The sequence below is a fragment of the Caldovatus sediminis genome (assembly GCF_014644455.1).
In the GTDB taxonomy this organism is placed as follows: Bacteria; Pseudomonadota; Alphaproteobacteria; order Acetobacterales; family Acetobacteraceae; genus Caldovatus; species Caldovatus sediminis.
Map to the genome: position 1 here is coordinate 112088 of NZ_BMKS01000001.1, position 111221 is coordinate 223308.

The 111221-nt window shown below is 74.7% G+C and carries 104 protein-coding genes and 1 tRNA gene (2 of these 105 running past the window's edge); 58 read left to right on the forward strand and 47 right to left on the reverse strand.

What is annotated here, in order from left to right; genetic code table 11:
* The 11 genes from murC to ligA form a co-directional block, all read left to right on the forward strand.
* Positions 1-74: the 3' portion of a UDP-N-acetylmuramate--L-alanine ligase gene (gene murC, locus IEX99_RS00495; RefSeq protein WP_188897354.1), read on the forward strand. The gene continues 1381 nt to the left of window position 1, outside the view; 74 of the gene's 1455 nt are visible here — the last part of the coding sequence; the start codon falls outside the window, past its left edge; its stop codon occupies positions 72-74.
* Positions 71-997: a UDP-N-acetylmuramate dehydrogenase gene (murB, locus tag IEX99_RS00500; RefSeq protein ID WP_373285137.1), complete on the forward strand. Its 927-nt coding sequence runs from the start codon at positions 71-73 to the stop codon at positions 995-997. Before murC ends, murB begins: the two co-directional genes overlap by 4 nt.
* Entirely contained in the window at positions 994-1914 is a 921-nt protein-coding gene (locus IEX99_RS00505; protein ID WP_188897356.1) for a D-alanine--D-alanine ligase, read from the forward strand. The genes murB and IEX99_RS00505 overlap by 4 nt, the downstream gene beginning before the upstream one ends.
* Positions 1904-2818, forward strand: coding sequence for a cell division protein FtsQ/DivIB (locus IEX99_RS00510; protein WP_188897358.1), 915 nt, complete (start codon positions 1904-1906; stop codon positions 2816-2818). Before IEX99_RS00505 ends, IEX99_RS00510 begins: the two co-directional genes overlap by 11 nt.
* Positions 2815-4110 (forward strand): cell division protein FtsA, encoded by a 1296-nt coding sequence (gene ftsA / locus IEX99_RS00515; RefSeq protein WP_188897360.1) that lies wholly within the window; start codon positions 2815-2817, stop codon positions 4108-4110. The genes IEX99_RS00510 and ftsA overlap by 4 nt, the downstream gene beginning before the upstream one ends.
* Positions 4111-4209: 99 nt before the next feature.
* On the forward strand, positions 4210-5892 hold the full coding sequence (ftsZ, locus tag IEX99_RS00520; RefSeq protein ID WP_188897362.1) for a cell division protein FtsZ: 1683 nt from the start codon (positions 4210-4212) through the stop codon (positions 5890-5892).
* A 274-nt stretch (positions 5893-6166) separates the two neighbouring features.
* Complete coding sequence (gene lpxC / locus IEX99_RS00525; RefSeq protein WP_188897364.1) at positions 6167-7165, forward strand: UDP-3-O-acyl-N-acetylglucosamine deacetylase; 999 nt, start codon at positions 6167-6169, stop codon at positions 7163-7165.
* A gap of 147 nt (positions 7166-7312) precedes the next feature.
* Positions 7313-8209, forward strand: a complete 897-nt coding sequence (locus tag IEX99_RS00530) for an outer membrane protein assembly factor BamD (protein WP_188897366.1) — start codon at positions 7313-7315, stop codon at positions 8207-8209.
* An 18-nt stretch (positions 8210-8227) separates the two neighbouring features.
* Positions 8228-9910: a DNA repair protein RecN gene (recN, locus tag IEX99_RS00535; protein WP_188897368.1), complete on the forward strand. Its 1683-nt coding sequence runs from the start codon at positions 8228-8230 to the stop codon at positions 9908-9910.
* Positions 9907-10404: a GNAT family N-acetyltransferase gene (locus IEX99_RS00540; protein WP_188897370.1), complete on the forward strand. Its 498-nt coding sequence runs from the start codon at positions 9907-9909 to the stop codon at positions 10402-10404. Before recN ends, IEX99_RS00540 begins: the two co-directional genes overlap by 4 nt.
* Positions 10405-10439: 35 nt before the next feature.
* Complete coding sequence (gene ligA / locus IEX99_RS00545) at positions 10440-12515, forward strand: NAD-dependent DNA ligase LigA (RefSeq protein WP_188898218.1); 2076 nt, start codon at positions 10440-10442, stop codon at positions 12513-12515.
* An 86-nt stretch (positions 12516-12601) separates the two neighbouring features.
* Here the strand turns inward: ligA and IEX99_RS00550 are convergent, their stop codons facing one another.
* Both IEX99_RS00550 and IEX99_RS00555 read right to left on the reverse strand, forming a co-directional pair.
* Positions 12602-13549, reverse strand: a complete 948-nt coding sequence (locus IEX99_RS00550; RefSeq protein ID WP_188897372.1) for a polysaccharide deacetylase family protein — start codon at positions 13547-13549, stop codon at positions 12602-12604.
* Between the two features lie 15 nt (positions 13550-13564).
* A complete protein-coding gene (locus IEX99_RS00555; protein WP_188897374.1) occupies positions 13565-15352 on the reverse strand; it encodes an aminopeptidase P family protein in 1788 nt (595 codons plus the stop codon).
* Positions 15353-15568: 216 nt separating this feature from the next.
* On the opposite strand from IEX99_RS00555, the gene IEX99_RS00560 reads away from it, so the two are divergent.
* Both IEX99_RS00560 and IEX99_RS00565 read left to right on the forward strand, forming a co-directional pair.
* The gene (locus tag IEX99_RS00560) at positions 15569-15973 is read left to right on the forward strand and encodes a DUF1127 domain-containing protein (protein WP_188897376.1); all 405 of its coding nucleotides are present in this window, start codon (positions 15569-15571) and stop codon (positions 15971-15973) included.
* A gap of 280 nt (positions 15974-16253) precedes the next feature.
* Positions 16254-17378: an LLM class flavin-dependent oxidoreductase gene (locus IEX99_RS00565; RefSeq protein ID WP_188897378.1), complete on the forward strand. Its 1125-nt coding sequence runs from the start codon at positions 16254-16256 to the stop codon at positions 17376-17378.
* A gap of 9 nt (positions 17379-17387) precedes the next feature.
* Here IEX99_RS00565 and IEX99_RS00570 read toward each other — a convergent pair whose 3' ends face one another.
* Both IEX99_RS00570 and IEX99_RS00575 read right to left on the reverse strand, forming a co-directional pair.
* A complete protein-coding gene (locus IEX99_RS00570; RefSeq protein WP_188897380.1) occupies positions 17388-18317 on the reverse strand; it encodes a 50S ribosomal protein L11 methyltransferase in 930 nt (309 codons plus the stop codon).
* Entirely contained in the window at positions 18317-20557 is a 2241-nt protein-coding gene (locus IEX99_RS00575; RefSeq protein WP_188898220.1) for an ATP-dependent helicase, read from the reverse strand. Before IEX99_RS00575 ends, IEX99_RS00570 begins: the two co-directional genes overlap by 1 nt.
* A 60-nt stretch (positions 20558-20617) precedes the next feature.
* Here IEX99_RS00575 and IEX99_RS00580 point away from each other — a divergent pair, with 60 nt between their 5' ends.
* Together IEX99_RS00580 and IEX99_RS00585 are read left to right on the forward strand one after the other, a co-directional pair.
* Complete coding sequence (locus IEX99_RS00580; RefSeq protein ID WP_188897382.1) at positions 20618-21556, forward strand: hypothetical protein; 939 nt, start codon at positions 20618-20620, stop codon at positions 21554-21556.
* 33 nt (positions 21557-21589) lie between these two features.
* Positions 21590-22390 (forward strand): phytanoyl-CoA dioxygenase family protein, encoded by an 801-nt coding sequence (locus IEX99_RS00585; protein ID WP_188897384.1) that lies wholly within the window; start codon positions 21590-21592, stop codon positions 22388-22390.
* A 22-nt stretch (positions 22391-22412) separates the two neighbouring features.
* On the opposite strand, the gene metF is transcribed toward IEX99_RS00585, so the two are convergent.
* Positions 22413-23372: a methylenetetrahydrofolate reductase [NAD(P)H] gene (gene metF / locus IEX99_RS00590; RefSeq protein WP_188897386.1), complete on the reverse strand. Its 960-nt coding sequence runs from the start codon at positions 23370-23372 to the stop codon at positions 22413-22415.
* Between the two features lie 616 nt (positions 23373-23988).
* On the opposite strand from metF, the gene IEX99_RS00595 reads away from it, so the two are divergent.
* The 4 genes from IEX99_RS00595 (at position 23989) to IEX99_RS00610 (ending at position 28130) form a co-directional block, all read left to right on the forward strand.
* Entirely contained in the window at positions 23989-24684 is a 696-nt protein-coding gene (locus IEX99_RS00595; RefSeq protein WP_229677718.1) for an MlaC/ttg2D family ABC transporter substrate-binding protein, read from the forward strand.
* Positions 24685-24821: 137 nt separating this feature from the next.
* Positions 24822-25034, forward strand: coding sequence for a hypothetical protein (locus IEX99_RS00600; protein ID WP_188897388.1), 213 nt, complete (start codon positions 24822-24824; stop codon positions 25032-25034).
* A gap of 287 nt (positions 25035-25321) precedes the next feature.
* Positions 25322-25873: an inorganic diphosphatase gene (gene ppa / locus IEX99_RS00605; protein ID WP_188897390.1), complete on the forward strand. Its 552-nt coding sequence runs from the start codon at positions 25322-25324 to the stop codon at positions 25871-25873.
* Positions 25874-26009: 136 nt separating this feature from the next.
* A complete protein-coding gene (locus IEX99_RS00610) occupies positions 26010-28130 on the forward strand; it encodes a sodium-translocating pyrophosphatase (protein ID WP_229677719.1) in 2121 nt (706 codons plus the stop codon).
* 117 nt (positions 28131-28247) lie between these two features.
* On the opposite strand, the gene IEX99_RS00615 is transcribed toward IEX99_RS00610, so the two are convergent.
* The 6 genes from IEX99_RS00615 to IEX99_RS00640 form a co-directional block, all read right to left on the reverse strand.
* The gene (locus IEX99_RS00615) at positions 28248-28829 is read right to left on the reverse strand and encodes a GNAT family N-acetyltransferase (RefSeq protein WP_188897391.1); all 582 of its coding nucleotides are present in this window, start codon (positions 28827-28829) and stop codon (positions 28248-28250) included.
* A 4-nt stretch (positions 28830-28833) separates the two neighbouring features.
* Entirely contained in the window at positions 28834-30813 is a 1980-nt protein-coding gene (rpoD, locus tag IEX99_RS00620; protein ID WP_188897394.1) for an RNA polymerase sigma factor RpoD, read from the reverse strand.
* A gap of 82 nt (positions 30814-30895) precedes the next feature.
* Positions 30896-32767 carry a DNA primase gene (dnaG, locus tag IEX99_RS00625; RefSeq protein ID WP_188897396.1) on the reverse strand — a complete coding sequence of 624 codons (1872 nt, stop codon included), beginning with the start codon at positions 32765-32767 and terminating at the stop codon, positions 30896-30898.
* Positions 32768-32837: 70 nt separating this feature from the next.
* Positions 32838-33314: a DUF3592 domain-containing protein gene (locus IEX99_RS00630; RefSeq protein ID WP_188897398.1), complete on the reverse strand. Its 477-nt coding sequence runs from the start codon at positions 33312-33314 to the stop codon at positions 32838-32840.
* A gap of 112 nt (positions 33315-33426) precedes the next feature.
* Positions 33427-33852: a DUF3592 domain-containing protein gene (locus tag IEX99_RS00635; protein ID WP_188897400.1), complete on the reverse strand. Its 426-nt coding sequence runs from the start codon at positions 33850-33852 to the stop codon at positions 33427-33429.
* A gap of 223 nt (positions 33853-34075) precedes the next feature.
* Positions 34076-34534, reverse strand: coding sequence for a GatB/YqeY domain-containing protein (locus tag IEX99_RS00640; protein ID WP_188897401.1), 459 nt, complete (start codon positions 34532-34534; stop codon positions 34076-34078).
* Between the two features lie 170 nt (positions 34535-34704).
* On the opposite strand from IEX99_RS00640, the gene carA reads away from it, so the two are divergent.
* From carA to IEX99_RS00685, 9 genes are all read left to right on the forward strand, one after another.
* Positions 34705-36084 (forward strand): glutamine-hydrolyzing carbamoyl-phosphate synthase small subunit, encoded by a 1380-nt coding sequence (carA, locus tag IEX99_RS00645; protein ID WP_188897403.1) that lies wholly within the window; start codon positions 34705-34707, stop codon positions 36082-36084.
* On the forward strand, positions 36081-36848 hold the full coding sequence (locus IEX99_RS00650) for an SDR family NAD(P)-dependent oxidoreductase (RefSeq protein WP_188897405.1): 768 nt from the start codon (positions 36081-36083) through the stop codon (positions 36846-36848). The genes carA and IEX99_RS00650 overlap by 4 nt, the downstream gene beginning before the upstream one ends.
* Position 36849: 1 nt before the next feature.
* On the forward strand, positions 36850-37482 hold the full coding sequence (locus IEX99_RS00655) for a LysE family translocator (protein WP_188897407.1): 633 nt from the start codon (positions 36850-36852) through the stop codon (positions 37480-37482).
* A gap of 87 nt (positions 37483-37569) precedes the next feature.
* Positions 37570-40815, forward strand: a complete 3246-nt coding sequence (gene carB, locus IEX99_RS00660) for a carbamoyl-phosphate synthase large subunit (RefSeq protein ID WP_188897409.1) — start codon at positions 37570-37572, stop codon at positions 40813-40815.
* Between the two features lie 160 nt (positions 40816-40975).
* The gene (gene greA / locus IEX99_RS00665; RefSeq protein ID WP_188897411.1) at positions 40976-41449 is read left to right on the forward strand and encodes a transcription elongation factor GreA; all 474 of its coding nucleotides are present in this window, start codon (positions 40976-40978) and stop codon (positions 41447-41449) included.
* A gap of 41 nt (positions 41450-41490) precedes the next feature.
* Complete coding sequence (locus IEX99_RS00670) at positions 41491-42717, forward strand: threonine ammonia-lyase (protein WP_188898226.1); 1227 nt, start codon at positions 41491-41493, stop codon at positions 42715-42717.
* Between the two features lie 154 nt (positions 42718-42871).
* Positions 42872-42944, forward strand: a tRNA-Ile gene (locus IEX99_RS00675).
* Between the two features lie 111 nt (positions 42945-43055).
* On the forward strand, positions 43056-44735 hold the full coding sequence (ettA, locus tag IEX99_RS00680) for an energy-dependent translational throttle protein EttA (RefSeq protein ID WP_188897413.1): 1680 nt from the start codon (positions 43056-43058) through the stop codon (positions 44733-44735).
* Positions 44732-45271, forward strand: coding sequence for a GNAT family N-acetyltransferase (locus IEX99_RS00685; protein WP_229677720.1), 540 nt, complete (start codon positions 44732-44734; stop codon positions 45269-45271). The genes ettA and IEX99_RS00685 overlap by 4 nt, the downstream gene beginning before the upstream one ends.
* Positions 45272-45334: 63 nt before the next feature.
* On the opposite strand, the gene IEX99_RS00690 is transcribed toward IEX99_RS00685, so the two are convergent.
* The 5 genes from IEX99_RS00690 to IEX99_RS00710 all read right to left on the reverse strand — a co-directional run bounded on the left by IEX99_RS00690 (position 45335) and on the right by IEX99_RS00710 (position 51436).
* The gene (locus tag IEX99_RS00690) at positions 45335-46339 is read right to left on the reverse strand and encodes a glycoside hydrolase family 16 protein (RefSeq protein ID WP_188897415.1); all 1005 of its coding nucleotides are present in this window, start codon (positions 46337-46339) and stop codon (positions 45335-45337) included.
* A 769-nt stretch (positions 46340-47108) separates the two neighbouring features.
* A complete protein-coding gene (locus tag IEX99_RS00695; protein WP_188897417.1) occupies positions 47109-48239 on the reverse strand; it encodes a CBS domain-containing protein in 1131 nt (376 codons plus the stop codon).
* Between the two features lie 274 nt (positions 48240-48513).
* Positions 48514-49377: an exodeoxyribonuclease III gene (locus IEX99_RS00700; protein WP_188897419.1), complete on the reverse strand. Its 864-nt coding sequence runs from the start codon at positions 49375-49377 to the stop codon at positions 48514-48516.
* A gap of 15 nt (positions 49378-49392) precedes the next feature.
* Positions 49393-50079 (reverse strand): fumarylacetoacetate hydrolase family protein, encoded by a 687-nt coding sequence (locus IEX99_RS00705; protein ID WP_188897421.1) that lies wholly within the window; start codon positions 50077-50079, stop codon positions 49393-49395.
* Between the two features lie 511 nt (positions 50080-50590).
* Complete coding sequence (locus IEX99_RS00710; RefSeq protein ID WP_188897423.1) at positions 50591-51436, reverse strand: gamma-glutamyl-gamma-aminobutyrate hydrolase family protein; 846 nt, start codon at positions 51434-51436, stop codon at positions 50591-50593.
* A 428-nt stretch (positions 51437-51864) separates the two neighbouring features.
* Here IEX99_RS00710 and IEX99_RS00715 point away from each other — a divergent pair, with 428 nt between their 5' ends.
* Positions 51865-53019 carry a GNAT family N-acetyltransferase gene (locus tag IEX99_RS00715; protein WP_229677721.1) on the forward strand — a complete coding sequence of 385 codons (1155 nt, stop codon included), beginning with the start codon at positions 51865-51867 and terminating at the stop codon, positions 53017-53019.
* A 33-nt stretch (positions 53020-53052) separates the two neighbouring features.
* Here the strand turns inward: IEX99_RS00715 and IEX99_RS00720 are convergent, their stop codons facing one another.
* The 3 genes from IEX99_RS00720 to IEX99_RS00730 all read right to left on the reverse strand — a co-directional run bounded on the left by IEX99_RS00720 (position 53053) and on the right by IEX99_RS00730 (position 56021).
* Positions 53053-53448 (reverse strand): DUF2237 family protein, encoded by a 396-nt coding sequence (locus IEX99_RS00720; protein WP_188897427.1) that lies wholly within the window; start codon positions 53446-53448, stop codon positions 53053-53055.
* A 33-nt stretch (positions 53449-53481) separates the two neighbouring features.
* Positions 53482-55080, reverse strand: coding sequence for a phosphoenolpyruvate carboxykinase (locus IEX99_RS00725; RefSeq protein ID WP_188897429.1), 1599 nt, complete (start codon positions 55078-55080; stop codon positions 53482-53484).
* A gap of 149 nt (positions 55081-55229) precedes the next feature.
* On the reverse strand, positions 55230-56021 hold the full coding sequence (locus IEX99_RS00730; RefSeq protein WP_188897431.1) for a HugZ family pyridoxamine 5'-phosphate oxidase: 792 nt from the start codon (positions 56019-56021) through the stop codon (positions 55230-55232).
* Between the two features lie 115 nt (positions 56022-56136).
* Here IEX99_RS00730 and IEX99_RS00735 point away from each other — a divergent pair, with 115 nt between their 5' ends.
* Both IEX99_RS00735 and IEX99_RS00740 read left to right on the forward strand, forming a co-directional pair.
* Positions 56137-56838 (forward strand): response regulator transcription factor, encoded by a 702-nt coding sequence (locus IEX99_RS00735; protein ID WP_188897433.1) that lies wholly within the window; start codon positions 56137-56139, stop codon positions 56836-56838.
* A gap of 22 nt (positions 56839-56860) precedes the next feature.
* Positions 56861-58627, forward strand: a complete 1767-nt coding sequence (locus IEX99_RS00740) for a sensor histidine kinase (protein WP_188897435.1) — start codon at positions 56861-56863, stop codon at positions 58625-58627.
* Positions 58628-58657: 30 nt separating this feature from the next.
* On the opposite strand, the gene IEX99_RS00745 is transcribed toward IEX99_RS00740, so the two are convergent.
* Together IEX99_RS00745 and gtdA are read right to left on the reverse strand one after the other, a co-directional pair.
* The gene (locus IEX99_RS00745) at positions 58658-59107 is read right to left on the reverse strand and encodes a hypothetical protein (protein ID WP_188897437.1); all 450 of its coding nucleotides are present in this window, start codon (positions 59105-59107) and stop codon (positions 58658-58660) included.
* A gap of 64 nt (positions 59108-59171) precedes the next feature.
* A complete protein-coding gene (gene gtdA, locus IEX99_RS00750) occupies positions 59172-60266 on the reverse strand; it encodes a gentisate 1,2-dioxygenase (protein WP_188897439.1) in 1095 nt (364 codons plus the stop codon).
* Positions 60267-60491: 225 nt separating this feature from the next.
* Here gtdA and IEX99_RS00755 point away from each other — a divergent pair, with 225 nt between their 5' ends.
* Positions 60492-61304 (forward strand): DUF1194 domain-containing protein, encoded by an 813-nt coding sequence (locus IEX99_RS00755; RefSeq protein WP_188897441.1) that lies wholly within the window; start codon positions 60492-60494, stop codon positions 61302-61304.
* A gap of 344 nt (positions 61305-61648) precedes the next feature.
* Here the strand turns inward: IEX99_RS00755 and IEX99_RS00765 are convergent, their stop codons facing one another.
* The 8 genes from IEX99_RS00765 to IEX99_RS00800 form a co-directional block, all read right to left on the reverse strand.
* Positions 61649-62083: a hypothetical protein gene (locus IEX99_RS00765; protein ID WP_188897443.1), complete on the reverse strand. Its 435-nt coding sequence runs from the start codon at positions 62081-62083 to the stop codon at positions 61649-61651.
* 104 nt (positions 62084-62187) lie between these two features.
* Positions 62188-62610, reverse strand: coding sequence for a DUF3775 domain-containing protein (locus IEX99_RS00770; RefSeq protein ID WP_188897445.1), 423 nt, complete (start codon positions 62608-62610; stop codon positions 62188-62190).
* 102 nt (positions 62611-62712) lie between these two features.
* Positions 62713-63420 (reverse strand): hypothetical protein, encoded by a 708-nt coding sequence (locus IEX99_RS00775; RefSeq protein WP_188897447.1) that lies wholly within the window; start codon positions 63418-63420, stop codon positions 62713-62715.
* Positions 63417-64271, reverse strand: coding sequence for an aldo/keto reductase (locus IEX99_RS00780; protein WP_188897449.1), 855 nt, complete (start codon positions 64269-64271; stop codon positions 63417-63419). The genes IEX99_RS00775 and IEX99_RS00780 overlap by 4 nt, the downstream gene beginning before the upstream one ends.
* Before the next feature lie 67 nt (positions 64272-64338).
* On the reverse strand, positions 64339-65376 hold the full coding sequence (locus tag IEX99_RS00785) for a WD40 repeat domain-containing protein (protein ID WP_188898230.1): 1038 nt from the start codon (positions 65374-65376) through the stop codon (positions 64339-64341).
* 14 nt (positions 65377-65390) lie between these two features.
* On the reverse strand, positions 65391-66434 hold the full coding sequence (locus IEX99_RS00790; protein WP_188897451.1) for a CobW family GTP-binding protein: 1044 nt from the start codon (positions 66432-66434) through the stop codon (positions 65391-65393).
* Positions 66431-67285 carry a response regulator gene (locus tag IEX99_RS00795; protein WP_188897452.1) on the reverse strand — a complete coding sequence of 285 codons (855 nt, stop codon included), beginning with the start codon at positions 67283-67285 and terminating at the stop codon, positions 66431-66433. The genes IEX99_RS00790 and IEX99_RS00795 overlap by 4 nt, the downstream gene beginning before the upstream one ends.
* 37 nt (positions 67286-67322) lie before the next feature.
* A complete protein-coding gene (locus tag IEX99_RS00800; protein WP_188897454.1) occupies positions 67323-68660 on the reverse strand; it encodes an aspartate aminotransferase family protein in 1338 nt (445 codons plus the stop codon).
* Positions 68661-68855: 195 nt separating this feature from the next.
* Here IEX99_RS00800 and IEX99_RS00805 point away from each other — a divergent pair, with 195 nt between their 5' ends.
* Complete coding sequence (locus IEX99_RS00805) at positions 68856-69236, forward strand: hypothetical protein (protein WP_188897456.1); 381 nt, start codon at positions 68856-68858, stop codon at positions 69234-69236.
* Positions 69237-69273: 37 nt separating this feature from the next.
* Here IEX99_RS00805 and IEX99_RS00810 read toward each other — a convergent pair whose 3' ends face one another.
* Both IEX99_RS00810 and IEX99_RS00815 read right to left on the reverse strand, forming a co-directional pair.
* Positions 69274-70767, reverse strand: coding sequence for a sensor histidine kinase (locus IEX99_RS00810; protein WP_188897458.1), 1494 nt, complete (start codon positions 70765-70767; stop codon positions 69274-69276).
* 143 nt (positions 70768-70910) lie between these two features.
* On the reverse strand, positions 70911-72035 hold the full coding sequence (locus IEX99_RS00815) for a penicillin-binding protein activator (protein WP_188897460.1): 1125 nt from the start codon (positions 72033-72035) through the stop codon (positions 70911-70913).
* 143 nt (positions 72036-72178) lie between these two features.
* On the opposite strand from IEX99_RS00815, the gene rsmI reads away from it, so the two are divergent.
* Both rsmI and IEX99_RS00825 read left to right on the forward strand, forming a co-directional pair.
* Positions 72179-73024 (forward strand): 16S rRNA (cytidine(1402)-2'-O)-methyltransferase, encoded by an 846-nt coding sequence (gene rsmI / locus IEX99_RS00820; RefSeq protein ID WP_229677722.1) that lies wholly within the window; start codon positions 72179-72181, stop codon positions 73022-73024.
* 156 nt (positions 73025-73180) lie between these two features.
* Positions 73181-73420 carry a hypothetical protein gene (locus IEX99_RS00825; RefSeq protein ID WP_188897464.1) on the forward strand — a complete coding sequence of 80 codons (240 nt, stop codon included), beginning with the start codon at positions 73181-73183 and terminating at the stop codon, positions 73418-73420.
* 62 nt (positions 73421-73482) lie between these two features.
* On the opposite strand, the gene metW is transcribed toward IEX99_RS00825, so the two are convergent.
* On the reverse strand, positions 73483-74121 hold the full coding sequence (metW, locus tag IEX99_RS00830) for a methionine biosynthesis protein MetW (RefSeq protein WP_188898232.1): 639 nt from the start codon (positions 74119-74121) through the stop codon (positions 73483-73485).
* 236 nt (positions 74122-74357) lie between these two features.
* Between metW and IEX99_RS00835 the strand changes: the two genes are divergently transcribed.
* Positions 74358-74834: a PEGA domain-containing protein gene (locus IEX99_RS00835; RefSeq protein ID WP_188897465.1), complete on the forward strand. Its 477-nt coding sequence runs from the start codon at positions 74358-74360 to the stop codon at positions 74832-74834.
* A 116-nt stretch (positions 74835-74950) separates the two neighbouring features.
* On the opposite strand, the gene metX is transcribed toward IEX99_RS00835, so the two are convergent.
* Positions 74951-76105 (reverse strand): homoserine O-acetyltransferase MetX, encoded by a 1155-nt coding sequence (metX, locus tag IEX99_RS00840; RefSeq protein ID WP_188897467.1) that lies wholly within the window; start codon positions 76103-76105, stop codon positions 74951-74953.
* A 134-nt stretch (positions 76106-76239) separates the two neighbouring features.
* Between metX and IEX99_RS00845 the strand changes: the two genes are divergently transcribed.
* From IEX99_RS00845 to IEX99_RS00860, 4 genes are all read left to right on the forward strand, one after another.
* Positions 76240-77145, forward strand: coding sequence for a chorismate mutase (locus IEX99_RS00845; protein WP_188897469.1), 906 nt, complete (start codon positions 76240-76242; stop codon positions 77143-77145).
* Positions 77146-77149: 4 nt separating this feature from the next.
* Positions 77150-78262 carry a histidinol-phosphate transaminase gene (hisC, locus tag IEX99_RS00850; protein WP_188897471.1) on the forward strand — a complete coding sequence of 371 codons (1113 nt, stop codon included), beginning with the start codon at positions 77150-77152 and terminating at the stop codon, positions 78260-78262.
* Positions 78255-79142, forward strand: a complete 888-nt coding sequence (locus tag IEX99_RS00855) for a prephenate/arogenate dehydrogenase family protein (protein WP_188897473.1) — start codon at positions 78255-78257, stop codon at positions 79140-79142. The genes hisC and IEX99_RS00855 overlap by 8 nt, the downstream gene beginning before the upstream one ends.
* Before the next feature lie 288 nt (positions 79143-79430).
* The gene (locus IEX99_RS00860; RefSeq protein WP_188897475.1) at positions 79431-79982 is read left to right on the forward strand and encodes a DUF4262 domain-containing protein; all 552 of its coding nucleotides are present in this window, start codon (positions 79431-79433) and stop codon (positions 79980-79982) included.
* 350 nt (positions 79983-80332) lie between these two features.
* Here the strand turns inward: IEX99_RS00860 and IEX99_RS00865 are convergent, their stop codons facing one another.
* On the reverse strand, positions 80333-81343 hold the full coding sequence (locus IEX99_RS00865) for a zinc-binding alcohol dehydrogenase family protein (RefSeq protein WP_188897477.1): 1011 nt from the start codon (positions 81341-81343) through the stop codon (positions 80333-80335).
* A gap of 111 nt (positions 81344-81454) precedes the next feature.
* On the opposite strand from IEX99_RS00865, the gene IEX99_RS00870 reads away from it, so the two are divergent.
* Entirely contained in the window at positions 81455-82615 is a 1161-nt protein-coding gene (locus IEX99_RS00870; protein ID WP_188897480.1) for an MFS transporter, read from the forward strand.
* A 266-nt stretch (positions 82616-82881) separates the two neighbouring features.
* Here IEX99_RS00870 and IEX99_RS00875 read toward each other — a convergent pair whose 3' ends face one another.
* Positions 82882-83223 carry a succinate dehydrogenase assembly factor 4 gene (locus IEX99_RS00875; protein ID WP_188897482.1) on the reverse strand — a complete coding sequence of 114 codons (342 nt, stop codon included), beginning with the start codon at positions 83221-83223 and terminating at the stop codon, positions 82882-82884.
* A gap of 88 nt (positions 83224-83311) precedes the next feature.
* On the opposite strand from IEX99_RS00875, the gene htpX reads away from it, so the two are divergent.
* The 11 genes from htpX to IEX99_RS00930 all read left to right on the forward strand — a co-directional run bounded on the left by htpX (position 83312) and on the right by IEX99_RS00930 (position 96699).
* Entirely contained in the window at positions 83312-84283 is a 972-nt protein-coding gene (gene htpX, locus IEX99_RS00880; RefSeq protein ID WP_188897484.1) for a zinc metalloprotease HtpX, read from the forward strand.
* Positions 84284-84352: 69 nt separating this feature from the next.
* Entirely contained in the window at positions 84353-85372 is a 1020-nt protein-coding gene (locus IEX99_RS00885) for a Bug family tripartite tricarboxylate transporter substrate binding protein (protein ID WP_188897486.1), read from the forward strand.
* Positions 85373-85556: 184 nt separating this feature from the next.
* Positions 85557-86507 carry a TIGR03619 family F420-dependent LLM class oxidoreductase gene (locus IEX99_RS00890; protein WP_188897488.1) on the forward strand — a complete coding sequence of 317 codons (951 nt, stop codon included), beginning with the start codon at positions 85557-85559 and terminating at the stop codon, positions 86505-86507.
* A gap of 376 nt (positions 86508-86883) precedes the next feature.
* Positions 86884-88677: a transglycosylase domain-containing protein gene (locus IEX99_RS00895; RefSeq protein ID WP_229677723.1), complete on the forward strand. Its 1794-nt coding sequence runs from the start codon at positions 86884-86886 to the stop codon at positions 88675-88677.
* Between the two features lie 34 nt (positions 88678-88711).
* On the forward strand, positions 88712-89437 hold the full coding sequence (locus IEX99_RS00900) for a sensor histidine kinase (protein ID WP_188897490.1): 726 nt from the start codon (positions 88712-88714) through the stop codon (positions 89435-89437).
* A 155-nt stretch (positions 89438-89592) separates the two neighbouring features.
* A complete protein-coding gene (locus IEX99_RS00905) occupies positions 89593-90648 on the forward strand; it encodes an amino acid ABC transporter substrate-binding protein (protein WP_188897492.1) in 1056 nt (351 codons plus the stop codon).
* 123 nt (positions 90649-90771) lie between these two features.
* Positions 90772-91974, forward strand: a complete 1203-nt coding sequence (locus IEX99_RS00910; protein WP_188897494.1) for an amino acid ABC transporter permease — start codon at positions 90772-90774, stop codon at positions 91972-91974.
* Positions 91975-91977: 3 nt separating this feature from the next.
* Entirely contained in the window at positions 91978-93288 is a 1311-nt protein-coding gene (locus IEX99_RS00915; protein WP_188897496.1) for an amino acid ABC transporter permease, read from the forward strand.
* A gap of 16 nt (positions 93289-93304) precedes the next feature.
* Positions 93305-94105, forward strand: a complete 801-nt coding sequence (locus tag IEX99_RS00920) for an amino acid ABC transporter ATP-binding protein (protein WP_188897498.1) — start codon at positions 93305-93307, stop codon at positions 94103-94105.
* A 94-nt stretch (positions 94106-94199) separates the two neighbouring features.
* Positions 94200-96125, forward strand: coding sequence for a potassium transporter Kup (locus IEX99_RS00925; protein ID WP_188897500.1), 1926 nt, complete (start codon positions 94200-94202; stop codon positions 96123-96125).
* Between the two features lie 100 nt (positions 96126-96225).
* Positions 96226-96699 carry a hypothetical protein gene (locus IEX99_RS00930; RefSeq protein WP_188897502.1) on the forward strand — a complete coding sequence of 158 codons (474 nt, stop codon included), beginning with the start codon at positions 96226-96228 and terminating at the stop codon, positions 96697-96699.
* 130 nt (positions 96700-96829) lie between these two features.
* On the opposite strand, the gene IEX99_RS00935 is transcribed toward IEX99_RS00930, so the two are convergent.
* Together IEX99_RS00935 and rpmE are read right to left on the reverse strand one after the other, a co-directional pair.
* A complete protein-coding gene (locus tag IEX99_RS00935) occupies positions 96830-97312 on the reverse strand; it encodes an Hsp20 family protein (protein ID WP_188897505.1) in 483 nt (160 codons plus the stop codon).
* 328 nt (positions 97313-97640) lie between these two features.
* Positions 97641-97874 carry a 50S ribosomal protein L31 gene (gene rpmE / locus IEX99_RS00940; RefSeq protein WP_188897507.1) on the reverse strand — a complete coding sequence of 78 codons (234 nt, stop codon included), beginning with the start codon at positions 97872-97874 and terminating at the stop codon, positions 97641-97643.
* A 270-nt stretch (positions 97875-98144) separates the two neighbouring features.
* On the opposite strand from rpmE, the gene IEX99_RS00945 reads away from it, so the two are divergent.
* Positions 98145-99110 (forward strand): IS481 family transposase, encoded by a 966-nt coding sequence (locus IEX99_RS00945; RefSeq protein ID WP_188897509.1) that lies wholly within the window; start codon positions 98145-98147, stop codon positions 99108-99110.
* Here the strand turns inward: IEX99_RS00945 and IEX99_RS00950 are convergent.
* From IEX99_RS00950 to IEX99_RS00965, 4 genes are read right to left on the reverse strand one after another with little or no spacing between them, the layout of a single operon-like run.
* Entirely contained in the window at positions 99107-99613 is a 507-nt protein-coding gene (locus tag IEX99_RS00950) for a CinA family protein (RefSeq protein WP_188897511.1), read from the reverse strand. The two genes, IEX99_RS00945 and IEX99_RS00950, sit on opposite strands and share 4 nt — an antisense overlap.
* Positions 99613-100104 carry a phosphatidylglycerophosphatase A family protein gene (locus IEX99_RS00955; protein ID WP_229677724.1) on the reverse strand — a complete coding sequence of 164 codons (492 nt, stop codon included), beginning with the start codon at positions 100102-100104 and terminating at the stop codon, positions 99613-99615. Before IEX99_RS00955 ends, IEX99_RS00950 begins: the two co-directional genes overlap by 1 nt.
* The gene (locus tag IEX99_RS00960; RefSeq protein ID WP_188897513.1) at positions 100101-100964 is read right to left on the reverse strand and encodes an alpha/beta fold hydrolase; all 864 of its coding nucleotides are present in this window, start codon (positions 100962-100964) and stop codon (positions 100101-100103) included. Before IEX99_RS00960 ends, IEX99_RS00955 begins: the two co-directional genes overlap by 4 nt.
* Positions 100961-102976, reverse strand: coding sequence for a lytic transglycosylase domain-containing protein (locus IEX99_RS00965; protein ID WP_188897515.1), 2016 nt, complete (start codon positions 102974-102976; stop codon positions 100961-100963). The genes IEX99_RS00960 and IEX99_RS00965 overlap by 4 nt, the downstream gene beginning before the upstream one ends.
* A gap of 89 nt (positions 102977-103065) precedes the next feature.
* Between IEX99_RS00965 and dapA the strand changes: the two genes are divergently transcribed.
* Together dapA and smpB are read left to right on the forward strand one after the other, a co-directional pair.
* Positions 103066-103944 (forward strand): 4-hydroxy-tetrahydrodipicolinate synthase, encoded by an 879-nt coding sequence (dapA, locus tag IEX99_RS00970; RefSeq protein ID WP_188897517.1) that lies wholly within the window; start codon positions 103066-103068, stop codon positions 103942-103944.
* Entirely contained in the window at positions 103944-104435 is a 492-nt protein-coding gene (gene smpB, locus IEX99_RS00975; protein ID WP_188897519.1) for an SsrA-binding protein SmpB, read from the forward strand. The genes dapA and smpB overlap by 1 nt, the downstream gene beginning before the upstream one ends.
* Before the next feature lie 37 nt (positions 104436-104472).
* Here smpB and IEX99_RS00980 read toward each other — a convergent pair whose 3' ends face one another.
* Both IEX99_RS00980 and IEX99_RS00985 read right to left on the reverse strand, forming a co-directional pair.
* Positions 104473-104751 (reverse strand): DUF2312 domain-containing protein, encoded by a 279-nt coding sequence (locus IEX99_RS00980; protein ID WP_188897522.1) that lies wholly within the window; start codon positions 104749-104751, stop codon positions 104473-104475.
* A gap of 58 nt (positions 104752-104809) precedes the next feature.
* The gene (locus tag IEX99_RS00985) at positions 104810-105121 is read right to left on the reverse strand and encodes a DUF1244 domain-containing protein (RefSeq protein ID WP_188897524.1); all 312 of its coding nucleotides are present in this window, start codon (positions 105119-105121) and stop codon (positions 104810-104812) included.
* A gap of 96 nt (positions 105122-105217) precedes the next feature.
* On the opposite strand from IEX99_RS00985, the gene IEX99_RS00990 reads away from it, so the two are divergent.
* From IEX99_RS00990 to IEX99_RS01000, 3 genes are all read left to right on the forward strand, one after another.
* On the forward strand, positions 105218-106504 hold the full coding sequence (locus IEX99_RS00990; RefSeq protein WP_188897526.1) for a glycerate kinase type-2 family protein: 1287 nt from the start codon (positions 105218-105220) through the stop codon (positions 106502-106504).
* Between the two features lie 13 nt (positions 106505-106517).
* Complete coding sequence (gene pyk, locus IEX99_RS00995; protein WP_188897528.1) at positions 106518-107954, forward strand: pyruvate kinase; 1437 nt, start codon at positions 106518-106520, stop codon at positions 107952-107954.
* Positions 107955-108072: 118 nt separating this feature from the next.
* Complete coding sequence (locus IEX99_RS01000) at positions 108073-108486, forward strand: septal ring lytic transglycosylase RlpA family protein (protein ID WP_229677725.1); 414 nt, start codon at positions 108073-108075, stop codon at positions 108484-108486.
* A gap of 13 nt (positions 108487-108499) precedes the next feature.
* Here the strand turns inward: IEX99_RS01000 and IEX99_RS01005 are convergent, their stop codons facing one another.
* From IEX99_RS01005 to fmt, 4 genes are all read right to left on the reverse strand, one after another.
* Positions 108500-109510, reverse strand: coding sequence for an NADP-dependent oxidoreductase (locus IEX99_RS01005; protein WP_188897531.1), 1011 nt, complete (start codon positions 109508-109510; stop codon positions 108500-108502).
* A gap of 20 nt (positions 109511-109530) precedes the next feature.
* On the reverse strand, positions 109531-110151 hold the full coding sequence (locus IEX99_RS22750) for an ATP-binding cassette domain-containing protein (RefSeq protein ID WP_308421458.1): 621 nt from the start codon (positions 110149-110151) through the stop codon (positions 109531-109533).
* 168 nt (positions 110152-110319) lie between these two features.
* A complete protein-coding gene (gene truA, locus IEX99_RS01015) occupies positions 110320-111081 on the reverse strand; it encodes a tRNA pseudouridine(38-40) synthase TruA (protein WP_188897533.1) in 762 nt (253 codons plus the stop codon).
* Between the two features lies 1 nt (position 111082).
* Positions 111083-111221, reverse strand: partial view of a methionyl-tRNA formyltransferase gene (gene fmt / locus IEX99_RS01020; RefSeq protein WP_188897535.1) — the 3' portion only. It continues 788 nt past the right edge of the window; 139 of the gene's 927 nt are visible here — the last part of the coding sequence; its start codon lies off the right edge, out of view; it ends in the stop codon at positions 111083-111085.

Here is a 111221-nt window from a genome sequence, read left to right on the forward strand (position 1 = left end):
CGGAGCAGCTCGCGGCGCTGCAGGCGAGGGCGCCGAACCTGCGCCGCCTCGCCGCGGCGGGGGGGACGAAGTGACGGCGGCGGCCATCGCCATGCCGGCGGCGGCGCGCCTGCCGCCGCTGCGCGGGCGGGTGCAGGCGGGCGCGCCGCTCGCGCCGACGACCTGGTTCCGCGTCGGCGGACCGGCGGAGTGGCTGGCGCGACCCGCCGACCTCGACGACCTGCTGCGGCTGCTGCGCGAGCTGCCGGACGCGGTGCCGCTGACCGTCATCGGCGCGGCGTCGAACCTGATCGTGCGCGACGGCGGCGTGCCGGGCGTCGTGGTGCGGCTCGCCCCGCGCGGCTTCGGCGCGGTCGAGGCGGAGGCGGGCGGCGTCGTCGCGGGCGCGGCGGCGCTCGACGCGACGGTGGCGGAGCACGCCGCGGCGGCGGGCCTCGCCGGCCTCGAATTCCTCTGCGGCATCCCGGGCACGATCGGGGGCGCGGTGGCGATGAACGCCGGCGCCTACGGGGCCGAGGTGAGGGACGTGCTCGACTGGGCGGAGGTCGCGACCGCGGGCGGCCTGCGGCGGCTGTCGAACGCCGAGCTGCGCTTCGCCTACCGCCGCGCCGACGGGCTGGCGCGGCGCGCCGTGGTGGTGCGCGCGCGCCTGCGCGCCGCCCCCGGCGAGCCCGCCGCCATCGCCGCGCGCATGGCGGGGATCCGCGCCGCGCGCGAGGCCACCCAGCCGGTGCGCGCGCGCACCGGCGGCTCGACCTTCAAGAACCCGCCCGGCGGCGCCCGGGCGTGGGAGCTGATCGCCGCCGCCGGCTGCCGCGGCCTGCGGCGCGGCGGCGCGCAGGTCAGCGAGAAGCACTGCAACTTCCTCGTCAACACCGGCGGCGCCAGCGCCGCCGACATCGAGGGCCTCGGCGAGGAGGTGCGCGCCCGCGTCCGCGCCGCCTGCGGCGTGGACCTCGAATGGGAGATCCGCCGCATCGGAGTGCCCTCGCCATGAAGCGCGTCGCGGTCCTCTACGGCGGCATCTCGGCCGAGCGCGAGGTCTCCCTCGCCACCGGCGCGCAGTGCGTCGCCGCGCTGCGCGAGGCGGGCTACGAGGTGGCGCCGATCGAGGTCGGCGAGGACCTCGCCGCGGTCATCCAGGCGCTGACCCGCCCGCGCCCGGACGCGGTGTTCAACGCGCTGCACGGCCGCTTCGGCGAGGACGGCTGCATCCAGGGCGTGCTCGACTGGCTCGGCATCCCCTACACGCATTCCGGCGTGCGCGCCTCTTCGCTCGCCATGGACAAGGCGGCGGCGAAGGCGGTCTTCGCCGCGGCCGGGCTGCCGGTCGCCCCCTCGCGCCTCGTCACGCGCGAGGAGCTGGAGGCGGAGGATCCGCTGCCGCTGCCCTATGTGGTGAAGCCGGTGAACGAGGGCTCCTCCGTCGGCGTCGAGATCCTGCGCGGGGGCGACAACCGCCGGGCGCAGATCGCCCGCACCTGGCGCTTCGGCCCGCGCATCCTCGCCGAGCGCTACGTCCCGGGGCGCGAGCTGACCGTCGCCGTGATGGGCGACCGGCCGCTCGCCGTGACCGAGATCGCCACCGACAACACCTTCTACGACTACGAGGCGAAGTACGCCGAGGGCGGCAGCCGCCACACCATCCCCGCCCCCGTGCACCCCGAGGCCGCGGCGCGCGCGATGGAGATCGCGCTGCGCGCCCACCAGGCGCTCGGCTGCCGCGGCGTCTCGCGCGCCGACCTGCGCTACGACGACACGCGGGGCGAGCCGGGCGAGCTGTTCCTGCTCGAGGTCAACACCCAGCCCGGCATGACGCGCACCTCGCTCGTGCCCGAGCAGGCGGCGCATGTCGGCATCCCCTTCCCGGCGCTCTGCGCCTGGATGGTCGAGAACGCGCGCCATGGCCCGTGACGCGCTGACCGCACCGCGGCGGGAGCCGACGCGGCGCGCCGCGCCGGCGCGGCCGAAGGGGCCGGACCGGCCGAGCCGGCTGCGCCTCTGGCTGCGCCGCCGCCGCGCGCTGCTGCGCCCGGCCGGGCTCGGCGTGCTCGCCCTCGGCGCGCTCTCGGCCGCGGCGCTGACGCTCTACGCCCTCGATCCCGCCGGGCGGGTGGCGCGGCTCGCCGAGGGGGTCGCGGAGCTCGGCGAGCGGGCGGGCTGGCGCGTGCGGGCCGTGATCCTCGAGGGGCGCGAGCACACGCCGATCGAGCTGATCCGCGCCGCCCTCGGCGTCAGCCGCGGCGATTCGCTGCTCGGCTTCTCGCCCGAGGCGGCGAAGGAGCGGCTCGAGACCCTCGCCTGGGTCAGGCGCGCCCATGTCGAGCGGCGCCTGCCCGGCACCATCGTGGTGCGGCTGGAGGAGCGCCGGCCCTTCGCGATCTGGCAGAATTCCGGCCGCTTCGCGGTGATCGACCGCACCGGCCACGTGGTCGCGACCGAGCGGCTCGACCAGTTCGGCGCGCTGCCGCTGGTGGTCGGCGCCGGGGCGGAGCGCGGCGCGGCGGAGCTGCTCGACCTGCTGCGCGAGGAGCCCGACCTCGCCCAGCGCCTGCAGGCGGCGATCCGCGTCGGCGACCGGCGCTGGAACCTGAAGCTCTACAACGGCACCGAGGTCCTGCTGCCCGAGGGCCACGAGGCGGCGGCGATCGCGCGCCTCGGCGAGATGCACCGCCGGCACGGCCTGCTCGATCGCCCCGTGGCGGCGCTCGACCTGCGCCTGCCCGACCGGCTGGTGGTGCGCCAGCACCCCGCGGCGCCGGACGCCGCGACGCCGGCCGCCAACACCCAGCGCGACGGACGGAGCCGGCGCGGATGAACCACCTCGTCCGCCTCCCCGCCCCCGTCGAGCCGCCGCCGGTCGGCCGCCGGCGGCGCGGCGCGCGCAGCGGCGTCTTCGGCGTGCTCGACCTCGGCTCGACCAAGGTCGTCTGCCTGATCGCGCGCGTCGAATCGGACGGCGAGCCGCGCGTGCTCGGCTTCGGCTGGCAGCGCGGCCGCGGCGTCAAGGGCGGCAACGTGGTGGACCTCGAGGAGGCGGAGCGCGCCATCCGCGCCGCCGTCGGCCAGGCGGAGGAGATGGCCGACACCCAGCTCCGCGGCGCCATCGTCAACCTCTCCTGCGGCCAGCCGGACAGCCGCCCGCTGCACATCCAGTGGCCGATCTCGGGCCGCGCCGTCACCGAGGCCGATCTCCGCGCCATCCTCAACGAGGGCCGCCGCCGCACCGACGAGGACGGGCGCGAGATGGTGCACGCCGTGACGCTCGGCTTCATCGTGGACGCCACCCCCGGCGTGGACGACCCGCGCGGGATGGTGTGCGAGACGCTCTCGGCGCGGCTGCACCTGGTGGACGCGGCGCAGGCGAGCCTGCGCAACCTCGGCGCCTGCCTGCTGCGCTGCGACCTCGAGATCGAGGAGCTGGTCTCCGCCCCGTTCGCCTCCGGCCTCGCCACCCTGGTCGAGGACGAGCGCCAGCTCGGCACGGTGCTCGTGGACATGGGCGGCGGCACCACCTCGATCGCCGTCTTCGCCGAGGGGCACCTGGTGCACACGGCGCAGATCCCGGTCGGCGGCGTGCACGTCACCAACGACCTCGCCAGCATCCTCTCGACGCCGGTCGCGCACGCCGAGCGGATGAAGACGCTGCACGGCAGCGTGCACGCCACCTCGGAGGACGACCGAGAGTACCTGCCCGTGCCGCTGCTCGGCGAGGACGAGCACCACATCGCCCGCGTGCCGCGCGCCATGGTGGTCGGCATCATCCGGCCGCGGATCGAGGAGACGCTGGAGCTGGTGCGCGAGCGGCTCGACGCCGCCGGGCTCGGGTGCGATCTGGTCAAGCGCGTGGTGCTCACCGGCGGCGCCGCGCAGCTCGTCGGCGTGCGCGAGCTGGCCGCCGAGATCCTCGGCCGCCAGGTGCGGCTCGGCCGCCCGCGTCCGGTGCGCGGCCTGCCCGAGGCCGCGTCCGGCCCCGGCTTCGCCACCGCGATCGGCCTGCTCGCCTGGGGCGCCGGCGAGGGGCGCCCGGTGATCGACATCGTCCCCGGCCCCGACCGTCCGCGGGGCCTGCTGCGCCGTCTCGTCCACTGGCTCAGGGAGCGCGTCTGAGATGGCCATGAGCGACGACGCGCGGCCCGCCGCCGCCCCGCCCCGCAACCCGAACCTCCCGCCGTCCGGGACCGACGCCGTCAGGAAGGACCACGCCGCATGACCCTCACCCTCACCCTGCCGCAGAACCGCTACACCGACTTCAGCCCGCGCATCACCGTCATCGGCGTGGGCGGCGGCGGCACCAACGCGGTCAACAACATGATCACGATGGGCCTCGACGGCGTCGAGTTCCTGGTCTGCAACACCGACGCGCAGTCGCTGCAGCATTCGCGCGCGGAGCGGCGCGTGCAGCTCGGCCCGCACCTGACGCAGGGCCTCGGCGCCGGCGCCAAGCCCGAGATCGGCCGCGCCGCGGCGGAGGAGGCGATGGAGGACCTGGCCCGGCACCTCGAGGGCGCGCACATGGTCTTCGTCACCGCCGGCATGGGCGGCGGCACTGGCACCGGCGCGGCGCCGGTGATCGCACGCATGGCGCGCGAGAGGGGCATCCTCACCGTCGGGGTCGTCACCAAGCCGTTCGACTTCGAGGGCCCGAAGCGCAAGCGCTGCGCCGACCAGGGGATCGAGGAGCTGCAGCAGTTCGTGGACACGCTGATCGTGATCCCGAACCAGAACCTGTTCAGGCTGGCCAACGAGCGCACCACCTTCGCCGAGGCCTTCAAGATGGCCGACACCGTCCTCTACATGGGCGTGCGCGGCGTGACCGACCTGATGGTCAACCCCGGCGTGGTGAACCTCGACTTCGCCGACATCCGCACGGTGATGGCGGAGATGGGCAAGGCGATGATGGGCACCGGCGAGGCCGAGGGCGAGGAGCGCGCGGTGAAGGCCGCGGAGGCCGCGATCAGCAACCCGCTGCTCGAGGACACCTCGATGCGCGGCGCCCGCGGCGTGCTGATCAACATCACCGGCGGCCTCGACATGACCCTGTTCGAGGTGGACGAGGCGGCGAACCGCATCCGCAAGGAGGTGGACGAGGAGGCCAACATCATCTTCGGCTCCTCGATCGACGAGGCGATGAACGGGCGCATCCGCGTCAGCGTCGTCGCCACCGGCATCGACGCCTTCGAGGCGCGCGAGGCGGAGCGGCCGCGGCTGGTCGCGATCGGCGGCGGCGCGGCGGTCGCGACGGCGGCGCCCGAGGGCGGCGGGGCGGCGCAGGGGCAGCCGGCGGGCCTGGCCGCGGCGGGCGCGCAGGGCGCGGCGCTGCCGGCGGCCGGTCCGGGCACGCTGCCGTTCATCCGCCGTGCCGCGCAGCACGCCACCACCGCCGGCACCGCCGAGGCCGGGCTGCGTCACCCGGCCGCCGTCCCGCCGGCGCAGGCGGCGGCCGCTCCCGCCGCGCCGGCAGCCGAGCCGCCGGTGACGATCGGCGGCGCCGGGGTGGCCGCGGGCGGCCCGGCATTCCCGTCGGCGTCGGGCGGCGGAACGGCGCCGCTGTCGCGCCAGGCGGCCGCCGGGCCGGGCAGCACCGCGACCTCGGGCTCCGGCGGCAGCCCGCTGCGCGACATCTTCCGGCGCGTCACCGGCGGCGCCGGCGGGCTGATGAAGCGCAACCTTCCGGATTCGGCCGTTCTTGGGGCGGCGGGCGGCGCGACGGCTCCGGGACGTCCGGCGCGGATCGAGCCCGACCTCCGGGGTGTCGCCGGCGGGACCGCGCCCGGCGCGGGGCAGGCCGAGTTCGCCGCCACCGCCTCGAGGACAGGACCGTCGGCGTCGTCTCCGCCCGAGGACATGGGCATGGAGATCCCGGCTTTCCTGCGTCGCCAGAGCAATTGAGGGGGGATTGAGGGGGCCCGGAAGGCGCCACATTCCTGCCCCATTGTGCAAAGCACCAATTTCGGCAAATCAATGCCTTAGAAAGTAATATAGCGAAACAAGGCTTGAATAGCGCCCCGGGAGAAGCGGTGCCAGCTTCTCCCGGGGCGCCGTGCTTCAGGGGGGTGCGTGCGCCTCCGGCCCCCTCCGAAGGGTGCCCGCTGAGGCGGCCGAACGGGGGCGGGACCGAGTCCGCCCGGATCGCACCGGGCAGGCGCGTGGAACAGGGGTGCGCATGGACGGCTTTCTGATGGTGGGGGCGGGTCAGGCGGAGGCGCGGCGCAGGACGCTGAAGACGTCCATCGGCTGCGTCGGCGTCGGCCTGCACACCGGCCGCCGCGTCCGGCTCACCCTGCATCCGGCCACCGCCGGCAGCGGCATCCGCTTCCGCCGCGCCGACCTCGGCGGCATCGAGATTCCCGCGCGCTTCGACCGGGTGGTGGACACGCGCCTGTGCACCGCCCTCGGCGCGCCCGACGCGCCGGAGGAGGCGCGGGTCGGCACCATCGAGCACCTGATGGCCGCCTTCGCCGCCTGCGGCATCGACGACGCCGTGGCCGAGCTGGACGGGCCGGAGGTGCCGATCCTCGACGGTTCCGCCGCCCCCTTCGTCTTCCTGCTCGACTGCGCCGGCAGCGTCGCCAGCGGCCTGCCGCGCGGCGTGGTCGAGGTGCTGCGCCCGGTGCGGGTCGAGGACGCGACGGGCGCCTGGGCCGAGCTGCGCCCGAACCCCGAGAACGCTCTCGACGCGGCGATGGAGATCGATTTTCCCAGCACCGCGATCGGCCGGCAGTCGCTGGCCCTGCGCCTCGCGCCCGCCACGGTGCGGGCGGCGCTGGCGAGGGCCCGCACCTTCACCCTGGCCGAGGAGGTCGCCCGCCTGCGCGCGGCGGGCCTCGCGCGCGGCGGCTCGCTCGCCAACGCCGTGGTGGTGGACGGGCCGCTCGTCCTGAACCCGGGCGGGCTGCGCTGCCCGGATGAGTTCGTGCGCCACAAGCTGCTCGACCTGGTGGGCGACCTGGCGCTGGCTGGCCTGCCGGTCCGCGCCCGCTTCGCCGGCTTCCGCTCCGGCCATGCGCTGAACAACCGTCTGCTGCGCGTCCTCTTCGCCGAGGCCGGCGCCTGCCGGGTGGTGGGCGACCCGGAGCCGGCCGTCACCGGCGCCCCGGAAAGCGGCGGCGCGGCGGCCGCCATCGCCCGCCTGCCGGCCGCGGCGGCACCCGCCATCGCCTGAGCCTGCCACCGCCGGTCCCGCTGGGCGGCCCTCCGGCCGGTCGGCGCCCCGGCGCGGAGCCGGAGGGACGGATTTGGCGTGCCGCCCTCGCCCCGTGGTATAGAGCGGCGGCACCGCCGAGCAACGCCGGAAGACGCCGCCGAACCGATGATCCCGCCCGCCCCCCGCAGACACCCTCCCCGCCGCCGCGGCCCCGCCGGGCGGCTGCTGCCGCTGCTGGTCCTGGTCGGACTCGCCGCCGCCGGCTGCGCGCGCCAGTGGGACGGATCGGAACGCAGCCTCGCCCCCTCCCGCGAGCAGCGCTACGCCGACGTCGCGCCGGAGACGCTCTACGCCGCCGGCATGCAGGAGCTGCGCGCGCGCCGCTTCCGGCAGGCGGTGGAGATCTTCGACGCCATCGAGCGCGAGCACCCCTACTCGACCTGGGCGACCAACGCCAAGCTGATGGCCGCCTACGCCGAGTACATGCAGAACCGCTACACCGAGGCGATCGGCGCGCTCGACCGCTTCATCCAGCTCCATCCGGCGCACCGCGACGTCGCCTACGCCTACTACCTGCGCGCGCTGAGCCAGTACGAGCAGATCAACGACGCGCAGCGCGACCAGCGCCAGACCGAGATCGCGATGGCCGCGCTGCAGGAGGTGGCGAACCGCTTCCCCGAGACGGCCTACGCGCGCGACGCGCGGCTCAAGATGGACCTCGCGCGCGACCACCTGGCCGGACGCGAGATGCATGTCGGCCGCTTCTACCAGCGCCAGGGCCTCTACGCCGCCGCGATCGGCCGCTTCCGCAAGGTCGTGGACGACTACCAGACGACCAACCACGTGCCGGAGGCGCTGCACCGCCTGACCGAGATCTACCTCACCCTCGGCCTGACCGAGGAGGCGCGGCGCACCGCCGCGGTGCTGGGACACAACTATCCCGGCAGCCCCTGGTACCAGGACAGCTACGCCCTGCTGGTCGCCGGCGCGCCGCGCTCGGAGGACGAACAGCCGGGCCTGCTCCTCCGCGTCTGGGACAACACCCTCGGCCGGCTCCTCTAGGGGCGTCGCCGGCGGCGCATGCTCGCCTCGCTCGCGATCCGCGACGTGGTGCTGATCGAGCGGCTGGACCTGTCCTTCGGGCCGGGCCTCACCGTGCTGACGGGGGAGACCGGCGCCGGCAAGTCCATCCTGCTCGACAGCCTCGGCCTCGCGCTCGGGGCGCGGGCGGAGGCCGGCATGGTGCGCGCCGGCCAGGCGCAGGCGACGGTCGCCGCCGGCTTCCACCTGCCCGAGGGGCACCCGGTCTTCGCCATCCTGCGCGAGCAGGGGATCGAGCCGCCGGGCGAGGACGAGCTGGTGCTGCGCCGCGTCGTGCAGGCCGACGGCCGCTCCCGCGCCTTCGTCAACGACGAGCCGGTCGGCGTGGCGCTGCTGCGCCGCATCGGCGCCACGCTCGTCGAGGTGCAGGGGCAGCACGAGCAGGTCGGCCTCGCCGATCCCGCGACGCACGCCGGGCTGCTCGACGCCTTCGGCGGGCTGGAGCCGCGCCGCGCCGCGGTGGCCGAGGCCTGGCGCGCCTGGCGCGAGGCGGAACGCCGGCTCGCCGAGGCGCGCGAGGCGATCGCCGCCGCCCGGCGCGACGAGGAATGGCTGCGCCACGCCGTCGCGGAACTGTCCGACCTCGCCCCCGCCGAGGGCGAGGAGGAGGCGCTCGCCACGGAACGCCAGCGCCTGCAGCAGGGCGAGCGCCGCAGCGAGGCGATCGCCGCCGCGCTCGCCGAACTGCAGCCGCGCGACCGGCGCTCCCCCTCCCCCGCCCGCGCCCTGCGCGAGGCCGCGCGCGCCCTGGAGCGCCTGCCGCCGCCCAACGAGGAGGCGCAGCCGGCGCTCGCCGCCCTCGCCGCCGCGCAGGACGCGATGGCGGAGGCGGAGACGCTGCTCGAGCGCCTGCTCGCCGAGGGCGGCCCCGATCCGCGGCGCCTGGAGCAGGTGGAGGAGCGCCTCTTCGCCCTGCGCGCCGCCGCGCGCAAGCACTCGGTCGCGGTGGCGGAGCTGCCGGCGCTGCTCGCCGCGCTGCGGGAACGGCTGGCGGCGCTCGACGCCGGCACCGACCGCGTCGCCGCGCTGGAGGCGGCGGCGCGGGAGGCGCGGGCGTCCTACCTCGCCGCCGGCGCCGCGCTGACAGAGGCGCGCCGCACCGCCGCCGCGCGGCTGGAGAAGGCGGTGGCGAGGGAGCTGCCGCCGCTGAAGCTCGACCGCGCGCGCCTCGCGATCGAGGTGGCGCCGCGCGAGGAGCCGGGCTGGGGCGCGGACGGCATGGACCGCGTCGCCTTCCTGGTCGCGACCAATCCGGGCCAGGCGCCGGGGCCGCTCGCGCGGATCGCCTCCGGCGGCGAGCTGTCGCGGCTGATGCTGGCGCTGAAGGTGGTGCTCGCCCGCGGCTCGCCGGTGCCGACGCTGATCTTCGACGAGGTGGATTCCGGCATCGGCGGCGCCACCGCCGCCGCGGTGGGGGAGCGCCTGGCGCGCGTCGCCGAGCGGCTGCAGGTGCTGGTGGTGACGCACTCGCCGCAGGTCGCGGCGCGCGGCGGGAGGCACTTCCGCGTCGCCAAGACGGTGCGCGGCGAGCGCGCGGCGACGCTGGTGCAGCCGCTCGACGGGCCGGCGCGGCGCGAGGAGATCGCGCGCATGCTGGCCGGCGAGCGCGTCACCGAGGCGGCGCGCGCCGCCGCCGACAGCCTGCTGACGAGGCCGGCGTGAGCGCCGTGCGCGTGCGCGCGGCAGGGGCCGGCGATGCGGCCGCCGTCGCCGCCCTCGCCGCGGCGCTGAACGCGGAGGAGGCGAACGAGGGCGCGAGCCGGTTGACCCCCGCGGCCGTGACGCGCGATTTTCTCGGCGAGCATCCCGCCGGCCTGCTGCTGGTCGCCGAGGCGCCCGACGGCACCCTGATCGGCTACGCCACCGCCCACATGACCTACGAGACGCACCACGCCGAGCGCGGCCTCTACGTCGGCGACCTCTACGTCGCGCCCGCGCATCGCCGCCGCGGCGTCGGCCGCGCGCTGATGGCGGCGGCGGCGGCGGCGGGGCGCGCGCGCGGCGCCGCGCACCTGTGGTGGACCGCGCGGTCGGGCAACGCCGCGGCGCATGCCTTCTACCGCCGCCTCGGCGGCCGCGGCGAGACGGTGCTCGCCTTCGCCTGCGCCGAGGACCGGTTCCGGCGTCTGGCGGCCGAGGGAGCGGCGCGGCGGTGAGCGCGGCCGGCCTGCGCGCCCGCCCGGTCGAGGCGCTGACCGAGGAGGAGGCCGCGGAGGAGCTCGCCGCGCTGGCGCGCGAGATCGCGCACCACGACCGCGCCTACTACGTGCTCGACGCGCCGGAGATCACGGACGCCGAATACGACGCGCTGGTGCGGCGCAACCGCGCGATCGAGGCGCGCTTCCCGCACCTGATCCGGCCCGACAGCCCCTCGCGCCGGGTCGGCGCCGCCCCGGCCGAGGGCTTCGCCAAGCTGCGCCACGGCGTGCCCATGCTCTCGCTCGACAACGCCTTCGGCGAGCAGGACTTCCGCGACTTCTGCGCGCGCATCCGGCGCTTCCTCAACCTGCCGGCCGAGGAGCGGCTGCGCTTCGTCGGCGAGCCGAAGATAGACGGCGTCGCGGTGAACCTGCTCTACGAGGAGGGGCGCTTCGTCCGCGGCGCCACGCGCGGCGACGGGATCGAGGGCGAGGACGTCACCCGCAACCTGCTGACGCTCAAGGACCTGCCGCGCCGCCTGAGGGGCCATCCGCCGGCGCGGATCGAGGTGCGCGGCGAGGTGTTCATGACCAAGGCCGACTTCCTCGCCCTCAACGAGCGCCAGGCGAGGGAGGGCGGCCGCGTGTTCGCCAACCCGCGCAACGCCGCCGCCGGCTCGCTGCGCCAGCTCGACCCGCAGATCACGGCGCAGCGCCCGCTCCGGCTGTTCGCCTACGCGATGGGCGCGGCGAGCGAGCAGCCCGCGCGCACGCACTGGGACTACCTGCAGCGGCTGCGCGAATGGGGCTTCGCCGTCAGCCCGCTCTCCCGCCTGCTGGCGAGCGAGGCGGAGGCGGCGGCCTTCCAGGCCGAGATGGCCGACCGCCGCGCCTCCCTGCCCTTCGACATAGACGGCGTCGTCTACAAGCTCGACCGGCTCGACTGGCAGGAGCGGCTCGGCTTCGTCGGCCGGGCGCCGCGCTGGGCGATCGCCTGGAAGTTCCCCGCCGAGCGGGCGACGACGAAGCTGCTCGACATCGAGATCCAGGTCGGCCGCACCGGGGCGCTGACGCCGCGCGCGGTGATGGAGCCGGTCAACGTCGGCGGCGTGATCGTGCAGCACGCCAGCCTGCACAACGAGGACGAGATCGCGCGCAAGGACATCCACATCGGCGATACCGTGATCGTCCAGCGCGCCGGCGACGTGATCCCGCAGGTCGTGGGCGTCGTCCTCGAGAAGCGCCCGAAGGGCGCGAAGCCCTTCGTCTTCCCCGACCGCTGCCCCGCCTGCGGCAGCAAGGCGGTGCGGCCAGAGGGCGAGGCGGTGCGCCGCTGCACCGGCGGCCTCACCTGCCCGGCGCAGACGGTCGAGCGGCTGATCCACTTCTGCAGCCGCAACGCCATGGACATCGAGGGCCTCGGCGCCGAGACCATCCAGAAGCTCCACGACGAGGGCCTGGTGCGGAGCCCGGCCGACATCTTCCGCCTCGCCCGCCACGCCGAGCGCATGCGGAGCTGGGAGGGCTGGGGGGCGAAGACGAGGAAGGGCGCGGAGGCGAAGAAGGTCGCCAACCTGCTGGCCGCCATCGAGGCGCGGCGGCGCGTGCCGCTGGAGCGCTTCATCTTCGCCCTCGGCATCCGCCGCATCGGCGAGGCGAACGCCAGGCTGCTCGCCCGCCACTACCACTCCTTCGCCAACTGGCGCGCGCGCATGATCGAGGCGGCGGCCGGCGGATCGGAGGCGCGGGAGGAGCTGGAGAGCATCCAGGGCATCGGCCCGGCGATCGCGAACGAGCTGGTGGCGTTCTTCTCCGAGCGGCGCAACCTCAAGGCGCTTGACGACCTGGCGCAGGAGGTGACGCCGGAGGAGGCGCCGGCCCATGGCCCGGGCGCTTCCCCCTTCGCCGGCAGGACCATCGTCTTCACCGGCGCGCTCGACACGATGACGCGCGACGAGGCCGAGCACCTGGCGGAACGGCTCGGCGCCAAGGTGACGAAGAGCGTCTCGAGGAGGACCGACTTCGTCGTCGTCGGCGCCGACGCCGGCAGCAAGGCGGCGAAGGCGCAGGAGCTCGGCGTGCGGATGCTGAGCGAGGCGGAGTGGCGGGAGATGGCGGGGCTGGCCTGATCGCCGCCCTCCTCCGGCTGGCGCCTCCTGCGGCCGCGCCGCTCGATCCGCATCTCCCGCTCGCCCGCCGCCGCCGGGGCCGGGCGTCAGATGTAGGCGAACTCCTCCTCGGGCGGCGCGACGCGCAGCGCCCGCTCGGCGATGTCGGCGACGGTCGTGCCGACCGGCTTCACCCCGGCCCGCTCGCACGCCCCGCTCAGTTCGTCGAGCATCACCTTGAAGCGCTGGCACACCGGGTCGGCCGGGTCGCGGTACTCGAACATGTTGTGCGAGATCGCGTTCAGCACCGGCACCGCCGGGTCGCGCTGCCGCACCTGCGCGAGGATGTTCTCCGCGATCGCGCGGTAGCTCACCCCGTACTGGCCGGGCCAGTCGGTGTCGGGCCGGAAGTCGGCCGGCATGCGGCGGCCGTTCGGCGCCGTCAGGATCCGCGACAGATCCGCCGAGAGCGGCATGTTGCCGAAGGGCAGGTCGCCCGCGATCTGGCGGAAGGTCGCATGCGCCCGGTGCGGGTCGGGCTCGCAGCCGGACCAGACCGAGCGCGTCTCGCGATACACCCGCTCCGGCGCCGAGACCGAGCCGCCGCGGAAGCCGAGCGCGGCGAGCACGCGGAAGCTCGCATCGTTGGCCGAGAAGGTGCCGGGCCGGAACCACAGCGGCGGCCGCCCCATCGCCTCGTGGAACAGGGCCGAGGCCTCGGCGAGCAGCGCCGTCGCCTCCGCTTCGGAGAGGTCGCCGAAATGCGCGCGGTAGCGCTCGCCCTCGTGGCGCCAGAAGGAGTACTTCCAGGGGTGCATGTGCAGCCCGACGCAATGCCCCTCGCGCTCGAGCGCCCTGAACAGGTCGGCCTGGGCCAGGATCGTCTCCGGGTGGACGAAGAAGGTGCAGGGGAAGCCGTAGGACCTCGCGATCGCGGCGTAGCCGAGCACGGCGCGCTCGCCCATCGCCCAGTCGCGCGGCCCGGTGGCCCTGGGATGGCTGGTCGCCGTGCTCGGCTCGCAGTCCATGGTGATGACGACGCTGATCTCGCGCATCGCGGCTTCCTCCCCTCAGTCCCCGATCGGCGCGCAGGCCGCGCGCAGCCAGGCCGCCGTCGCGGCGTCGAGCAGCGGCGCGACCTCCTCCGCGACGCGCGCGTGGTAGGCGTCGAGCCAGGCGCGCTCCCCGGGCGTCAGCAGGCGCGGCGCGATCAGGCGGCGGTCGAAGGGCGCCAGGGTCAGCGTCTCGAACTCCAGGAAGGGCTTCGCCGCGCCCGGGATCTCCGCCTCGCGCACCAGGAGCAGGTTCTCGAGCCGGATGCCGTATGCGCCCGGGGCGTAGAAGCCCGGCTCGTCGGAGAGGATCATCCCCGCGCGCAGCGGCACCGGCTTCGCCGCGCGGCTGAACGCCGCCGGCCCCTCGTGCACGGAGAGGTAGCTGCCGACGCCGTGGCCGGTGCCGTGGTCGTAGTCGAGCCCCGCGTCCCACAGCGCGCGCCGGGCGATGGCGTCGAGGTGCGGGCCGGCCACGCCCTGCGGGAAGCGCAGCGTGGCGAGGGCGATGTGGCCCTTCAGCACCCGCGTCGCGCGCTCGCGCAGCGCCTCGGGCGGCGCGCCGGGGCCGGTCCAGAGCGTGCGCGTCACGTCCGTCGTGCCGTCGGGGTACTGGGCGCCGGAGTCGATCAGGTAGCACTCGTCGGCGCGGATCGGCCGGTCGCTCTCCGGCGTGACGCGGTAGTGGACGATGGCGCCGTGCTCGCCGGCGCCGGAGATGGCGGGGAAGCTCTCGCCGCGGAACTCCGGCGCCGCGGCGCGGAAGGCGAGCAGGCGCTCGGCGGCCGACATCTCCGTCTCGCCGCCGCGCGGCGCCGCCTCGGCGAACCAGGCGAGGAAGCGCGCCAGCGCCACGGCGTCGCGCCGGTGCGCGGCGCGCGCGCCGGCCTGCTCGACGGCGTTCTTGCAGGCGCGCGGCAGGCGGCAGGGGTCCTCGCCGGCGCGCACCTCGGCGCCGGCGGCGCGCAGGCGGCGGGCGAACCAGGCGGGCGTCGCCTCGGCGTCCACCCGCACGCGCCGGCCGCCGAGCGCGTCCAGCGCGGCCGGCAGCTCGGCGCGCGGGCGCACCGCGACGTCGTTGCCGAGCCAGGCGCGCGCCTCCCCATCCAGCCGTGCGGGGTCGAGGAACAGCTCCACCGCCCCGTCGTCGCGCAGCAGCGCGAAGCAGAGCGGCAGCGGCGTGTAGGGAACGTCGGCGCCGCGGATGTTGAGCAGCCAGGCGATCGAGGCCGGGTCGCTGAGCACGCAGGCCGCCTCGCCCGCCTCGCGCAGCGCGGCCGCCGCGGCCTCGCGCTTCTCGCCGGAGGGTGCGCCGGCGTAGGCGAGCGGATGCGGCACCACCGGGCTCGCCGGCGGTGCGGGGCGATCGCTCCAGACCTGGTCGAGCGGGTTCGGCTCGAGCGGCACCAGCGTCACGCCCGCGGCCTCGAAGCGCGCGAGCTGGGGCTCCGGGTGCAGCCAGGGGTCGTAGCCGATGCGCCGGCCCGCGGCGTGGCGCTTCAGCCAGTCCTGCGGCGGCTCCTCGGTGAGGTGGCGCCGCTCCCACAGCGCCGGGTCGGTCTGCTGGGCGGCCTGGAGCGTGTAGCGCCCGTCGGTGAACAGCGCGGCCCGGTCGGCGAGCACCACCGCGAGCCCGGCGCTGCCGGTGAAGCCGGTGAGCCAGGCGAGGCGCTCGGCCGAGGGGGGCACGTACTCGCCGAGATGCTCGTCGGCGCGGGGGACGAGGAACCCGTCCACGCCGGCGGCGGCCAGGGCGGCGCGCAGGGCGGCGAGGCGGGCGGCGGGCGTGGCGGCGGCCCCGCTCATCGGTGCGGCGCCTGGGCCAGGGTAGGTGTTTTCGACATATTTCCGACAGTTTCCATGCATAAAACGCATATCATGATTGTTGTTCCGAGGCATCACTTGTGGCTTGGGCGCACCATGTTGCAGGTGCGAAGCGCGCCCGCCGGCCAGGCGCCGCACCGCCCCCGCCGGGGACCGAGGAGGCCCCAGTGGCGCGCGCCGCGCTCAGGAACGCTACAGATGGACTCCCTGCTCACCAAGAACGATGCGGCCCGTCGTTCTCCCGACCCCGCGGACGCCGCGGGCGCCGCCGGCGGCCGGCTGCGCCGCAGCCTGGCCCGCCTGTTCGACGCCTTCGCGGCGATCGGCAAGGCGATCGCGGACTATCCGGCGCGCCTGCGCGCCTATGACGAGCTCCGCACCCTGTCGGACCGGGAGCTGGCCGACATCGGCCTCACCCGCATGGACATCGTCCGGGTCTTCGACCCCGACTTCCCGGCGGACCGGACCGTCCTCGCCCGGGGCACGCCCGTGTTCCGCACGATCGCCGGCGACGGCCGCGGCAACACCGTGACGCCGCCAACGCCGCCGGAGGCCCGCCGCGCGTCCCCCTCGACCGCCGGGCGCCTCCCCCAGGCTGCCTGAAGCGCCGGCCGGGCGCCGCGAGCCCCGCGGGGGCGCGCGGTGCCGGCGCCGCCGGGCGCTGACCGCCACGGCGGCCCCCCCGAGCACACCGCGCATCTCGGCACGGCCGCCCCACGGGCGCCGTCACTTCCCCGGCAGCGGGCGCGGATGGGGCACGGCGCGCATGTCGCCGTCCGCCCGGCTCCTGCACGGAGCAGCTCAAGCCCTTTCGCCCTTCCTCCCATCGTCCTAGCGTCGGCGACAGCGGACCGACCTTCCGGACCACGAGCGAGGAGGAGCCATGCGCCTCGGCCTGTTCATGATGCCGCTGCACCCGCCCGAGCGGCCGATGCACGCGACGCTGGCGGAGGACACGGAGAAGTCCCTGCTCGCCGACCGCCTCGGCTTCGACGAGCTGTGGGTGGGCGAGCACTTCTCCGCCAGCTCCGAGCCGATCCCCTCGCCGCTGATGTTCATGGCGGCGCTGGCGCCGCGCACCACGCGCCTCACCTTCGCCACCGGCGTCATCAACCTGCCCAACCACCACCCGGCGATCGTCGCCGCCGAGGCGGCGCAGTTCGACCACATGACCGGCGGGCGGTTCATCATGGGCATCGGCCCGGGCGGCCTCGCCTCCGACTTCGAGCTGTTCGGCAACACCGAGCCGATCGCGCGCGGGAAGCGGATGCTGGAGGCGATGGACATCATCCTGCGCATCTGGGCGCAGGAGCGCCCGCCCTACGACATCGCCGGCGCGAACTGGAGCGCGCGCATCGTCGATTCGGTCGTGCCCGAGCTCGGCGTCGGCACCATGCCGGTGCCGTTCCAGCGCCCGCACCCGCCGATCGCCATCACCGCGCGCAGCCTCGACAGCTTCGGCGTGAAGGTGGCGGCGGAGCGCGGCTGGGGCGTGGTGTCGGCGAATTTCGTCACCACCCGCGTCGTCGCCGGCCACTGGCGCACGCTGCAGGCGGCGCTGGCCGCGAACGGCAGGCCGGCAAGCGGCGAGAACTGGCGCGTCGCGCGCAACTTCTGCATCGCCGCGACCGAGGCGGAGGCGCGCGCGCGCGTCTTCGACGCGGCGGGGGCGAACCGCTACTACTTCCACTACCTCAGCACCCTGGCGCGGCCCGCGGGCCAGCTCGCCACGCTCAAGCCGGACGCCGAGACGCCGGACGAGGCGGTGACGCTCGAGCAGATCATCGCCGACTGCGTGATCTGGGGCTCGCCGCAGGGCGTGCTCGACCGGCTGGTGGCGTTCCGCGAGCGGGTCGGGCCGTTCGGCCACCTGCTGATGGCGGGCCTCGACTGGTCCGGGCCGAACGCGGCGTGGGAGCAGGAGACGATGCGGCGGCTCGCCGAGGAGGTGATGCCGCGCTTCCGCCAGCACGTCGCGGCGACCGAGGGGAAGCGCGCGGCGGAGTAGCGGCGGCGCTCAGCCCCCGCCCTTGCGCAGCACCAGCGTCGTCCACGGCCCGACATCGAGGCGCCGGGCGAGCCGGAGCCCCTGCCGCCGGTGCGCCGCCAGCACCCAGCGCGCCTGGGTGCCGAGCAGCCCGGCGAGGATCGCCGTGCCCCCGGGCGCGAGATGCGCCGCGAGGTCCTTCGCCATCGCACAGAGCGGGCGGGCGAGGATGTTGGCGAAGACGAGGTCGTAGGGCGCCGCCGCCCGCACGACGCGGTGCCGCCAGCCGTCGGCGAGCGCGGCGCGCACCAGCGTCGCGACGCCGTTGAGCCGCGCGTTCTCGGCGGCGACGCGCACGCTCCAGGGCTCGATGTCGGTCGCCAGGACGCGCCGGCGCAGCCGCTTCGCCGCGGCGATGGCGAGGATGCCGGAGCCGGTGCCGAGGTCGAGCACGCGCCGCGGGCGCCGCCGCTTCGCCAGGCGCCCGAAGGCGATCAGGCAGCCCCGCGTGGAGGCGTGCTCGCCGCTGCCGAAGGCGAGGCCGGCGTCGAGGCGCAGCACGATGCGGCCATAGGTCCGCCGGTCCGGCAGGTGCGTCGGACGGACGAGGAAGCGGTCGCCGATCGGCTGCTCCGGGAAGCTCTCGGCGGTGCGGGCGAGCCAGCCCTCCGCCGCGACGGGCTCGGCGGAGAGCGCCGGCGGCTCGATGCCCGCGGCGGCGGCGGCGAGCGCCAGCGCGGTGTCGAGCGTCCCCTCGCCCGCGCCCGCCTCGCGCACGCCCTCGACGCGCCAGGTGTCGCTCGCCTCGTCGCGGATGTAGGCGACGGTGGCGCAGACGGTCTGCAGCGCGGCCTCGAAGGCCGGCACCGCCGACTCCGGGAGGCCCTCGATCGAGAGCAGCTCCAGCGGCTCGGCGCGGCGCCGCGACAGCGGCGCCGGGTGCGGCCCGTCGGGGCGCATCACGCCTTCTCCACGAAGCGGTCGAGGACGCGCCTGGTGCCGGCCTTGTCGAAGGCGATGTCGAGCCGGTCGTCCTCCACGGCGAGGACGCGGCCGTAGCCGAACTTCTGGTGGAACACGCGCTCGCCGACGGCGATGCGCTCGGCGCGCGCCGGGCGCTCGGCGACCTCCCAGGAGCCGGTCTCGTAGATGCGCGGCGTCGGCGGCCGGCGCGGCGCGGCGAGGCCGAAGGGGCTGCCGAACGCGCCCGCCGCGCCCGTCGCGGCGCGGTGGCGCTCCATCGCCGCGCCGCCCTCCTTCGCCACGTGCTCGTCGGGCAGCTCCTCGATGAAGCGGCTCGGGATCGAGGCGGTCCAGTTGCCATAGACGCGCCGGTTCGCGGCGTGGCTCACCACCGCGAGCTTGCGCGCCCGCGTCAGCCCGACATAGGCGAGGCGCCGCTCCTCCTCGAGCGCCTTCTCCCCGCCCTCGTCGAGCGAGCGCTGGGAGGGGAACAGCCCCTCCTCCCAGCCGGGCAGGAAGACCATGTCGAACTCCAGCCCCTTCGCCGCGTGCAGCGTCATCAGCGAGACGCGCTCGCCCTCCGCCGCCTCGTCGTTCTCCATCACCAGCGCGACGTGGTCGAGGAAGCCGGCGAGCGACTCGAATTCCCCGAGGGCGCGCAGCAGCTCCTTGAGGTTCTCGAGCCGCCCCGGCGCCTCCGGCGAGCGGTCCTGCTTCCACATCTCCGTGTAGCCGCTCTCGTCGAGCAGGGTGGCGACGGTGACGACATGGCCGTCGCGCGGAAGCTGCTCGCGCCAGCGGGCGAAGCCGCGCATCAGCTCGGCCAGCGCCTGGCGCGGCCTCGGGCGCAGGCCGTCGGGCGAGAGCGCCAGCCGCTCCGCCGCGGCGGCGAGGGAGCTCTTCTCGATGCGCGCCAGCTCGTGCAGCGCGCGGATCGTGGAATCGCCGAGGCCGCGCTTCGGCACGTTGACGATGCGCTCGAAGGCGAGGTCGTCGGAGGGCTGGGCGAGGACGCGCATGTAGGCGAGCGCGTCGCGGATCTCCTGCCGCTCGTAGAACCTGGCGCCGCCGACGACGCGGTAGGGGATGCCGAGGGTGATCAGCCGCTCCTCGAAGGCGCGGGTCTGGAAGCCGGCGCGCACCAGGATCGCCACCTCGGAGAGCGGGTGCCCGGCGCGCTGCGCCTCCTCGATGCGCTCGCCCACCATCCGGGCCTCCTCCTCGGAGTCCCAGAGCGCGACGACCCGCACCTTCTCCCCCTCCGCGTCGTCGCGCCCGGCGCGCAGCGTCTTGCCGAGGCGGCCGGCGTTGTGCGCGATCAGGCCCGAGGCCGCCGCGAGGATCGGCCGCGTCGAGCGGTAGTTGCGCTCCAGGCGCACCACCTTCGCGTCCGGGAAGTCCTTCTCGAAGCGGAGGATGTTCTCGATCTCCGCGCCGCGCCAGGAGTAGATGGACTGGTCGTCGTCGCCGACGCAGCAGATGTTGCCGTGCCCCTTGGCGAGCAGCCGCAGCCAGAGGTACTGCACCAGGTTGGTGTCCTGGTACTCGTCCACCAGGATGTAGCGGAAGGCGCGGTGGTACTGCGCCAGCACCTCGGGCTCGGTGCGCAGGATCTCCGTCGTGTGCAGCAGCAGGTCGCCGAAGTCGGCGGCGTTCAGGTCGCGCAGGCGCTGCTGGTACTGGGCGTAGAGGGCGCGGGCGCGGCCGTTGGCGTAGTCCGAGTCCTCGGAGGGCGTCACCCGCTCCGGCGTCAGGCCGCGGTCCTTCCAGCGCTGCACCACCGCCATCAGCCCCGGCGCCGGCCAGCGCTTCAGGTCCACGCCCGAGGCGTCCATCACCTGCTTCAGCAGGCGCGTCTGGTCGTCGGTGTCGAGGATGGTGAAGTTGCCCTTCAGCCCGACATGCTCCGCGTGCCGGCGCAGCATGCGGGCGCCGAGGGCGTGGAAGGTGCCGAGCCAGAGCCCCTCGACCTCCCGGCCGAGGATGGCGGAGACGCGCGCCTTCATCTCCCGCGCCGCCTTGTTGGTGAAGGTCACGGCCAGCACCTGGGAGGGGAAGGCGCGGCGGGTCACCAGCAGGTGCGCGAAGCGCGTCGTCAGCACCCGCGTCTTGCCGGTGCCGGCCCCGGCCAGCACCAGCACCGGGCCGTCCAGCGTCTCCACCGCGGCGCGCTGCTCCGGGTTGAGGCGCGCGAGGTAGTCGGGCGGCGCGGCGGGGGGCGAGGCTGGCGGGGACACGGGGGGCGATATAGAACAGCCGGCGAACTCCTCCAACCGCCGCCCGCCTTGCCGCCGCCCATGCTCCGCCGCCTCCTCGAACGGGCCGCCCGGCACGGCAGCGCGCTGCTCGCCCTCAGCGTCGCGGTCGGGTTCGCGGTGCCGCCCCTCGCCGCCGCCGCCCGCACCCTGGTGACGCCGGTGGTGGCGGCGCTGCTGACGCTGGTGCTGCTGCGGGTGGACTTCACGCGGCTTTCCGCGCTGCTGCGGCGGCCGGCGCTGATCGCCGCGCTGCTGGCCTGGATGATGCTCGCCGCGCCGGTGCTGGCGCATGCCCTCGCGCGGCTCGCCGGGCTCGACGGGCCGCTCGGCGCCGGGGCGGTGGTGGTCGCGGCCGGCTGCGCCATCACCGCCGCGCCGGCCTTCGCGCGCCTGGTCGGGCTGGACGCGGAGGTGGCGCTGGTGCTGGTGGTGCTCTCCACCCTGCTCGTGCCCTTCACCGCGCCGCCGCTGGCGCTCGGGCTGCTCGGGCTCGACCTCGCCATCCCGATGGGGGCGCTGATGCTGCGGCTCGCCCTGGTGGTGGGGCTGCCGCTGCTCGCCTCGCTGGCGATCCGCCGCCTCGCCGGGCCGGCGCGGCTGGCGCGCTGGGGCGCCGCGGTGGACGGCGCGGCGGTCCTGACGGTCTGCGTCTTCGGCGTCGCCGTGATGGACGGCATCCAGGCCAGGCTGCTGGCCGAGCCGCTCTGGGTCGCGGGCGGGCTGGCGCTCGGCTTCCTGACGAATTTCGGCCTGAACCTGGCGACCGCCCTCGCCTTCGCGCCGCTCGGGCGGCACCTCGCCCTCTCCGCCGGCCTGGTCGCCGGCAACCGCAACTCGGCGCTCTACCTCGCCGTGCTGCCGGCGGCGACGGACCCGGGCATCCTGCTGTTCCTCGCCCTGTTCCAGGTTCCGCTGTTCCTCAATCCCTTCCTCTTGCGGCCGGTCTATGATCGGCTCCGCGGCGCCGGCCCCTCCTGAGGCGGCGCACGACGACGGATGGAGGCACTCCCGATGCGGCTCACCGACGCCCAGGTGCGGCAGTTCCACACCGAGGGCTGGCTGTTCCTCCCCGACCTCTTCTCGCCCGAGGAGGTCGCCGTGCTGCGCGAGGAGGCGGAGGCGATCTACCGCGAGGACCGCCCCGAGATCTGGCGCGAGAAGTCCGGCGCGCCGCGCACCGCCTTCGCCGCCCACACCTACAACGAGGCGTTCCGCATCCTCGCCGCGCATCCCCGCATGATCGGGCCGATCGAGCAGGTGTTCGGCGAGAGGCTCTACATGCACCAGTTCAAGATCAACGCGAAGGCCGCCTTCACCGGCGACGTCTGGCAGTGGCACCAGGACTACGGCACCTGGGCGCGCGACGACGGCATGCCCGAGCCGCGGGCGATGAACATCTCCGTCTTCCTCGACGAGGTGATGCCGATCAACGGCCCGCTGATGCTGATCCCGCGCAGCCACCGCCACGGCGTGCTGGAGGCCGGGCACGACACCGAGACCACCTCCTACCCGCTCTGGACGCTCGACGAGGCGACGGTGACGCGGCTGGTGGAGGAGGGCGGGATCGTCGCCCCGACCGGCAGGCCGGGCGGGATGCTGATGTTCCACGGCAACCTGGTGCACGGCTCGGCGCCGAACATCACGCCCTATCCGCGCAAGATCGTCTATCTGACGCTGAACGCGGTCTCGAACCGCATCCGCCGGCCGACGCGGCCGGAGTGGATCGCGCACCGCGACTTCGCGCCGATCGAGCCGGTGGCCGACGACGCGCTGCTGCGATACGCGCGCAGCCGCCGGCAGGAGGCGGAATAGGGCGCCGGCCGGGGGCGGGGGCTCAGCCGGCCGGCGCCGGCCGCGCGCCGAGCAGGTGCGCGATCGCGTAGGTGAGGTCGGCGCGGTTCAGCGTGTAGAAGTGGAACTCGTCCACCCCGTTCGCCTGCAGCAGCCGCACCTGCTCGGCCGCGACCACCGCCGCGACCATCCGGCGCGTCTCCGGGTCCTCCTCCAGCCCCTCGAACAGCCGCGGCATCCAGGCCGGGATGGAGGCGCCGCACATCGCGCTGAACTTCCGCACCTGGGCGAAGTTCGACACCGGCAGGATGCCCGGCACCACCGGCACGGTGATGCCGGCGGCGAGGCAGCGGTCGAGGAAGCGCAGGAAGACGTCGGTGTCGAAGAAGTACTGCGTGATCGCCCGCGTCGCCCCGGCGTCGATCTTGCGCTTGAGGTTGTCGAGGTCCTGCTCGGGCGAGAGCGCCGCCGGATGGGTCTCCGGATAGGCGGCGACCGAGATCTCGAAGGGCGCGACCCGGGCGAGGCCCGCCACCAGGTCCGCGGCGAAGGCGTAGCCCTCCGGGTGCGGCTCGTAGCGCGCCTGGCCCGCCGGCGGGTCGCCGCGCAGGGCGACGATGTGGCGCACCCCGGCCTCCCAGTAGCGCCGCGCCACCGCGTCCACCTCGGCGCGCGAGGCGCCGACGCAGGTGAGGTGCGCCGCCGGCGTCAGCGCCGTCTCGCGCAGGATGCGCGCGACGGTGGCGTGGGTGCGCTCCTGGGTCGAGCCGCCGGCGCCGTAGGTGACGGAGACGAAACGGGGCCGCAGCGGCTCGAGCCGGCGGATCGCGGCCCACAGCTGCTGCTCCAGCGCCTCGGTACGCGGCGGGAAGAACTCGAAGGAAAGGCGCGGCGCGGCCTCGGCCGGCGCGGGCAGGCCGGCGAAGCGCGGGCCGGTGAGCCAGCGCTGCAGCGTTCCGGGCGCGGCGCCGCCCGGTGCGGCGGTGGAAGGAGGGATGTCCATGGGGGCGGCATCTCTCCCGCGAATCGGCGCCCGAGTGCAAGGCCCTGCGGTGCGGACCGCAGCGGCCGGAACGCGCGCCCAAGGCGGCGGCCCGGGTGGTAACGCAACAATCGGTTGCATCCGGCGCCAGAAAAGGGTGTTAGGGCAGCCGCAGCGGTCGCATGGGCGTGACCTGTCCGGCCCTGGAGCGCCGCCGCCGCGCCACCGAATCGCCGCGACGCACCCTCCTGCTACCGGACCGGCACCACGATGGGACAATGATATTGCACCGCAGTCGAACACCAGGCCACCCGGGGAAGGCCCGTGTCACTCCGCCGTGGCGCGCCCGGCCCGCCGGCCGCCCCGGGGCGGCGGGGGCGGCGCCCTGCCCGGTCCGGGCAACCTGCAGGGCGCTGCCGGGTTCGTGGGGGGCATCGTGATCGGCTTCCCGACCCGCATGGCTCAGGGCGCGGCGTCCGCCGCGCAGGCGGCGCGGAATGTCGAAACCGCGGTGGATGCGCGGGAGGGCCGATGGACGGCGAGCGACGCGCCCCGCCCGCATCCCCGACGGCCCTGCGCCCGGCCTGCGCCGCCCGAGCTGCGACCATAGTTCATCACATTGAGGAGAGATGAGACGATGATGCCGGGAGTGCCTCCCGCCGGCTCCGCCGCCCGCTCCGCCCGCCGCGCCCTCCTGCTGTCGGTCGGCGCGGCCGGCGGCTTCGCCCTGCTCGCCGCCTTGCCTCTCGGCAGCGGGCGGGCCCAGGCGATGGACATCGGACGCGCCGCCGCGTTCATCGAGCAGACCGGCAACCAGCTCGTCGCCGCGATCAACGACCCGCGGCTCAACCTCCAGCAGCGCCGAGAACGGGTAGCGAACATCCTGCGGCGGGCCGTGGACATCGAGGGCGTGGGGCGGTTCATCCTCGGCCGCTACGTGCACCAGGCGAGCCCGGCGGAACTGGCCGAGTATCTGCGGCTGTTCGAGCAGGTGATCATCCGCAACCTCTCCGCCCGGTTCGGCGAGTACCAGGGGGTGCGGTTCACGCTCGGCCGCAGCCAGCAGCTCGCCGGCGACGACGTGCTGGTCACCACCGTCATCCAGCGGCCGAGCACCCCGCCCTTCACCCTCGACTGGCGGGTCAGCGAGGTGGGCGGGCAGCCGAAGGTCGTGGACGTGATCGCCGAGGGAACCTCGCTGCGACTGACCACGCGCAGCGAGTACTCGGCGGTGATCCAGCGCAACCGCGGCAGCATTCCGGCGCTGCTCGAGGCGATGCGCAACCAGATCCAGGAGCTGGCGGTGCGCGAGGCGAGCGGCGGGGGACGGTAGCGCGGACAGGCGCGGCGCGGTCGGCCGCCCCCGGCCGGCCGGGCCACCGGCTGGCGGGTCGCAGGACCGGCTCAGAGCACGAAGTCGGAGGCGTCCGGGGCGACGAGCCCGCGGATCTGGATGCGGAATTCGGCGCCGTGCTGCCGCTGATGTTGCCGTCCACGAAGGTGTTGCCGCCCGACTGGAAGGCGCGGATCTGCCCGGTTCCGGCGAAGGCGCCGGCCTGGAACCCGGCGGCCAGCGTGTCGGCCCTGGCGATCTGCATCCTGCAGGCGGTGCCGGGGGCGATACCGGCGATCAGGCCGCGGTTCTCGACCGCGTTTCCGCCGCCCTGCAGCGTGACCCCATAGCTCGCGCCGGCGATCGTGCCGGCGTTGAACAGGGAATTGGCCTCCTCGAACGGCGGGATGCCGTCCATGCCGGTGACCGGCCCGGGCTCGCCCACGGTGATGTCACGCATGGCGGTCGCCGCTCGTTTCAGGCAAGCGCCCCGCGGCGGCCGGCGCCCGGGGCCCGCCGCGGACCGTCGGGCGGCACTGCCGGACGGGCCGCCGCAGCGTCGCCAGGGGGTCGCATTGCCCGTGGCCTCCGCCTCCTGCTACGCCGGCCATCCCCGCGCCCCCTTCGGAGACCTCCCATGCGCCTCGACGCCATTCCCGTCGGCGAGGATCCCCCTAACGACATCAATGTCGTCATCGAGGTCCCGATCGGCGGCGAACCCATCAAGTACGAGATGAACAAGGAGGCCGGCACGCTCTTCGTGGACCGGTTCCTCCACACGCCGATGCGCTATCCGGGCAATTACGGCTTCATCCCCCACACCCTCTGCGAGGACGGCGACCCGATGGACGTGCTGGTCGCCAACACCCGCCCGATCGTGCCCGGCGCGGTGATGAACGTCCGCCCGGTCGGCGTGCTGAAGATGGAGGACGACGGCGGCACGGACGAGAAGATCATCGCCGTGCCGGTGACGCGGCTGACCCGCCGCTACGTCCATGTCGTGAACCACACCGACCTGCCGCGCATCACGCTCGACCAGATCCGGCACTTCTTCGAGCACTACAAGGATCTCGAGCCCGGCAAGTGGGTGAGGGTGCTGGGCTGGGGCGACGCCGCGGAGGCGCGCGGCCTGATCGCCGCGGCGATCGCGCGGGCCTCGGCGGAAGGCGGCGCCGGCCGGCGGGCGTAGCCGGGGCCGAGGGGCCGCCGTTGCGCCCCTGCCGCGCCATGCTTATACGGGGCCGCCCGATGGGGGCCGCCCAGGGGCGGGGCGCCCCTCCCCCGCCGTGCCCGCCCCACACGGATCACCGAGGGAGTACCCGGTCTTGGAGACCATCGCCCTGCTCCTGGTCATCGCGCTGGGAGCGCTGTCCATCGTCTATGGCTACCTGACCGTGAAGGACGTCATGGCGCGCGACGCCGGCTCCGAACGGATGCAGGAGATCGCCCGCGCCATCCAGGAAGGCGCGTCCGCATACCTCAATCGCCAGTACACCACGATCGGCATCGTCGGCCTGGTGCTCTTCGTCGTCGTGTGGGTGCTGCTGGGCTTCCTGGTCGCGCTCGGCTTCCTGATCGGCGCGGTGCTGTCGGGCGCGGCCGGCTTCATCGGCATGAACGTCTCGGTCCGCGCCAACGTCCGCACCGCCCAGGCGGCGATGCAGTCGCTCGCCGGCGGTCTCGATGTCGCCTTCAAGTCGGGCGCGGTGACCGGGATGCTGGTCGCCGGCCTCGCGCTGCTCGGCGTCGCGGTCTACTACTTCGTCCTGACGAAGCTGCTCGGCTATCCGGCGAGCAGCCGCACGGTGATCGACGCCCTGGTGGCGCTCGGCTTCGGCGGCTCGCTGATCTCGATCTTCGCCCGTCTCGGCGGCGGCATCTTCACCAAGGGCGCGGATGTCGGCGGCGACATGGTCGGCAAGGTCGAGGCCGGCATCCCCGAGGACGACCCCCGCAACCCGGCGACCATCGCGGACAACGTCGGCGACAACGTCGGCGACTGCGCCGGCATGGCCGCCGACCTGTTCGAGACCTATGCCGTGACCATGGTCGCGACGATGGTCCTCGCGGCGCTGGCCTTCGCGGACGACAGCCTGCGCTGGGCGGGGATGCTGTTCCCGCTCGCCATCGGCGCGGTCTGCGTCGTCACCTCGATCGTCGGCACCTACTTCGTGAAGCTGCCGGCCAGCAACTCCATCATGGGGGCGATGTACCGCGGCTTCGTCGTGACCGGCGTGCTCTCGCTCATCGCGCTGCTGCCGCTGACCTACCTGGTGTTCGGCACCGGCACGATCACCGCGAGCGGGACGAGCTTCGGGCCCTTCGCGCTGTTCCTCTGCGGCGTGGTCGGGCTGGCGGTGACCGGGCTCCTCATGTGGGTGACGGAGTACTACACCGGCACCGGGTTCCGCCCGGTGCGGGCGATCGCCGAGGCCTCGCAGACCGGGCACGGCACCAACGTGATCCGCGGCCTCGCGGTCAGCATGGAGAGCACCGCCATCCCGGCGCTGATCGTCATCGCCGGCGTGCTGGTGTCCTACAACCTGGCCGGGCTCTACGGGCTCGCCATCGCGGTGACGACCATGCTGTCGCTCGCCGGCATGGTGGTCGCGCTCGACGCCTTCGGGCCGGTCACCGACAACGCCGGCGGCATCGCCGAGATGTCCGGGCTGCCGAAGGAGGTCCGCCAGTCCACCGACGCGCTGGACGCGGTCGGCAACACCACCAAGGCGGTCACCAAGGGCTACGCGATCGGCTCGGCGGGCCTCGGCGCGCTGGTGCTGTTCGCGGCCTACACGCAGGACCTTGCCTTCTTCGCCGCCAACCCGGATGCCTACCCCTACTTCCGGGACGTCGGGCCGATCACCTTCTCGCTCTCCGACCCCTACGTCGTGGTCGGGCTGCTGTTCGGCGGGCTGCTGCCCTACCTGTTCGGCGGCATCTCGATGACCGCGGTCGGCCGCGCGGCGCAGAGCGTGGTCGAGGAGGTGCGGCGGCAGTTCCGCGAGAAGCCGGGCATCATGCAGGGCACCGACCGGCCGGACTACGGCCGCGCGGTGGACATGCTGACCAAGGCGGCGATCCGCGAGATGATCGTGCCGAGCCTGCTGCCGGTGCTGGGGCCGATCGTGGTGTTCACGCTGGTGCTGTGGATCGCCGGCAAGGCGGCGGCCTTCTCGGCGCTCGGCGCGATGCTGCTCGGCGTCATCGTCACCGGCTTCTTCGTCGCGGTGAGCATGACCGCGGGCGGCGGCGCCTGGGACAACGCCAAGAAGTACATCGAGGACGGCCACTACGGCGGCAAGGGCTCCGAGGCCCACAAGGCCGCGGTGACCGGCGACACGGTCGGCGACCCGTACAAGGACACGGCGGGGCCGGCGGTGAACCCGATGATCAAGATCACCAACATCGTGGCGCTGCTGCTGCTCGCGGTGCTGGCGCACTGAACGGCCGCGCGGGCGCATCCGCGCCGGCCCCGACGGGAAGCCCCCTCCCCTGCGCGCGGGGGAGGGGCTTCTCTTTGCCCGGGAGGCGCCGTCGGGGAGGGCGGCGAGCCGCCCCCCTCACCCCACCCGCAGGTGGTCCGGCACGCGCAGACCGAGCCGCACCGGCACCGGCCACAGCTCCCGCACCGTCCGCAGCGTGCGGAACCCCGCGGCGAGGTAGCCCGGCAGCGCCCGCGGATGGTCCGCGGTGCAGGTGTTCACCGTCAGCGCCCGCGGCTTCTCCGCCCAGGCGGTGTCGATCGCGTGGCGCAGGAAGGGCGTGCCGAGCCGGTTGCCGATCGCGAAGGGCATCAGCCCGAAATAGCTGAGGTTGGTCCCGTGCGCCGAGCGCCGGTCGAGCTCGTAGAATCCCGCCGGCTGCCCGCCGACATAGAGGACGTGCACCGAGACGCCCGGATGCGACAGGATCGCGGCGATCTCGGCGTCCGGCGCCGCCCGGCGCAGCCACCACAGGTAGTCCTGCCCCACCGTGTTGTAGAGGAAGCGGTAGAAGGGCACCGCGCAGCGCGGCCGCACGCGCGCCACCACGGCGCCGCGCGGCAGCGGCCGCGCCGGCGCCTCGGGCGGCGCGTCCATGCGCAGGAAGGTGACGTCCACGGCGGCGGTGACGGTCGCCTCCCTCGCCTCCGCCGCGGACATGGCGTCAGTTGTCCAGGAAGGAGCGCAGCTTGCGCGAGCGCGAGGGGTGCTTGAGCTTGCGCAGCGCCTTGGCCTCGATCTGGCGGATGCGCTCGCGCGTCACGTTGAACTGCTGGCCGACCTCCTCCAGCGTGTGGTCGGTGTTCATGCCGATGCCGAAGCGCATGCGCAGCACGCGCTCCTCGCGCGGCGTCAGCGAGGCGAGCACCCGCGTCGTCGCCTCGCGCAGGTTGGACTGGATCGCGGCCTCGAGCGGGATGATCGCGGCCTTGTCCTCGATGAAGTCGCCGAGGTGGCTGTCCTCCTCGTCGCCGATCGGCGTCTCCAGGCTGATCGGTTCCTTGGCGATCTTCAGCACCTTGCGCACCTTCTCGAGCGGCATGCCGAGCTTCTCGGCGAGCTCCTCCGGCGTCGGCTCGCGCCCGATCTCGTGCAGCATCTGGCGCGAGGTGCGCACCAGCTTGTTGATCGTCTCGATCATGTGCACGGGGATGCGGATGGTGCGCGCCTGGTCGGCGATCGAGCGGGTGATCGCCTGGCGGATCCACCAGGTGGCGTAGGTGGAGAACTTGTAGCCGCGGCGGTACTCGAACTTGTCCACCGCCTTCATCAGGCCGATGTTGCCCTCCTGGATCAGGTCCAGGAACTGCAGGCCGCGGTTGGTGTACTTCTTGGCGATCGAGATGACGAGACGGAGGTTGGCCTCGATCATCTCCTTCTTCGCCTGGGTCATGTCGCGCTCGCCGCGGCTGACCGTGGCGAAGACGCGCTTGAACTCGCCGATCGGCAGGCCGGCCTCGTTGGCGGTCTCGGCGATCCGGGCGCGGATCGCCTCGACCTCGTCGCGCGACTTGGCGACGAAGGCCCGCCAGTTCTTGCCGAGCCTTCCCACATGGTCGAGCCAGCCCGGGTCGAGCTCGCGGCCGCGCCACTGCTCGAGGAATTCCTCGCGGCGGACCTTGCTCGCCTCGGCGAGGCGCAGGATCTGCCCCTCCAGCCCGGTCAGACGGCGGTTGATGCCCTTGAGCTGGTCCACCAGCTCCTCGATCCGGTTGTTGTGCAGGTGGACCTTCTCGACCAGGGCGACCAGCTCCTGGCGCTGCCGGTCGTAGGTCTTCTCGTTGCGGCCGGCGAGCTCCGCGCCGGCGGCGTAGGCCTCCATGCGCCGGTGGGAGAGCTTCTGCAGCCGGGAATAGGCGGCCTCGATCGCCTCGAAGGCGGCGAGCGCCTCCGGCTTCAGCTTCTCCTCGAGCGCCGAGAGCGAGAGGCCGAGCCCTTCGCCCTCCTCGTCCTCCGCCTCGTCCTCCGACGCCGCCTCGGCCCGGGCCGCGCCGTTGCCCGATGCCGCGGCGCCATTGCCGCCCGCGACCGCCGCCACCTCCGGATTGTCGGCGTTGGCCGTGGCCTCGAGGTCGATGACGTCGCGCAGCAGCATCCTCCCTTCCCGGACCGCCTCGTGCCAGCGCACGATGGCCTGGAAGGTGAGCGGGCTCTCGCAGAGCCCGCCGATCATCATGTCGCGCCCCGCCTCGATGCGCTTGGCGATGGCGATCTCGCCCTCGCGCGAGAGCAGCTCGACCGAGCCCATCTCGCGCAGGTACATGCGGACCGGGTCGTCGGTGCGGCCGAGGCTCTCCTCGTCCACGTTGCCGCCCGGCTCCTCCTCCTCCTCGCCCTCGCCCTGGGCCGCCCTGGCGGCGGGGCGCGCGACAAGCGCGGTCTCGCCGTCCTCGCTGTCCTCGCTCTCGACGACGTTGATGCCCATCTCGTTGAGCTGGGCCATGGTGTCCTCGATCAGCTCGGAGGACACCTGCTCGGAGGGCAGCGCGGCGTTCAGCTCGTCGTAGGTGACGTAGCCGCGCTCCTTGCCCCGGGTGATGAGCTTCTTGACCGAGGCGGTCAGCGTGTCGAGAAGGACGCCCTCCACGGCATCGTCGCGGCCATCCACGGCCTCGCCGCTGCCCCCCAGTTTCGTGCTCGCCATCCTGCGCTACCCCGCTCCGTCCCTCGTCGAGGGGGGACGCGCCCGGGCGTACGGCCCGGGCACGCGCGATCGTCCCCCTACCCTATGGGTCCCCCGCGAACCCGTCCTGCCCGGAGGTGCCGTCGCCGCGGCGCAGCGCGGCCAGGGCCTCGGTCAGCCGGATCAGGCGCCGCTGCGCCGCGGGGTCGTTGGTCTCGACCAGCGCCCTCTCGGCCGCGCGCCGGTCGTCCACCAGATCCGCCTCGCCCCGGAGATAGCCGAAGAAGTGCCACCACCCGTCCAGCGCCTCTCGCGGCTGAGCATCCGCCGTCGCGGCGGTCGGCAGGCCCGCGCCCTGGAGCGCCCAGGCCAGCGCGTCCGCCGCGCCCATCGAGGCGAGTTGGGACATCAACCCGGCCGAGTCAAGCGCGCCCGCCCCCTCGGCCCGCGACGCCGCGGCGTGGCAGGCGAGGATCGCCGCGCGCAGGCGCGTCGCCTCGCCCTCCGGCAGGTCGAGCGCCGCCAGCGGCTCCTCGACCTCGTCGAGCAGCCAGGGATGGCGCAGCGTGATGGCGAGCAGGATGCGCGCGCGCTCGCGCCGCACCGCGGGCGGATCCAGGGGCGGGCGCGGCGGCCGCGGCGACGGCGCGCCCGCGGCGCGGAACCGCCGCGCGCCGATGCCGCCGGGCGCGGCGCGCCGCGCCGACCCGGCCGCGGCGAAGAAGCGGTCGAGCCACGCGCGCCGGTACTCCGCCGCCAGGGCCCGATCCGGGATGGTGCCGGCGACGGCGACGAGGCGGTTGCGCAGCGCGGCGCGCTGCTCCGGCGCCTCGGGCAGGCGCGCTCCGGCGAGCATGGCGAAGAGCGCCTCCGACAACGGGCGCGCCGCGTCCAGCAAGGCCTGGAAGCCGCGCGGCCCCTGCCTCGCGACCAGCGTGTCGGGGTCCTCGCCCCCCGGCAGCGTCGCGATGCGCAGCGTCCGCTCCGGCGCGAGCAGCGGAAGCGCGGCGAGCGCCGCGCGTTCCGCCGCACGCGCGCCGGCGGCGTCGCCGTCGAAGCACAGCACCGGCTCGGGGGTGAGGCGCCACAGCTCCTCCAGGTGCTCCTCCGTCAGCGCCGTGCCGAGCGGCGCGACCGCGCCGCCGAAGCCGGCCTGGTGCAGCGCGATGACGTCCATGTAGCCCTCGACCACCACCACGGCGGCGCCGCGGAACGCCGCCTCGCGCGCCAGGTCGAGGCCGTAGAGGGCGCGGCGCTTCCGGAACAGCGCCGTCTCCGGGCTGTTGACGTATTTCGGCTGGCCGTCGCCGAGGATGCGCCCGCCGAAGCCGATCACCCGGCCGCGCCGGTCGCGGATCGGGAACATGACCCGGTTGAAGAAGAAGTCGGAGTAGCCCCCGGCGGCGCCCTCGCCCTCGCGCGGCCTGACGAGCCCGGCCTCGACGAGCTGCTCCGGCTCGACGCCTTCCGCCTTGAGGTCGGCGGCCAGCGCCCCGCGCCCGGCGCCGGACCAGCCGAGGCCGAAGCGGGCGATCGTCTCCTCGGTCAGGCCGCGGCGATGGAGGTAGTCGAGGGCGGCGCGGCCCTCGGGCAGCCGCAGGCGCCGCTCGAAGGCCGCCGCGGCGGCGGCGAGCACGGCGTGGAGGTCGCGCGCGCGGCGCTCGCGCTCCGCCGCCTCGGGGCCGGGCTTCGGCACCTCCAGCCCGGCCTCCGCCGCCAGCCGTTCCACCGCCTCGAGGAAGGAGGCGCCCTCGGCGCGCATGACGAAGGAGACCGCGTCGCCATGCGCCCCGCAGCCGAAGCAGTGGAAGTGGTCCTCGTAGACGTAGAAGGAGGGTGTCTTCTCCTGGTGGAAGGGGCAGCAGCCCTTCCAGTTGCGCCCGCCGGCGCGGATCAGCCGCGTCCGGCGCCCGATCAGTTCGGCGAGCGGGGTGCGGGCGCGGAGTTCGTCGAGGAAGGCGGGCGGCAGGGCCATGGCGCGTGCCGGATGAACCTAGCACGCCGGGCCGGGAATGGCCCGCCCCCACGCCTGTTCCGGAGTCCGCTCAGCCGGGCGCGGCCGAGCGGCGACACCGGCTGAGCAGCACCCCGCCGAGGGCCAGCATCAGCAGGGTCCCCAGGCCAAGGATCCACTCGCTCACGCCCGGTCCGGCGGCCACGTCCTCGGGAAGGCGCAGCCGGGTCGGCTCGGCCGGGTCGTAGACGACCGTCGTCCGCCGCCCTCGCGGGAAGTCGGAGAGACTGACGGCCGTGGAGGCCCGGGCCTCGACCTTGCGTCCGTCGGCGGTGACGAAGCGGAACACCGGGCGGTGGATCGTGGCCCCGCGCCGGCTCCGCACCGATTCCATGCCGACGACGATCGCCTCGGCCTGTTGGCCCCTCCGCATCAGGTGGACGAACTCGCTGGTCTGGGACCAGGTGCCGTAGCCCAGCACCAGGCCGACCAGGATGCAGAAGACGCCGAGGCCAAGGGGGCTGCCCCCGTGCCTTGCCGCCGCCGGCCGCGGGGTCGTGGCGCCCACCGGTCGGTGCCTCCCGGAAGAGTGGCTCGAGAAGTCTCGCGCATGCACAGGCGGTGGGCAACGCACGCCGTCGCGGACCGCCGGGCCGGGCGCCGTCACGGCCGGGACTGTGTCAGCTCCGGCGCTTGAACAGGGCCACCGCGGCAAGCCCAAAGGCCGTAAGGGCCAGGGCGGCGAGGATCCAACTCAGGGCGCCGACCCCGCCGCCCACCGAGTCGGCGGGACGGACGCTCGAGGGGTTGGCAGGGTCGTATACCACCGCGACCGGGCGTCCGCTCCTGTATGGCTCGACCGAGGGGACGGAGACGGACGATCGCTCGCGCAGCATGCGCCCGTCGGCGGTACGGAAGAGGAAGACCGGATAGTACGTGGAGACGCCGCGGCGGCGATGCTCCTCGATCGAAGGCACCCGCGCCTCCGTGCGGACGCCGTTGGCGGCGAGATGGCGATCCTCGGCGATCGGCATCCAGGCGAGCACCGCGAGACCGATGCCCGCTGCCAGGAAGATGATGCCGGCGACGAAAGGTCGCTTCGGCACCGGTCGCGCCGGGGGCGTGGCGGCTCCACTCATCGCGCCGGGCCCTGCGCCGCGATGGCAGGGGCGACACAGCGGGCGTGACGCATGGCACGAACCCTCCCGCGCCCAGGCTGCGCCGGTTGCCGCGGCCGCGCAACGGAAATCCACACGGCGCGGCGCACGGCCGCCTGCGGCGCGACCGGCACGTCGAGCCCCGGGCGGGCCGTGCGGGCCGGAGCGCGCCCTATCCCCCGAGCCGCGCCTTCACCAGCGGCCCGGCCTTGGCGAGATCGAGCGTCGCCGCGTGCTTCGCCCGCAGCGCCGCCATCACCTTGCCCATGTCCTTCACGCCGGCGGCGCCGGTCTCCGCCACCGCCGCCTCGATCGCCGCGCGCATCGCCGCCTCGTCCAGCTGCTGCGGCAGGAAGGACTCGATGACGCGGATCTCGGCCTCCTCCTTCTCCGCCAGGTCGTGCCGGCCGCCCTGGCGGTAGAGGTCGGCGCTCTCGCGGCGGGACTTCACCATGCCGCGCAGCATCGCGACGATCTGCTCCTCCGGCACCTGGTCCACGCCGGAAGGACGGGCGGCGATGTCCGTCTCCTTGAGCCGGGCGAGGATCATGCGGAGGGTGGAGATGCGCGCCGCGTCGCCGGCCTTCATCGCGGCCTTCAACTCCTCGGTGAAGCGGGTGCGCAGGTCCATCGGGGCCTCCTCGGGTCGGCCGGCGGTATAGCGCGGATGGGGCCGGGGCGGCAGGCGCAAGGGCGGCAGCGGGGGTCGGCGCGGCGGGCCGCGACTCGGCTGGGAGGGAATTTCCCAACCCGCTCCGATTCCGGTTGCGTCGGGAAGAGATTTCCCACATTTGACCGCCCATGCGGTCCGTCGAAGACATCCTCGCCCTGATGGGCGGCCCGGAGGCCGCCGCCGCCCGCTGCGGCGTCGGCACCGAGGCCATCCGCAAGTGGCGCCAGGCGCGCGCGATCCCGGCGAGGCACTGGCCCGCCGTGCTCGCCGCCACCGGCCTCTCCCTGGCCGATCTGCCCGGCGCCCCCGAACCGGAGAGCCACGCGATGCCCGAGCCCGACAGCGCGCCGCCGGCGGGCGCGACCGCCGCCCTCGTCCTCGGCGACGGCACGGTGCTCTGGGGCCGGGGCTTCGGCGCGCCCGGAACGCGGGTGGGCGAGGTCTGCTTCAACACCGGCATGACCGGCTACCAGGAGACGCTGACCGATCCCTCCTACGCCGGGCAGATCATCACCTTCACCTTCCCGCACATCGGCAATGTCGGCGCCAACCCCGAGGACATCGAGGCGACGACCCCCGCCGCGCGCGGCCTGGTGGTGAAGCAGGACCTCACCGAGCCCTCCAACTGGCGCGCCACGCGGCACCTGGACGCCTGGCTGAAAAGCCACGGCGTGCCCGGCATCGCGGGGGTGGACACGCGCGCGCTGACCGCGCGCATCCGCGATGGCGGCGCGCCGAACGGCGTGCTGTGCTTCCCGGCCGACGGGCGCTTCGACCTCGCCGCGCTGCGGCGGGAGGCGCGGGCGTGGCCCGGGCTGGTCGGCATGGACCTGGCGCGCGAGGTCTCCTGCCGCCAGTCCTACCGCTGGGACGAGACGGAATGGGTCTGGCCGCGCGGCTACGGCCGCCAGACCGCGCCGCGCCACCGGGTGGTGGCGGTGGACTACGGGGCGAAGCGCAACATCCTGCGCTGCCTCGCCTCCGCCGGCTGCGAGGTGATCGTGGTGCCCGCCACCGCGACCGCAGAGGAGATCCTGGGCCACGCCCCGGACGGCGTGTTCCTCTCCAACGGCCCCGGCGACCCGGCGGCGACGGCGGAATACGCCGTGCCGGCGATCCGCGGCGTGCTGGAGCGCGGCGTGCCGCTGTTCGGCATCTGCCTCGGCCACCAGCTCCTCGCCCTCGCGCTCGGCGCGCGCACCTACAAGATGGAGCGCGGCCACCGCGGCGCGAACCAGCCGGTGAAGGACCTGGCCACGGGCAAGGTCGAGATCACCAGCCAGAACCACGGCTTCGCGGTGGACGAGAAGACCCTGCCGCCGAGCGCGAAGGTGACGCATGTCTCGCTGTTCGACGGCTCCAACGAGGGCATCGCCTGCACCGACCGCCCGGCCTTCTCCGTGCAGTACCATCCGGAGGCGAGCCCGGGGCCGAGCGACAGCCACTACCTGTTCCACCGCTTCGTCGCGCTGATCGAGAGGCACAAGGGAGGGAGCGCCAGGGCATGAGCGGCATGTTCGACCTCGGCGGGCGCGTCGCCCTCGTCACCGGGGGCAATGGCGGGATCGGCCTCGGCCTCGCGCGCGGGATGGCGCGCTGCGGCGCGGCGGTGATGGTGGCGGGGCGGAACGCGGCGAAGAACGCCGCGGCGGTGGCGGAGCTCTCCGCCCTCGGCGCGCGGGCGGAGGCGGTGGAGGCGGACGTCACCGACCCGGACTCGGTCGCGGCGATGGTGGCGCGCACGGTGGAGCGCCTCGGCCGGCTCGACATCCTGGTGAACAACGCCGGCACCAACATCCGCCGCCGGCCGGAGGAGTACCGGCTGGAGGACTGGCGGACGGTGCTCGACACCAACCTGACGAGCGCGATGCTCGCCTCGCGGGCGGCGCATCCGCACCTGAAGGCCGGCGGGCGCGGGCGGGTGATCAACATCGGCTCCATGCTCTCGATCTTCGGCCTGCCCTTCCATGTCGCCTACGGCGCCTCCAAGGGCGGGATCGTGCAGATGACGCGCTCGATGGCGGTGGCCTGGGCGCCGGACGGGATCACGGTGAACGCGCTGCTGCCCGGCTGGATCGACACCGAGCTGACGCGCAAGGCGCGCCAGGACATGCCGGCGCTGAACGCCAACGTGCTGGCGCGCACGCCGATGGGGCGCTGGGGCGACCCGCGGGATTTCGAGGGGATCGCCGCGTTCCTCGCCTCCGACGCGGCGGCCTTCGTCACCGGCACGGCGATCCCGGTGGACGGCGGGTTCTCGGTGCAGGGGTGAGATGCCCGCGGCCGAAACCCTCCTCGTCTTCGCCGCGCTCTCGCTCGGCCTGGCGCTGACGCCCGGGCCGAACATGCTCTACCTCGTCTCGCGCACGCTGGCGCAGGGGACGCCGGCGGGGGTGATCTCGCTGCTCGGCTGCCAGTGCGGCAGCCTGGTGATCATGCTGCTCGCCGCCGCCGGCATCACCGCGGCGCTGCTCGCCATTCCCTACGCCTGGGACGCGCTGCGGCTCGGCGGCGCCGCCTATCTCGCCTACCTCGCCTGGCAGTGCCTGCGCCCCGGCGCGGCGCCGATCTTCGCCCCGCGCGCCCTGCCGCGCGAGGGCGCGGCGCGGCTGTTCGGCCTCGGCTTCGCCACCGCGGCGCTCAACCCGAAGGTGGCGCTGTTCTACATGGCGGTGCTGCCGCCCTTCCTCGATCCGGCGCGCGGCGCCGTGTTCCTCCAGGGCGCGGCGCTCGGCGCGGTGCAGATCGGCATCGCGATCGCCTTCGACGCCGCGCTCGTGCTCGGCGCCGGCTCCGTGGCGCGCTTCCTCGCCGGGCGGCCGGCCTGGATGGCGGCGCAGCGCTGGGTGCTCGGCGGCGCGCTGGCGCTGCTCGCGGCGAGGCTCGCCACCGAGACGCGGCGATGACCGCCCGCCGCCCGCCGCGCCGCGCCGCCCCAGGCGGCGCCGTCCGCCCCTGTCCGCCCCGTTCCCCGTCCCGCTGAGTCCGCCCCCATGCCGAAGCGCACCGACATCGCCTCCATCCTCATCATCGGCGCCGGCCCGATCGTCATCGGCCAGGCCTGCGAGTTCGACTATTCCGGCGCCCAGGCCTGCAAGGCGCTGAAGGAGGAGGGCTACCGGGTGATCCTGGTGAACTCCAACCCGGCGACGATCATGACCGACCCGGGGCTCGCCGACGCCACCTACATCGAGCCGATCACGCCCGAGATCGTCGAGAGGATCATCGCCAAGGAGCGCCCCGACGCGCTGCTCCCCACCATGGGCGGGCAGACGGCGCTGAACACGGCGATGAAGCTCGCCGCCTCCGGCGCGCTGGAGAGGTACGGCTGCGAGCTGATCGGCGCCCGCGCCGAGGTGATCGAGAAGGCCGAGGACCGGCAGAAGTTCCGCGACGCGATGGCGCGGATCGGCATCGAGAGCCCGCGGAGCGCCATCGCCCACAGCATGGCCGAGGCGTGGGAGGCGCTGGAGCAGGTGAAGCTGCCCTGCGTCATCCGCCCCTCCTTCACCCTCGGCGGCACCGGCGGCGGCATCGCCTACAACCGCGAGGAGTTCGAGCAGATCGTCACCGCCGGCCTCGCCGCCTCGATGACCACCGAGGTGCTGGTCGAGGAGAGCGTGCTCGGGTGGAAGGAGTTCGAGATGGAGGTGGTCCGCGACCGCGCGGACAACTGCATCATCGTCTGCTCGATCGAGAACCTCGACCCGATGGGCGTGCATACGGGCGATTCCGTCACCGTCGCCCCGGCGCTGACGCTGACCGACAAGGAATACCAGCGCATGCGCGACGCCTCGATCGCCTGCCTGCGCGAGATCGGGGTGGACACCGGCGGCTCCAACGTCCAGTTCGCGGTCAACCCGGCCGACGGGCGCATGGTCATCATCGAGATGAACCCGCGCGTCAGCCGCAGCAGCGCCCTCGCCTCCAAGGCCACCGGCTTCCCGATCGCCAAGGTCGCGGCCAAGCTCGCCGTCGGCTACACGCTCGACGAGCTCCGGAACGACATCACCCGCGTGACGCCGGCGAGCTTCGAGCCGACGATCGACTACGTGGTGGTGAAGATCCCGCGCTTCACCTTCGAGAAGTTCCCCGGCACGCCGCCCGTCCTCACCACCTCGATGAAGAGCGTCGGCGAGGCGATGGCGATCGGCCGCAGCTTCGCCGAGGCGCTGCAGAAGGGCCTGCGCAGCCTGGAGACCGGCCTCTCCGGCCTCGACGAGGTGGAGCCGCCGGGCGACGGCAGCGCCCAGGCCTTCCACGCGGCGCTGGCGACGCCCAAGCCGGACCGCGTGCTGATGGCGGCGCAGGCGCTGCGCGCCGGCGTCTCCGTCGCGGAGATCCACGAGGCGTGCCGGTTCGATCCCTGGTTCCTGCGCGAGATCGAGAAGATCGTGCAGGCCGAGGCGGCGGTGCGCGCCGGCGGCCTGCCGCGGGACGCGACGGGGCTGCGCCGCCTCAAGGCGATGGGCTTCTCCGACCGCCGCCTCGCCGCGCTCGCCGGCACGACCGAGGCCGAGGTCGCCGCGCACCGCCTGCGCCTCGGCGTCACGCCGGTCTTCAAGCGCATCGACACCTGCGCCGCGGAGTTCGCCTCCGCCACCGCCTACATGTACTCGACCTACGAGGGCGGCTTCGGCACGCCGGAGTGCGAGGCGCGCCCCTCCGACCGGAGGAAGGTCGTCATCCTCGGCGGCGGCCCGAACCGCATCGGCCAGGGCATCGAGTTCGACTACTGCTGCGTCCACGCCGCCTACGCGCTGCGCGAGGCCGGCATCGAGACCGTCATGGTCAACTGCAACCCGGAGACGGTCTCGACCGACTACGACACCTCCGACCGCCTCTACTTCGAGCCGCTGACCGCCGAGGACGTGATCTCCCTCATCCGCAAGGAGCAGGAGCGGGGCGAGCTGCTCGGCTGCATCGTGCAGTACGGCGGGCAGACGCCGCTCAAGCTCTCCCAGGCGCTGCACCGGGCGGGCATCCCGATCCTCGGCACCAGCGCGGAGGCGATCGACATCGCCGAGGACCGCGAGCGGTTCCAGCAACTGCTGAAGTCGCTCGGCCTCAAGCAGCCGCAGAACGGCACCGCGCGCACGCTGGAGGAGGCCTGCGCCGAGGCCGAGCGCATCGGCTACCCCGTCGTCGTCCGCCCCTCCTACGTGCTCGGCGGCCGGGCGATGGAGATCGCGCACGACCGCGCGCAGCTCCTGCGCTTCGGGCAGGAGGCGGTGCGGGTCTCCGGCGAGAACCCGATCCTCATCGACCAGTACCTCGCCGACGCGATCGAGGTGGACGTGGACTGCATCGCCGACGCGGCGGGCGATGTCTATGTCGCGGGGGTGATGGAGCACATCGAGGAGGCCGGCATCCATTCCGGCGATTCCGCCTGCTCGCTGCCGCCCTACTCGCTGCCGCCCGCGGTCGTCACCGAGCTCAAGGCGGAGACCGAGGCGATGGCCAGGGCCCTCAAGGTCAGGGGCCTGATGAACGTGCAGTACGCGGTCAAGGACGGCGAGATCTACGTCCTCGAGGTCAACCCCCGCGCCTCGCGCACCGTCCCCTTCGTCGCCAAGGCGACGGGCGTGCCGGTCGCCAAGATCGGCGCCCGCGTCATGGCCGGCGCGCTGCTGCGCGAGTTCGACCTCGACGACGCCGCCATCGCCCCGCATGTCGCGGTGAAGGAGGCGGTCTTCCCGTTCAGCCGCTTCCCCAACGTGGACGTCATCCTCGGCCCGGAGATGAAGTCCACCGGCGAGGTGATGGGCCTCGACCACTCCTTCGAGCGGGCCTTCGCCAAGTCCCAGCTCGGCGCGGGGGTGCGGCTGCCGCTCGCCGGCACCGCCTTCCTCTCGGTCAGGGACGGCGACAAGACCGCCGCGGTTTCGCTCGCCCGGCGGCTGCACGAGATGGGCTTCGGCCTGCTCGCGACGCGCGGCACGGCGGCGCGGCTGCGCGAGGCCGGGCTGCCCTGCACCGTCGTCAACAAGGTGCTGGAGGGCCGCCCCCACTGCGTGGACGCGATCAGGTCCGGCGAGATCCAGCTCGTCATCAACACGACCATGGGCGGGCAGAGCGTCGCGGACAGCTTCGACATCCGCCGCGGCGCCCTCACCCACGGCATCCCCCACTACACGACGATCGCCGGGGCCCGCGCGGCGGTGCACGCGATCGCCGCGCTCAGGGCGGGGACCCTTGATGTGGCACCCCTCCAAGCCTATTTTTCTCGCTCGTTCTGAGCGGATCGGGTGGGGCGGTCGCCGGCGGCATTGGGCCCCTGGCACCGCCGCTCGCCATCCCCTGCAACCATTCCCCTCGCCGCACGAACTGCCCGAAATTTGGCACTGGGATCAGGGCCGGCGGGGGGCAATCACGGGCTTCAAGGAAGGGCGTAGCGTCGTGCAGAAGATCCCCATGACCGCGGAAGGCCTAGCGCGCCTCGAGGAGGAGCTGAAGCAGCTCAAGGCCGAAGTGCGCCCCGCGATCATCCGCGCGATCGCCGAGGCGCGCTCGCACGGCGACCTGTCCGAGAACGCCGAGTACCACGCCGCACGGGAGCGCCAGTCCTTCGTCGAGGGCCGGATCGCCGAGCTCGAGAACATCGTCGCCGCCGCCGAGGTGATCGACGTCTCGCGCCTCTCTGGCGACCAGGTGAAGTTCGGGGCGCGGGTGACGCTGATCGACGAGGAGACGGAGGAGCAGAAGACCTACCGCATCGTCGGCACCTACGAGGCCGACATGAAGGAGGGCTCGATCTCCATCACCTCGCCGCTCGCCAAGGCGCTGATCGGCCGCAAGGTCGGCGAGTCGGTCGAGGTGCCGGCGCCCGGCGGCGCCCGCGCCTACGAGATCGCCGACATCCGGTTCGGCTGAGCCGCGGCGTCCCCGTGCCGCACCGCGGCCTCGCCCTCGGCATGCCGGCGGAGCCTGCCGCCCCGCCGCCGATCGGCCTCGCCGAGCTGCGCGCCGCGGCGGAGCGCATCCGGGGGGCCGTGCTGCGCACGCCGACGATCGAGTGCGCCGGCCTCTCGCGCGCCTTGGGCTGCCGCGTCTTCCTCAAGCTCGACAACCTGCAGGCGACCGGCGCCTTCAAGGAGCGCGGCGCCGCCAACCGCCTCGCGCTGCTGAGCGCGCGCGAGCGCGCGGCGGGCGTGATCGCCATGTCCGCCGGCAACCACGCCCAGGCGGTGGCGCGGCACGCGCAGCGCCTCGGCATCGCCGCGACCATCGTGATGCCGCGCTTCACCCCCGCCACCAAGGTCACGCGCACCGAGGCCTGGGGCGCGCGGGTCGTGCTGCACGGCGACACCCTGGCCGAGGCCGCGGCGCACGCGCACGAGCTCGCGCTGCGCGAGGGCCTCACCTTCGTCCACCCCTACGACGACCCCGCGGTGATCGCGGGCCAGGGCACCCTCGCCCTGGAGATGCTCGAGGACGCGCCGGCGATCGAGGTGCTGGCGATCCCGGTCGGCGGCGGCGGCCTGGTCGCCGGCTGCGCCGCCGGCGCCGCGGAGCTGCGCCCCGATGTGCGGGTGTTCGGCGTCGAGGTCGAGGGCTATCCCGCCATGGCCCAGCGCCTCGCCGGGCAGCCCGTGCAGGTCGGCGGCCCCACCATCGCCGAGGGCATCGCCGTGCGCGACGTGGGCGAGGTGCCGCTCGCCATGCTGCGCCGCCTCGGCGTCGCGATGCTGGTGGTGCCGGAGCGCGCGGTGGAGCAGGCGATCGCCATGCTGGTCGAGGAGGCGAAGGTGGTGGCGGAGGGTGCCGGCGCCGCCGGCCTCGCCGCCGTGCTCGCCTTCCCGGAACGTTTCGCCGGCAGGGCGGTCGGCGTCGCGGTCTGCGGCGGCAACATCGACTCGCGCATCCTCGCCAACGTGCTGCTGCGCAACCTGCTGCGCGACGGGCGGCTGCTGCGCCTGCACCTCGACATCCCGGACCGGCCGGGCGTGCTGGCCGACATCGCGACGCGCGTCGCCGCCGCGGGCGGGAACGTGATCGAGGTCTCGCACCAGCGCCTGTTCGCCGCGCCCTCCGTGCAGTCGGCCGAGCTCGAGCTGATGATCGAGGTGCGCGACGCCGCCCAGGGCAACGCCATCGTCGCGGCGCTGGAGGCCGGACAGTACGCGGTGCGGCGCGGCTAGGCGCCCGGGTCGGGCACCCGGCGTCCCCGGGCCGCGCCCGGCGCCCGCGCGCCGGTCCCGGCGACGCGGACGGCAGCGGCCCCGGCCGGGGAGGCGGCGCCTTGCCAGCCCGCGGCCGGCGCGCCATGCATGGAAGCGGCAGCCGCGGCATGTCGGGCCTGTAGCTCAACGGTCAGAGCGGGCCGCTCATAACGGCTTGGTTGCAGGTTCGAATCCTGCCGGGCCCATGCCGCTCCGGCGCCGCGCGCGCGCCATCGGCGCCCGCCCGCCTTGGCGCACCCCGGGCGTGCCGGTAGAACCGCGCCCTCAATCCCCACGATCCTCCAGGTCCCCGCGACATGGCCGCCTACCAGTACGTCTACGTCATGAAGAACCTCACCAAGGCCTATCCGGGCGGGCGTGAGGTCTTCCGAGGGATCACCCTCTCCTTCTTCCCCGACGCCAAGATCGGCGTGCTCGGCCCGAACGGCGCCGGCAAGTCCACGCTGCTGCGCATCATGGCGGGCCTCGACAAGGACTTCGGCGGCGAGGCGTGGGCCGCGGAAGGCGCGCGCGTCGGCTACCTGCCGCAGGAGCCGCAGCTCGACCCCGGCCTGACGGTCGGCGAGAACGTGATGGGCGCCTTCGCCTCCGTGCAGGCCGACCTCGCGCGCTTCAACGAGATCAGCGCGAAATTCGCCGAGCCCCTCTCGGACGAGGAGATGAACGCCCTCCTCGCCGAGCAGGCCGAGCTGCAGGAGCGCATCGACGCCGCCAACGGCTGGGAGCTCGACCGCACGGTCGAGATCGCGCTCGACGCGCTGCGCTGCCCGCCGGCGGACAGCCCGGTGACGCACCTCTCCGGCGGCGAGAAGCGGCGCGTCGCGCTCTGCCGCCTGCTGCTCGAGAAGCCGGACCTGCTGCTGCTCGACGAGCCGACCAACCACCTCGACGCCGAGAGCGTCGCCTGGCTGGAACGGACGCTGCGCGACTATCCGGGCGCGGTGCTGGTGGTCACCCACGACCGCTACTTCCTCGACAACGTCACCGGCTGGATCCTGGAGCTCGACCGCGGCCGCGGCATCCCCTACCAGGGCAACTACTCCGCCTGGCTGGAGCAGAAGCGCAAGCGCCTGCAGCAGGAGGAGCGCGAGGAGAGCGCCCGCCAGCGCGCGCTGGCGGAGGAGCGGGAGTGGATCGCCTCCTCCCCCCGCGCGCGCCAGGCGAAGTCCCAGGCGCGCATCCGCGCCTACGAGGAGCTGCTCGCCAAGGCCAACGAGAAGGGTCCCGACACGGCGGAGATCGTCATCCCGCCCGGCCCGCGGCTCGGCAGCCTGGTGATCGAGGCCGAGCACCTGCGCAAGGGCTACGGCAACCGGCTGCTGATCGACGACCTCTCCTTCAAGCTGCCGCCGGGCGGCATCGTCGGCGTGATCGGCCCGAACGGCGCCGGCAAGACGACGCTGTTCCGCATGATCACCGGGCAGGAGACGCCCGATTCCGGCAGCCTGCGCGTCGGCGACACCGTCGTCCTCGGCTACGTGGACCAGAGCCGCGACACGCTGAACGGCGACAACTCCGTGTGGGAGGAGATCTCGGAGGGCAGGGACACGATCCAGCTCGGCCGGCGCGTCGTGCAGTCGCGCGCCTACGTCGCGGCGTTCAACTTCAAGGGCCCCGACCAGCAGAAGAAGGTCGGCGTGCTCTCGGGCGGCGAGCGCAACCGCGTGCACCTCGCCAAGATGCTGAAGTCGGGCGCCAACGTGATCCTGCTCGACGAGCCGACCAACGACCTCGACGTGGACACGCTGCGCGCGCTGGAGGAGGCGCTGATGGACTTCGCCGGCTGCGCGGTGATCATCAGCCACGACCGCTGGTTCCTCGACCGCGTCGCGACGCACATCCTCGCCTTCGAGGGGGATTCGCAGGTCGTCTGGTTCCAGGGCAACTACCAGGCCTACGAGGAGGACCGGCGACGCCGCCTCGGCGCCGCGGCCGACCAGCCGCACCGCATCAAGTACAAGCCGCTGACGCGGTGAGCGCGGGCGCCGTCCTGCCGCGCGGGGCGCTGGCCACGCCGGGGCGCATCCTGCGCACCGCGCGGCTGATGCTGCTGCCGCCGGGCCCCGAGAACCTGCCGGACCTGATCCGCCTCAAGGCCGACGAGCGCGTCTTCGGCTTCATGCTCCACGGCACCCGCACGCCCGAGCGCACGCGCGAGGAGCTCGAGGACGACATGGCGTTCTGGCAGGTGCGCGGCTACGGCACCTGGTGCGTGTTCGAGACGGCGAGCGGCGACTTCCTCGGCATCTGCGGCTTCATGGAGCGGCCGGACGGGCGCGGCGTGGCGCTGCGCTTCGCGCTCTGGCCGGAGTGCCGCGGCAGGGGCTTCGCGCGGGAGGCGGCGCGGGCGGCGCTCGCCTTCGGCCACCGCGCGGGGCTCGCGCGCATCATCGCGGTGGCGCGGGAGACGAACCTGGCCTCGCGCGCCGTGCTCGCCGACATCGGCATGCGCGAGTGCGACGCGTTCCTGCACCACGGCCACCGCATGCTGGTGTTCGAATCCGTGGCGTGAGGCGGCGGACGAGCAGGGGGCGCCGGCGTGGCGCCCCCTCCGCTGCGGTCGGCGGAGCCGCGCTCAGCCGCCGATCCACTCCTCGACCTTGACGTAGTCCACGTGCAGGCCGACGTGCTCGGGGGTGGTCTCGTCGGGCAGCGGGACCCAGCCCTGGGTGGCCCAGGTGCCGACGAAGACGCCGATTGAGGCGGTCATCTTCTGGCCCGGCAGCTCCTCCGGCCCGCCGGTGTACACGACCTCGCCGTCGATGGTGTAGACGACGCCCTCGGGCGTCCACTGGACCGCGTAGGTGTGCCAGTCGGTGCTGTCGATCTCGGTCCAGGCGGTGCGGTAGGCATCGTCGCCATTGCCGCCCGGGCCTTGCCAGTGGTTGGTGGTCGCGACCCATTGGCCGTCGGCGTCCACCACCTCCATCAGGTCGAACTCCGGCGGCCAGGCGTCGGCGGCGGAAGGCCAGCCCATGATGGCAGGGGCGATGCCCTGCGCGGCGTCCCACTTGGCGCGCACCTCGATGCGACCGTAGTCGACGCCGAAGGCGTCGGGACCGAAGTCGATGGCGAGCCCGGCGCCGGTGTAGTAGCCGTTGTCCTGCAGATCGGCGCTCACCTCGAGCTCGCCATCGCGCACCTTCACGCCGTCCGGGTTCCACCACATGCCGCTGTGGTGCGGCCCCTGCATGATGGCCTTCCACCGGCTCAGGTCGCCGTCCACGTCGAAGCCGTCGTAGAAGACGGTGCGGAACGCGCCGCCCGGGCCGGGCGGAACGGCGCCGCCGGTCCCGGGATCGGCCGGCGCGGCGGGCGGGGCGCCGCCGGGCTGCTCGAGCTGCTCGCGGGTGACGCCGCTGACGCCGGGCAGGCGGACGACGTCGTCGCCCCAGCCGTAGCGGTAGATGGTGACGGGGACGCCGTCGGCGCGGATGACCTCGCGCACCACCGCGCCGTAGGGGCCGGAGGCGAGGCTGTCGACGCCGACCTCGAAGTTGGTGATGACCGCCCGGCCGTCCCCTGCGGCGAAGGCGAAGCTGTCGGCGCCGTCGGTGGCGCGGAGCCTGGTTGCTGTCATAGGTGCTGAGACCCCCCTTGTCTCGCGATCGCGTGATCGCGTAGCGGGGGAGAGAAAAGATCAGACATAAACCGTGAGGCAACACCAAAATGCGTCTGGACAGGAAAGTCGCGTTCTGATGGGAAACTTATGATTTCACCGGGAAGTTTCGGTGATTTTTGGAATCAATGTTGCCTTCGGCACGATACGAGAGCGTTTGATTGTTCACTCCGCAACGAAACCGCGCGCGACGGGCGCCCTTCCGGGCCCCCGCTCGCCGACGCCGCGGGGCCCGCATCCCGGCCGTCGCGCGGAACCGCCAGGGATTCCGGCGGGCGTTCCCGGCGTTGGCGCCCGGCGATGGCGGCGCGTCGGCGGGTGCGGTCCGGCGGAACCGCCGGGGAGGCATGGCGAGGGGTCGCGTCGCCTGGCGCAGGCGCGATGATGCCTGGCGGGTGGAGCCGCGGCGTCGCGCGGTCGCGGCGCGCAGGCGGAGGCGGGGCGTGCTGCTGGCGGCGCCGATGGTGTCCGGGATCACGCGGCAAGCGGGCCGAGCGGCGCGTTCCCCGGACGGCCCGAGGGGAATGGCGCCGACCTGGCGGACGACCGCCTCGGTCCGCTTTGCGGCCCGAGCGCCGGGAAGCAAGCCGACGACATCGGCGCGCCCGGCGAGGCAGTGGCGGGCCCCGTCCGGCGCGTCCGGCGGAGGGGCACGGCGCCCGCGGCGGGCGTGTCGCTGCCCGCGGCGGGGCCGTCCGGGCGGCGCCCCCGGAGGGACGCCGCGCCGGCCTCAGAGACGCGCGCCGCCGCGCGCCGCGGCGGGGCCGTTCCCGGATGCTGCGTGCGCCGCGAGGTCGGCGAGGGCGACGACGCCGAGGAAGCGGTGGTCGTCGCGCGAGACCACGGGCAGGCCAGGCACCTGCTCCTCGGTCATGGTCTCGACGGCGCGGCCGGCGTCCTCGTCGGCGAAGGCGCAGGGCGGCTTGGCGCGCATCACCTCGCGCACCGGGGTGCGGGCCGGGTCGCGGCCTTCGGCGATCAGGCGCACCGCGAGGTCGTGGCCGGTGACGATCCCGAGCAGGCGTCCCTCCTCGCCGACCGGGAGGACGGCGGTGTTCTCCTCGGCCATGATGCGCGCGGCCTGCTGGACCGTCTCCTCCGGCCCCACCATGCGCATGCCGATGCGCATCACCTCGGCGACGCGCTGGCCGGACGGCGGCTGATGCTGCTGCTGCTGGCGCCAGGCGGCGCCGGCGCCCCGCGTCTCGCCGCGCGAACCGCAGGCCTCGCGGATCTGCTCCTCCATCGGGCGCAGCGTCTCCTCGGCGGAGCGGCGCGCGGCGTGCACCATGCGGGCGCTGCCCTGCATCATCGCCTCGACGTATTCGTGGACCAGGCGGCGCTGGACGTCGAAGGCCGCGGACGGGTCGGCGAGGCGCATGATCTCGCGGGCGATGCGGAGGTTGGCCTCGGCCACGCCGTCCACCAGGCTGCCGATGGCCTGCTGCGCCTCGCGCATCGCGCCGTTGGCGAGCTGCGGCAGGACCATCATGCGCCGCATCTCGCCCGTCGTCTCCTCGACGGCGCGAGCCACGCGCCGGCCGATCTCCTCGAGCTCGCTGGCGGCGTCGTCGAACAGGCGGGCGCCGCCCTCGGCGGCGCGGGCCGCGGTCTCGCGGGCGGCGAGCGCGGCCTCCTCCGCGGCCTCGCCCGCCTGCCCCGCGGCCTCGGCGAAAGTCTCGGCGCCGCGGCGCACCGCGCCGGCGCCGCCCTGCAGCGCCTGGGCGGCGCCCGATCCGCCGCGGCGCGCGGCCGCCTGGTCGGCGCCGGCCGCCTGCTGCGGCTCGCGCTCCTGCGTGGCCTCGGCCCGGGGCCGCGACGCCTGCTCCTGGCGCGACTGCGCCTTGCTGTGGTTCGTCATGGTGATGGTCCGTCCCCAGAATGGAAGGGTGCGCCGGCCGTCTGCGGCGCGCCCGCGATGCCTCCGGCGGTCCGTGCCGAGCGGCCCGGGCAGCAGAGGAACGTGGCCTTCCGGGCGCGGTTCCTTGCGCGCCCGACCGATCCTCGGGAAAGCGGCGCTGTCATCGAAACAGGTACTCTCGATGACCAAGAAGAACGCTCGGGAATATCTGAAATGTTCGCCGCGAAATTCTATGGGGCGGAAACGGGGGAGGGCGGCGCCGGTCCCGTCCCGGTCAGGCGAAGGCCAGCTCCACCATCACCGGCACGTGGTCGGAGGCCTGCGGCCAGCCCCGCGCGCGCTTCAGCACGGCGTGGCCGCGCAGCCGGCCGGCGAGGTCCTGGCTGACCCAGACATGGTCGAGCCGCCGCCCGCGGTCGGAGGCCGCCCAGTCGCGCGCGCGGTAGCTCCACCAGGTGAACAGCTTCTCCGGCGCCGGCACGAAGTGGCGCACCGCGTCGTGCCACTCGCCGGCGCGCCGCCAGCCTTCGAGCGCCTCGACCTCGACCGGCGTGTGGGAGACGACGTCGAGAAGCTGGGCGTGCGACCAGACGTCGCACTCGAGCGGGGCGATGTTGAGGTCGCCGAGCAGCACGGTGCGCCGCGCCGGGCCGCGCGCGCGGCACCACGCGGTCGCCTCGCGCAGGAAGTCGAGCTTGTGGGCGAATTTCGGGTTGGCCGCGGGGTCGGGGATGTCGCCGCCGGCGGGGACGTAGAAATTGTGCAGCTCGACCGGCCCGCCCGGCGCGTCGAGTTCGACGCCGAGGTGGCGGCAGTCGCCCCTGGCGCACCAGTCGGGGTCGTCCTCGCGCGCCCGCAAGGGCAGGCGCGAGAGGATGGCGACGCCGTTGTAGCCCTTCATCCCGCGCGCGGCGACGTGCGGGAAGCCGAGGGCGGCGAGCGCCGCGCGCGGCAGCAGCTCGTCCGGGCACTTCGTCTCCTGCAGGCAGAGCACGTCCGGCGCGAGGTCGGCGACGAGCTCCTTCAGCAGCGGCAGGCGGAGGCGGACGCTGTTGATGTTCCAGGTGGCGATGCGGAGCGGACGCCGCGCCGTCGCGCGCGCCACCGCCGGCGCGGCCGGCTTCGCCTCCTTCGCCATGGGCGCGCCGGGGCCTCAGACGATGCGGCAGCGCACCTCGCCGACGCCCTCGACGAAGCCTTCCAGCAGGTCGCCGCGCTGCACGGCGGCGACGCCCTCCGGCGTCCCCGTCATGATCAGGTCGCCGGGCGCGAGGCGCACCAGGCGCGAGAGGTTGGCGATGATCTCCGGCACGCTCCAGATCAGCTTCGACAGGTCGCTCGCCTGCCGGACCTCGCCGTTGACGCGGAGCTCGATCCGGCCCTTCGAGGGATCGAAGCCCTGCGCCGGGCGCAGCGCGCCAATCGGGGCGGAGAAGTCGAAGCCCTTGCCCATGTCCCAGGGGCGGCCGGTCTTCTTCGCCTCGTTCTGCAGGTCGCGACGGGTCATGTCGAGGCCGGCGGCGTAGCCCCAGACGTGCTTCAGCGCGTCCGCCACGGCGATGTCGGCGCCGCCCTCGCCGATGGCGACGACGAGTTCCATCTCGTGGTGCAGCTCCCGGCTCATCGGCGGGTAGGGCATGTCGGCGCCGCCCACCACCAGCGCGTCGGCGGGCTTGGTGAAGTAGAAGGGCGGCTCGCGCGTCGGGTCGGAGCCCATCTCGATCGCATGCTCGGCGTAGTTGCGGCCGACGCAGAAGATCCGCCGCACGGGGAACAGCCGGGACGAGCCCTCAACGGGCACGGCCGGGATCACCGGCGGGGCGAGGACGTAGTCGGGCATCGGAGACGTCGCCTGCGATTGGTGGGTTGGACGGAAAAGGCGGCAGGAAGGGCGCGGACCATAGCCGCACGGCGCGGGACCGCAAGGCCGGCGATCACGCCGCCGGAACGGGCGCCGGACCGGATCATTGCGCACTTGCGCTGCGCGCCGCGAACGGCCACGCTGCCGGAGGCGTCGATTCCCCCGGCCCGGGCCGGCCTGCGGCAAAAAAAGCGCCCGGACAGGGGGGTGTCCGGGCGCCGTGGTTATTGTTTTCCGATCGGAAAGGTCGGGCGAGCCGGCAGGGGACACCGGAGCTCGACCGCCGGCCATGTCTGGCCAGCCGCAACACCATAGCGCCTTATCCACAGGGACGCAAAAGGGAATTTTCCCCACTTTTGCGCGAGTTCCAGCGGTCGTCCCCGATTTCTCGGAGGCGTGAACGTTCTGGCCCCGTTGGATCGCGCCGGAACCGGGAATTTCCGGCGCGGTCCTGCCGCCGCAGGCGGCGCGCGCCCGTGCGCCGATCGCGCTATTCTGCCGCCTGGGGCAAGAGCGCGGCCTCCGCCGCCCGGATGCCGACCGGCGCGGCGCCCTGTTGGCGCCGCCCTGCCGCAGCGGCGACGGCACGGCCGAAGGCCTCGAAGATCGCCCGGCTGTTGGGATCTCGTTCCCAATCGTATTCGGGATGCCATTGTACGCCCAGCGCGAAGCCAAGCGCGCCGCCAACCCGCACCGCCTCGATGGTTCCGTCCGGCGCCCAGGCCTCGGCGACCAGACCTGGCGCCAGACGCGCGATGCCCTGGTTGTGCAGGGAATTCACGGCGATCGAGGCGCCGCACGGCCCGGCGTCCCAGCCCGCCGGCAGCAGCGAGGCGAGGAAGCCGCCGCGGTCCACCCGGACGAGATGCGCCTTGGCCGTGCGCACCGGCGCGTAGGGCTGGTCGGAGGGCGTGGAGTGGTCCATGCGCCCCGGCAGGTCCTGGATGCGCTGGTCCAGCGTGCCGCCGAGCGCGACGTTCAGCTCCTGCATGCCGCGGCAGATCGCGAGCAGCGGCAGGCCGGCGGCGACCGCGGCGCGGATCAGCGGCAGGGTGGTGGCATCGCGCGCGTGGTCTTCCGGCGTGCCCTCGGCGTGCGGCGGCCCGTCGTAGTGCCGGGGCCAGACGTTGGAGCGGCTTCCGGTCAGCAGCAGCGCGTCGAGCCGCGGCAGCAGCTCCTCGGCCAGGCACTCCCCGGCGGCGGGCAGGAGCACCGGGAGCCCGCGCACCGGGCCGAGCACGACCCGCACATAGCTGTCCGAGGCCGCGTGGTTGGGCGTGTTGAACGTGCCGAACCCTTTCACGCAGCACGAGATTCCGACCACGGGTCGCGCCATGCGCGCTACATCGCCCAGCACCGTGACGGGATCAAGGCGGACAGGCTCCCGCCCGCAACAAGTCCGTCGCGTATTGTCCGCATGACACGGTTGCGGGCGCGCGACGATCGGACGCCGGGCTCGCGCCGGTAGGCCCGACCGCGGCCCCCGCGGCGCCGGCGCGACCACGCGCCGGGGGCCCTCCGGCCGAAGGCAGCGTCGCCGATCCTCTTTCCGGCGCGTCACCCGGCGGCGGATCGTCCGAAAGGGGCACGCCCTATGCGCCCGCACGGCGAAGGGGCCGCATGGAATACCGTATCGGCGCAGGCAGTGCGCCAGCCGCCGGGGTGCCGCGCGGCGCGGCGCCGTCCCCAGCGGCATCGCGGCCGGGGCGCGGACGGCGTGCCCAGCGGCCGACCGGGGAGCCATCAACGGGGCGACGGGCCGAAATGCGACTGGAGGTGATCTCCGATCTGCAGGCGCTCTCGCGGGTCCGCCCCCGCTGGGACGCGGTCTACGACGCCGATCCCGAGGCGCATTTCTTCCTCTCCTGGCGGTGGATGGCGAAGCGGCTGGAGGGCATGGGGGCGTCGTGGTTCGTGCTGGCCGCGAAGACCGAGGCGGACCCTCCGGACTACGTCGCCTTCTTCCCGCTCCGCGCCAGGAGGGCAGCGCCGCGGAACGACGCCCCGATCGAGGTCGCGACCGCGGGGAGCCCGGCCGCGGACTACACCGGCCTCCTCTGCATGCCGCGGCATCAGGCGCAGGCGATACCGCTCTTCGCGCGGTACGTCCGGGAGTTCAGGAAGAGAATCCGGTGGACGACCTTGCGGCTGGACCAGGTCCGCATGTCGGAGGAGCGCCTCCGCCTGTTCCTCGCCTACTATCGGGGCGAGGACTACGAGCTCCTGCGCGAGAGCGGGATCAACGGGGACGGGATAGACAACGCCGTATGCCCCCGCGTCGACCTGCCCGGGTCCTGGGATGCCTACCTCTCGGAACGCGTCGGCGCGAACACGAGGCAGAAGCTCAGGCGCTTCCTCAGGCGCGTGGAGACATCCCCCGAGTTCGAGCTCGCAGAAACCACCGCGGAGACGGTCGGGGAGGACCTCCGGTCGCTGCTGCGACTCTGGGAGGGCCAGTGGGCGGACCGCAAGCGCGGCGTGCTGGACCGGATCCGGCAACAGAGCCTCGCCATGCTGACCGACTGCTTCGATGCCGGCTCCCTGTTCCTGCCCGTCCTGCGGCGGAACGGATCCGTCGTGGCGGCCCTGGCGATATTCACCGATCAGAGCAAGAAGAGCTACCTGTTCTACATGGGGGGCAGGGACGAGACGGTCGGCGGGTTGTCCCCCGGCCTCGTGCTGCACGCCTTCGCCATCCGGCACGCCATTTCCAGGGGCTTCCGCACCTACGACTTCCTCAGGGGGGACGAGCCATACAAGTTCTCCCTCGGCGGCAGGAAAGATTTCATCCAGACCATCGTCGTTCGCGCCAAGACCGACGCCGGGCGCGACGAGGCGCCGGGCCGCGCCGGGGCCTCCGCTCCGCCGCCCCCCGCCCTGCCCTCCGGCCAGACGGGCGGGCCGGCGTCGCAGGGGTAGGGGCTCGAGGGCCGCGGTGCCGGTCCCGCCCCGCTACTCGGCGTCAAGCGCGTGGGCGCGCAGGTCCTCGAGGCGCACCGCCTCGAGCGCGGCGAGGTGGGTCGCCTCCAGCAGCACCGGCGGCGCGACGCCGGCGCGGCGCGCCTCCTCCCAGCGCGCCGCGCACAGGCACCAGCGGTCGCCCGGCTTGAGCCCGGCGAAGCCGAGCTCGGGGCGGGGGGTCGAGAGGTCGTTGCCGACCGCCTTGCTGAAGGCGAGGAACTCCGCGGTCATCTCGGCGCAGACCGCGTGCAGGCCGTGGTCCTCCGGCCCGGTGTTGCAGCAGCCGTCGCGGAAGAAGCCGGTCAGCGGCGCGACGGAGCAGGGCAGCAACGGGCCGCCGAGGACGCTGCGGCCGGCGATGCGACGGGGCTGGCGCTGCTGCGGCATGGTCCGTCCCGCTTTCCCCGGCTGCCCGGCGGCTCAGGCCGCGGCGCGGATCGCGACGGCCCTGACCTCCTCCCCGACCGCGCCGGCGAACTCCTCGAAGTTCTTCTCGAAGCGCGCGACCAGCTCGCGCGCGGTGCGGTCGTAGGCGGCCCTGTCGGCCCACGCCTCGCGCGGGTTCAGCACCTCGCGCGGCACGCCGGGGACGGCGCGCGGGATCATCAGGCCGAAGAACGGGTCCCGCGCGTACTCCGCCCGCGCCAGCGAGCCGTCGAGCGCGGCGCGCAGCAGGGCGCGGGTGTGGGCGATGCTCATCCGGTGCCCGGTGCCGTAGCTGCCGCCGGTCCAGCCGGTGTTGACAAGCCAGCAGTCGGCGCCGTCGCGCCTGATGCGCTCGGCGAGCATGCGGCCGTAGACCTCCGGATGGCGCGGCAGGAAGGGCGCGCCGAAGCACGCGGAGAAGGTGGCCTGCGGCTCCCTGCCCAGCCCCTTCTCGGTGCCGGCGACGCGGGCGGTGTAGCCGGAGAGGAAGTGGTACATCGCCTGCGCCGGCGAGAGCTTCGCGATCGGCGGCAGCACGCCGAAGGCGTCCGCCGTCAGCATCACCACGTTGCGCGGCCTGCCGGCCATGCCGCCCGGCACGGCGTTCGGGATGAACTCCAGCGGGTAGCAGGAGCGCGTGTTCTCGGTCAGCGAGGCGTCGTCGAGGTCGAGGTTGCCGTCCTCGTCGGCGACGACGTTCTCGAGCACGGTGCCGAAGCGGTGCGTGGCGTCCCAGATCTGCGGCTCGGCCTCGCGCGAGAGGCGGATCACCTTGGCGTAGCAGCCGCCCTCGAAGTTGAACACGCCGGCGTCCGACCAGCCGTGCTCGTCGTCGCCGATCAGGCGCCGCTCCGGATCGGAAGATAGCGTCGTCTTGCCGGTGCCGGAGAGGCCGAAGAACAGGGCGACGTCGCCCGCCGCCCCGACGTTGGCGCTGCAGTGCATCGGCAGCACGCCGCGCTCCGGCAGGAGCCAGTTCATCACGGTGAAGACCGACTTCTTGATCTCGCCCGCGTAGCTCGTGCCGGCGATGCAGATCACGCGCTCGGCGAAGGAGAGGGCGATCACCGTCTCGCTGCGGCAGCCGTCGGTCGCCGGATCGGCGTGGAACTCGGGCGCGTGCAGGATGACGTAGTCCGGCGCGAAGCCCGCCAGTTCCTCCCGCCGCGGGCGGATGAACATGTTGCGGGCGAACAGGGCGTGCCAGGCGTTGGTGGTCACCAGCCGGACGCGGATGCGGTGGGCCGGGTCCGCGCCGGCGTAGAGGTCCTGCACGAACAGCTCCGGCTGTCCGCCGAGCCAGCGGCGGATGCGCGCCGAAAGGCCGGCGAATTTCGCCGGCGCCATGGGCTGGTTGATGCGGCCCCACCAGACGGCGTCGCGCGCCGCCGGGTCGTCCACCACGAACTTGTCCTGCACCGACCGCCCGGTGTGTACGCCGGTGACGGCGATGAAGGCGCCCTCGGCCGAGAGCCGCCCCTCCCCCCGGCGCAGCGCGTGCGCGATCAGCCCGGGTGCCGTCAGGTTGGCGTGCACCTCGGAGCCGGCGGCGATGCCGGTGCCGGCAAGGGTGGCGGTCTCGGCGGCGGTCATCCGTTTCCTCCGGGAAGGGGCGGGCGCCCCGGAGCCCGCGCCGGGGGCTCCGGTCGGCCAGCGACAGGTTGTGGGGCCTTTGGGCAGGAGTGGCGGCGAAATTAGGGCGGGCGTCGGAACCGGGTCAACCGAGCCCCCCTGCGGGGCGGTCACGATGGCGCCAATCCGCCGTCTCCGTCGTCCTCGGGCGGTACCGGCGGCATGCCGAGTCGCGCGCGCGCCGTCCGCGTCGCGGCGGCCAGCGCGGTGCGGACCCCCGCAGCGTCGGCGACCGGGGCGGGGAAGTGCAGGCGCGCCACCGAGGGCTCCTCCGCCGCCCCGGCGCGAGCCAGGTCGCAGCCGTCCACGTCCACCGCCACGAGCCGCCAGGCCCCGGCCGGCCGGCCCAGCAGCCCCCGGGCGATCGCCGAGAGCGCGTCGGCATGGTCGCGGTTCATCTGGTCGAGGATCGCGGGCTCGGCCGCGGCGACCGCGGCGACCGCGCCGGGCTCCGGCAGCAGTTGCGCGGCGCGCAGCCGCGTCGCGCGGGCGAAGCCCCCGACCAGCAGCGCCGCCACCGGCCGCACCCGCCACAGCGCGAAGTCGGCGAAGTCGGCATAGGCCGCGGCGTAGGGGTGGCGCGCCAGCCAGCGCGCCTTGAGCGGCGGCGCCTCCGGCGCCGGCACCGGCTCGGCGAGCCCGGTGACGGTGACCCGCGGCGCGGTCTGCGGGTTCGGGCCCTCCGCTGCCCCCTGGAACAGCAGGGCGCAGCGCGGCTCGGCGCGGAGCTGGCGCGTGTGCTCGGAGAGGCCCGACAGCCAGAGCAGGATCGTCAGGCCGGGCGCGGCGGCGGGGGTGACCAGGCCGGCGAAGGGCTGGCCCCGGGCCTGGGTGGCGAGCACCGCGCTCGCCGCGCCGCGGATCAGCCGCCGCGCCTCGAAGCCGGCCTCGGCGATCGCCATATCCCCTCCGTCCCCGGTTGCGCCACAATCGGGCGCCAGTATAGCCGCCGACGCGAAGCTCCGGGCCGGGGTTGCGCAGGACGGCCCCCCTGCCCGGCCTACCGGATGATCCACGATGCCGCACACCATCGCCCTGGTGGATGACGACCGCAACATCCTCACCTCGGTCTCCATGACCCTGGAGCAGGAAGGCTTCCAGGTGCGCACCTACACCGACGGCGAGAGCGCGCTGCAGGGGCTGCTGGCGCGGCCCGTGGACCTCGCCGTGCTCGACATCAAGATGCCGCGCATGGACGGGATGGAGCTGCTGCAGCGGCTGCGCCAGCGCAGCGCCGTGCCGGTGATCTTCCTCACCTCCAAGGACGAGGAGGTGGACGAGCTGATGGGGCTGCGCCTCGGCGCCGACGACTACATCACCAAGCCGTTCAGCCAGCGCCTGCTGCTCGAGCGCATCCGCGCGCTGCTGCGGCGCAACGAGGTGAGCCGGGCCGAGGGCAGCGGCGCGCCGCCCGGCGGCGTCATCACCCGCGGCGACCTAGTGCTCGACGAGAGCAAGCACACCTGCACCTGGAAGGGGCAGCCGATCCAGCTCACGGTGACCGAGTTCCTGCTGGTCAAGGCGCTGGCGCTCCGCCCCGGCATGGTGAAGAACCGCGACCAGCTGATCGACGCCGCCTACGGCGAGAACATCTACGTGGACGACCGCACGATCGACAGCCACGTCAAGCGCGTGCGCAAGAAGTTCCGCCAGGCCGATCCGGACTTCTCGCAGATCGAGACGCTCTACGGCATCGGCTACCGCTACAAGGAGGGCTGAGGGGACGGAACGCGCCGCCGTCATGCCCGAGGGCGCCGCCCCGACCGCGGCACCGCCCCCGCCCGCGCCGACGCTGCGGCGGGAGACGGCCGAGCCGCCGCGGCCGGCCGCGCGGGACGCCGAGACGGCCGCCGCGCCGCGGCCGCCGGCGCCGCCGCGCCGGCGCTCCTCGCCGCTGCTGCGCCGCATCCTGCTGCTCAACGCGCTGCCGCCGGCGCTGCTCGCGGCGTCGCTGCTCTACCTCGACCAGTACCAGAACGGCCTGCTGGCGGCGGAGGTGGAGGCGCTCCGCACCCAGGCGCGGATCTACGCCGGCGGCATCGCCGAGGCGGCGACACGGGTGCAGGACGAGCGCCCGGTCCTGGTCCCGGAGCAGGCCCGCCCGCTGCTGCGCCGCCTGACCGAGCCCTCGCCCAACACCCAGGCCAAGCTGTTCGACACCACCGGCCTGCTCGTCGCCGACAGCCGCGTGCGCGAGGGCAGCGGCGGAGCGATCGTGACCGAGCCCCTGCCGCCGCCGGAGCCGCGCGGTGCGCTCTCCGCCACCGTCGCCGGGATCTACGACTGGCTGGTCGCGGTGCTGCCGCGCACCCTGCTCGGCGGGGCGCGGCGCACCGACGTGGTGGTGGACCTCAATCCCGACGCGCCCTCCTTCGACTGGCAGCCCGAGCTCGGCCCCGACCGGCGCGAGGAGCTGCGCATGGCGCTGGAGGGCGGCGTCACGCCCTACATCCGCCGCACCGCCGAGGGGCGGCTGCTGGTCAGCGTCGCCGAGCCGGCGCGGCGCGGCAACCAGTCGGTCGGCATCGTGCTGCTGACGCGCGAGGCGCGCGAGGTGGACCGCCGGCTGTTCGAGGTCCGCGCCTCCGTGCTGCTGCTGTTCGGCACGGCCCTGGTGCTGACGGTGGCGCTCTCCTTCTACCTCGCGCGCACCATCGCGACGCCGATGCTCCAGCTCGCCCGCGCCGCGGCGCGGATGCGCGAGGGCGAGGGCCGCGGCGGCAGCGTGCCGGAGGAGCTGCAGCGGAGGGAGGACGAGATCGGCATCCTCGCCCGCGACCTGCAGAACTCCGCCCGCGCGCTCTGGGCGCGCATCGACGCCAACGAGCGCTTCGCCGCGGACGTGGCGCACGAGCTGCGCAACCCGCTCACCTCCGTGCGCAGCGCGATCGAGACGCTGCGGCGGATCGAGAACCCGGAGCAGCAGAAGCGCCTGCTCGCCATCATCGCCGAGGACGCGGTGCGGATGGACCGGCTGATCGCCGACATCAGCGATTCCTCGCGGGTGGACGCGGAGCTGTCGCGCACCGTGGCGCAGCCGGTGGACGTGGCGCCGATCCTCGCGACCCTCGCCGAGCTGCACAACGCGACGCGCGAGGCCGAGGACGACCCGAGGGTGGTGCTGGAGGCGCCGGCCGAAGGGCTGGTGGTGCGCGGCGTCGAGGGGCGGCTGGTGCAGGTGTTCCGCAACCTGCTCGGCAACGCGCTGAGCTTCTCGCCGAAGGGCGGCACCGTCCGGGTGCGGGCGCGGCCGACGGGGGCGATGGTCGAGGTGACGGTGGAGGACGAGGGGCCCGGGATCCCGGAGCAGAAGCTCGAGAGCATCTTCGAGCGCTTCTATTCCGAGCGTCCGCGCGGCGAGCGCTTCGGCCAGCACTCCGGCCTCGGCCTCTCGATCAGCCGCCAGATCGTCGAGGGGCTGCGCGGGCGGATCGCGGCGGAGAACCGGCGCGACGCGGCGGGCCAGGTGATCGGGGCGCGGTTCGTGGTGCGGCTGCCGGCGGCCTGAACGGCGGCCGGCCCGGCGCCGCGGGCCGCCTCAGGCGCTCCGCCCCGGCTCCGCGACGAGGTGGCCGCCATGAAGCGCGAGCAGCGCGCGCAGGCGCTCGGCCTCCCCCGGCGCGGCGAGCACCGTGACCGTCGCCGCGCCGCCCGGCGCCTCGGTCAGCTCCGCGCGGTGGCGGTCCAGCGGCACCTCGCGCACCAGCGCCTCGATGGCGAGCTTCGCCGTCTCGTGGTCGGGGAAGCGCGCGGCGAGGCGGGTGGCGCCGGCCACCTCCGGCTGCGCCGCCTCGTCGCGCAGGATGCGCTCCGGCGGCACCGCGCGGGTGCCCAGGACGTTGGTGGCCGACAGCGCGTCGCTCGCCGGGAAGGAGTCCTTCACGCCGGTCTCGAGGTCGCGCTCCCGTGCCCGATCGGGCTGCTCCTCCCGGCCGGCGCGCCCGGCGTTCGACGGTCGGCCGGGGGCGGCGCTGCGCTGCTTCGGCATGGTCCGGGTCCCTCTCCGCTCGGACCGGGGAAACGCGCGGCCGCGGCGGCGGTTCGCCGGACCGTTACGGCGGCGCGCGCCACTCCCGGAACAGGCCGAGCTTCTCCTGCGCGGCGCGGTCGGAGAAGCCGAACAGCACCAGCTCCGCCGCGGCCTCCGCCTCCAGCTCCAGCTCCTGCCAGGCCGGCACGACGAAGGTGTCGCGCTCGGCCAGGGCGAATTCGCGGCCCCCGATCCGCGCCCGGCCGCGCCCCTCGACGACGACGAACACCGTGCCGTCCGTCGCGCGCCGCCCGCGCGTGGCGAAGCCCGCGGGCAGCAGCCGCACATGGGCGGCGATGGTCGGCATCACGGGGCCGCCATCGGCGGGGTTCGCGAATTCCAGCGCGTGGCCGAGATGCGGATCGGGCGCCCCGTGCCGTGCGACGACGGCGAGCGAGTCGCGCCACTCGGCGTAGGGGTAGTGGAACAGCGGCAGGTCGCGCGGCCGCCGCTCCGCCGCGCTGCCGCGGAAGGGGCGCAGGTTGCGGCCGTAGCGCGCGGCGGTGTCGCCGGCGGCGACGGTCTCGGGGTGCGCGGGCGCGCCGGCGAGGCGCTCGGCGAAGCTCGCGTCGAAGAACCGCACCGTCGGGATGTCGAGCCCGTCGAGCCAGATCATCGGCCGGTCGGTGGCGTTGCCGTGGTCGTGCCACTGCCAGTTGGGCGTCAGCACCAGGTCGAAGGGGCGCATCACCGCCTTCTCGCCGTCGAGCGCGGTGTAGGCGCCGTCGCCCTCCATCACGAAGCGGAGCGCGCACTGGGTGTGGCGGTGGCAGGGCGCGACCTCGCCCGGAAGGATGAGCTGCAGCCCGGCGTAGAGGCTGGAGGTGACCGCGGAGGTTCCGGGCAGGCCGGGATTCTCCAGGATCAGCACGCGCCGCTCCGCCTGCTCGGCGCTGATCAGGGCGCCGGCGCGCAGCAGGAATTCGCGCGCCGGCGCGTAGGACCAGAGGTGCGGCTCCGCCGCCGGGCGCGGCGCCGGCAGGACGAGGTTCGCGAGCACCTCCCACAGCGGAAAGAGGTGCAGCGGGCGCATCTCGGCATAGAGGGCCTCCAGGCGGGCCCTGGTGTCGCCGCCGCCGGGGCGCGCGGCGGCCTGGGCGGGGGTGGTGCCGTCCATCTGCTCGATCCTTCCGGGGCGGGCGGAGGCCGGTCTCGCCCGGCCCGCCCCGCCCCACCCTCCCCCGGGCCGCGGGCGGAGGGCAAGGGCGGGACGGGCCGGGCGGGCCCGGATTCCGCGTCGCCCTGGCCGCACCGCCTTCACCTTCGTGCAAGCCGCACGACGCCGTTGAACCGCCGGCCCGCTTTGCGCTTCGATCGGTGAACCGAGCGAGGAGAGGCGGCCATGCGCCGACGTACCCTGCTCGCCTCGGCCGCCGGCTTCGGCGCGGCGGCCGCGGCATTCCCCGTCGTCACCGGCCTGGGTCCCGCCGGGCCCCGGGCGGCGCGGGCCGCCAGCCGGGGCGCCGCGACGCCGGGCGACGGCCACGCCCCCGTGGACGTGAACCTCGTGCTGGCGGTGGACGTCAGCCGCTCGATCGACGAGGACGAGGCGCGGCTGCAGCGCGAGGGCTACCGCAGCGCCATCGCCAGCCCGCAGGTGGTGGAGGCGATCAGGGCGGGCATGCTCGGCGCCATCGGCATCGCCTACGTCGAGTGGGGCGGCATCGAGTACCAGCGCACGGTGCTGCCCTGGTTCCGCATCGCCAGCCAGGAGCAGGCGGAGGAATGGGCGGAGATGCTCGCCCGGGCGCCGCGCGTCTCGCTCTCCTGGACCTCGATCTCCGGCGGCATCGAGCATTCCCGGCGGCTGTTCGCGGAGAGCCCGTGGGAGGCGACGCGCAGGGTGATCGACGTCTCCGGCGACGGCGTGAACAACAGCGGGCCGCCGGCGGAGGAGGCGCGCGACCGGGCGGTGGCCGAGGGCATCACCATCAACGGCCTGCCGATCCTGAACGACCGCCCGACCTTCGGCCGGCTGCCGCCGGTGCCGCTCGACGAGTACTACCGGGAGAGCGTGATCGGCGGGCCCGGCGCCTTCGTCATCCCGGCGGAGGACTTCCACTCCTTCGCGATCGCCGTGAAGCGCAAGCTGATCCGGGAGATCGCCGGGGTCGGCGCGCCGCCGGGCGGGCCCGCGAGGCCGATGTCCGGGTAGGGCCGCGGCGGAGTGTTTTGAATGCCATCGCCCCCCTCTCTAATGAATATGCTGATAATGGATTGAAACCGCCAGCGCCGTCGTGGTCGCCTGCGCAATGAGCACGCAGGAGGCCCGGCCATGGCCACAAAGGCACCAGCGGCCCGGATTCCATCGCCGGCCTTGCCGGCAACGGCACGATCCTCGGTCGCGGCGGCCCGGGCGACGACGTGCTGGTCGCCGGCGACTTCGGCCCCGCGTCGCTCCATCCCGGGGACACGCTGATCGGCGGGGCCGGCGACGACACCCTCGCCGGCGGCGCGGGCGACGACGGGCGGCGCCCCCCCGCGCGCGTCCCGCCGCGGTCACTCCGTGCGGATCGTTCCGGCCCGGATCATCCGCAGGCAGCCCTGGACCACCGGCGCGCAGGCGGCATCCCGGGCCACGCCGAGCTCGTTCGTGCCGCTGATGCTGGTGCGGGTGACCCTGCCCTCGACGAGCTGGAAGGTGGCGCGGCACATGCCGCCACCCGAGAGGCTCACACTGCCTCCCGCGACCGGCACCGGCACCGAGACGCCGCCGCCCGAGGGCGTGCGGTCGTAGGTCCAGAACTCCCCGGCCTCCGAGGTCTCGCGCTTGTCCGGAGGACCAGCGCAGAGCCGGAGGTCGTCGGCGCGCAGGCCGACCATCGCCGTGCGCGCGTCATCGGCGAGCGAGGCGTCGCGCGCCGCGCAACTGCCGAGCGCGAGGAGCAGGGCGACCGGCGCCACGACCGGGACCAGGCGGAGGAGCGGCGGCACGGCGGCCCATCTAGACCAGATCGCCGCGGGCGTGAACTCCGCCCCCCGCCCGCCCGTTCCCCGCGGCCGCCCCGCCGCCGGCGGACCGGCCGCCGGCCGCGGCGCTACCGGTCCACCTCCTCGATCGAGAGCCCGAAGGCCGCCACGCCCTCGGCGAGGAGGTCGCCGAGCATGTCCATGTTCAGCAGGTACTCCGCCGTGTCCCGCCCCTCGCCGCGCTCGCGCGCCAGGCGCAGCGCCTCCTCCCACTCGGAGGCGTCGTAGTCGCCGCGGCCCACCCAGGCGAGGGCGATCAGCGCCGCCTGCTCGTCCTCGTTGAGGTCGTTGATGAAGGCGCGCAGCGCGTCCTCGGTCACGTCCTCCGGATGCTCCCGCAGCATCGCGGCCTCGCTGTCCTCGCCCTCGGAGATCTGTTCCGCCTCGCCGGTCGCCTTCGCCTGCAGCGCACGGGCGTGGTCCACGATGGTTGCGACCGTCTCGAGGCTGATGCCGAGATCCACCTCGTCGTCGTCGTCCCGTTCGACCATGGGCGGGTCCTCCATCAGTCGCGCTCCGGGGGGCGGCGCGCCGCATCATTAGGCCACGGAGCGGCCGGCGGTTCCATGCGGGCGCGGCAGGCGGGAGCCGGGTCAGCGCCAGACGGCATCGGGGCGCGTCGCGGCGTCCGGCCCGGCGAGGGGGTTGCGCGGAGCGGTGGCCGCCGCGCCGCTCCCTTTCGCGGGCCGGCCGGCGGCGGCGGGCGGCGGCAGCGGCGGCGTCGCGGGCGCCGCGGCGCGGGTCTGGCGTGGCATCAGCCGGCGCCGGAAGCAGTCGTGGAAGCGCCCCACCAGCACCGCCGTGCCGGCGAGGGGCGCGCCGATCACCTGCCCGTCCGGCATCCGCACGGAGAGCCGCTGCCCCGCGCGCAGCGCGGCGAGGATGCGCGCCGCGCCCTCCGGGTCGCCCGCCAGGTCCACCTCGGTCCGGTCCGGCCCCGCCTGCCGGGCGCGCAGGTTGGCGCCGTAGCGCGTCGCGCCGCCCTCGATCTCCAGCCGCACCAGGCCGGTGGTGCCCGGCGGGATGCGCCAGCGCAGGTCGCGCAGCGAGAGGTGGAACTCGAAGGGCTGGTTCAGCATGGCGAGGCGCACATGCCCGCCCAGCGTACCGGCGGGGCGCTCGGTCTCGAGAATGCAGGCGGTGCGCTCGCCCGTCCGCCCGGCGCGGTAGAGCCAGGCGCCGGCGCGCTGCTCCTCGATCGAGCGGAGCTGCGCCGCGGCCGGCGGCGCGGGCAGGGCGGCGGCCGCCGCCAGGGCGAGAAGGACCGCGGCGCGGCCGGGGACGGGCGCCGCGCGGCTCATGCGTCCCAGTCGGGCGCGAAGCCCGGGTCCACCATCCGCCGGCCCTTCGGCAGGGCGGCGATCGCCGCGAGGTCGGCGGCATCGAGCCGCAGGTCGAGCGCGGCGAGGTTGGCGCGCTGGTGCGCCGCGCTCGCCGCCTTCGGGATGGCGGCGACGAGCGCCTGCCCGAGCAGCCAGCCGAGCGCGACCTGGCTCGGCGTCGCGCCGTGCCTCTGCGCGATCCGGCGCATCGCCGGGTCGCGCTCCGCGGCGCCCTGGGCGAGCGGGGCGTAGGCGGTGAGCGGGATGCCGCGCGGCCGGGCGATCTCCAGCAGCCGGTCCTGCGAGAGGTGGACGTGGTACTCGACCTGGAGGCAGGAGACCGCGTCGGGCGCGATCTCCAGCGCCCGGCGCAGCAGGCCGGGCGGGAAGTTGCAGACGCCGGTGGCGCGGGCGAGGCGGTCCTCCTTCAGCCGCCGCAGCGCGCCGAGCACCGCGGCGAGGTCCATGGCCGGGTTCGGCCAGTGGACCAGGAACAGGTCGGCATGGCCGAGGCGCAAGCGCCGCAGCGACGCCTCGCAGGAGGCGCGGACGCCATCGGGGGTGAGCCGGTCGTGCCAGACCTTGGTGGCGAGGAAGACCTCCGCCCGCGGCACGCCCGAACCGGCGATCGCGGCGCCGATCTCGGCCTCGTTGCCGTACATCGCCGCGGTGTCGAAGTGGCGGTAGCCGAGGCGCAGCGCCGACTCGACGGCGCGCCGGCATTCCGCGCCCGCCATCGGCCAGGTGCCGAGCCCGAGCCGCGGCATGCGGACGCCCGCCGCGTGCGGGAGGGCGATCGCCGGAATGCCGGGCGAGGGGGGTGCGGCCATGCGCCGCAGCATACCGCCGGCGGCGCCATCAGGCACGCGCCGGCCGCGGGTCGTGCCGGCCCGCGGGCTACCGCTTCGAGAGGTCCACCAGCCCCGCGAACCCCGTCTCGGTGCCGAAGGCGAGCGCGGTGCCCGCCGCGTTCCAGGCGAGCGCCGAGACCGGCCCGCGCCCCGGCGCCGCCACCGGCACGACGCGCCCCGAGGCTACTTCCGCGATCACCACCAGCCCGTCGGCGAAGCCGGCCGCCACCACCTCCTGCTGCGGGTGGCAGGCGACCGCGGTGCAGGGCACGCCGTCGCCGCCGGCGAGCTCGGTCGGGGCCTTGCCCATCGGCCCGCCGCCGAAGAACGGCCAGAGCACGACGCTCTCCGCCCCGCTCGTCGCCAGCCAGCGGCCCCTGGCGGTGAAGCAGAGCGAGCGGGTCTTCGACGGGTAGCCGGACATGCGCATGTGCTGGCCGTCCGCGAGGCGCCAGCCGTGCAGCGCGTTCTCCTGCATTGCGGTCACGACGTGCGCCCCGTCCGGCGAGATCGCGATGGCGCCGTGGCTGCCCTTCCACTCCAGCACGCGCGGCTTGTCCTCCCTCGCCGCGACGAACCAGAGCGAGCAGCCGTTGTAGTGGCTGGCCGCCACGCGCTTGCCCCTGGCGTCGAAGGCGACCCCGCCGACGCTCGAGGGGTGGGCGAGCGACTTCAGCGGCCTGCCCGCGCCGTCGAGCAGGTGCACGGCCTTGCCGACCGCCGCCGCGCGCACGCCGGATTCGTGCGCCGCGACGTGCTCCACCCATTTCCTGCCGTAGCGCGCGAGCTCCTCCGCCGCGCCGTCCGGCGCGACGCGCACCAGCCTTCCGTCGTCGCCGCCCGAGAGCGCGCCGTCCTTCGCGTCGGCGCAGAGGGCGAGGCAGGCGCCCTCCGGATGCGCGGCGACGGTCCGCCACTCCTCCGCCGGCTGGCCGGGGGCGGCGAGGCGCACCGTGCCGTCGCCGAGGCCGAAGGCGCAGACGCGCCCCTCGCGCCCGAAGGCGACGCCGACCACCCAGGCGCCGAGCTCGGCGGAGCGGCCGCGGCTCCGGAGCAGGGCGTCGGCCGCGCCGACGCCCTCCATGCCCGCCGCGCCGCTCACGCCCGGTCCGGGCCCCGGCGGGCGACCTCGTTCCCGGCCGCCTGCGGGTCGTCCACCTGGCAGGCCTCGAAGCCGCGGCGGAGCACCGGGCGGTTGAGGTCGCGGCCGATGAAGACGATGCGGCTGCGGCGCGGCTCGCCCTCCCGCCAGGGGCCGACGAAGTCGCCGTCGGCCAGCATGTGCACCGCCTGGAAGGCGAAGCGCCGGTCCTCGCCCTGGTAGTGCAGGATGCCCTTGGTGCGCAGCAGGTCCTGGCCCCTGGTGGCGAGGAGCTGGGTGATCCAGGCGTTGAACCGCTCCGGGTCTATCGGCCGCTCGACCTCGAAGCTGAGGGAGACGACGTCGGAGTCGTGCTCGTGCTCGTTCTCGCCCGCGAGGAACTCCGGCTCGCGCTCGAGGATGCGCTCGAGGCTGAAGGCGTCGCGGCCGATCACGCTCTCGATCGGGACGTCGGCCCTGGTGGCGCGACGGATCTCGGCCCAGGGGTTGATGGCGCGGATGCGGCGCTCGACCTCGGCCGCCTCCTCGGGCGTGACGAGGTCCATCTTGTTGAGCACGACGATGTCGGCGAAGGCGATCTGCTCCTCCGCCTCGGGGCTGTCGGCGAGGCGCGCCGGCAGGTGCTTGGCGTCCACCACGGTGACGATGGCGTCGAGCTTGGTCGCGCGCCGCACGTCCTCGTCGGCGAAGAAGGTCTGCGCCACGGGGGCGGGGTCGGCGAGGCCGGTGGTTTCGACGATGATGCCGTCGAAGCGGCCGCGGCGCTTCATCAGCCCGCCGATGATGCGGATCAGGTCGCCGCGCACGGTGCAGCAGATGCAGCCGTTGTTCATCTCGAACACTTCCTCGTCGGCGTCCACGACGAGGTCGTTGTCCACGCCGAGCTCCCCGAACTCGTTGATCACCACGGCGAACTTCCGGCCGTGGTTCTCGGTGAGGATGCGGTTGAGCAGCGTGGTCTTGCCGGCGCCGAGATAGCCGGTGAGGACGGTGACGGGGATCTGCGCACGCGGGTCCGCGGCGTTGCGGGTCTCGCTCACGGGGAGTCGTCCTTCGGATCGTGGGGTGTGTCTCTGCCGGCTCCTGATATGGGGCCTCGGGCGCCGCTTCGCGCCTCCCGGTCGCGGCGGAGCGCGCCGCGCAGCGCGACCAGGCTGGACAGCAGGGGCGGCAGCAGGGCGTTGCGCCGCTCCGGCGCCATGGCGAGGGCCCGCGCCGCGGCCGGGGCGGCCAGGGCGCCGACCGGGGCGAGCGCGGCGGCGATCTCCTCCGCCGCCTCCCGCACCGCGGCGGCGGTCCAGGCGCTGCCGCCGGCGCGCAGCGCCAGCGCCCGCTCCCCCGCGGCGCGCATCGCCGCGTCGTCGGAGGCCTCCAGCGCCTCCGGCGCGAGTCGGGCGGCGAGGGCATCGCGCAGGTCGGCGTTCAGCGGGCCGGGGCCCCAGCGCGCGCGCACGGCGCGGCGCAGGGCCTCGAGCAGGTCCTCGGCCGGGGGCACGAGCTCGGCCAGCGCGTGGTCGAAGCCGGCGGCGGCGATGTCGCGGCGCTGCCGCTCGCTCGTCGTCGGCGCCAGGCCGAGCAGCGCGATCCGCCCCATCGGCGGCGGCATCGCGCGCAGGGCCCGCGCGAGCGCGAGCACCGGCGCCGCGGGCGGGCGGAAGGCGGCGACCAGGGCGTCGTAGGGCGCGAGGTGCAGCCGGTCGAGCGCCGCCGCCGGCGAGGCCAGCGCGTCGGTCCGGTGCCCGGCGCCGCGCAGCATCAGGGCCAGCCGCTCCCGGACGTCGGGCCGCTCCGCCAGCACGAGCACGGCGAGCGGCCCCTCGGGGCCGTCGGGCGGCCCCGCGTGCAGCAGCACCGCCGCGGAGGCGATCCGGGGGAGCGGGCGTGCCGCCATGGGGTGCGCCGGCCGGCCTGCGCCTCGTCCCCGCCCCTCAGGCGGCTTCCGCCCGGATCGCCTCGCCGAGCGTGCCGACGATCCGGTCCACCTGGTGGCGCTCGACGATCAGCGGCGGCGAGAGGGCGACGATGTCGCCGGTGACGCGCACCAGCACGCCCGCGTCGAAGCAGCGGCGGAACACCTCCGTCGCGCGCGCGCCGGGCCTGCCGGGCCGCGGCGCCAGCTCGATGCCGCCGATCAGGCCGAAGTCGCGGATGTCCACCACGTTCGGCAGGCCCTTCAGGCTGTGCACCGCCTCCTGCCAGTAGGGCTCCATGGCGCGGGCGCGGCCGGGCAGGTCCTCGCGCCGGTGCAGCTCGAGCGTGGCGATCGCCGCCGCCGCGGCCAGCGGGTGGCCGGAATAGGTGTAGCCGTGGAACAGCTCGATCCCGCCCGGGGCGCCGTTCACCACCGCGTCGTAGATCGCGCCCTTCACGGCGACCGCGCCCATCGGCACCGCGGCGTTGGTCAGGCCCTTCGCCATGGTGAGGATGTCGGGCGTCACGCCCAGCCGCTCGGCGCCGAAATTGGCGCCGAGGCGGCCGAAGCCGGTGATCACCTCGTCGAAGATCAGGAGGATGCCGTGCCGGTCGCAGATCGCGCGCAGGCGCTCGAGGTAGCCGCGCGGCGGCACCAGCACCCCCGTGGAGCCCGCCACCGGCTCCACCATCACCGCCGCGATCGTCTCCGCCCCGTGCAGGGCGACCAGCGCCTCCAGCGCGTCGGCGAGCTCCGCCCCGTGCTCCGGCTGGCCGCGCGAGAAGGCGTTCCTCTGCGGCAGGTGGGTGTGCGGCAGGTGGTCCACATAGGGCAGCAGGGCGCCGAACTGCTTGCGGTTCGGCCCGATGCCGCCGACCGACATGCCGCCGAAGCCGACGCCGTGGTAGCCGCGTTCGCGCCCGATCAGCCGCACGCGCGAGCCCTCGCCGCGCGCCTTGTGGTAGGCGAGCGCGATCTTGAGCGCGGTGTCGGCGCTCTCGCTGCCCGAGTTGGTGAAGAAGACGCGATCGAGCCCCGGCGGCGTGATCTCCGCGACGCGCGCCGCGGCCTCGAAGGCGACGGGGTGGCCGAGCTGGAAGGTCGGCGCGAAGTCCATCACCGCCGCCTGGCGCTGGATCGCCTCGGTGATCTCGCGCCGGCCGTGGCCGGCGTTGCAGCACCAGAGCCCGGCGGTGCCGTCGAGGATCTCGCGCCCGTCCGGCGTGTAGTAGGACATGCCCTCGGCGCGGGCGAGCAGGCGCGGATGGGCCTTGAAGTAGCGGTTGTCGGAGAAGGGCATCCAGAACGCGTCGAGGTTGTTCGGACGCGGGATGGCGGCGGTGATCTCGTTCATGCGGGCGGCCCTCCGGCGGTCGGGGCAAGGAAGCGCAGCGCGGGCCCGGCGGCAAGCGCCCGCGCGCGCCTGCCGGGCCGGCAGGCCTCGCGGCGCGCGCGATGCTGCGGCGCACCGCAACCGGCTGGCGCGGGGAACCCGCGAGGGTGCAAGGTCCTTCCGGCCGAGGGGAGGTCCCCCGGGAGAACTGGCACCATGAACGCCGTCGCGACCCCGATCCACAACCCGATCCTGCGCTACTGGCAGGGTCGGGGGCGTCTCGCGCCCCTCTATTGGGGCTGGGGCGTGGCCGGCAGCATCGTGCTCGCGATCCTGATCGCCGGGCCGCCGCTGGCGGGCCTCGCCGGCCTTCCCTGGGCGCTCGGGGGGATCGCCGTCGGCGCGGTCTACACGGTCTGGATCCTGGTCTCGATCTGGCGCTGCAGCGGGAACATCGACTCGCCCGCGCCGCTCGGCGTCCCGCGCGAGGCCTGGGGCATGCTGGCGCGCTGGCTCACCGTCGCCTGGGCGATCAACGCCGGCGGCATGGCGATCATGCTGCTGCAGAGCCTGATGTATCCGGCGCTCGCGCGCTGAGCGGGCGGCGCGCCGCCGGCCCCGGCCGCGCGCCGGATCAGCGCCGCGCCGGCGCCCCTTCCGTCCCGGCCCCGGCGGCCGGGGCCGGCAGCCACACCCGGAAGGTCGCCCCCTGCCCCTCCTCGCTCTCGATCAGCAACTGCCCGCGGTGGCGGTTGACGATGTGCTTGACGATGGCGAGGCCGAGCCCGGTGCCGCCGGCGGCGCGCGAGCGGCCGCGGTCCACGCGGTAGAAGCGCTCCGTCAGGCGCGGGATGTGCTCGCGCGGGATGCCGGGGCCGTCGTCGGTGACGCTGAGCAGCACGCCCGGGCGCGCCGCCGGCAGGCGCTGCGCCATGCCGGGCCCGGCGGGCGCGACGGCGAGCCGCACCGTGCCGCCCTCCCGCCCGTGCCGCACCGCGTTGTCGAGCAGGTTGCGCACCACCTGGGCGAGCTGCTCCGCGTCGGCCGGCTCGGCCACCGCCGCCCCCTCCGGCGCCAGGTCGAGGGCGAGGGTCACGCGCCGCGCGGCGAGGATCGGCGCCATCGCCTCGGCCTCGGCGCGCGCCAGGGCGGCGAGGTCCACCCGGCCCGAGGGCGGCGTGTGCTCGGTCAGCTCGATGCGGGTCAGGCCGAGCAGGTCGTCGATCAGCCGGCGCATGCGCTCCGCCTGCTCGGCCATGATGCCGAGGAAGCGCGCGCGCGCCTCCGGGTCGTCCCTGGCGGGACCGCGCAGCGTCTCGATGAAGCCGATCAGCGAGGCGAGCGGCGTGCGCAGCTCGTGCGAGGCGTTGGCGACGAAGTCGGCGCGCATGCGCTCGACCGCGCGCTCGCGCGTGCGGTCGGCGAGCACGACCAGCAGCCGCCCGCCGTCGGCGAGCGGCGGGTCGAGCGGGATCACCGTCGCCGCCAGCTCGCGCGCCACCGGCACGGCGAGGGTGAGGTCGGCGGCCTGCGCCTGCCCGGTCGCGGCGGCGCGGTCCACCGCCTCGGCCAGCGCGGGGTGGCGGAGCAGCGCCGCGGCGTCGCCCGCCGCCGGGCCGGCCGAGGGGATGCCGAACAGCGCCCGTGCGGCGGCGTTGGCGCGCAGCGGCACGAGCCGCCCGGCGCCGAGCACCAGCAGCGGGTCGGGCAGGGCCTCGAGGATGGCGGCGTCGGCACGGCGCATCGCCTCGAGCCGGGCGCAGCGTTCCTCGAGGCGCCGGGCGAGGCGCGCGGCGCCCTCGGCCACCTCGCTCACCGCCGGAACCAGCGGCGCGGCGATCTCGAGCGCGGAGGGCGGAGGCGCGCCCGTGGCGGCGGTGCTCTCTCGCGCTGCCGCGGCCTGGCGCAGCGCCGCGGCAAGGCGCAGCAGGTCGCGGAGCCAGAGCCAGGCGAGGAGGGCGGCGGCGAGCAGCGTCGCGGCGAGGGCCAGCAGACCCGGCCCCGGCGCGAGCCAGCCGCCGGCGAGCAGCAGCAGCAGGGCCGCCGACGGGACGCCGCCGACCAGCAGCGCCGCGCACAGCCAGCGTCCGGCGGGGGGCAGTGGCGGCGCGGTCGCGCGGTCGCCCATGGCGGCCGCAGCGTCCCGTTCGGGGCTGCTCAGCGTCGGGTGCGGCACGGCCGCGAGGGGCGCCGGCCGCGGCACGGCGCGGGGCGGGTCCGCGTCGCCGGCCGGCCGCGGTCCCGGTCCATCGGTGGCGCGCCCCGACCGGCTCAGATCCCCGCCGGACCGGGCGGGGCGGCGGATTCGACGAGCCGCGGCTCGCCCGAGCCGTCGAAGGTGAACACGGCGAGGCCGCGCGCCACCTGCCCGCCGGGCAGCAGCCGGATCGGACCGTCGGCGCCCAGGAACAGCTCGCCGTCGCCGAGCCGCGGCATCGCCCCTCGGCCGCCCCCGGCGGCCCGCGCGGCGATGCCGGCCGCGTCGTAGGCGACGGCCACGATGCGCGAGGGCTGCTCGTCGAAGGCGGCGAGGTAGCGCGCGACGAAGCCCGACCGCGCGGAGGGATCGGGCGCGGCGAACAGCGCACCCTCCATCGCCGGGTCGCGCGCCAGCGACTCGTCCTCGAGCCAGAGCGCGTGGCCGAGCAGGCGCGGGCGCGTCGCGAAGCCGCCGCTGGCGATCGCCGCGGCGGCCTGGCGTGCGCGCTCGCCGCTGCTGCCGATCAGCACCGCGTCGGGTCCGCCGACCGCCGCGGTGGCGTCGGCGAGCTGGCGCACCGCATGCGCCATGTCGCCGCGGGGCGCGTGCATCACGATCTGCGGCTGCGGCAGGTCGAGGTCGGCGGCCGCCTTGCGCGCGGCCTGGGCGAGCCGGCGGCCGAACGCGTCATCCGGCGCCAGCACCCCGATCCGGCGGGCGCCCGTGGCGGCCGCCACCTGCATCGCGCGTTCGACCTGCTGCTGCGGCGTGATGCCGAGCGTCCAGACGCCGCCGCCGGCCTGCGCCGCGTCGTTGGTGAGCGCGAGCATCGGCGCGCGGGCGGCGCGGGCGGCGCCGGCGGCGGCGGAGGTCTCGCTCGCCGTCAGCGGCCCGACGATGATGCGGGCGCCGTTGGAGACCGCCGTGCGGGCCGCGGCGGCGGCGCCGGAGGGGCTGCCGCCGGTGTCGAGCGGGACGAACTCCACAGTGCGGTCGCCCTGCTCGAACAGGGCGAGTTGGGCGGCGTTCAGCATCGCCCGGCCGAGTTGCGCATTGCCGCCGGAGAGCGGCAGGAGCAGCGCCACCTGGGTGCGCGGGACCTGGGCATAGGGATCGGGGCCGCGGAACGGGCCGCCGAAATAGCGCGGCGGGGCTTGCGGCGCGCAGGCCGCGAGGGCGACAACCAGCGCCAGCACGAGGGAGCGCGCCGCGCCGCCGGGAAGGCGCGCGGCGGGGAGGGCCGGGCGTGGCCGCAGCGGCAGCGGACGAACGAGGGAACGAAGAAGGCGGAGCGGACGGGGCATCGCGGCGGTCGCGGACAAACGGGCCTCCTCCGGGGTTGCTGACGCTCGTAGCCACACCGATCGGCAATCTCGGCGACCTCTCGCCCCGGGCGCTCGAGGCGATGCGGAGCGCCGACGCGGTGCTGTGCGAGGATACCAGGGTCACGGGCGCCCTGCTGGCAAGGCAGGGCGTGTCCGTTCCCCTCGTCCCCTTGCACGAACACAACGAGGCCGCGCAAGTGCCGCGGCTGCTCGAACGCCTCGCGGCGGGGGAGAAGCTCGCGCTCGCCTCGGACGCCGGGACGCCGCTGATGAGCGACCCGGGCTACCGGCTGGTGCGCGCGGCGATCGCGGCGGGGGTGCCGGTGACAGCGGTGCCGGGGCCGAACGCGGCGGTGATGGCGCTGACGCTTTCCGGCCTGCCGCCGCATCCCTTCCTGTTCGTCGGGTTCCTGCCGGTGCGGGGGGGGGCCCGCGCGGCCGAGCTCGGCCGGCTGCGGGCGGCGGAGCGGGCCGGCCTGCGCACGACGCTGGTGTTCTACGAGGCGCCGCATCGGCTGGACGAGTCGCTGGCGGCGATGGCGGAGACGCTGGGGGCGGACCGCCCGGCCGCGGTGGCGCGGGAGCTGACCAAGCGGTTCGAGGAGGTGCGGCGGGGCAGCCTGGCCGAGCTGGCCGCGTGGTATGCGCGGCATCCGGCGCGTGGCGAGGTGGTGGTGGTGGTCGGCCCGCCCGAGGCCGAGGCGCCGGCGGGCGAGGCGGATCTGGATGCGCGCCTGCGCGAGGCGCTGGCGGCGGGGATGAGCGTGCGGGACGCGGCGGCGGCGGTGGCGGCGGCGACGGGGGTGGCGCGGAAGCTCGCCTATGCGCGCGCGCTCGCGCTGAGCCGCGCGGGGCGGTGACGGCGCCCGCCGGGACGGTGGGGGCGGACGGCGCGGACCGGCGCTTCCGGGGGGCCGGATCCTCGCCAAATGGTGGAAAAAGCGCGGACACATACCCACTTCACGGAACCGTGATCGGCATGCGATGATCTTCGCCGTGCACTCGGGAGTTGGGCGATGAGCGCTTCCATCGCTTTGGGCAAGCGGCAGACGGAGCAGGTCGATCGGTCGGCGCTGCTGCTGATGCTGTCCTACATCGAGGCCGAGTGCCGCCGGATCGGCGCGACGGCCGCGGCCGATCACGCGGCGCTGGCGGCCGCGCTGGTACCCCCGGGCCACGGGATGCCCGCGGCGAGGGTCGCGCCAGCCGGGACCGGCGCATCGCGGCGCCGGAAGCGGGCCAGCCCCTTGCACTGAGCGCCGCCGGCGCCCGCCCGTGAGGTGGGCGCGAGGGCAGGCGCGAGGGCGGCGGCACGCCCTCAACCGTACGTTCGATCGCCCCCCGGCGCCTCGCCCGGCTGCGCGCGGCGGAGCTGGAACAGCGCCTGCTCGCCGAACAGGTTGGCGAGCCAGACGGAGCGGGTCCAGGGCGCCTTGAGGCCCCGCTCGTCCACCGCCAGCCAGCGCTCGACCACGTAGCCGTCGAGCCGGCAGAGTTCGAAGAAGTCGCGGATCGTGCAGGGGTGGATGTTGGGCGTCTCGTACCAGGGGCGGTCCCAGGTCTCGGTCTCCGGCATCCGCCCGCTGACGAGCAGGCGCCAGCGCACCTGCCAGTGGCCGAAATTCGGGAAGCTGACGACGGCGTGCCGGCCGATGCGGAGCATCTGCCGCAGCACCTCGCGCGGCCGCCCGACCGCCTGGAGAGTGCGGGAGAGGACGACGTAGTCGAAGGCGCCGTCGGGGTAGAAGGCGAGGTCGGTGTCGGCGTCGCCGTGGATCACCGCAAGCCCCGCGGCGACGGCGCGGGTGGCGAGCGCCATGTCGATCTCGATGCCGCGGGCGTCGGCGTTCTTCTCGCGCGTCAGGTGCTCGATCAGGGTGCCGTCGCCGCAGCCGATGTCGAGGACGCGGGCGCCGGGAGGGATCATCTCCGCGATCAGGCGGAGATCGAGGCGCATGTTCTTGGCGACGTAGCGGATGTCGGGGGGGGATTCGGGCATGGGGTCCTGCGCCGAAAGGGCGCGACTCGCGAAGTTTGAGGCCGGATAGCCTTGGGGGGTGGAGCGGGGCAAGCGCGCAGCGGCCGGGACGCGGGTGACGGGAGCCGGACAGCCCAGCGGAATTCGGTTCAAACCCGTTTCGTAACGGAAATTCCGGATCTAACTTGAAATAGTTGCCGCTATGGAGGGCCTGAATGAAAAGGGTGGCGGTGCTTGTATTCGCGGCTGTCCTGCCGGCTTGCGCCACGGTCGTGGAGGGCACCAGCGACACGGTGACCGTTTCGACCACTCCGGCAGGCGCAACCTGCACCATAGACCGCAATGGCGAACGCGTCGGCGCCGTCCCGATCACGCCCGGAAGTGTCCGGATCGACAAGAGCCGGCACGATCTGACCGTCACCTGCACGAAGGAAGGCTACCAGACCGCGTCAGTCACGACGTCGCCGACCTTCACCGGGACGACCTTCGGCAACATTCTTGTCGGTGGCCTCGTCGGCGTCGCCGTGGACATCGCGTCGGGCGCCAACAATCGCTATCCGTCGGAGGTACGGCTTGAGTTGGCGGAGAACCCGCGTCCCGCCGCGCCGCCTCCGCCTCTCGCAACGGAACCGGCAGAAAATGCGCCTGTCCGGCCGGTGGCGCATCGTCGCCTTCGCGGACCCGGCATCTGACGAGGTTGGTCCCGTGAACTCGCGCTGCGCTTCCCGCATGGCGCCTGTTCCCATGCCGAGCGCAATAGGCGCGATCGAGCGGGCGGGCCGCCCTTCGCCTCAGGGTCGGGACGCCCCTACACCCCCACCCTCTCCGCCGCCCCCCGCAGGAACCCCCCCAGCGCCCGGTGGAAGTCCGGCTCGTCGAGCAGGAAGGCGTCGTGCCCCTTGTCCGAGGTGATCTCGACGAAGCTCACATTCGCCGCCGCCGCGTTCAGCGCCCGCACCAGCGCCCGGCTCTCGCTCGTCGGGAACAGCCAGTCGGAGGAGAAGCTCGCGACGAAGAACCGCGTCCGCGTGCCGCGGAAGGCGTTCGCCAGCTCCCCGCCGTGCTCCGCGGCGAGGTCGAAATAGTCCATCGCCCGCGTGATCGTCAGGTAGCTGTTCGCGTCGAAGCGGCGCACGAAGGTCGAGCCCTGGTGGCGCAGGTAGCTCTCCACCTCGAACACGTCCTCGAGGAAGGTCAGCGCGCTCGCCCCGCGCAGGCGGCGGCCGAACTTCCGCGTCAGCGCCTGCTCCGAGAGGTAGGTGATGTGCGCCACCATTCGCGCCACCGAAAGGCCCTGGGCGGGGACGCGCCCGGTCTCCCAGTAGCGCCCGCCGGCCCAGTCGGGGTCGGCGTGGATCGCCGCGCGCCCCACCTCGTGGAAGGCGATGTTCTGCGCCGAATGGTGCGCGGCGGTCGCGATCGGCGCGGCGGCGAAGACCGCGTCCGGATACTCCGCCGCCCACTCCAGCACCTGCATCCCGCCCATCGAGCCGCCGACGACGCAGAGCAGCCGCGCGATGCCGAGGTGGTCCACCAGCCGCTTCTGCGCCCGCACCATGTCGCGGATGGTGACGAGGGGGAAATCCGTCCCCCAGGGCCGGCCGAGGCCGCGCCCCTCGGCGTCCGTCATCTCCTCGCGCGGCCCGGTCGAGCCCATGCAGCCGCCGAGGACGTTGGCGCAGACGACGAAGAAGCGGTCCGTGTCGATCGGCCGGCCGGGGCCCACCACGCTCTCCCACCAGCCCGGGCGGCCGGTGACCGGGTGGGTCTCGGCCACGTACTGGTCGCCGGTCAGGGCGTGGCAGACCAGCACGGCGTTGCTGCGGTCCGCGTTCAGCGTGCCGTAGGTGCGGTAGGCGACGACCAGCGGCCGCACCACCGCCCCGCAGTCGAGCGCCAGCCCGTCGGGGAAGACGACGCGCTGGTGGTCCACCACCGGGAAGGGGGCGACGGCCTGGCTCATGGCGGGGCGCAGCATTAGGGTGTGCCCCGCGGGGCGGCAAGGAAGCCGGCCCCCCCCGCGGCCGCCCCCTCCCCGGGCCGGCTTGGCGGGCGGCGCGGCGGCGTCTATTGCTGCGCGCCCATTCCGCGCGCGCGATGTCACAGAGCCAAGCACCCCAGACCCCCAGGGCCCCCGCCGGAGCGGCACCGGCCGCGGCCGCCTCGCCGGAGCCGCCGCCCTTCGATCTCGCCGCCTTCCGCGCCGAGCTCGACCGGCTCGACGACGCCCTGCACGACCTGCTGATGCGGCGCTTCGCGCTGGTCGAGCGGATGGCGGGCAGCGGCACCAAGGGCAACGGCCCCGCGCTGCGACCGGGGCGCGAGGCGCAGATCCTGCGCCGCCTGCTCGCGCGCCACGCGGGACCGATGCCGGCCGCCGCGCTGGTGCGTCTCTGGCGCGAGATCCTCGCCGCCTCCACGGCCCTGCAGGGCCCCTTCTCGGTCGCCGTCTTCGCGCCCTCCGCGGGCTCGGGCCATGCGCGGCTGGCGCGCGAGCATTTCGGCGCCGCGACGCCGATCCGCACCCTGCCGACGCCGGCGCGCGCCCTCGCCGCGATCGCCGCCGGCGAGGCCTCGGTCGCCGTGCTGCCGGCGCCGGAGGAGGAGGACACGCCCGAGGCCGCCTGGTGGACCAAGCTCGATTCGCCGCGCATCCAGGTCGTCGCGCGCCTGCCCTTCTTCCGCCCGCGCTTCGTCGAGGGCGATCCGGAGGCGCTGGTCCTCTCCGTCGTGCCGGCCGACCCCACCGGGCGCGACCGCACCCTGATCCGCCTGGAGGTCGAGGCGGGGCAGAGCCGCGCGCGCCTCTCCGCCGCGCTCGCCGCCGCGGGGCTCGCGCCGCGGAGCCTGATGCTGCAGCGCCACGACGCGGCGACGCTGGCCCTGGCCGAGGTGGAGGGCTACCTCGCCGGCGATGCCGCCGCCGCGGCGCAGCTCGAGTCGCTGCCCTTCGCCCGCGCGCAGATCCTCGGCGCCTACGCGGTGCCCGAGACCGGAGAGTGACGCGATGGCCGCGCCAAAGCCCCGCCCCTCGATCCTCGCCGTCGAGCCCTATGTGGGGGGCGAATCGAAGATCCCGGGCGTCAACCGGATCGTGAAGCTCTCCTCCAACGAGGGCGCCTTCGGCACGCCGCCCGGCGCGGCGGCCGCGATCGCGGCGATGGCGCAGGAGGCCCACCGCTACCCGGACGGCGGCGCGCAGGCGCTGCGCGCGGCGATCGGGGCGCGCTTCGGCCTCGATCCGGCGCGCATCGTGGTGGGCAACGGCTCGGACGAGCTGCTGGCGCTGCTCATCCTCGCCTATGGCGGCGAGGGGACGGAGCTGGTGATGTCCGCCCACGGCTTCCTGATGTACGAGATCGCCGGCACCTGGGCCGGCTGCCGCGTGATCAAGGTGCCGGAGCGGAACCTGACGGCGGACGTGGACGGCCTCCTCGCCGCGGTCGGGCCGCGCACGCGCATCGTGATGCTCGCCAACCCGAACAACCCGACCGGGAGCCTGCTGCCGGCCCCCGAGGTGGCGCGGCTGCGCGCGGGGCTGCGCGAGGACGTGCTGCTGGTGCTGGACGCCGCCTACGCGGAGTACGTGACGCGGCCGGACTACGATCCGGGCGCGGCGCTGGTGGACGCGTCCCCGGCCGGCAACGTCGTGATGACGCGCACCTTCAGCAAGGTGTTCGGGCTGGGGGGCATGCGGCTCGGCTGGGCCTATGCGCAGCCGCCGGTGGTGGACGTGCTGAACCGCGTGCGCGGCCCCTTCAACGTGAACGCCGCGGCGATGGCGGCGGGCATCGCCGCGCTCGCCGAGCCCGGCTGGGTGGAACGCAGCGTCGCGCACAACACCGAATGGCGCGCGCGGCTGGCCGAGGGCCTGCGCGCGGCGGGCATCACGGTCTGGCCGAGCGAGGGCAATTTCGTGCTGGCGGATTTCGGCGCGCCGGCGCGCGCGAGGGCCGCCGACGAGGCGCTGCGCGCGCGCGGCCTGATCGTCCGCGCGATGGGCGCCTACGGCCTGCCCGGGTGCCTGCGCATCACCGTCGGCACCGGCGAGGAGTGCACGATGGTGATCGAGGCGCTGGCCGCGTTCATGCGGGCGGGGCCCGCGCACGGCCGTGGCTGAGCCGCTGTTCGAGCGCCTGTGCCTGATCGGCGTCGGGCTGATCGGCAGCTCCATCGCGCGCGTCGCGCGCGCGCGCGGCGACATCGCGCGGGCCGTGGTGGCGAACGCGAAGACGCCGGCGACGCTCCAGCGGGTGCGGGAGCTCGGCATCGCCGACGAGGTGGAGGCCGATCCGGCGCGCGCCGTGCGCGGGGCGGACGGCGTGATCCTCTGCGTGCCGGTCGGGGCCTACGCGCCGGTGATGGAGGCGATCGCGCCGCACCTCGCGCCCGGCTGCGTGCTTTCGGATGTCGGCTCGACCAAGGGGAGCGTGCTGCGCGACCTGCTGCCGCTCACCCCCTCCACCGTGCAGCTCGTGCCGGCGCATCCGCTGGCCGGCACCGAGCACTCCGGCCCCGACGCCGGCTTCGCCGAGCTGTTCCAGGGCCGCTACTGCATCCTGACGCCGCCGCCCGGCGCCGACCCGGTGGCGGTGGAGAGGATCGCCGAGCTCTGGCGCCGCTGCGGCAGCATGGTCGAGACCATGGACGCCGCGACGCACGACAAGGTGCTGGCGATCGTCTCCCACCTGCCGCACCTGATCGCCTTCACCATCTGCGGCACCGCCGACGACCTGGCGCAGGAGACGCGCGAGGCGGTGCTGAAGTACGCCGCCTCCGGCTTCCGCGACTTCACGCGCATCGCGGCCTCCGACGTGGACATGTGGCGCGACATCTTCCTCAACAACCGCGAGGCGGTGCTGGAGATGCTGGCGCGCTTCACCGAGGACGCGCAGGCGCTCGGCCGCGCGATCCGCTGGGGGCAGGCCGCGTTCATCGAGGACCGGATCGCGCGCGGGCGGAAGATCCGGCGGGGGCTGATCGAGCGCAAGCAGGCGTGAGGGCGCGGGGTGGTACCCGGCCGCGCCTGGGGATGCGGCGCCGGGCGGGTCGGACGGCGCCATCCCGGGCTTCGCGGCCGCCCGCGGATGCGAACGCGGACGGCGCGGGTTCGGCTGCCCTGGAGGCGTTCCCTTGTTCCAGGGGAGGCGATCGCCTCGCGAGCGGGCGGCGCAGGAGAAGCGTCGCAGCCGGGACACCGCCGCGACGCGCGAGGCGATCGCAGGGTGGGGGTCGCACCCGGCACCGGGCACCCCATCTGTCCGGACTGAACCCGAGGAGCGCCGCGAATGACCCAAGGCGGACACGACACAGGCGGCGCGGCGACGGACATCGGGCCGGCGCTGCGGCAGGTCATCGACAGGGTCGCCGAGGCCATCGCCCGGCGCGGCTGGGCCGTGGTGGCGGTCGGCGCCGAGGGAGAACGCCCGCCCTTCGCCTACACCGTCGGGCTCGAGACGGGCTTCGACCATCCGGAGGTCGTGCTGGTCGGCAACTTCTCCCAGCGCATCGTGCAGGGCGTGCTCGGCGCGGCCGGGGAGCGCGTCAAGGCGGGGGCGCGCTTCGAGCCCGGCGAGCGCGTCTCCGAGGTGGTCCCGCGCCTCGCGGTGGCGTTCGACGCGGTGCGCGCCGACGCCGCCCAGGAGCACCTGCAGATCGCCGACCTCGTGCAGGGCGACCGCCTCGATCGCGCGGTCCGCGCGGTGCAGGTGTTCCTGCCCGACGCCGCCGGCCGCTTCCCCTGGGACCGCGGATGCGACGCCCGGATGGCGCACAGCCAGACCGGGCTCGGCCTCGGGCCGCCCCGGCGGCCGCGCGGCGGCGCCATCCGCCGGGCCTGACGCTCCCGAACGGCCCTCCCCTGCGCGTCGGGCTTCGGGCCGATGCGGCGCGCTACGAGACCCGCCGCGCGGTCCCGCGCGATCGCCTGCTCGACCAGCCGCCGGTCGCGCGCCCCCATGCGCCGGTTGCGCACGACCACCAGCGCCCAGAGGACCGCAACCGCCCAGGTCATCGCCCCCGGCACGAAGGGCAGCATCAGCAGCACCAGCCCCGCCAGCCAGAGGAGGCCGTTGAACGCCGCCTGGACCGGACGGCCCGCGAGCAGGATCGCCAGCGGCGGGACCAGGACGGCGAGGAGGTACATCATCACGGCCTCCTCAACCGCGCGCGGCGCCGCGCCTTCCCGCGCTCAGAACCCCTCCAGCACCACCTTGCCGATCATCCGCCCGCTCTCGACCATCGCATGCGCCCGGACCAGGCGCTCGGCGTCGATGCGGCCCAGATGCGCGGTCACCGTGGTGCGGATCGCGCCGGTGTCGACGAGGTGCGCCACCTCGTCGAGCAGGCGGTGCTGCTGGATCATGTCGGGCGTCTGGTGGACGGGGCGCGCGAACATCGCCTCCCACGCCAGGAACGCCGCCTTGGGCTTGAGGCGCGACACCTCCGCCGCGCCGAGGTCGTCGATCACGCAGATGCCGCCCTGCGGGGCGAGCAGCTCGCACAGCGCGTTCCAGTGCCGCTCCGTCTGCGTCACCGCGAAGACGTAGGGGATCGGCACGCCGAGCGCCTTCGCCTGCTTCGCGAGATCCTGGGAGTGGTCGAGCACGACGTGCGCCCCCATGCGCTCGCACCAGGCCCGGCTCTCGGGGCGCGAGGCGGTGGCGATCACCTTCAGGCCCGTCAGCCGCCGCGCGAGCTGGATCGCGATCGAGCCCACCCCGCCGGCGCCGCCGGTGATGAGCAGGGCGCCGCCCTCCGCCGGCTTGCCGCGCGGGATGCGCAGCCGGTCGAACAGCGCCTCCCAGGCGGTGATCGCGGTCAGCGGCAGCGCCGCGGCCTCGGCGAAGGAGAGCGTCCGCGGCTTGTGGCCGACGATCCGCTCGTCCACCAGATGGAGCTCGGCATTGGTGCCGGGGCGCGCGATCGAGCCGGCGTAGAACACCTCCGCGCCGAGCGGGAACAGCACCGACTCCGGCCCCTTGGCGCGCACGACGCCGGCGGCGTCGAAGCCGAGCACGCGCGGCTCGCCGGCGGGATCCGCGGTGCGGCGGAGCCTGGTGTCCACCGGATTGACGCTGACCGCGCGCACCTCGACCAGCAGGTCGCGTCCCTTCGGCGCGGGCGGGTCGGGCAGGGTGAGGTCGAGCAGCGCCTCGTCGTGATCGACCGGATGGCAATGGGTGTAGCCGACGGCCTTCATGGGGCGTCCTCCCTGATCGCCATCGCAGGAGATGGCGTCGCGCCGGCGCGCGTGTAGGGCGGTCGGGGGGCGGCTTGCCGGCGACCGTTCCGCGCTGCAGCATGGCGCGGCATGGCGGCGAGGACGGCGCGGCGTCTCATCCTGGTGGTCGGCAGCGGCGCCTTCGCCGGCGCGCTCGCGACCCGCGTGACCGATCCGCTGGTCGGCGTGATCGCGCTCGACCTCGGCGTGCCGGTGGCGACCGCGGCCCTGCTCGCCACCGCCTACGCCCTGCCGCTCGCCGGCGTGCAGCCCGTGCTCGGGCCGCTCGCCGACAGCCTCGGCAAGCGGCGGGTGATGGCGGCGGGGCTGGTGGTGATGGCGCTGGCGCTCGCCGCCTGCGCCCTGGCGCCGGGGTTCGGCGCGCTGTTCGCGGCGCGCATGCTGGCCGGGGCGGCCTCGGGCGCGACCATGCCGCTCGCCATGGCGCTGATCGGCGACACGGTGCGCCTCGAGGAGCGCCAGGTGGCGCTGAGCCGCCTCCTGCTCTTCGCCATCACCGGCCAGGTGGCGGGCGGGGCGGTCGCGGGGGTGCTGGAGGCGTATGTCGGCTGGCGCGGGGTCATGGCGCTCTGCGCCGCGGTGGCCCTTCTCGCCGCTCTCGTGGTGCGCGCGACACCGCTGCCTGGCGTGCCGGAGGCGGCGGGGCGGTTCGACCTCGCCGAGGCGCTCGCCCGCTACCGGGCGATCCTCTCGAACCGCGCGGCGCTCGAGCTTTACGGCGCGGTGTGCGTCGAGGGGGCGGTGGTGTTCGGGAGCTTCCCCTTCTTCGCCGCCCTCCTCGCCGCGCAGGGCCTGGGCGGGGCGGCCGAGGCAGGCTTCGCGATCGGCGCCTTCGGGGCCGGGGGCTTCGTCTATGCGGCGCTGGCGCGGCCGCTGCTGGCCCGGTTCGGACAGGCCTGGGTGGTGCGGGCCGGGGGGGCGCTCGGGGCGGCGGCGCTGCTCGGCCTGGCCGCGGCGCCGGTCTGGTGGGGGTTCGCGGCGGCGGCGCTCGCCCTCGGGGTCGGCTTTTACATGGTCCACGGCTCCATCCAGGCGCGGGTGACGGAGGTGGCGCCGACGGCGCGGGCCTCGGCGATGGCGCTGCACGCCTGCGGCTTCTTCATCGGGCAGTCGCTCGGGCCGGTGCTGTTCGGCGCCGGGCTGTCGCTCTGGGGGACGGGGGCGACCCTGGCCGCCTTCGCGGCGGTGCTGGCGGGCCTCGCCCTGGGGCTGGGGCGACGCTCGCGTTGAGACGGGCGGCGTGGGCTGAGAACATTCGCCTCGGCTGGCCCGATTCGGTCCGGTCGTTCTCGAACGAAGAACGAACAAGCCTGCCGGGCGCCTCCGTTAATGCCGCGTGGATTCAACCGTCTGATCCGAGTCGCGCGAACGAATCGCTGACTCGCCCTCGGCGTCCACCGCGCGTTCTCGGATCACAACATCTTGCGGGTCGCGCGTCGCCCGAACCACAAGCGTCTTCGCGTCCGCGGCCCATGTGCCGCCCCGCCCGGGACGGGTCAGAAGTCGCTGACCCGACCCTTGCGCTCCCAGTCGCCGTAGCGGGTCGGTTCGGGGCCACTCGGGCCGCCGATCTCCTTCGTCATCCGGGGCGGTCGGGGCGGCTCCGGGTCGCCCGCCGGGGGGCGCTGCGGGTCGCCGGGCAGCGGCGGCTCCGGGCCGTCCGGGTCCTGCACCGGCACCTCCGGCAGGTCCGGCGCGGGCGGCGGGGTGGGCTGGCCCGGGGGCATCGGCCCGGGCGGCGGCTCGGGGTGCGGCGGCGTCGGCGCCTGCCCGGTCGGGGAGGGGCGAGGCGCGGCGGGAGCCGGCCCCCTCTGGTCGAGCGTGCTCATGCGCATCATCTGGGATGTCTCCCCGGGTTGGACACCCGCCGCGGCGGGAGCCGCCGGCCCGCGGGCCCCACCACGGACGGATCGGAACACGGGCATCATGCGGGGATATCTGCGCACGGCGGTGCTGCTGGCGGGGCTGACCGCGCTCTTCGTCGGCATCGGCTACCTCATCGGCGGGCAGCAAGGGATGCTGATCGCCTTCGCCTTCGCCGCCGCGACCAACCTCTTCGCCTGGTGGAACAGCGACCGTGTCGTGCTGGCCATGCACCACGCGCAGCCGATCGGGCCGGAGGACGCGCCGCGCCTCTACCAGATGGTGCGGCAGCTCGCCGCCAACGCCGGGCTGCCGATGCCCGCGCTCTACGTCATCCACGAGCAGCAGCCCAACGCCTTCGCCACCGGGCGTAGCCCGGAGCGCGGCGCGGTGGCGATCACCACCGGCCTCCTCGAGATGCTGGACGAGGACGAGGTGGCGGGCGTGATCGCGCACGAGCTGGCGCACATCAGGAACCGCGACACGCTGATCATGACCGTCACCGCCACCATCGCCGGCGCGATCGGCATGCTGGCGCAGTTCGGCTTCCTGTTCGGCGGCCGGGACAACGGGCGCCAGAATCCCTTCGGCCCGATCGGGCTGCTGCTGCTGCTGGTGGTCGCGCCGCTGGCGGCGATGATCGTGCAGTTCGCGATCAGCCGCTCGCGCGAGTACGAGGCCGACCGCGGCGGCGCGGAGATCAGCGGCATGCCGCGCGCGCTGGCGAGCGCGCTGATGAAGCTCGAGCACTACAAGCAGGGCCTCGTGAACCAGACCGCGGAGGCGAATCCGGCGACCGCGCACCTGTTCATCGTCAACCCCCTCTCCGGCGAACGGATGGATAACCTGTTCTCGACCCATCCGAGCACCGAGAACCGGATCAGCGCGCTCGAGGCCCTCGCGCGGGAGATGGAGGCGGCGAGGGGCGCGCCGGCGGCGTGGAGGGGCGGCTCCGCCAGGTCCCCGCAGGGGCCTTGGGGCGGCGCCGCCGGGCGCGGCCGCACCGGCGGCGGCTGGCGCAATCCCTGGGGCTGACGGCTGGACGATCGGCCCCGCCTGTGCTGCATCCCGCGGCGGCCCTCATGGATCCGGGAGGAACCGCCGATGGCAACGCCCTGTTCGGCGCCGACGCGCCGCCACGCCCTGATCGGCCTCGCCGCCGCCGGCATCGCCGGCCCGGCGGCGCCGGCGCGGGCACAGGGGGCGCGCGGCGCCGCGGCCGCCTCCTGGCCGGAGCGGCCGGTGCGGGTGATCGTGCCCTATCCCGGCGGCTCGACGCCCGACATCGCGGCGCGCGCCGTGGCCCAGCACTACCAGCAGGTGTTCGGCCAGCCCTTCGTGCCGGACAACCGTGCGGGGGGCGGCGGCACGATCGGCACCGACGCGATCGCCAAGGCGACCGACGGGCACACCATCGGCGTCTCGATCGGCGGACCGGCCAGCACGGCGAAGATCCTCAATCCCGCGCTGCCCTACGACCCGGCGACCGACCTGGTGCCGGTCTCGCTGCTCACGCGCCTGCCCTTCGTGCTCGTCGTGCACCCCTCGGTGCCGGCGCGCAGCGTCGCTGAGCTGGTGGCGCACGCGAAGGCGAACCCCGGCGCGCTGAACTACGGCTCGGTCGGCGCGGGGACGCTCGGACACCTGCTGATGGCGGAGCTGGCGGCGCGCCACGGGCTCGAGATGACGCACGTGCCCTACCGCTCGGTGCCGCAGGCGGTGACGGAGCTGGTCGCCGGGCGCATCCAGGCGATGTTCGCCGCCTCCGGCGCGGTGCTCGGCCAGGTGCGGGAGGGAGCGGTGCGCGGCCTCGCGGTCAGCACCGACGCGCGCTTCGCGCCGGTGCCCGACCTGCCGACGCTGCGCGAGGCGGGCGAGCCGGGCGAGGGCGCCTACGGCTGGATCGGCCTGTTCGCCCCGCCAGGGACGCCGGAGGAGCGGGTCTCCCGCCTCTCGGCAGAGGCCGGCAAGGCGCTCGACTCGCCGCCGACGCGGCGGGCACTGGAGGCGGCGGGATTCGAGGTCGTGGGCAGCGACGCGGCCACGCTGCGCGCGCTGGTCGCGGCGGAGATCGGCCGCTGGGGACCGCTGATCGAGCGCCTGGGCATCCGGCCAGAGAGCTGAGCCGGGCGCGGCGCGCGGGCACGCCGGATCGGGGGGCGGCGGCGCGTTCCCGCCCCCGGCCGGGCGGCTCCGGCGCTTGGGTTCCCCCCGGAATCGGTGCATTGGAGGCGGACGGAAGGGCGGAGGGGCGACCGGCGCCCGGCTTCGACCCGGAGCGCCACGGCGCGGGAGGGAGAGGAAACGCATGCAGATCGGATTCAACCTGCCCAACAGCGGGCCGATGGCGGAGCCGGAGACGATGGCCCGCGTCGCCCGGCTCGGCGAGGAGCTGGGCTTCCACTACCTGACGCTCACCGACCACATCGCCCTGCCGGACACCAGCGTGCCGGGCTATCCCTATTCCGAGTCGGGCGCGTTCTACTCGCCCGATCCAGGCCGTCGCTTCGAGATGCTGACCGCCGCCGCCTGGGTCGCGGCGAAGACGGAGCGCATCCGGCTCGTGCTCGCCGTGCTGGTGGTGCCGCACCGGCCGGCGGTGCTGGCGGCGAAGATGCTGGGCACGCTCGACGTGCTCTCCGGCGGGCGGCTCACGGTCGGCATCGGCGCGGGGTGGCTGCGGGCCGAGTTCGACGCCGTGGTGACGACGCCCTTCGCCGAGCGCGGCGCCGTCACCGACGAATACGTCGACGCCTTCCGCCGGCTGTGGACCGAGGACAAGCCGCACATCGCCGGGAGGTACGTGCGCTACGACGGGCTGGTGATGGAGCCGAGGCCGGTGCAGAGGCCGCACCCGCCGATCTGGGTCGGCGGCGAGAGCGGGCCCTCGATGCGCCGCGCCGCGCGCGTCGGCGACGCCTGGTATCCGATCGGCAGCAACAACGCGCACCTGCTCGACACCCTGCCGCGGCTGGAGGCGGGGATCGCGAAGCTGCGCAGGCTGACCGAGGCCGCGGGGCGCGACCCGGAGCGGATCGGCGTGGCCTATCGCGTCAAGCGCCACGGCCACGAGGCGCCGCCGGCGAGCGACGGCCACCGCCGGCTGTTCACCAACGGCGTCGCGAACGTCATCGCCGACATCAAGGCGCTGCGCGCGCTCGGCGTGACCGCGATCGACTTCGACTTCGAGGGGCGCGACGCCGAGAAGTCCATGGCCGACATGCGCCGCTTCCGCGCCGAGGTGATGGACCGGATCTGAGCGGCGGCAGGGGCGCGGGCGCGGCGGTCGGGCCGGCATGAGGCGCCGAGACGGAAGGCGCGGCTGCGCGGCCGGGCGGACGGAGGGCCGCGCGGACGCTTCCGCCGCCGGCTTCGGGGGCTGCGCGGGCGGCCGCTTCGCCTTGTGGTAGAGGGGCGGGATGGCCTCCCGTCCCGCCGCTGCCCGCCATGCCGCGCCCGCCGCCGCCCGCGCCGGTCCGACGGGGGGTGGCCGAGGCGGCGGCGGATGGCGCAGCGGGCGCGCGCGGCCGGCGGCGCGGGGAGCGCGCCGGACCGCCCGCGGGCCCGGCCCTCGCCGCCGGCCGCTCCCGCTGCGCCTGCTGCGCTGGGCGATCCTCCTGACCGTCTGGGGCGGGGTGGCGCTCGGCTGCGCGCTGCTCTGGTTCGCCTACGACCTGCCGCGGCCGGAGGCGGCGCTCGCCGCGACGCGCCGGCCCTCCGTCACCCTGCTCGCGGCGGACGGGCGGCTCCTCGCCACCTCCGGCGACCTCTACGGCGAGCCGCTGCGGCTCTCGGAGCTGCCGCCCCATCTGCCGGCGGCGCTGATCGCCATCGAGGACCGGCGCTTCCGCGAGCATTTCGGCCTCGACCCCGTCGGGATGGCGCGCGCGGCCTGGGTCAACCTGACCGCCGGGCGCGTCGCGCAGGGCGGCTCGACCCTCACCCAGCAGCTCGCGAAGAACCTGTTCCTCACGCCGGAGCGCAGCCTGCGGCGCAAGGTGCAGGAGGCGCTGCTGGCGCTGTGGCTGGAGCGGCGCTTCACCAAGGACGAGCTGCTCGAGATCTATCTCAACCGCGTCTATCTCGGCGCCGGGGCCTACGGGGTGGACGCCGCGGCGCGGCTGTACTTCGGCGTCCCGGCGCGGCGGGTCACGCTCGGCCAGGCGGCGCTGCTCGCCGGGCTGCCCAAGGCACCGTCGCGGCTCAACCCGCGCGTCGCGCCGGAGGCGGCGATCGGCCGCGCGATGGAGGTGTTGGGGGCGATGGCCGAGCAGGGCCTCATCCCGCGCGCCCTGGTCGCGGCCGAGGGCGAGCGCCTGCGCCTCGTCCCGGCGCCGAGCCGCGACGCCGGCTGGTTCGCCGACTGGGTGCAGGGCTTCGCCGGCGGCGAGAGCCTGGCGGCGCGCTTCCCCGGTGCGGGCGACCTGGTGCTGCGCACCACCCTCGATTCGCGCCTGCAGGCGGCGGTGGAGGCGGAGCTCGCGGCGCTGCTCGCCGGCCCGGGGGCGAGGGCGCGGGTGACCCAGGGCGCGGTGGTGGCGCTCGATGCGGCGAGCGGCGCGGTGCGGGCGATGGCGGGCGGCCGGGACTATCGGGAGAGCCCGTTCAACCGCGCCACCCAGGCGCGCCGGCAGCCCGGCTCGGCGTTCAAGCCGATCGTCTTCCTCGCCGCCCTCGAGCAGGGGATGCGGCCGGGGGACATGGTGGCGGACACCGCGCTCCGCCTCGGCCACTGGTCGCCCGGGAACGGGGAGTGGCGCGCGCGCGGCGAGATCACGCTCGAGGAGGCGCTGGCGCACAGCGTCAACACCGCGGCGGTGCGGGTGCTGCAGCGGGCCGGCGGCCCGCGGCGAGTGGCGGAGGTGGCGGCGCGGCTCGGCCTCGAGGCCGACCGGCTGCCGCGCGACGCCTCGCTGGCGCTGGGCACCGGGGAGGTGACGCTGCTCGACCTCGCGGCGGCCTATGCGGCGATCGCCAATGGCGGGCGACGTGTCGTGCCGGAGGGCATCGCCGCGGCGCGCGGCGCGGACGGGACGGCGCTCGCCGTGCCGCGGGCCGGCGGGTCGGCGGCCGGGCGCGCCGTGGTCGCGGCCGAGCATGCGGAGGCGCTGCGCCGGATGCTGGAGGCGGTCGTGCGCTATGGCACGGGCCGCGCGGCGGCGCTGCCCGGCCGCGAGGTGGCGGGCAAGACGGGGACGAGCCAGGACCACCGCGACGCCTGGTTCGTGGGCTTCGTCGCCGCACCGGCCAGCGGCGCCGCCGCCGGCGCCGGGCCGCTGGTCCTCGGCATCTGGCTCGGCAATGACGACGCGAGTCCCATGGACGGGGTGCGCGGCGGCACCCTCGCCGCCCGGCTGTTCCGCGATATCCTTGAGGCCTACGGTCGGGGGCAGGGAGCAGCGGCGCGGGAGCGCGCGCCGCGGGGCTGACGCGGAACGAGGCACTCGGCGGAGGACGGCGCGGATGGAAGAGGCTTCCCTGGGACCGGCGGCGCCCGGCGAGGAGGGGCGTCCGGCGCGGGAGGCGGGCGGCGACGGCGGCCCCGCGCCGGCCGAACTCGCCGCGCGGGCGGCGCGCCAGCGCCTGCTCGCCGCGCTTGCGCCGCCGCTGCAGCACGAGGTCAACAACCTGCTGACGGTGCTGTTCGCGAACGTCGAATCGCTGCGGCGCGCGCTGCCCGAGGAGGGGCCGGCGCAGCGCCAGATCGAGCGGGTGGCGCTGGCCAGCCGGCGCCTCGACGCGGTGGTGCGGGCCTTCACGGTGCTGGCGCGGCGGCCGCTGCCGGACCTCGCCGCGGTCGATCCGGGCGCGGCGCTCGCGGCGGTCGAGCCGCTGCTGCGCCTGGTGGCGGGCTCGCGCATCAGCCTCGCGATCGAGCAGGCGCAGGGGCTAGCGCCGGTGCGCCTGGACCGGACGCTGTTCGACCTCGGCCTGCTGGAGACGGCGCGCGACGCGGTGGCGCGGCTGTCCTGCGGCGGGACGGTTCGCCTCGCGCTCGGCCCGGCCGCGGGGGGTGGCGCGGCGCTGGTGATCTCCGGCCTGCCGCCGGCGCCGCCCACGGCGGCGCTGAGCGCCCTTGCCGAAGGCGCCGGCGGGCGGCTCGAGGCGAGCGAGGCGCCGGGGGATCGGGTCACCCTGACCCTGGTCCTGCCGCCGGCGCCGGAGGAGGCGGCGCCCCCCCGGTCCTAGGCGGTGCGCCCCCCGGAGGGCGCCGCCGCCGCGCGAGCCGCGCCCGCGCGCACGCTTGCGCGTTGCCCCGGCGCGAGGCAATGGCGCAGCATCGCCTGGCGAGAGCGCGCGTCGCGCCGGAGGCGGACGCGGCAGGAAGAAGGGAGAGGAAGACGATGCTCGGCACGATCCGCGCCCTGGGCGCGGCGGTTCTGGCGCTGGCGGGGGCGGCCACGGCCCTTCCCGCCGCGCATGCCCAGCAGCCGGCGCAGCAGTCGCCGGCCGCCAACACCGTGGAGGTGATCCGCTCGCGCGGCACGCTGGTCTGCGGCGTCAACACCGGGCTCGCCGGGTTCGGCGCCCCGGACGCCCAGGGCCGGTTCCAGGGCTTCGACGTGGACTACTGCCGCGCCCTCGCCGCCGCCCTGCTCGGCGACGCGGAGCGGGTGCGCTACGTGCCGCTGACGGCGCAGCAGCGCTTCACCGCGCTGCAGAGCGGCGAGGTGGACGTGCTGTACCGCAACACGACCTGGTCCTTCTCGCGCGACACCAGCCTGGGCTTCGACTTCCCGGCCATCAACTTCTACGACGGCCAGGGGTTCATGGTGAAGGTCAGCACCGGCGTGCAGAGCGCCTCCGAGCTGCAGGGCGCGACGGTGTGCGTGCAGCCCGGGACCACGACGGAGCAGAACCTCGCCGACTGGGCGCGCGCCAACAACATGCAGATCCGCCCGGTGGTGATCGAGCGCATGGAGGAGGCGGTCGGCGCCTACATCGCCGGACGCTGCGACGTGTACACGACCGACGTCTCCGGCCTCGCCTCGACGCGCGCCGCGCAGGGCCCTCGCTCGGAGGAGCACCGGATCCTGCCGGAGGTGATCAGCAAGGAGCCGCTCGGCCCGGTCGTCCGCCAGGGCGATCCGCGCTTCCGCGACATCGTCGCCTGGACCCACTTCGCCCTGGTCGCGGCGGAGGAGCTCGGCATCACCCGGGAGAACGTCGAGCGGGCCGCGCAGAGCGACCCGAGGCCGGAGGTCCAGCGCCTGCTCGGCCGCACCGGCGATCTCGGCCAGATGGTCGGCCTTCCGAACGACTGGGCGCTGAGGGCGATCAAGGCGGTCGGCAACTACGGCGAGGTGTTCGAGCGCAACCTCGGGCCGCTCGGCATCCAGCGCGGGCCGAACCGGCTGTGGACCCAGGGCGGGCTGCAGTACGCGCCGCCCTTCCGGTGAGGCGATGACGGCCGGGCCGCACGGCGCCGTGCGGCCCGGCAACCGGCCCGCGGCCGGCGTATCCCGCGGGCGCCCACGATGCCGCGGCCGCGGGCAAGGAAGAAACCGGACGAGGCTCCCGTCATGTCCGACGCGACCACCGACCCGCGCCACTTCCGCACCCCGCCGCGACGGCCGCTCCGCCTGTCGTGGTCGGACGAGCGGGTGCGCGCCATCGTCTGGCAGGTGCTGGTGGTCGGCGTGGTGGTGGCGGTCGTCTGGTGGCTGGTGCGCAACACGGCGCATAACCTGGAGGTGCGCCGGATCGCCACCGGCTTCGGCTTCCTCGGGCGCGAGGCCGGGCTGCCGATCGGCGAGCACCTGATCGACTACTCGCCGACCGACACCTATGCGCGCGCGCTGCTGGTCGGCGTGCTGAACACGCTGAAGGTGGCGGTGGTGGGCGTCCTGCTGGCGACCATTCTCGGCACCGCGATCGGCATCGCGCGGCTGTCGCGCAACTGGCTGCTGGCGCGGCTCGCCTCGGCCTATGTCGAGGTGATCCGCGACCTGCCGCTGCTGCTGCAGCTGCTGTTCTGGTACACGATCCTGCAGGGGCTGCCCGGCCCGCGCCAGGCGCTCAATCCGGTGGACGGGGTGTACCTCTCCAACCGCGGGCTGAAGCTGCCCTGGATCGAGTGGCAGGGGGCGCACACGGCGGCGCTGCTCGCGCTGGTGGCGGGCGCCGCGGGCGCCTGGCTCTACGCGCGGTGGGCGCGCGCGCGGCAGATGGCCGACGGGCAGCCGCGGCGGGCCTGGCCGGCGGCCGTGCTGCTCATCCTCGGGCTGCCGGTCGCGGTCTGGGCGGCGATGGGGGCGCCCTGGACGGTGGACCGCCCGACGCTGCGCGGCTTCAATTTCGTCGGCGGCGTCACGATGAGCCCGGAGTACTTCGCCCTGCTCATCGGCCTGGTCACCTACACGGCCGGCTTCATCGCCGAGATCGTGCGGGCCGGGATCCTGGCGGTGAACCTCGGGCAATGGGAGGCGGCGCAGGCGCTCGGCCTGCGCCACGGGCAGGTGCTGCGGCTGATTGTGATGCCGCAGGCGCTGCGCGTGATCGTGCCGCCGATGACGAGCCAGTACCTGAACCTGACCAAGAACTCCTCGCTCGCCGTCGCGATCGGCTACCAGGACATCGTGAGCATCGCCAACACGACGCTGAACCAGACCGGGCAGGCGATCGAGGGCATCGCCATCATCATGGCGGTCTACCTGACCATCAGCCTGTCCATCAGCGCCTTCATGAACTGGTACAACGCGCGGATCGCGCTGGTGGAGCGCTGAGCCATGGCCCCCGCCGACACCACCGCCCGCGTCCGGCTCGACACCGCGGTCGCGCGCGTCCCGGGCGAGGCCTCGGCGCCGCGCAGCCCGCCGGCGACGGCGGTCGGGCCGCTCGCCTGGCTGCGCGGCAACCTGTTCTCCTCCTGGCTCTCCACCGCGGTCACGCTGCTGCTGGCCTACCTGATCGTCCGCTGGACGATCGGCTTCGTCGAGTGGGCCTTCGTCAACGCCATCTGGGAGGTGCCGCACAACCAGACCCAGGCCTGCCGGGAGATCAAGGGCGTCGGCGCCTGCTGGGCGGTGGTGACGGAGAAGCACCGCTTCATCCTCTTCGGCACCTATCCTTTCGAGGAGCACTGGCGCCCGGCACTGGTCGTCCTGCTCTTCGTCGGGCTCTACGTCGTCTCCGCCCTGCGCCGGTTCTGGCGGAAGGAGCTGGTGATGATCTGGGCCGGGGTGCTGACGCTGATCGGCATCCTGATGTGGGGCGGGAACACCGCCCCGGGGCTGCTGCGGCAGCCCTACGAGCAGGTCCTCGCCCTCGTCCTTCTGGCCGGCGCCGGCTTCGCCTACCGCCACGGGCGGATCGGCGTCGCCCTGCCGAGCGCGCTGATCGTCTACGCCCTGCTGGCCTGGGCCGGGCCCGTGCTCGACATGCCCTACGTGTCGCAGGAGCGCTGGGGCGGGCTGCCGATCACGCTGATCCTCGCGACCTTCGGCCTCGCCTTCGCCTTCCCGCTGGCGATCCTGGTGGCGCTCGGGCGGCGCTCCGAGCTGCCGGCGATCCGGATGCTCTGCGTGCTCTACGTCGAGCTGATCCGCGGCGTGCCGCTGATCTCGCTGCTGTTCATGGCGAGCGTGATGTTCCCGCTGTTCCTCCCCGAGGGGATGAACATCGACAAGCTGCTGCGCGCGCAGATCGCGATCATCCTGTTCGCCGGCGCCTACCTCGCCGAGGTGGTGCGCGGCGGCCTGCAGGCCCTGCCGCGCGGGCAGTACGAGGCGGCGGACGCGCTCGGCCTCACCTACTGGCAGAAGACCGGGCTGATCGTGCTGCCGCAGGCGCTGAGGCTGGTGATTCCGCCGCTGGTCAACACCTTCATCGGCTTCTTCAAGGACACCTCGCTGGTGCTGATCATCGGCATCTTCGACCTGCTGACCGCGGGCAAGACCGCGATCATCGAGCCGGCCTGGCAGGGCTTCGGCGTCGAGGTCTACATCTTCGTCGGCCTGATCTACTTCATGTTCTGCTACGCCATGTCGAAGTACAGCCAGAACCTGGAGGCGGAGCTGAACCGCCACCGGCGGCGCTGAGGGGAGGGGCGCGACGATGAGCCAGACCGCCGCAACGCCGGAGGGCGCGCCCGTCGCCTCCGCCGCCCACACGGACGCGCCGCCGGCGATCCTGCTCGACCGGGTCAACAAGTGGTTCGGCGCGCTGCACGTGCTGCGCGACGTCTCGCTCGCCGTCGCGCCGGGCGAGCGGGTGGTGGTCTGCGGGCCTTCGGGCAGCGGCAAGTCCACCATGATCCGCTGCATCAACCGCCTCGAGAAGCACCAGGAGGGGCGGATCGTCGTGGACGGCATCGAGCTCACCGACGACCTGCGCGCGCTCGACGCCATCCGGCGCGAGGTCGGCATGGTGTTCCAGAGCTTCAACCTGTTCCCGCACCTCACCGTGCTCGAGAACTGCACCCTCGCGCCGATCTGGGTGCGCCGCATGCCGAGGAAGGAGGCCGAAGAGCTGGCGATGGAGCTGCTCACCCGGGTGAAGATCCCGGAGCAGGCGCTGAAGTACCCGGGCCAGCTCTCTGGCGGGCAGCAGCAGCGCGTGGCGATCGCGCGCGCGCTCTGCATGCGGCCGAAGATCATGCTGTTCGACGAGCCGACCTCCGCGCTCGACCCCGAGATGATCAAGGAGGTGCTCGACGTGATGGTCGAGCTGGCCGAGACCGGCATGACCATGATGGTGGTCACGCACGAGATGGGCTTCGCGCGCCAGGTCGCCGACCGGGTGGTGTTCATGGACCGCGGCGAGATCGTCGAGGTCGGCACCCCCGACGAGATCTTCAACGACCCGAAGACAGACCGGCTGCGGCTGTTCCTCAGCCAGATCCTCAGGGAACACTGAGCGGGAGCGCGGCGCACGCGCGGGCACGCGGGCGGCGAATGCGCTTGCCGCACGCAGGCGGACGGCCTATGCCCCGCCCGCCCGGGCATCCCAGATGAGCGACGCACACCTCCCCTCCGCAGGCGGCCGCGCCCTGTCGCCGGCCACGGGCGCGCCCGGCGCCGGGCGCCCGCTCACGGCGGGCCTGCTGCTCGGCGTGCTCGGCGTCGTCTACGGCGACATCGGCACCTCGCCGCTCTACGCGGCGCGCGCCTCGCTCCTCCTGTTCGGTCCCGAGATCGGCCGCGCCGACATCCTCGGCGTCCTCAGCATGATCGTCTGGGCGCTGATCCTGACGGTCACGGTGAAGTACATCGTCTTCATCCTGCGCGCCGACAACCGCGGCGAGGGCGGGATCCTGGCGCTGATGGCGCTGGCCATGCGCGCGGCGCGGGACGAGCGCGGGCGATGGCTGGTCGCGCTGGTCGGCATCGCCGGCGCGTCGCTGTTCTTCGGCGACGGCACCATCACGCCGGCGATCTCGGTGCTGTCGGCGATCGAGGGGCTGAAGGTGGTGGATCCCGCCTTCGAGGAGTTCGTGGTGCCGCTCTCGGTCGCGGTCATCCTGGCGCTGTTCCTCGTGCAGTACCGCGGCACCGGCACCATGGGCGCGGTGTTCGGGCCGGTCACCGCGGTCTGGTTCGCCGTCCTCGCGCTGCTCGGCCTCGTCGGCATCGCGCAGCGGCCGGAGGTGCTCGAGGCGCTGTCGCCGCACCACGCGGTCGCCTTCGCCGCCGCCCATCCGCTCGCGACCTTCGTCGCGCTCGGCTCGGTGGTGCTGGTGGTGACGGGGGCGGAGGCGCTCTACGCCGACATGGGCCATTTCGGCCGCCGGCCGATCCGCGTCGCCTGGCTCTGCTTCGTGCTGCCGGCGCTGACGCTGAACTACTTCGGCCAGGGGGCGCTGCTGCTCGGCGACCCCGCGGCGATCGCCAACCCGTTCTACCTGCTCGCCCCCGAATGGGGGCGCCTGCCGCTCGTCTTCCTCGCCACGGCGGCGACCATCATCGCCAGCCAGGCGATGATCTCGGGCGCCTACTCGATCGCGCGCCAGTGCATCCAGATGGGCTTCCTGCCGCGGCTGATCGTGCGCCACACCTCGGAGACCGAGGAGGGGCAGATCTACATGCCGCAGGTGAACTGGGGGCTGCTCGCCGGGGTGGTCATCCTGGTGCTGTCGTTCGGCAGCTCGGAGGCGCTCGCCGGCGCCTACGGGCTCGCGGTCACCGGCACCTTCCTCTGCACCTCGACCCTCGCCTTCCTGGTCTTCCGCCGGCGGTTCGGCTGGCCGCTGCCCTTCGTCGTGCTGGTGTTCGGCCCGCTCTTCCTCCTCGACGCCGGCTACTTCCTCTCCAACGTGCTGAAGATCCCGCAGGGCGGCTACGTGCCGCTGATCATCGGCGGGGCGCTGTTCGCGATGATGACCACCTGGCACCGCGGGCGGGAGCTGCTGTTCGCCCGCTTCCGCCAGGACAGCCTGCCGCTCCGCTCCTTCCTCGCCCGGCTGCCGCACAGCCGGACGATCCGGGTGCCGGGCATCGCCGTGTTCATGACCAGCCAGGCCGACTACGTGCCGAACGCCCTGCTGCACAACCTCAAGCACAACAAGGTGCTGCACGAGCGCGTGCTGTTCGTCACCGTGCTCAACGAGGACATCCCTGCGGTCCCGCCGGAACGGCGGCGCGAGGTGACGGAGCTCGCCCCCGACATCCACCGCGTGATCATCCGCTACGGGTTCCAGGAGAGCCCGAACGTCCCGCGGGAACTGGAGCAGCTCCGCGCCGAGGGCGTCGCCTGGGACGCCATGCAGGCGAGCTACTTCCTCGGGCGCGAGACCGTGGTCGCGGCGGTGGTGCCGAAGATGTCGCGCTGGCGGCAGTGGCTGTTCGGCCTGATGTCGCGCAACGCGGTGCCGGCGACGGAATTCTTCCGCATCCCCTCGGACCGTGTGGTCGAGCTCGGCGTGCGGGTGGCGATCTGACGCCCAGCCGCCCCCGGGCGCGCCGCGAACCGCGTCCGGCGGCACCGCGTTTCCGCTAGGCTGCCGGCCCGTTGGACGGACGGTGGGCAGGAGACGCGGGATGGGAAGCGCAGGCGGGGGCGGCGGCACGGCGGCACGGCGCGTCACGGTGACCCTGGCGATGGCGCACGGCCCGGCCTTCCCGGAGGGCAGCCCCGAGCATCGCTATGAGCTGCGCGTCATTCTCGATTCGCGGGGCGCTCTCGACCCCGGGGCCTGGGCCGCGGATCCGGAGCCCTGGCCGGCGCGACGGCTCTGGCCGGGGGAACCTGAGCGGCGTGGCGACGTGCAGTACGATCCCGATTCCGGCTGGTCGCTGCGCCTGTTCGGCGGCGCGGCCGCCCCCGGCGAGGGGGGCGGCCGGATCGCGGGGCAGGCGTCCGGCGAGGCGGAGCCAGGCGCCGCAGCGGACCTCTCCGACGCGCCGCTCCAGCAATTCCTGCAGGTGCCCGGCACGATGCGGCCCGGCGAGTACCTCTTGATCACCGAGCCGGATGGGCGCGAGTACGGCTATCGGATCGTCGGGGTCGGCTGACGCCGAGGTCGGCGACCATGCCGCCCGCACCGGGGGACGGGGCGGGACGCGGAAGGACCGGCAGGTCGAACCGCCGGCCCCGGCCACGCCGCGTGACGCCGGATGCGGCCGCTCCGGCGCCGTGCGAGGGTCAGGCCGCCCTGGCGGGCTCCCCCTGCTGGTCGTTGGCGAGCGCCGGACGCTGCTGCGGCGCGCCTGCCTGGATGGCGATGCGGCGCGGCTTCAGCGCCTCGGGCACGACGCGCTCGAGCTCGATGTGCAGGAGCCCGTTCTCGAGCCGGGCGCCCTTCACGACGATGTGGTCGGCGAGGACGAAGCGGCGCTCGAAGGCGCGGCCGGCGATGCCGCGGTGCAGGAAGCTGCGGCCCTCGTCGGACTGGGACGCCTTGCCGGCGACGCTGAGCGTGTTCTCGCGCACCGTCACCTCGAGGTCGTCGGGGCCGAAGCCGGCGACCGCCATGGTGAGGACATAGGTGTCCTCGCCGGTCTTCTCGATGTTGTAGGGCGGGTAGCCGTTCGCGGCCTCCGACACGCGCGCCATGTCGAGCTGGCGGACGAGCCGGTCGAAGCCGATCGCGGTGCGGAACAGGGGAGAGAAGTCGAACGCGTTCATCGGGAACCTCCTCCGAGAAGCAAGGTCCGTTGCGGCTGCGTCCCGGCCGGGCGGCGTCCCCCGGGGATCCCCATGCGGGCGACCCGATCCGGTCCGCACCGGCAGCCCCGATCGGGCGCCGCCGGCGCCCTCGAATTGGCGCGCGCCGCCCCCGGTTCAAGAGAGGCGGCGCGTGGAACGGACCGCGGCCGGACGGGAAGTCGGCCGGACGGAGGCGCCGCTCACCCCGGATCCCGTGGGGCTGGGCGCGACCTACGTCGAGGCCGGGCCGCCGGATGCCGGCCCCGGCCCCCGAGCGCGGACCGGCCACGATCCGCGAGATCGGGCCTCAGCCCTTCTTGCGGCTGCCGATGCCGGCGAAGCGCTTGTTGAACTTGGCGATCTGTCCGCCGGTGTCGAGCACCACGCGCTGCTGGCCGGTCCAGGCCGGGTGCGACTTCGGGTCCACGTCGAGGCGCAGCGTGTCGCCCGGCTTGCCGTAGCAGGACCGGGTGGTGAAGCTGGTGCCGTCGGTCATGACGACGGTGATCTCGTGGTACTCGGGGTGCGTGTTCGGCTTCATCGGAGGCTGCTCGCGGAGTTCGGGGCGGCCGATGCCGACCGGCCGCCGGGGCGGAGCGGGGCCTATAGGGGAAAGCGGCGGGCGCGGCAACCGCGCACGGCCGGCGCCCGGAGCGGATCGCGAACGGCCCGGAACGGCCGGGCGCGCGGATCCGTCGACGGACAACGGGCGAGGACCGTTGCCGCGAGCGCCCCCGAGCGGAACCGGCCCTAGGTGTTTGATCCCGGGGTTTGATGGTGCAGTCTTTTCCCAGGCATGGAAGGACGCGCTATGGGCCAGGTTCTCCACGGGAGCGCCCGCACGACAGAGGCGGTCCGTCGCGCGATCCAGCATAGTCAAGCGAGCCTGAGGGACCTGGCTCGGCGCTTCGGCGTCAACCCGAAGACCATCGCCAAGTGGCGCAAGCGCTCCTCAGTGGCCGACCAGCCCACCGGCCCGAAGGCGCCGCGCTCAACCACCCTGTCCGCAGAGCAGGAAGCCATCATTGTGGCCTTCCGCCGGCACACGTTACTGCCGCTGGACGACTGCCTCTACGCCTTGCAGCCGACCATCCCGCAACTGACCCGATCCTCGCTGCACCGCTGCCTGCAGCGCCACGGCATCTCCCGCTTGCCCGAGGTCGAGGGCGACAAAGCCACCAAGAAGGCGTTCAAGGCGTATCCAATCGGCTTCTTTCACATCGACATCGCCGAGGTGCAGACCGCCGAAGGAAAGCTCTACCTCTTCGTAGCCATCGATCGCACCAGCAAGTTCGCCTTCGCTCAGTTGGTCGAGAGCGCAACGCGCGTCACCGCATCCGCCTTCCTCGAAGCCCTCGTCGCCGCCGTGCCGTACAGGATCCACACCGTGCTCACCGACAACGGCATCCAGTTCCGCTTCGCTCCCCGCTACGCCAATGGGCCAACGGCCCGCTACATGACCCACATGTTCGCCATGCGCTGCCGCGAAAACGGGATCGAGCACCGCTTCACCAAGATCAACCACCCCTGGACCAACGGCCAAGTCGAGCGGATGAACCGCACCATCAAGGACGCCACCGTCAAGCGCTTCCACTACGAAAGCCACGATCAGCTCCGACGACACCTCGACGACTTCGTCGCCGCCTACAATTTCGGCCGACGTCTCAAGCGCCTCCGGGGCCTCACGCCTTACGAATTCATCTGCAAGGCATGGGCAGACGACCCGAAACCCTTCACAGCAAATCCACACCACCAAATGCCGGGACTAAACACCTAGGCCGGGGGCAGCAGGCGGCGCGCCAGGGCCAGGGCCGCGTCCACCGTCGCCGCCCGCACCGCGGCGCGGTCGCCGGGGAAGACGTGGCGCTCCACCTCGGTCGCGGCGCCACCGCGCCGGGCCGCGCCGACGAAGACCAGCCCGACCGGCTTGGCGGGAGTCGCCCCGCCGGGACCGGCGATGCCGGTGCAGCTCAGCGCCAGGTCGGCGCCGGTCTCGCGGACCGCGCCCTCCGCCATGGCGCGCGCGACCTCCGCACTCACCGCGCCGACACTCTCGAGCAGCGCCGCCGGCACGCCGACCATGCGGGTCTTCATCGCGTTCGAGTAGGCGACGAAGCCGCCCACCACCACGGCGGAGCTGCCGGCGATCGCGGTCAGCGCCGCGGCGATCAGCCCGCCGGTGCAGCTCTCGGCAGTGGCGAGAGTGAGGCCGCGCGCCGCCATCGCGGCGAGCAGGGCGCGGGCCTCGTCGAGCGTGGTCGCGGGAAGCAGCGGCGCCATCAGTTCAGCACTCCCGGCCAGTAGTGGTGGAACAGCATCAGCCCCGCCGCGGCGAGCGCGCCGGCGACGAGGTCGTCGAGCATCACGCCGAGCGCCCCCCCCAGGCGGTCGGCCCACCCCACCGGCCCCGGCTTCAGGATGTCGAGGGCGCGGAACAGGGCGAAGGCCATGACCAGGCCGGCGGCGCCGGCATCGAGCGGCAGGCCGGCGAGGGCGATGAGCTGGCCGGCCGCCTCGTCCACGACGATCCAGCTCGGATCGGGCACGCCCGGCCGCTCCCGCAGCGCCTGGCGCGTCGCCCACCAGCCGATCGCCGCCACCAGCAGGCCGAGCACGAGGCAGGCCAGGGGTCCCAGCAGCACCGCGGGGAGCACCAGCATCGCGCCCCAGGTGCCCGGAAAGACGCGGACGAGGCCGATGCCTCCCATCGTGGCGACGACGAAGGCCGGCGTGACGCCCGGCCCCTTCGGGGGGACCGCCTCGCCGCTCACGGCATCGCGCGCAGGAAGGCGTCGAGCTGCGCCGCCGACTCGGGGTCGTTCAGGAGCGGCGGGTGGCCGATCCCGGGCAGGGAGATCAGCACCATGTCGGGGCGGATCCGCCGCATCCGCTGCACCGTGCCCGCCGAGAGGATCCGGCTTTCCTGGCCCCAGACGAGCAGGAGCGGCACATGGGCGAGCGCCTCGAAATAGGGCCAGAACTCGGGCGGCTCGACGCTCAGCACGGCGTCGGCGATCCGGGTGTCCCAGCGCGGGTGCCAGCGCCGGTCCTCGCCCCGGGCGTAGGTCAGCTCGACGAGGCGCCGCCAGCCCGCGGCATCGCGGATGCCGAGCGGCGGCAGGGTGCGCCGCAGGTGCTCCGCGGCGTCGTCGAGGGTGGCGAAGGCCGGGTCGCGGGCGACGAAGTCGCGCACGAATTCGCGGCCCTCGGTCTCGATCCGCGGCCCGATGTCGTTCAGCGCGACGGCGGCGAGCGCGGCCGGGCGCGCCGCCGCGATCGCCATCGCCATCAGCCCGCCGAAGCTGGTGCCGACCACCACGGCGCGGTGGACATGCAGCGCGGCCATCGCGTCCAGCACGTCGCGCACCGTGTCCTCGGGATCGTAGCGCGCGGCGTCCTCCGGGCGCGCGCTCTCGCCGTGGCCGAGGTAGTCGAGCGCGACGACGCGCCGCTCGCCCATGTGCCGCGCGGCGAGGGCCTGGTAGTCGAGCGCGGTGCGGCAGATGCCGGGCAGGCAGAAGAGCGGGGTGCGGCCCCCGGCCTCGCCCCATTCCGCGGCGCAGAGCGGCAGGCCGTCGCGCGCGGAGAACCGGATGCGGCGCGGCTGCGGCAGCGGGGGCGCCGCGGTCACGATCCGTCCCTCAGCCAGCGCGCGAGAGGGTGCTCGAGCGCCGCCGCGGCCGGGTCGCGGGCGCGGTAGACCACGACGTTCTCGATCACCCGCTGGACGTAGTTGCGCGTCTCGGCGAAGGGGATCAGCTCGATCCAGTCGAGCATCGGGATCGCGCCGGCGCGCGGATCGCCGTAGGTGCCGAGCCACTCCTCCACCCGCCGCGGGCCGGCATTGTAGGCCGCCGCGGCCAGCGGCAGCGCGCCGTCGAAGCGCGCCAGCATCTCGTCCAGATAGGCGGCGCCGAGGCGCATGTTGTGCGCCGGGTCGGCGGTGAGCATCGGCAGCGCATGCGGCACGCCGAGGCGGCGCGCGACCTGCGCCGCGGTGCCGGGCAGGAGCTGCATCAGCCCGCGCGCGTTGGAGCCGGAGACCGCCTCGGTATCGAAATTGCTCTCCTGGCGCGTGATCGCGTGGATCACGGCGGGCTCCGGCGAGGCGACCGGCGGCGCGTAGGGCGTCGGCCAGCCCTCGGACAGCATGACGATGCCCTCCGCCCCGGCGCGCCGAGCCACCCAGACGGCATGGTCCGGTCGGCCGATGGCGATGGCGAGGCGCGCCGCCAGCACCTGTTCGGCCGGTTCCGCCGCGATCTCGCGCAGCCGCAGGATGAAGGCGCGGGCGCGGCGGGAGTCGCCGAGATCGGCGAGAGTCACCACCGCCCGCGCCAGCTCCTTCGCCGCGAAGGCGCGCTCCTGCGCGGCGTTGACGGGCACCGCCGGGACGGCGGCGATGCGGGCGGCGAGCCGCGCCGCATCCTCGCCCAGCTCGAGCGCGGCGAGCTGGCCGTAATAGGCGGTCGGGAAGGCGGCGGCGGCGGCGTAGCGCTCGCGCGCGCGGGGCTGGTCGCCGTGCGCGGCGTGGGCGCGGCCCTCCCAGTAGGCGCTGCGCGCGCGGGTGATGGCCGAGCGGCTGTCCTCGGCGACCGCCGCGAAGTGCCGCGCGGCGCGGGCGGGGTCCCCGAGCCGGCGCAGGGCGATGAAGCCGGCGAGGAACTCGGCTTCCTGGCGCGGCTCGCCGGGCTCGGTCAGGCCGTGGCCGGCGGCGACCTCGTAGGCGGCGCGCGGCTCGCCGAGGCGGAGGAGCTTGCGGGAGAGGATGTGCCGCTCGATCCAGACGGCGCGGGCCGGCCCGTCCGCCATGCCGCGCTGCGCGGCCGGCCCCTCGGCCCGCCAGAGGGCAGCGGCCTCGAGGTCGCGGTCGCGCCGGCGGAGCCACCGGGCGCGGGCGTAGAGCAGGCCGAGATCGCCGCCCACCGCCACGTCCGGCGCCAGCGCCTCGGCCTCGGGCCGGTCGGTCAGCGCGGCGACGGCGGATTGGGCCGCGGCCCGGCGGACGCCATCGAGCCGGGCCGCCTGGCGCGCGGCGGCGGAGGCGTCGTGGGAGAAGAGCAGCCGGCGGAAGCGCCGCGCGTGGTCCTCGGCAGAGAGCAGCCCGGCGTTGCGGGCGAGGAAGGCGTCCTCCGCGGGGCCGTTCGGCGCGGCCTCGAGCCAGGCGGCGCGGAGCAGGGCGGCGGCCTCCTCGGCCCGTCCGGCGCGGGTGAGGGCATCGGCGAGGCGCTGGGCGGCCTCCAGCGTGCGGATCGTCCTCGGCCGCAGGGCGAGCCAGCGCAGGGCGAGGGCGTCGTCCGGCTCGGCCGCCAGCGCCTCCTCGGCGCGGCGGGCGAGGCCTTCCTGGAAGGGCCAGTCCGGATTGGCCTCGACGAAGCCGACGATCTCGGCCGCGGTCGCCGGGGCGCCGCGGCTGTGGAGCCGGGTCCAGGTGACGATCTTGCGCGCCAGCGGATCGGCCTCGGCGGCGAGGCCGTCCGCCTCGGACCATCGCTGGGCGGCGGCGGCGGCGAGGGCCAGGCGGCCGGCGCCGCGCGCCGCCTCCGACGCCCAGGGCTGGGCCGGGGCTTCGGTGGCCGGGGCGACGAGCAGAAGCGCGGCGAGGGCGGCGAGGACGGGACGGAATCGGCGGCGTCGCTGCATGCGGGGACTGTAGGCCAAACGCCGCGCCCTTGTCCCCCGTGCGCCCGGTGACTAGCTTCCTCTCTCGCCGGACCGGAGGAGCGCCGACCATGTTCAAGGGATCGCTGGTGGCCCTGATCACCCCGATGCGCAGCGACGGGACGGTGGACGAGAAGGCGTTCCAGGACCTGGTCGAGTGGCAGATCGCCGAGGGCACCGAGGGGCTGATCCCGGTCGGCACCACCGGCGAGAGCCCGACGCTCAGCCATGCCGAGCACATGCGGGTGGTCGAGCTCTGCGTCGAGGCGGCGCGGCGGCGCGTCCCGGTGATCGCCGGCACCGGCTCCAACAGCACGCGCGAGGCGATCGAGCTGACGCGGCACGCGAAGGAGGCAGGAGCGGACGCGGCGCTGGTCGTGACCCCCTACTACAACAAGCCGACGCAGGAGGGGCTCTACCTGCACTTCAAGGCGATCGCCGACGCCGCGGACCTGCCGATCGTCATCTACAACATCCCGCCGCGCAGCGTGATCGACATGAGCGTCGAGACCATGGCGCGGCTCGCGAAGCACCCGAACATCGTCGGGGTCAAGGACGCGACGGCGAACCTCGCCCGTCCCCTGCACACGCGGCGGGCCTGCGGCGAGGCGTTCTGCCAGCTCTCGGGCGAGGACCACACGGCGGTCGCCTTCCTCGGCGCCGGCGGGCACGGCTGCATCAGCGTCACCGCCAACATCGCGCCGCGGCTCTGCTTCGAGATGCACAAGGCCTGGCGCGAGGGGCGGGTGGCGGAGGCGATCGCCATCCAGGACCGCCTGCTGCCGCTGCACGACGCCCTGTTCTGCGAGACCTCGCCGGGGCCGGTGAAGTACGCCGCCTCGCTCCTCGGCAAGAGCACGGAGTTCTGCCGCCTGCCGCTGGCGCCGCTCGCCGAGCAGAGCAAGGCGCGGGTGCGCGAGGCGATGGTGTCCGTCGGCCTGCTCAATTGATGGCCGAGGCACCGGCGAAGAGGAAGGGGCTGATCAGCCACGGCGTCGTCGCGCAGAACCGCAAGGCGCGGCACGACTACACGATCAAGGAGACGATCGAGGCCGGCCTCGCGCTGCTCGGGCCGGAGGTGAAGAGCCTGCGGGCCGGGCGCGCGACGATTTCCGAGTCCTGGGCGGGCGAGCGGGACGGCGAGCTGTGGCTGTTCAACGCCTACATCCCCGAATGGCAGGCCGGCAGCTTCATGGCCAAGTTCGAGCCGCGCCGGCCGCGCAAGCTGCTGCTGCACAAGAAGCAGGTGCGCGCCCTGGCGGGGGCCGTGACGCGCGAGGGCGCGACGCTGGTGCCGCTGCAGATCCACTTCAACGAGCGCGGCCGGGCGAAGGTGCTGCTCGGCCTCGCGGAGGGGAAGAGGAAGCACGACAAGCGCGCGGCGATCGCGGCGCGCGAGTGGCAGCGCGACAAGGCGCGGCTGATGCGGGAGAAGGGGTAGGCGGCGCGCGGAGTGGCGAGGCCAGCCGGCCCCGGCGCTACATCCCCAGCGCGCGCTTGTAGAGGTCGAGCAGCGTCTCCTGCTCCTCGACCTCGGCGGGCTCCTGCTTGCGCAGCCGCAGCACCTGGCGCAGCACCTTCACGTCGAAGCCGGCGCTCTTGGCCTCGGCGAAGATGTCCTTGATGTCGGAGGCGAGGGCCTTGCGCTCCTCCTCCAGCCGCTCGATGCGCTCGACGATCGAGCGCAGCCGGTCGGCGGCGATGCCGCCGACCTCGCTGTCCGGCCCGTGCTGCTCCTTCTCGGCCACCTCGGCCATCCGCGTCCCTCCGGCGTTGCCGCGAAGGGGGCGGGTGTAGCCGCGCTTCGCCACCGCCTCAATGCCCCGGGTGCGACTGCGCGAACTTCGCCTTCTGCTCCGGCGTCGCCTCCTTCTGGTACTTCGCCTGCCACTCCTTGTAGGGCATGCCGTAGATGATCTCGCGCGCGTCGGGGTCGGCGAGCGCGATGCCCTTCTGCTCGGCGGCCTCGCGGTACCAGCGGCTGAGGCAGTTGCGGCAGAAGCCGGCGAGGTTCATCAGGTCTATGTTCTGCACGTCGGTCCGCTCGCGCAGGTGCTCGACCAGGCGGCGGAAGGCGGCGGCCTCGAGCTCGGTGCGGGTGGCGGCGTCCATCTCGGGGACAGGCATGGGCGGGTCCTCCTCGGCGACGGGTCCCGTCATAGATGGTCCATCGGGGCGGGCTTGGCCATACTCCGCCCGGCCGGAGGAGGGGACGAGAGGCGCATGGCGTGGAGCGATGCGGCGGCGCGCGACGCGCTGCGGCGGATGTTCGAGGCGGCGGTCAGGGCCGCCGACCCGCGCGCGGTGCTGGCCCGCCACCTGCCGGAGCCGCCGGCGAAGGGGCGCGTGCTGGTCATCGGCGCGGGCAAGTCGGCGGCGGTGATGGCGCACGCGGTCGAGGCGGCCTGGCCGGAGGTGCCGCTCTCCGGCCTGGTGGTGACGCGCTACGGCCACGCCGTGCCCACCCGGCGCATCGAGGTCGTGGAGGCCGCGCATCCCGTTCCCGACGCGGCCGGAGAGGCAGCGGCACGGCGCATCCTCGAGCGGGTGCGGGGGCTGTCGCCCGAGGACCTGGTGCTCTTCCTCGTCTCCGGCGGCGGCTCGGCGCTGCTCGCCCTGCCGGCGCCGGGGCTGACGCTCGCCGACAAGCAGGCGGTGAACCGCGCGCTGCTCGCCTGCGGCGCCACCATCCACGAGATGAACTGCGTCCGGCGGCACCTCTCGGCGGTCAAGGGCGGGCGGCTCGCCGCGGCGGCGCATCCGGCGCGGGTCGTGACGCTCGCCATCTCCGACGTGCCGGGGGACGACCCGGCGGTGATCGCCTCCGGCCCCACCGTGCCGGACCCGACCACCTTCGCCGAGGCGCGGGCGATCGTCGCGCGCTACGGCATCGCGCTGCCGGAGGCGGTGGCGCGGCACCTGGCCGCGGCGGCGGACGAGACCCCGAAGCCGGGCGACCCCCGCCTCGCGCGCGCCGAGTTCCGCCTCGTCGCGACGCCGTGCATGGCGCTCGCCGCCGCCGCCGAGGCGGCGCGCGGGCTCGGCCTCGCGCCGCTGGTCCTGGGCGACGCGCTGGAGGGCGAGGCGCGGGAGGTCGGCACGGTGCTGGCCGGCATCGCGCGCAGCGTGCGCGCGCATGGGCTGCCCCTCGCGCCGCCCGCCGTGCTGCTCTCGGGCGGCGAGACGACGGTGACGATCCGCGGCGGCGTGCGGCCCGGGCGCGGCGGGCGCAACTCGGAGTGCCTGCTCGGCGCGGCGCTGGCGCTGGCGGGGATGCCGGGCGTCTGGGGCCTGATGGCCGACACCGACGGCATCGACGGCGAGGGGGAGGCGGCCGGCGCGATCGCCGCGCCCGACACCCTGGCGCGCGCCCGCGCCGCCGGGCGGGATCCGCGCGCGGCGCTCGACGCGCACGACAGCGGCGGACTCTTCGCCGCCCTCGGCGACGCGGTGGTGACCGGCCCGACGCTCACCAACGTCAACGACTTCCGCGCCCTGCTCGTCGCCTGAACACGGGAACCGCATGTCGCCGAGCCGCATCCCGCTGCGCCGCCGCCGCCGCACCAAGATCGTCGCCACCCTCGGCCCCGCCTCCTCGACGCCGGAGGCGATCGAGCGGCTGTTCCGCGCCGGCGCCGACGTGTTCCGGCTGAACTTCAGCCACGGCACGCAGGAGGACCACGCGGGGCGCATCGCCATGATCCGCGCGGTCGAGCGCAAGGTGGGGCGGCCGATCGGCATCCTCGCCGACGTGCAGGGGCCGAAGCTGCGCGTCGGCCGGTTCGCCGGCGGGCGGGTGCACCTGCAGACCGGCCAGAGCTTCCGCCTCGACCTGAACCCGACGCCGGGCGACGCGCGTCGGGTGCAGCTGCCGCATCCGGAGATCATCGAGGCGGCGCAGATCGGCACCACGCTGCTGCTCGACGACGGCAAGCTGCGCCTGCGCGTCGTGCACCGGCGGCCCGACCACCTGGAGACGGAGGTGGTGGTCGGCGGCCCGCTCTCCGACCGCAAGGGCGTGAACGTGCCGGACGTGGTGCTGCCGATCCCGGCGCTGACCGAGAAGGACCGCGCCGACCTCGCCTTCGCGCTCGACGAGGGCATCGAGTATGTCGGCCTCTCCTTCGTCCAGCGGCCGGAGGACGTGGCGGAGGCGAAGGCGATCGCCGACGGCCGCGCCTGGATCATGGTGAAGATGGAGAAGCCGCAGGCGGTCGAGAACCTCGACGCGATCCTGGCGCTGACGGACTGCGTCATGGTCGCGCGCGGCGACCTCGGCGTGGAACTGCCGCCGGAGGAGGTGCCGCTGGTGCAGAAGCGCATCGTGCGCGCGGCGCGCGCCGCCGGCAGGCCGGTCGTGGTCGCGACCCAGATGCTGGAGAGCATGATCAGCGCGCCGGCGCCGACGCGGGCCGAGGCCTCCGACGTCGCGACCGCGGTGTTCGACGGGGCGGACGCGGTGATGCTCTCCGCCGAGACGGCCGCGGGGCAATTCCCGTTCGAGGCGGTGAACATGATGGACCGCATCGTCGCGCGGGTGGAGGCCGATCCGGGCTGGCGCATGCTGACGGACGCGAACCGGCCCGAGCCGGAGCGGAGCTCCGCCGGCGCGATCGCCACGGCGGCGCGCCAGGTGGCGCACACCATCGGCGGGCAGGTGATCGCGACCTTCTCCTCGACCGGCTCGACCACGCTGCGCGTGGCGCGGGAGCGGCCGGACTGCCCGATCCTCGGCCTGACCTCGAGCGAGGGGACGGCGCGGCGCATGGCGGTGATCTGGGGCGTGCATCCGCTGGTGGTGAGCGAGATCCACTCCATGAGCGAGATGGTGACGCGCGCGGTGCGCGCCGCGCAGCAGGAGGGATTCGCCACGCATGGCGACGAGATCGTGGTGACGGCGGGCGTGCCCTTCGGCACGCCGGGCACCACCAACTCGCTGCGCGTCGCGCTGGTGAAATAGCGGAACGGCGCCTTCGCGGAATCGTCGCGCCGCGCGACGGCCTCTCGCGCGGGAACCCGGCGCGGCCGCGCGCGTCTTGCCGCCCCGGGACCGCGCGGGCGGGAACGATGCCAATGATGTGGAAGACAGGCGCCTGGCGCTGGCCGCCGCGATCGCGGCGCCGCTGCTGTTCGGCCCGGCCGCCGGGGCGGTGGCGCGCGGCGAGGCGGGGCCGCAGCGCGACGAGGCCTCCTACTACCATCCCCGCTTCGAGGGCCGGCCGATGGCGAACGGCGAGCCCTTCGATCCGGCGTCGGAATCCGCGGCGCACCGGAGCCTGCCGCTCGGAACGAGGGCGCGCGTGACCAACCTCGCCAACGGGCGTTCCGCCGAGGTCACCGTCGAGGACTGCGGCCCCTGCGTGCGCGGGCGGATCATCGACGTCTCGCCGGCGGCGGCCGAGCAGCTCGGCATGCGCCACTCCGGCACCGCGCCGGTCGAGGTCCGGCCGATCGAGGTGCCGCGTCCGGCCGATGACGGCGGGGACCGGTAGCGCCGGCCGCGCGTCAGGCCAGGCGGATCAGACGCTTGCCGAGGTTCTCGCCCCGGTAGAGCCCGGCGATCGCGCCCGGCGCCTGCTCGATGCCGTCGAGGATCTCCTCGCGGTGGCGCAGCCTGCCGGCGCGCAGCCAGTCGGCGAGCTGGGCGACGGCGGCCTCGAACCGCGCGGCATGGTCGAAGAACAGGAAGCCCTCCATGCGGGCGCGCTTGACGAGCAGCTGGCGCTCGACGCGCGGGCCGAGCGGCGGCGGGTTCCAGCTCGCCACCGAGGCGGTGCCGCAGATCACCACGCGCGCGCGCTCGGCGAGGTTGGCGAGCACCGCGTCGCTGATCGCGCCGGCGGTGTTGTCGAAATAGACGTCCACGCCCTTCGGGCAGGCGGCGGCGATCGCGCCGCGCAGGTCGCGCTCCGCCTTGTAGTCGAGGGCGGCGTCGTAGCCGAACTCCTCGAGGCAGAGCCGCACCTTCTCCGGCCCGCCGGCGATGCCGACGGCGCGGCAGCCGAGCAGCTTCGCGATCTGCCCGACCGTCGCGCCGACCGAGCCGGCGGCGGTCGAGACGACGACGGTCTCGCCCGGCTTCGGTTGGCCGACCTCGATGAGGCCGCAATAGGCGGTGATGCCGTTCAGCCCGAGCACGCCGAGGGCGGCGGAAAGCGGCAGGTCGGCCTCGACCACCTTGCGCACGACGTCGCGGCCGTCCGAGTCGGCGAAGTGCTGCCAGCCGAACAGCCCCATGACGTGCTCGCCGACGGCGTAGTCGGGATGGCGGCTCTCGACGACCTCGCCGACGGCGAAGGAGCGCATGACCTCGCCGATGCCGACGGGGCGGGAGTAGTTGGCCTCCGCGCTGACCCAGCCGCGCATCGCGGGGTCCACGGAGAGGAAGCGGTTGCGCACGCGGAAGCGACCCTCGGCGAGCGGGGCGAGGGGCTCGTCCACGATCTCGAAATGCGCGGCCTGGGGGATGCCGTCGGGGCGGCTCTTCAGGCGGACCTGGCGGTTGGTCTCGGGCATGATCCGGGCGGTCTCCGGCGTCAGGGCGGCGTGTCGGGGAAGCGGCGACGGCACTCGGCGAGGCGGTCGCGCCAGCCCTCGCCGGCGATCCAGCGGCGCAGCGAATCGCCGGGTGGCGGCGACGCATCCGCGGTGCGGCCGCGCGCCGGCGTCTCCGCCACGCGCCGGGCGAGCGAGAGCATGCTGGAGGTGCCCGGCGCCGCGCCGATGGCGGGCCGGGCGAGGATCGCGCGCAGCGTCGGCATGCCGGTGCCGGGCATCACCACCGCCTCGAGCCCGGCCGGGTCGAGCGAGTCGAGGGCGGCCAGCGCGGCGTCGGCGCCGAGCGCGGAGATGCGATGGAAGGCGCCGGCGGCGGCCTCGGTCTCGGCGATGCGCGCGACCTCGAAGCCGTGCGCGGTCCAGTGGGCGGCGGAGGCGGCGGTCACGTCGGGCCGATAGGGCGGGACGAGGCCGATGCGCCGCGCGCCGAAGGGCTCGTCCATCAGCAGCCTGCCGGGGTCGTAGGCGAGCACCTGGGCGAGCGCGACACGCTTGCGCATGCCGCCCGAGAGCTCGGCGGGGAAGTGGCGGCGGCAGCCCTCGGGCCTGACGCGGCGCGGCATCTCCTCGATGCGCGCCGCCGCGCGGTCCGTCGGCACGCCCTGCAGTTCGAGGCCGAGGCCGCTCCCTGCACGGCCGCGAGCCCGAGCGCCGTCGCCCGCCGGCGCGTGTTCCCGCCACCGCCCATTGCCGTCCTCCCCGCCACCTCGGGCCGCAGTATGGACCCGCACGGCCGCCGGGCAAGCGAGGATCGGGCGGCGGCGCGCCTAGCGCCAGTCGAGCGGCTCCGCGTAGCGGACGAAGGTGAAGGTCAGCCCCTCCGGCGGCGCGGTCGGGCCGGCGCGGGTGCGGTCGCGCCCGTCCAGCACCGCCCGCGGCCAGGAGACGGGCCGCCTGCCGAGGCCGACCTGCGCCAGCGTGCCGACCATGTTGCGCACCTGGTGGTGCAGGAAGCTGCGCGCCTCCGCCTGCACGACCACCTCCTCGCCGAGCCGCGACACCGACAGCCGGTCGAGCGTGCGCAGCGCCGTCTTCGCCTGGCAGGCGGCGGCGCGGTAGGCGGAGAAGTCGTGCCGGCCGAGCAGCGCCTGCGCCGCCGCGTGCATCGCCTCCGCGTCCAGCGGCTGCTGGACGTGCCAGACGCGGCCGAGGTCGAGCGCCGGCCGCGCCGGCCGGTTGAGGATGCGGTAGCGGTAGCCCCGCAGGGTCGCGGAGAAGCGGGCGGAGAAGCCCTCCGGCGCGCGCGCCGCGCGCAGCACCGCGACCGGATGGGGGCGGGTGTGGAAGTTGAGCGCCTCGCGCACGCGCTCCGGCGGCAGGTCGGCGGCGATCTCGATCTGCGCCACCTGGCCCTCGGCGTGCACGCCGGCATCGGTGCGTCCGGCGGCGACGGCGACCGGCGGCGTGCCCCTGTTGAGCTTCGCCGCCGCGGTCTCGATCACCTCCTGGACGGAGAGGCCGCTCGCCTGGCGCTGCCAGCCGACGAAGGGCGCGCCGTCGTATTCGAGCAGCAGGGCGTAGGCGGGCATGTCAGGCGGCGCCGAGCGCCGTGCCCGGCGGCAGGGGGTAGCCGCGCAGGAACTCCGCCGTCGCCAGCGGCGCGCGGCCCGGGCGCTGCAGCCGGGTGAGGCGCAGCGCCGTGCCGCCGCCGCAGGCGATCCGGAGCGGC

Coding starts and splice junctions, on each gene's coding strand:
- ppa (WP_188897390.1), top strand. CDS start 25,322: ATGCGCCTCGACGCCATTCCCGTCGGCGAGGATCCCCCTAACGACATC.
- IEX99_RS00885 (WP_188897486.1), top strand. CDS start 84,353: ATGGCAACGCCCTGTTCGGCGCCGACGCGCCGCCACGCCCTGATCGGC.
- IEX99_RS00835 (WP_188897465.1), top strand. CDS start 74,358: ATGAAAAGGGTGGCGGTGCTTGTATTCGCGGCTGTCCTGCCGGCTTGC.
- IEX99_RS00950 (WP_188897511.1), bottom strand. CDS start 99,613: ATGGCGCCGCTGCTTCCCGCGACCACGCTCGACGAGGCCCGCGCCCTG.
- IEX99_RS00690 (WP_188897415.1), bottom strand. CDS start 46,339: ATGACAGCAACCAGGCTCCGCGCCACCGACGGCGCCGACAGCTTCGCC.
- IEX99_RS00900 (WP_188897490.1), top strand. CDS start 88,712: ATGGAAGAGGCTTCCCTGGGACCGGCGGCGCCCGGCGAGGAGGGGCGT.
- IEX99_RS00795 (WP_188897452.1), bottom strand. CDS start 67,285: ATGGCGGCACGCCCGCTCCCCCGGATCGCCTCCGCGGCGGTGCTGCTG.
- IEX99_RS00730 (WP_188897431.1), bottom strand. CDS start 56,021: ATGGCGATCGCCGAGGCCGGCTTCGAGGCGCGGCGGCTGATCCGCGGC.
- IEX99_RS00560 (WP_188897376.1), top strand. CDS start 15,569: ATGGACTCCCTGCTCACCAAGAACGATGCGGCCCGTCGTTCTCCCGAC.
- IEX99_RS00810 (WP_188897458.1), bottom strand. CDS start 70,767: ATGGGCGACCGCGCGACCGCGCCGCCACTGCCCCCCGCCGGACGCTGG.
- ftsZ (WP_188897362.1), top strand. CDS start 4,210: ATGACCCTCACCCTCACCCTGCCGCAGAACCGCTACACCGACTTCAGC.
- IEX99_RS00935 (WP_188897505.1), bottom strand. CDS start 97,312: ATGAACGCGTTCGACTTCTCTCCCCTGTTCCGCACCGCGATCGGCTTC.
- rpoD (WP_188897394.1), bottom strand. CDS start 30,813: ATGGCGAGCACGAAACTGGGGGGCAGCGGCGAGGCCGTGGATGGCCGC.
- IEX99_RS00755 (WP_188897441.1), top strand. CDS start 60,492: ATGCGCCGACGTACCCTGCTCGCCTCGGCCGCCGGCTTCGGCGCGGCG.
- IEX99_RS00550 (WP_188897372.1), bottom strand. CDS start 13,549: ATGCGCGAGATCAGCGTCGTCATCACCATGGACTGCGAGCCGAGCACG.
- IEX99_RS00695 (WP_188897417.1), bottom strand. CDS start 48,239: ATGACGAACCACAGCAAGGCGCAGTCGCGCCAGGAGCAGGCGTCGCGG.
- IEX99_RS00725 (WP_188897429.1), bottom strand. CDS start 55,080: ATGACCGCCGCCGAGACCGCCACCCTTGCCGGCACCGGCATCGCCGCC.
- metF (WP_188897386.1), bottom strand. CDS start 23,372: ATGGACATCCCTCCTTCCACCGCCGCACCGGGCGGCGCCGCGCCCGGA.
- IEX99_RS00875 (WP_188897482.1), bottom strand. CDS start 83,223: ATGATGCGCATGAGCACGCTCGACCAGAGGGGGCCGGCTCCCGCCGCG.
- IEX99_RS00650 (WP_188897405.1), top strand. CDS start 36,081: ATGAGCGGCATGTTCGACCTCGGCGGGCGCGTCGCCCTCGTCACCGGG.
- IEX99_RS00735 (WP_188897433.1), top strand. CDS start 56,137: ATGCCGCACACCATCGCCCTGGTGGATGACGACCGCAACATCCTCACC.
- IEX99_RS00705 (WP_188897421.1), bottom strand. CDS start 50,079: ATGCCCGACTACGTCCTCGCCCCGCCGGTGATCCCGGCCGTGCCCGTT.
- metW (WP_188898232.1), bottom strand. CDS start 74,121: ATGCGCCTCGATCTCCGCCTGATCGCGGAGATGATCCCTCCCGGCGCC.
- IEX99_RS00910 (WP_188897494.1), top strand. CDS start 90,772: ATGTCCGACGCGACCACCGACCCGCGCCACTTCCGCACCCCGCCGCGA.
- rpmE (WP_188897507.1), bottom strand. CDS start 97,874: ATGAAGCCGAACACGCACCCCGAGTACCACGAGATCACCGTCGTCATG.
- IEX99_RS00905 (WP_188897492.1), top strand. CDS start 89,593: ATGCTCGGCACGATCCGCGCCCTGGGCGCGGCGGTTCTGGCGCTGGCG.
- ftsA (WP_188897360.1), top strand. CDS start 2,815: ATGAACCACCTCGTCCGCCTCCCCGCCCCCGTCGAGCCGCCGCCGGTC.
- hisC (WP_188897471.1), top strand. CDS start 77,150: ATGGCCGCGCCAAAGCCCCGCCCCTCGATCCTCGCCGTCGAGCCCTAT.
- IEX99_RS00510 (WP_188897358.1), top strand. CDS start 1,904: ATGGCCCGTGACGCGCTGACCGCACCGCGGCGGGAGCCGACGCGGCGC.
- IEX99_RS00800 (WP_188897454.1), bottom strand. CDS start 68,660: ATGAACGAGATCACCGCCGCCATCCCGCGTCCGAACAACCTCGACGCG.
- IEX99_RS00720 (WP_188897427.1), bottom strand. CDS start 53,448: ATGCCGCAGCAGCGCCAGCCCCGTCGCATCGCCGGCCGCAGCGTCCTC.
- lpxC (WP_188897364.1), top strand. CDS start 6,167: ATGGACGGCTTTCTGATGGTGGGGGCGGGTCAGGCGGAGGCGCGGCGC.
- IEX99_RS00870 (WP_188897480.1), top strand. CDS start 81,455: ATGGCGGCGAGGACGGCGCGGCGTCTCATCCTGGTGGTCGGCAGCGGC.
- carB (WP_188897409.1), top strand. CDS start 37,570: ATGCCGAAGCGCACCGACATCGCCTCCATCCTCATCATCGGCGCCGGC.
- IEX99_RS00920 (WP_188897498.1), top strand. CDS start 93,305: ATGAGCCAGACCGCCGCAACGCCGGAGGGCGCGCCCGTCGCCTCCGCC.
- metX (WP_188897467.1), bottom strand. CDS start 76,105: ATGAGCCAGGCCGTCGCCCCCTTCCCGGTGGTGGACCACCAGCGCGTC.
- IEX99_RS00945 (WP_188897509.1), top strand. CDS start 98,145: ATGGGCCAGGTTCTCCACGGGAGCGCCCGCACGACAGAGGCGGTCCGT.
- IEX99_RS00990 (WP_188897526.1), top strand. CDS start 105,218: ATGGCGTGGAGCGATGCGGCGGCGCGCGACGCGCTGCGGCGGATGTTC.
- IEX99_RS00640 (WP_188897401.1), bottom strand. CDS start 34,534: ATGGACCTGCGCACCCGCTTCACCGAGGAGTTGAAGGCCGCGATGAAG.
- IEX99_RS00715 (WP_229677721.1), top strand. CDS start 51,865: ATGCGACTGGAGGTGATCTCCGATCTGCAGGCGCTCTCGCGGGTCCGC.
- htpX (WP_188897484.1), top strand. CDS start 83,312: ATGCGGGGATATCTGCGCACGGCGGTGCTGCTGGCGGGGCTGACCGCG.
- IEX99_RS00670 (WP_188898226.1), top strand. CDS start 41,491: ATGCCGGCGGAGCCTGCCGCCCCGCCGCCGATCGGCCTCGCCGAGCTG.
- carA (WP_188897403.1), top strand. CDS start 34,705: ATGCGGTCCGTCGAAGACATCCTCGCCCTGATGGGCGGCCCGGAGGCC.
- IEX99_RS00775 (WP_188897447.1), bottom strand. CDS start 63,420: ATGAGCCGCGCGGCGCCCGTCCCCGGCCGCGCCGCGGTCCTTCTCGCC.
- IEX99_RS00530 (WP_188897366.1), top strand. CDS start 7,313: ATGATCCCGCCCGCCCCCCGCAGACACCCTCCCCGCCGCCGCGGCCCC.
- IEX99_RS00710 (WP_188897423.1), bottom strand. CDS start 51,436: ATGGCGCGACCCGTGGTCGGAATCTCGTGCTGCGTGAAAGGGTTCGGC.
- IEX99_RS00925 (WP_188897500.1), top strand. CDS start 94,200: ATGAGCGACGCACACCTCCCCTCCGCAGGCGGCCGCGCCCTGTCGCCG.
- smpB (WP_188897519.1), top strand. CDS start 103,944: ATGGCCGAGGCACCGGCGAAGAGGAAGGGGCTGATCAGCCACGGCGTC.
- IEX99_RS00580 (WP_188897382.1), top strand. CDS start 20,618: ATGCTCCGCCGCCTCCTCGAACGGGCCGCCCGGCACGGCAGCGCGCTG.
- IEX99_RS00825 (WP_188897464.1), top strand. CDS start 73,181: ATGAGCGCTTCCATCGCTTTGGGCAAGCGGCAGACGGAGCAGGTCGAT.
- IEX99_RS00785 (WP_188898230.1), bottom strand. CDS start 65,376: ATGGAGGGCGTCGGCGCGGCCGACGCCCTGCTCCGGAGCCGCGGCCGC.
- IEX99_RS00570 (WP_188897380.1), bottom strand. CDS start 18,317: ATGCGCCCCGACGGGCCGCACCCGGCGCCGCTGTCGCGGCGCCGCGCC.
- IEX99_RS00655 (WP_188897407.1), top strand. CDS start 36,850: ATGCCCGCGGCCGAAACCCTCCTCGTCTTCGCCGCGCTCTCGCTCGGC.
- IEX99_RS00770 (WP_188897445.1), bottom strand. CDS start 62,610: ATGGTCGAACGGGACGACGACGACGAGGTGGATCTCGGCATCAGCCTC.
- IEX99_RS00805 (WP_188897456.1), top strand. CDS start 68,856: ATGAACGCCGTCGCGACCCCGATCCACAACCCGATCCTGCGCTACTGG.
- IEX99_RS00565 (WP_188897378.1), top strand. CDS start 16,254: ATGCGCCTCGGCCTGTTCATGATGCCGCTGCACCCGCCCGAGCGGCCG.
- IEX99_RS00985 (WP_188897524.1), bottom strand. CDS start 105,121: ATGCCTGTCCCCGAGATGGACGCCGCCACCCGCACCGAGCTCGAGGCC.
- IEX99_RS00780 (WP_188897449.1), bottom strand. CDS start 64,271: ATGGCCGCACCCCCCTCGCCCGGCATTCCGGCGATCGCCCTCCCGCAC.
- gtdA (WP_188897439.1), bottom strand. CDS start 60,266: ATGGACGGCACCACCCCCGCCCAGGCCGCCGCGCGCCCCGGCGGCGGC.
- IEX99_RS00595 (WP_229677718.1), top strand. CDS start 23,989: ATGATGCCGGGAGTGCCTCCCGCCGGCTCCGCCGCCCGCTCCGCCCGC.
- truA (WP_188897533.1), bottom strand. CDS start 111,081: ATGCCCGCCTACGCCCTGCTGCTCGAATACGACGGCGCGCCCTTCGTC.
- IEX99_RS00745 (WP_188897437.1), bottom strand. CDS start 59,107: ATGCCGAAGCAGCGCAGCGCCGCCCCCGGCCGACCGTCGAACGCCGGG.
- dnaG (WP_188897396.1), bottom strand. CDS start 32,767: ATGGCCCTGCCGCCCGCCTTCCTCGACGAACTCCGCGCCCGCACCCCG.
- dapA (WP_188897517.1), top strand. CDS start 103,066: ATGTTCAAGGGATCGCTGGTGGCCCTGATCACCCCGATGCGCAGCGAC.
- IEX99_RS00930 (WP_188897502.1), top strand. CDS start 96,226: ATGGGAAGCGCAGGCGGGGGCGGCGGCACGGCGGCACGGCGCGTCACG.
- recN (WP_188897368.1), top strand. CDS start 8,228: ATGCTCGCCTCGCTCGCGATCCGCGACGTGGTGCTGATCGAGCGGCTG.
- IEX99_RS00505 (WP_188897356.1), top strand. CDS start 994: ATGAAGCGCGTCGCGGTCCTCTACGGCGGCATCTCGGCCGAGCGCGAG.
- pyk (WP_188897528.1), top strand. CDS start 106,518: ATGTCGCCGAGCCGCATCCCGCTGCGCCGCCGCCGCCGCACCAAGATC.
- IEX99_RS00615 (WP_188897391.1), bottom strand. CDS start 28,829: ATGTCCGCGGCGGAGGCGAGGGAGGCGACCGTCACCGCCGCCGTGGAC.
- IEX99_RS00585 (WP_188897384.1), top strand. CDS start 21,590: ATGCGGCTCACCGACGCCCAGGTGCGGCAGTTCCACACCGAGGGCTGG.
- IEX99_RS00965 (WP_188897515.1), bottom strand. CDS start 102,976: ATGCAGCGACGCCGCCGATTCCGTCCCGTCCTCGCCGCCCTCGCCGCG.
- IEX99_RS00890 (WP_188897488.1), top strand. CDS start 85,557: ATGCAGATCGGATTCAACCTGCCCAACAGCGGGCCGATGGCGGAGCCG.
- IEX99_RS00845 (WP_188897469.1), top strand. CDS start 76,240: ATGTCACAGAGCCAAGCACCCCAGACCCCCAGGGCCCCCGCCGGAGCG.
- IEX99_RS00980 (WP_188897522.1), bottom strand. CDS start 104,751: ATGGCCGAGGTGGCCGAGAAGGAGCAGCACGGGCCGGACAGCGAGGTC.
- IEX99_RS00555 (WP_188897374.1), bottom strand. CDS start 15,352: ATGAGCGGGGCCGCCGCCACGCCCGCCGCCCGCCTCGCCGCCCTGCGC.
- IEX99_RS00865 (WP_188897477.1), bottom strand. CDS start 81,343: ATGAAGGCCGTCGGCTACACCCATTGCCATCCGGTCGATCACGACGAG.
- IEX99_RS00915 (WP_188897496.1), top strand. CDS start 91,978: ATGGCCCCCGCCGACACCACCGCCCGCGTCCGGCTCGACACCGCGGTC.
- IEX99_RS00740 (WP_188897435.1), top strand. CDS start 56,861: ATGCCCGAGGGCGCCGCCCCGACCGCGGCACCGCCCCCGCCCGCGCCG.
- ettA (WP_188897413.1), top strand. CDS start 43,056: ATGGCCGCCTACCAGTACGTCTACGTCATGAAGAACCTCACCAAGGCC.
- IEX99_RS00860 (WP_188897475.1), top strand. CDS start 79,431: ATGACCCAAGGCGGACACGACACAGGCGGCGCGGCGACGGACATCGGG.
- IEX99_RS00700 (WP_188897419.1), bottom strand. CDS start 49,377: ATGGCGAAGGAGGCGAAGCCGGCCGCGCCGGCGGTGGCGCGCGCGACG.
- IEX99_RS01005 (WP_188897531.1), bottom strand. CDS start 109,510: ATGCCCGAGACCAACCGCCAGGTCCGCCTGAAGAGCCGCCCCGACGGC.